This window comes from Streptomyces sp. NPDC050619 (assembly GCF_040654815.1).
Lineage (GTDB): Bacteria > Actinomycetota > Actinomycetes > Streptomycetales > Streptomycetaceae > Streptomyces.
This window is the reverse complement of sequence record NZ_JBFAIR010000029.1, coordinates 1-113,664: the sequence shown is the minus strand read 5'-3', so window position 1 is coordinate 113,664 and position 113,664 is coordinate 1. Positions and strand designations below refer to the sequence as shown.

At 69.7% G+C, this 113,664-nt stretch carries 105 protein-coding genes and 13 pseudogenes (1 of these 118 only partly in view); 66 read left to right on the top strand and 52 right to left on the bottom strand.

Features of this window, described 5'->3' with window-relative positions:
* The 7 genes in view from AB0I77_RS37355 to AB0I77_RS37325 are tightly spaced (at most 53 nt apart) and all read right to left on the bottom strand, a layout consistent with a single transcriptional unit that may run on beyond the window.
* Positions 1–64: the beginning of a PHP domain-containing protein gene (locus AB0I77_RS37355; protein WP_363287228.1), read on the bottom strand. It extends 1,604 nt beyond the left edge of the window; the window shows 64 of its 1,668 coding nt (coding positions 1–64); the start codon lies at positions 62–64; the stop codon falls past the left edge of the window.
* Positions 65–86: 22 nt separating this feature from the next.
* Positions 87–1,931 (bottom strand): LamG-like jellyroll fold domain-containing protein, encoded by a 1,845-nt coding sequence (locus tag AB0I77_RS37350; RefSeq protein ID WP_363287227.1) that lies wholly within the window; start codon positions 1,929–1,931, stop codon positions 87–89.
* 53 nt (positions 1,932–1,984) lie between these two features.
* Positions 1,985–4,912, bottom strand: coding sequence for a glycoside hydrolase family 2 TIM barrel-domain containing protein (locus tag AB0I77_RS37345; protein WP_363287226.1), 2,928 nt, complete (start codon positions 4,910–4,912; stop codon positions 1,985–1,987).
* On the bottom strand, positions 4,912–5,775 hold the full coding sequence (locus AB0I77_RS37340) for a carbohydrate ABC transporter permease (RefSeq protein WP_363287225.1): 864 nt from the start codon (positions 5,773–5,775) through the stop codon (positions 4,912–4,914). The genes AB0I77_RS37345 and AB0I77_RS37340 overlap by 1 nt, the downstream gene beginning before the upstream one ends.
* A 15-nt stretch (positions 5,776–5,790) precedes the next feature.
* Positions 5,791–6,753 (bottom strand): sugar ABC transporter permease, encoded by a 963-nt coding sequence (locus AB0I77_RS37335; RefSeq protein ID WP_363287224.1) that lies wholly within the window; start codon positions 6,751–6,753, stop codon positions 5,791–5,793.
* Positions 6,753–8,039, bottom strand: a complete 1,287-nt coding sequence (locus AB0I77_RS37330; protein WP_363287223.1) for an extracellular solute-binding protein — start codon at positions 8,037–8,039, stop codon at positions 6,753–6,755. Before AB0I77_RS37330 ends, AB0I77_RS37335 begins: the two co-directional genes overlap by 1 nt.
* A 53-nt stretch (positions 8,040–8,092) precedes the next feature.
* Positions 8,093–9,115, bottom strand: a complete 1,023-nt coding sequence (locus AB0I77_RS37325) for a carbohydrate kinase family protein (protein WP_363287222.1) — start codon at positions 9,113–9,115, stop codon at positions 8,093–8,095.
* Between the two features lie 127 nt (positions 9,116–9,242).
* On the opposite strand from AB0I77_RS37325, the gene AB0I77_RS37320 reads away from it, so the two are divergent.
* The 5 genes from AB0I77_RS37320 to AB0I77_RS37300 all read left to right on the top strand — a co-directional run bounded on the left by AB0I77_RS37320 (position 9,243) and on the right by AB0I77_RS37300 (position 16,782).
* Positions 9,243–10,019, top strand: coding sequence for a DeoR/GlpR family DNA-binding transcription regulator (locus AB0I77_RS37320; protein WP_363287264.1), 777 nt, complete (start codon positions 9,243–9,245; stop codon positions 10,017–10,019).
* Entirely contained in the window at positions 10,016–11,353 is a 1,338-nt protein-coding gene (locus AB0I77_RS37315) for a 6-phospho-beta-glucosidase (RefSeq protein ID WP_363287221.1), read from the top strand. The genes AB0I77_RS37320 and AB0I77_RS37315 overlap by 4 nt, the downstream gene beginning before the upstream one ends.
* Positions 11,354–11,404: 51 nt before the next feature.
* The gene (locus AB0I77_RS37310; protein ID WP_363287220.1) at positions 11,405–14,470 is read left to right on the top strand and encodes a glycoside hydrolase family 38 C-terminal domain-containing protein; all 3,066 of its coding nucleotides are present in this window, start codon (positions 11,405–11,407) and stop codon (positions 14,468–14,470) included.
* Between the two features lie 3 nt (positions 14,471–14,473).
* Positions 14,474–15,724, top strand: coding sequence for an alpha-L-fucosidase (locus tag AB0I77_RS37305; RefSeq protein ID WP_363287219.1), 1,251 nt, complete (start codon positions 14,474–14,476; stop codon positions 15,722–15,724).
* A 167-nt stretch (positions 15,725–15,891) separates the two neighbouring features.
* Positions 15,892–16,782: a sulfotransferase gene (locus AB0I77_RS37300; protein WP_363287218.1), complete on the top strand. Its 891-nt coding sequence runs from the start codon at positions 15,892–15,894 to the stop codon at positions 16,780–16,782.
* Between the two features lie 10 nt (positions 16,783–16,792).
* Here the strand turns inward: AB0I77_RS37300 and AB0I77_RS37295 are convergent.
* Together AB0I77_RS37295 and AB0I77_RS37290 are read right to left on the bottom strand one after the other, a co-directional pair.
* Positions 16,793–17,763, bottom strand: a pseudogene (locus AB0I77_RS37295) (carbohydrate binding domain-containing protein).
* A gap of 49 nt (positions 17,764–17,812) precedes the next feature.
* Positions 17,813–18,970, bottom strand: coding sequence for an ATP-grasp domain-containing protein (locus AB0I77_RS37290; protein WP_363287216.1), 1,158 nt, complete (start codon positions 18,968–18,970; stop codon positions 17,813–17,815).
* 310 nt (positions 18,971–19,280) lie between these two features.
* Here AB0I77_RS37290 and AB0I77_RS37285 point away from each other — a divergent pair, with 310 nt between their 5' ends.
* Both AB0I77_RS37285 and AB0I77_RS37280 read left to right on the top strand, forming a co-directional pair.
* Complete coding sequence (locus tag AB0I77_RS37285) at positions 19,281–20,141, top strand: metallophosphoesterase (RefSeq protein ID WP_363287215.1); 861 nt, start codon at positions 19,281–19,283, stop codon at positions 20,139–20,141.
* Positions 20,138–20,818 carry a 4'-phosphopantetheinyl transferase superfamily protein gene (locus AB0I77_RS37280; protein ID WP_363287214.1) on the top strand — a complete coding sequence of 227 codons (681 nt, stop codon included), beginning with the start codon at positions 20,138–20,140 and terminating at the stop codon, positions 20,816–20,818. Before AB0I77_RS37285 ends, AB0I77_RS37280 begins: the two co-directional genes overlap by 4 nt.
* 49 nt (positions 20,819–20,867) lie before the next feature.
* Here the strand turns inward: AB0I77_RS37280 and AB0I77_RS37275 are convergent, their stop codons facing one another.
* Together AB0I77_RS37275 and AB0I77_RS37270 are read right to left on the bottom strand one after the other, a co-directional pair.
* Positions 20,868–21,107 carry a hypothetical protein gene (locus AB0I77_RS37275; RefSeq protein WP_363287213.1) on the bottom strand — a complete coding sequence of 80 codons (240 nt, stop codon included), beginning with the start codon at positions 21,105–21,107 and terminating at the stop codon, positions 20,868–20,870.
* A 176-nt stretch (positions 21,108–21,283) separates the two neighbouring features.
* Positions 21,284–21,496 (bottom strand): hypothetical protein, encoded by a 213-nt coding sequence (locus AB0I77_RS37270; protein ID WP_363287267.1) that lies wholly within the window; start codon positions 21,494–21,496, stop codon positions 21,284–21,286.
* Here AB0I77_RS37270 and AB0I77_RS37265 point away from each other — a divergent pair.
* Positions 21,398–22,364 (top strand): annotated as a pseudogene (locus AB0I77_RS37265) (alpha/beta hydrolase). The gene AB0I77_RS37270 and the pseudogene AB0I77_RS37265 overlap by 99 nt on opposite strands.
* A 32-nt stretch (positions 22,365–22,396) precedes the next feature.
* Here AB0I77_RS37265 and AB0I77_RS37260 read toward each other — a convergent pair.
* Positions 22,397–22,963, bottom strand: coding sequence for a toxin-antitoxin system, toxin component (locus tag AB0I77_RS37260; RefSeq protein ID WP_363287263.1), 567 nt, complete (start codon positions 22,961–22,963; stop codon positions 22,397–22,399).
* A gap of 32 nt (positions 22,964–22,995) precedes the next feature.
* Entirely contained in the window at positions 22,996–23,652 is a 657-nt protein-coding gene (locus AB0I77_RS37255) for a helix-turn-helix transcriptional regulator (protein ID WP_363287262.1), read from the bottom strand.
* 232 nt (positions 23,653–23,884) lie between these two features.
* Here AB0I77_RS37255 and AB0I77_RS37250 point away from each other — a divergent pair, with 232 nt between their 5' ends.
* The 7 genes and pseudogenes from AB0I77_RS37250 to AB0I77_RS37220 all read left to right on the top strand — a co-directional run bounded on the left by AB0I77_RS37250 (position 23,885) and on the right by AB0I77_RS37220 (position 30,281).
* Positions 23,885–24,556, top strand: coding sequence for a hypothetical protein (locus AB0I77_RS37250; RefSeq protein WP_363287212.1), 672 nt, complete (start codon positions 23,885–23,887; stop codon positions 24,554–24,556).
* A 138-nt stretch (positions 24,557–24,694) separates the two neighbouring features.
* Positions 24,695–25,855, top strand: coding sequence for an FAD-binding oxidoreductase (locus AB0I77_RS37245; RefSeq protein ID WP_363287210.1), 1,161 nt, complete (start codon positions 24,695–24,697; stop codon positions 25,853–25,855).
* Positions 25,852–26,145: pseudogene (locus tag AB0I77_RS37240) on the top strand ((2Fe-2S)-binding protein); the annotation flags it as partial. The gene AB0I77_RS37245 and the pseudogene AB0I77_RS37240, both read left to right, overlap by 4 nt.
* Before the next feature lie 67 nt (positions 26,146–26,212).
* Entirely contained in the window at positions 26,213–27,643 is a 1,431-nt protein-coding gene (locus tag AB0I77_RS37235) for an NAD(P)/FAD-dependent oxidoreductase (RefSeq protein ID WP_363287209.1), read from the top strand.
* Positions 27,640–28,533, top strand: a complete 894-nt coding sequence (locus AB0I77_RS37230) for a dihydrodipicolinate synthase family protein (RefSeq protein WP_363287208.1) — start codon at positions 27,640–27,642, stop codon at positions 28,531–28,533. Before AB0I77_RS37235 ends, AB0I77_RS37230 begins: the two co-directional genes overlap by 4 nt.
* 14 nt (positions 28,534–28,547) lie before the next feature.
* A complete protein-coding gene (locus AB0I77_RS37225; protein ID WP_363287207.1) occupies positions 28,548–29,549 on the top strand; it encodes a proline racemase family protein in 1,002 nt (333 codons plus the stop codon).
* A 60-nt stretch (positions 29,550–29,609) separates the two neighbouring features.
* A complete protein-coding gene (locus AB0I77_RS37220; protein WP_363287206.1) occupies positions 29,610–30,281 on the top strand; it encodes a GntR family transcriptional regulator in 672 nt (223 codons plus the stop codon).
* On the opposite strand, the gene AB0I77_RS37215 is transcribed toward AB0I77_RS37220, so the two are convergent.
* The 4 genes from AB0I77_RS37215 to AB0I77_RS37200 are packed head-to-tail and all read right to left on the bottom strand — an operon-like array spanning position 30,275 to position 33,610.
* Positions 30,275–31,072 (bottom strand): ABC transporter ATP-binding protein, encoded by a 798-nt coding sequence (locus AB0I77_RS37215; protein WP_363287205.1) that lies wholly within the window; start codon positions 31,070–31,072, stop codon positions 30,275–30,277. The genes AB0I77_RS37220 and AB0I77_RS37215 overlap by 7 nt on opposite strands.
* Before the next feature lie 20 nt (positions 31,073–31,092).
* The gene (locus AB0I77_RS37210; protein WP_363287204.1) at positions 31,093–31,872 is read right to left on the bottom strand and encodes an ABC transporter permease; all 780 of its coding nucleotides are present in this window, start codon (positions 31,870–31,872) and stop codon (positions 31,093–31,095) included.
* Positions 31,869–32,642: an ABC transporter permease gene (locus AB0I77_RS37205; RefSeq protein ID WP_363287203.1), complete on the bottom strand. Its 774-nt coding sequence runs from the start codon at positions 32,640–32,642 to the stop codon at positions 31,869–31,871. The genes AB0I77_RS37210 and AB0I77_RS37205 overlap by 4 nt, the downstream gene beginning before the upstream one ends.
* Entirely contained in the window at positions 32,639–33,610 is a 972-nt protein-coding gene (locus tag AB0I77_RS37200) for an ABC transporter substrate-binding protein (RefSeq protein WP_363287202.1), read from the bottom strand. Before AB0I77_RS37200 ends, AB0I77_RS37205 begins: the two co-directional genes overlap by 4 nt.
* Positions 33,611–33,762: 152 nt before the next feature.
* On the opposite strand from AB0I77_RS37200, the gene AB0I77_RS37195 reads away from it, so the two are divergent.
* Positions 33,763–34,578: an IclR family transcriptional regulator C-terminal domain-containing protein gene (locus tag AB0I77_RS37195; protein ID WP_363287201.1), complete on the top strand. Its 816-nt coding sequence runs from the start codon at positions 33,763–33,765 to the stop codon at positions 34,576–34,578.
* Here the strand turns inward: AB0I77_RS37195 and AB0I77_RS37190 are convergent.
* From AB0I77_RS37190 to AB0I77_RS37180, 3 genes are read right to left on the bottom strand one after another with little or no spacing between them, the layout of a single operon-like run.
* Positions 34,529–35,464 carry a PDR/VanB family oxidoreductase gene (locus tag AB0I77_RS37190; RefSeq protein WP_363287200.1) on the bottom strand — a complete coding sequence of 312 codons (936 nt, stop codon included), beginning with the start codon at positions 35,462–35,464 and terminating at the stop codon, positions 34,529–34,531. The genes AB0I77_RS37195 and AB0I77_RS37190 overlap by 50 nt on opposite strands.
* Complete coding sequence (locus AB0I77_RS37185) at positions 35,461–35,646, bottom strand: hypothetical protein (protein WP_363287199.1); 186 nt, start codon at positions 35,644–35,646, stop codon at positions 35,461–35,463. The genes AB0I77_RS37190 and AB0I77_RS37185 overlap by 4 nt, the downstream gene beginning before the upstream one ends.
* Entirely contained in the window at positions 35,643–36,707 is a 1,065-nt protein-coding gene (locus tag AB0I77_RS37180; RefSeq protein WP_363287198.1) for an aromatic ring-hydroxylating dioxygenase subunit alpha, read from the bottom strand. The genes AB0I77_RS37185 and AB0I77_RS37180 overlap by 4 nt, the downstream gene beginning before the upstream one ends.
* A gap of 1,011 nt (positions 36,708–37,718) precedes the next feature.
* On the opposite strand from AB0I77_RS37180, the gene AB0I77_RS37175 reads away from it, so the two are divergent.
* From AB0I77_RS37175 to AB0I77_RS37165, 3 genes are all read left to right on the top strand, one after another.
* Positions 37,719–38,330, top strand: coding sequence for a TetR/AcrR family transcriptional regulator (locus tag AB0I77_RS37175; protein WP_363287197.1), 612 nt, complete (start codon positions 37,719–37,721; stop codon positions 38,328–38,330).
* A gap of 42 nt (positions 38,331–38,372) precedes the next feature.
* Positions 38,373–39,044, top strand: a complete 672-nt coding sequence (locus AB0I77_RS37170; RefSeq protein WP_363287196.1) for an enoyl-CoA hydratase-related protein — start codon at positions 38,373–38,375, stop codon at positions 39,042–39,044.
* Positions 39,045–39,570: 526 nt separating this feature from the next.
* Positions 39,571–39,786 carry a hypothetical protein gene (locus AB0I77_RS37165; RefSeq protein ID WP_363287195.1) on the top strand — a complete coding sequence of 72 codons (216 nt, stop codon included), beginning with the start codon at positions 39,571–39,573 and terminating at the stop codon, positions 39,784–39,786.
* A 51-nt stretch (positions 39,787–39,837) separates the two neighbouring features.
* Here AB0I77_RS37165 and AB0I77_RS37160 read toward each other — a convergent pair whose 3' ends face one another.
* A complete protein-coding gene (locus tag AB0I77_RS37160) occupies positions 39,838–41,754 on the bottom strand; it encodes a GAF domain-containing protein (RefSeq protein ID WP_363287194.1) in 1,917 nt (638 codons plus the stop codon).
* Between the two features lie 280 nt (positions 41,755–42,034).
* On the opposite strand from AB0I77_RS37160, the gene AB0I77_RS37155 reads away from it, so the two are divergent.
* From AB0I77_RS37155 to AB0I77_RS37100, 12 genes are all read left to right on the top strand, one after another.
* A complete protein-coding gene (locus AB0I77_RS37155; protein WP_363287193.1) occupies positions 42,035–43,678 on the top strand; it encodes a methane monooxygenase in 1,644 nt (547 codons plus the stop codon).
* A gap of 65 nt (positions 43,679–43,743) precedes the next feature.
* On the top strand, positions 43,744–44,775 hold the full coding sequence (locus tag AB0I77_RS37150) for a 2Fe-2S iron-sulfur cluster binding domain-containing protein (protein WP_363287192.1): 1,032 nt from the start codon (positions 43,744–43,746) through the stop codon (positions 44,773–44,775).
* Between the two features lie 114 nt (positions 44,776–44,889).
* Positions 44,890–46,020, top strand: a complete 1,131-nt coding sequence (locus tag AB0I77_RS37145; RefSeq protein ID WP_363287191.1) for an aromatic/alkene monooxygenase hydroxylase subunit beta — start codon at positions 44,890–44,892, stop codon at positions 46,018–46,020.
* Complete coding sequence (gene mimD, locus AB0I77_RS37140; RefSeq protein ID WP_363287190.1) at positions 46,017–46,370, top strand: propane 2-monooxygenase effector subunit MimD; 354 nt, start codon at positions 46,017–46,019, stop codon at positions 46,368–46,370. Before AB0I77_RS37145 ends, mimD begins: the two co-directional genes overlap by 4 nt.
* 18 nt (positions 46,371–46,388) lie before the next feature.
* A complete protein-coding gene (locus AB0I77_RS37135; RefSeq protein WP_363287189.1) occupies positions 46,389–47,396 on the top strand; it encodes an amidohydrolase family protein in 1,008 nt (335 codons plus the stop codon).
* Positions 47,393–48,127: an iron-sulfur cluster assembly protein gene (locus tag AB0I77_RS37130; RefSeq protein ID WP_363287188.1), complete on the top strand. Its 735-nt coding sequence runs from the start codon at positions 47,393–47,395 to the stop codon at positions 48,125–48,127. The genes AB0I77_RS37135 and AB0I77_RS37130 overlap by 4 nt, the downstream gene beginning before the upstream one ends.
* Complete coding sequence (locus tag AB0I77_RS37125) at positions 48,124–49,149, top strand: NAD(P)-dependent alcohol dehydrogenase (protein WP_363287187.1); 1,026 nt, start codon at positions 48,124–48,126, stop codon at positions 49,147–49,149. The genes AB0I77_RS37130 and AB0I77_RS37125 overlap by 4 nt, the downstream gene beginning before the upstream one ends.
* 141 nt (positions 49,150–49,290) lie before the next feature.
* A complete protein-coding gene (groL, locus tag AB0I77_RS37120; protein ID WP_363287186.1) occupies positions 49,291–50,958 on the top strand; it encodes a chaperonin GroEL in 1,668 nt (555 codons plus the stop codon).
* Between the two features lie 104 nt (positions 50,959–51,062).
* The gene (locus AB0I77_RS37115; protein ID WP_363287185.1) at positions 51,063–51,389 is read left to right on the top strand and encodes a putative quinol monooxygenase; all 327 of its coding nucleotides are present in this window, start codon (positions 51,063–51,065) and stop codon (positions 51,387–51,389) included.
* Positions 51,390–51,456: 67 nt separating this feature from the next.
* On the top strand, positions 51,457–52,383 hold the full coding sequence (locus AB0I77_RS37110) for a metal ABC transporter substrate-binding protein (RefSeq protein ID WP_363287184.1): 927 nt from the start codon (positions 51,457–51,459) through the stop codon (positions 52,381–52,383).
* The gene (locus tag AB0I77_RS37105; protein WP_363287183.1) at positions 52,380–53,123 is read left to right on the top strand and encodes a metal ABC transporter ATP-binding protein; all 744 of its coding nucleotides are present in this window, start codon (positions 52,380–52,382) and stop codon (positions 53,121–53,123) included. The genes AB0I77_RS37110 and AB0I77_RS37105 overlap by 4 nt, the downstream gene beginning before the upstream one ends.
* Positions 53,120–53,986, top strand: coding sequence for a metal ABC transporter permease (locus tag AB0I77_RS37100; RefSeq protein ID WP_363287182.1), 867 nt, complete (start codon positions 53,120–53,122; stop codon positions 53,984–53,986). Before AB0I77_RS37105 ends, AB0I77_RS37100 begins: the two co-directional genes overlap by 4 nt.
* A gap of 36 nt (positions 53,987–54,022) precedes the next feature.
* On the opposite strand, the pseudogene AB0I77_RS37095 reads toward AB0I77_RS37100, so the two are convergent.
* Together AB0I77_RS37095 and AB0I77_RS37090 are read right to left on the bottom strand one after the other, a co-directional pair.
* A pseudogene (locus AB0I77_RS37095) lies at positions 54,023–54,188 on the bottom strand (transposase); the annotation flags it as partial.
* A gap of 391 nt (positions 54,189–54,579) precedes the next feature.
* Positions 54,580–54,774 carry a hypothetical protein gene (locus AB0I77_RS37090; protein WP_363287180.1) on the bottom strand — a complete coding sequence of 65 codons (195 nt, stop codon included), beginning with the start codon at positions 54,772–54,774 and terminating at the stop codon, positions 54,580–54,582.
* Positions 54,775–55,471: 697 nt separating this feature from the next.
* Here AB0I77_RS37090 and AB0I77_RS37085 point away from each other — a divergent pair.
* The 7 genes from AB0I77_RS37085 (at position 55,472) to AB0I77_RS37055 (ending at position 63,537) form a co-directional block, all read left to right on the top strand.
* Positions 55,472–56,629 (top strand): XdhC family protein, encoded by a 1,158-nt coding sequence (locus tag AB0I77_RS37085; RefSeq protein ID WP_363287179.1) that lies wholly within the window; start codon positions 55,472–55,474, stop codon positions 56,627–56,629.
* Between the two features lie 110 nt (positions 56,630–56,739).
* Positions 56,740–57,267, top strand: a complete 528-nt coding sequence (locus tag AB0I77_RS37080) for a nuclear transport factor 2 family protein (protein WP_363287178.1) — start codon at positions 56,740–56,742, stop codon at positions 57,265–57,267.
* Positions 57,268–57,551: 284 nt separating this feature from the next.
* Positions 57,552–58,193 (top strand): (2Fe-2S)-binding protein, encoded by a 642-nt coding sequence (locus tag AB0I77_RS37075; protein WP_363287177.1) that lies wholly within the window; start codon positions 57,552–57,554, stop codon positions 58,191–58,193.
* 9 nt (positions 58,194–58,202) lie between these two features.
* Positions 58,203–59,183 carry a xanthine dehydrogenase family protein subunit M gene (locus AB0I77_RS37070; protein WP_363287176.1) on the top strand — a complete coding sequence of 327 codons (981 nt, stop codon included), beginning with the start codon at positions 58,203–58,205 and terminating at the stop codon, positions 59,181–59,183.
* On the top strand, positions 59,180–61,372 hold the full coding sequence (locus tag AB0I77_RS37065) for a xanthine dehydrogenase family protein molybdopterin-binding subunit (protein WP_363287175.1): 2,193 nt from the start codon (positions 59,180–59,182) through the stop codon (positions 61,370–61,372). Before AB0I77_RS37070 ends, AB0I77_RS37065 begins: the two co-directional genes overlap by 4 nt.
* 46 nt (positions 61,373–61,418) lie before the next feature.
* Complete coding sequence (locus tag AB0I77_RS37060) at positions 61,419–61,679, top strand: hypothetical protein (RefSeq protein ID WP_363287174.1); 261 nt, start codon at positions 61,419–61,421, stop codon at positions 61,677–61,679.
* Between the two features lie 469 nt (positions 61,680–62,148).
* The gene (locus AB0I77_RS37055) at positions 62,149–63,537 is read left to right on the top strand and encodes an amidohydrolase family protein (RefSeq protein ID WP_363287173.1); all 1,389 of its coding nucleotides are present in this window, start codon (positions 62,149–62,151) and stop codon (positions 63,535–63,537) included.
* A gap of 276 nt (positions 63,538–63,813) precedes the next feature.
* Here the strand turns inward: AB0I77_RS37055 and AB0I77_RS37050 are convergent, their stop codons facing one another.
* On the bottom strand, positions 63,814–64,683 hold the full coding sequence (locus tag AB0I77_RS37050) for an aldo/keto reductase (RefSeq protein WP_363287172.1): 870 nt from the start codon (positions 64,681–64,683) through the stop codon (positions 63,814–63,816).
* Positions 64,684–65,000: 317 nt separating this feature from the next.
* Between AB0I77_RS37050 and AB0I77_RS37045 the strand changes: the two genes are divergently transcribed.
* Entirely contained in the window at positions 65,001–65,549 is a 549-nt protein-coding gene (locus AB0I77_RS37045) for a MarR family transcriptional regulator (RefSeq protein ID WP_363287171.1), read from the top strand.
* 683 nt (positions 65,550–66,232) lie between these two features.
* Here the strand turns inward: AB0I77_RS37045 and AB0I77_RS37040 are convergent.
* The 3 genes from AB0I77_RS37040 to AB0I77_RS37030 all read right to left on the bottom strand — a co-directional run bounded on the left by AB0I77_RS37040 (position 66,233) and on the right by AB0I77_RS37030 (position 68,286).
* Positions 66,233–66,403: an SDR family oxidoreductase gene (locus AB0I77_RS37040; protein ID WP_363287260.1), complete on the bottom strand. Its 171-nt coding sequence runs from the start codon at positions 66,401–66,403 to the stop codon at positions 66,233–66,235.
* The gene (locus tag AB0I77_RS37035) at positions 66,400–66,702 is read right to left on the bottom strand and encodes an SDR family oxidoreductase (RefSeq protein ID WP_363287170.1); all 303 of its coding nucleotides are present in this window, start codon (positions 66,700–66,702) and stop codon (positions 66,400–66,402) included. The genes AB0I77_RS37040 and AB0I77_RS37035 overlap by 4 nt, the downstream gene beginning before the upstream one ends.
* 312 nt (positions 66,703–67,014) lie before the next feature.
* Positions 67,015–68,286: an amidohydrolase family protein gene (locus AB0I77_RS37030; protein WP_363287169.1), complete on the bottom strand. Its 1,272-nt coding sequence runs from the start codon at positions 68,284–68,286 to the stop codon at positions 67,015–67,017.
* A 218-nt stretch (positions 68,287–68,504) separates the two neighbouring features.
* On the opposite strand from AB0I77_RS37030, the gene AB0I77_RS37025 reads away from it, so the two are divergent.
* Positions 68,505–68,804 (top strand): hypothetical protein, encoded by a 300-nt coding sequence (locus tag AB0I77_RS37025; protein ID WP_363287168.1) that lies wholly within the window; start codon positions 68,505–68,507, stop codon positions 68,802–68,804.
* Here the strand turns inward: AB0I77_RS37025 and AB0I77_RS37020 are convergent.
* Positions 68,751–69,422 (bottom strand): DNA-binding response regulator, encoded by a 672-nt coding sequence (locus AB0I77_RS37020; RefSeq protein ID WP_363287167.1) that lies wholly within the window; start codon positions 69,420–69,422, stop codon positions 68,751–68,753. The genes AB0I77_RS37025 and AB0I77_RS37020 overlap by 54 nt on opposite strands.
* A 72-nt stretch (positions 69,423–69,494) precedes the next feature.
* On the opposite strand from AB0I77_RS37020, the gene AB0I77_RS37015 reads away from it, so the two are divergent.
* Both AB0I77_RS37015 and AB0I77_RS37010 read left to right on the top strand, forming a co-directional pair.
* Positions 69,495–70,343, top strand: coding sequence for an aldo/keto reductase (locus AB0I77_RS37015; protein WP_363287166.1), 849 nt, complete (start codon positions 69,495–69,497; stop codon positions 70,341–70,343).
* Positions 70,344–70,820: 477 nt separating this feature from the next.
* Positions 70,821–72,229 (top strand): annotated as a pseudogene (locus AB0I77_RS37010) (metallophosphoesterase); the annotation flags it as partial.
* Between the two features lie 1,735 nt (positions 72,230–73,964).
* Here AB0I77_RS37010 and rraA read toward each other — a convergent pair.
* Together rraA and AB0I77_RS37000 are read right to left on the bottom strand one after the other, a co-directional pair.
* The gene (gene rraA, locus AB0I77_RS37005; protein ID WP_363287165.1) at positions 73,965–74,447 is read right to left on the bottom strand and encodes a ribonuclease E activity regulator RraA; all 483 of its coding nucleotides are present in this window, start codon (positions 74,445–74,447) and stop codon (positions 73,965–73,967) included.
* A gap of 181 nt (positions 74,448–74,628) precedes the next feature.
* Complete coding sequence (locus AB0I77_RS37000) at positions 74,629–75,168, bottom strand: GntR family transcriptional regulator (RefSeq protein ID WP_363287164.1); 540 nt, start codon at positions 75,166–75,168, stop codon at positions 74,629–74,631.
* A gap of 33 nt (positions 75,169–75,201) precedes the next feature.
* Between AB0I77_RS37000 and AB0I77_RS36995 the strand changes: the two genes are divergently transcribed.
* A complete protein-coding gene (locus AB0I77_RS36995) occupies positions 75,202–75,534 on the top strand; it encodes a beta-propeller fold lactonase family protein (protein ID WP_363287259.1) in 333 nt (110 codons plus the stop codon).
* Positions 75,535–75,734: 200 nt separating this feature from the next.
* On the opposite strand, the gene AB0I77_RS36990 is transcribed toward AB0I77_RS36995, so the two are convergent.
* From AB0I77_RS36990 to AB0I77_RS36955, 8 genes and pseudogenes are all read right to left on the bottom strand, one after another.
* On the bottom strand, positions 75,735–77,876 hold the full coding sequence (locus AB0I77_RS36990; RefSeq protein ID WP_363287163.1) for a xanthine dehydrogenase family protein molybdopterin-binding subunit: 2,142 nt from the start codon (positions 77,874–77,876) through the stop codon (positions 75,735–75,737).
* Positions 77,873–78,883 carry a xanthine dehydrogenase family protein subunit M gene (locus AB0I77_RS36985; protein WP_363287162.1) on the bottom strand — a complete coding sequence of 337 codons (1,011 nt, stop codon included), beginning with the start codon at positions 78,881–78,883 and terminating at the stop codon, positions 77,873–77,875. Before AB0I77_RS36985 ends, AB0I77_RS36990 begins: the two co-directional genes overlap by 4 nt.
* Positions 78,880–79,428: a 2Fe-2S iron-sulfur cluster-binding protein gene (locus AB0I77_RS36980; protein WP_363287258.1), complete on the bottom strand. Its 549-nt coding sequence runs from the start codon at positions 79,426–79,428 to the stop codon at positions 78,880–78,882. The genes AB0I77_RS36985 and AB0I77_RS36980 overlap by 4 nt, the downstream gene beginning before the upstream one ends.
* A 537-nt stretch (positions 79,429–79,965) precedes the next feature.
* Positions 79,966–80,326, bottom strand: a pseudogene (locus AB0I77_RS36975) (transposase); the annotation flags it as partial.
* 310 nt (positions 80,327–80,636) lie between these two features.
* A complete protein-coding gene (locus AB0I77_RS36970; protein ID WP_363287161.1) occupies positions 80,637–83,081 on the bottom strand; it encodes a glycoside hydrolase family 3 C-terminal domain-containing protein in 2,445 nt (814 codons plus the stop codon).
* 87 nt (positions 83,082–83,168) lie between these two features.
* Positions 83,169–84,521, bottom strand: coding sequence for an MFS transporter (locus tag AB0I77_RS36965; protein ID WP_363287160.1), 1,353 nt, complete (start codon positions 84,519–84,521; stop codon positions 83,169–83,171).
* Positions 84,522–84,565: 44 nt separating this feature from the next.
* On the bottom strand, positions 84,566–86,314 hold the full coding sequence (locus tag AB0I77_RS36960) for a sulfatase (RefSeq protein ID WP_363287159.1): 1,749 nt from the start codon (positions 86,312–86,314) through the stop codon (positions 84,566–84,568).
* 18 nt (positions 86,315–86,332) lie between these two features.
* Complete coding sequence (locus tag AB0I77_RS36955) at positions 86,333–86,938, bottom strand: PadR family transcriptional regulator (protein WP_363287158.1); 606 nt, start codon at positions 86,936–86,938, stop codon at positions 86,333–86,335.
* A 93-nt stretch (positions 86,939–87,031) separates the two neighbouring features.
* Here AB0I77_RS36955 and AB0I77_RS36950 point away from each other — a divergent pair, with 93 nt between their 5' ends.
* Genes AB0I77_RS36950 through AB0I77_RS36940 form a run of 3 tightly spaced genes read left to right on the top strand, consistent with a single transcriptional unit; the run spans position 87,032 to position 88,902 of the window.
* On the top strand, positions 87,032–87,583 hold the full coding sequence (locus tag AB0I77_RS36950; RefSeq protein WP_363287157.1) for a DUF202 domain-containing protein: 552 nt from the start codon (positions 87,032–87,034) through the stop codon (positions 87,581–87,583).
* Complete coding sequence (locus tag AB0I77_RS36945; protein WP_363287156.1) at positions 87,580–87,894, top strand: DUF202 domain-containing protein; 315 nt, start codon at positions 87,580–87,582, stop codon at positions 87,892–87,894. Before AB0I77_RS36950 ends, AB0I77_RS36945 begins: the two co-directional genes overlap by 4 nt.
* 57 nt (positions 87,895–87,951) lie before the next feature.
* Positions 87,952–88,902 (top strand): formylglycine-generating enzyme family protein, encoded by a 951-nt coding sequence (locus AB0I77_RS36940; protein WP_363287155.1) that lies wholly within the window; start codon positions 87,952–87,954, stop codon positions 88,900–88,902.
* A gap of 339 nt (positions 88,903–89,241) precedes the next feature.
* On the opposite strand, the gene AB0I77_RS36935 is transcribed toward AB0I77_RS36940, so the two are convergent.
* Complete coding sequence (locus AB0I77_RS36935) at positions 89,242–89,823, bottom strand: TetR/AcrR family transcriptional regulator (RefSeq protein WP_363287154.1); 582 nt, start codon at positions 89,821–89,823, stop codon at positions 89,242–89,244.
* Positions 89,824–90,095: 272 nt separating this feature from the next.
* On the opposite strand from AB0I77_RS36935, the pseudogene AB0I77_RS36930 reads away from it, so the two are divergent.
* A pseudogene (locus AB0I77_RS36930) lies at positions 90,096–90,271 on the top strand ((2Fe-2S)-binding protein); the annotation flags it as partial.
* A gap of 142 nt (positions 90,272–90,413) precedes the next feature.
* Here the strand turns inward: AB0I77_RS36930 and AB0I77_RS36925 are convergent.
* Positions 90,414–90,666: pseudogene (locus AB0I77_RS36925) on the bottom strand (XdhC family protein); the annotation flags it as partial.
* A gap of 333 nt (positions 90,667–90,999) precedes the next feature.
* Between AB0I77_RS36925 and AB0I77_RS36920 the strand changes: the two are divergent.
* Positions 91,000–91,581 carry a TetR/AcrR family transcriptional regulator gene (locus AB0I77_RS36920; RefSeq protein WP_363287153.1) on the top strand — a complete coding sequence of 194 codons (582 nt, stop codon included), beginning with the start codon at positions 91,000–91,002 and terminating at the stop codon, positions 91,579–91,581.
* A gap of 102 nt (positions 91,582–91,683) precedes the next feature.
* On the opposite strand, the gene AB0I77_RS36915 is transcribed toward AB0I77_RS36920, so the two are convergent.
* Positions 91,684–92,310 (bottom strand): NAD(P)-binding oxidoreductase, encoded by a 627-nt coding sequence (locus AB0I77_RS36915; protein ID WP_363287152.1) that lies wholly within the window; start codon positions 92,308–92,310, stop codon positions 91,684–91,686.
* An 839-nt stretch (positions 92,311–93,149) separates the two neighbouring features.
* Between AB0I77_RS36915 and AB0I77_RS36910 the strand changes: the two genes are divergently transcribed.
* Both AB0I77_RS36910 and AB0I77_RS36905 read left to right on the top strand, forming a co-directional pair.
* Positions 93,150–93,914, top strand: a complete 765-nt coding sequence (locus AB0I77_RS36910; RefSeq protein ID WP_363287151.1) for a phytanoyl-CoA dioxygenase family protein — start codon at positions 93,150–93,152, stop codon at positions 93,912–93,914.
* A 203-nt stretch (positions 93,915–94,117) separates the two neighbouring features.
* Positions 94,118–94,594, top strand: a complete 477-nt coding sequence (locus AB0I77_RS36905) for a tautomerase family protein (protein ID WP_363287150.1) — start codon at positions 94,118–94,120, stop codon at positions 94,592–94,594.
* Between the two features lie 28 nt (positions 94,595–94,622).
* On the opposite strand, the gene AB0I77_RS36900 is transcribed toward AB0I77_RS36905, so the two are convergent.
* Positions 94,623–95,207 (bottom strand): TetR/AcrR family transcriptional regulator, encoded by a 585-nt coding sequence (locus tag AB0I77_RS36900; protein ID WP_363287149.1) that lies wholly within the window; start codon positions 95,205–95,207, stop codon positions 94,623–94,625.
* A gap of 271 nt (positions 95,208–95,478) precedes the next feature.
* Here AB0I77_RS36900 and AB0I77_RS36895 point away from each other — a divergent pair, with 271 nt between their 5' ends.
* The 10 genes and pseudogenes from AB0I77_RS36895 to AB0I77_RS36850 all read left to right on the top strand — a co-directional run bounded on the left by AB0I77_RS36895 (position 95,479) and on the right by AB0I77_RS36850 (position 103,083).
* Positions 95,479–96,114 carry a PaaI family thioesterase gene (locus tag AB0I77_RS36895; RefSeq protein WP_363287148.1) on the top strand — a complete coding sequence of 212 codons (636 nt, stop codon included), beginning with the start codon at positions 95,479–95,481 and terminating at the stop codon, positions 96,112–96,114.
* A 164-nt stretch (positions 96,115–96,278) separates the two neighbouring features.
* Positions 96,279–97,322, top strand: coding sequence for an AraC family transcriptional regulator (locus AB0I77_RS36890; protein WP_363287147.1), 1,044 nt, complete (start codon positions 96,279–96,281; stop codon positions 97,320–97,322).
* Positions 97,323–97,378: 56 nt separating this feature from the next.
* A complete protein-coding gene (locus AB0I77_RS36885; protein ID WP_363287146.1) occupies positions 97,379–98,920 on the top strand; it encodes an NAD(P)/FAD-dependent oxidoreductase in 1,542 nt (513 codons plus the stop codon).
* Positions 98,921–98,922: 2 nt separating this feature from the next.
* Complete coding sequence (locus AB0I77_RS36880; RefSeq protein ID WP_363287145.1) at positions 98,923–100,062, top strand: serine hydrolase domain-containing protein; 1,140 nt, start codon at positions 98,923–98,925, stop codon at positions 100,060–100,062.
* Between the two features lie 51 nt (positions 100,063–100,113).
* The gene (locus AB0I77_RS36875) at positions 100,114–100,248 is read left to right on the top strand and encodes a hypothetical protein (RefSeq protein ID WP_363287144.1); all 135 of its coding nucleotides are present in this window, start codon (positions 100,114–100,116) and stop codon (positions 100,246–100,248) included.
* Positions 100,245–100,433: pseudogene (locus AB0I77_RS36870) on the top strand (AMP-binding protein); the annotation flags it as partial. The gene AB0I77_RS36875 and the pseudogene AB0I77_RS36870, both read left to right, overlap by 4 nt.
* A gap of 235 nt (positions 100,434–100,668) precedes the next feature.
* Complete coding sequence (locus tag AB0I77_RS36865; RefSeq protein WP_363287143.1) at positions 100,669–101,307, top strand: AMP-binding protein; 639 nt, start codon at positions 100,669–100,671, stop codon at positions 101,305–101,307.
* Entirely contained in the window at positions 101,304–101,489 is a 186-nt protein-coding gene (locus tag AB0I77_RS36860) for a hypothetical protein (protein WP_363287266.1), read from the top strand. Before AB0I77_RS36865 ends, AB0I77_RS36860 begins: the two co-directional genes overlap by 4 nt.
* A 177-nt stretch (positions 101,490–101,666) precedes the next feature.
* Entirely contained in the window at positions 101,667–101,990 is a 324-nt protein-coding gene (locus AB0I77_RS36855; RefSeq protein ID WP_363287142.1) for an antibiotic biosynthesis monooxygenase family protein, read from the top strand.
* A 73-nt stretch (positions 101,991–102,063) separates the two neighbouring features.
* Positions 102,064–103,083, top strand: coding sequence for an alcohol dehydrogenase catalytic domain-containing protein (locus tag AB0I77_RS36850; RefSeq protein ID WP_363287141.1), 1,020 nt, complete (start codon positions 102,064–102,066; stop codon positions 103,081–103,083).
* A 135-nt stretch (positions 103,084–103,218) separates the two neighbouring features.
* Here the strand turns inward: AB0I77_RS36850 and AB0I77_RS36845 are convergent, their stop codons facing one another.
* The 3 genes from AB0I77_RS36845 to AB0I77_RS36835 form a co-directional block, all read right to left on the bottom strand.
* A complete protein-coding gene (locus AB0I77_RS36845) occupies positions 103,219–103,425 on the bottom strand; it encodes a hypothetical protein (protein WP_363287140.1) in 207 nt (68 codons plus the stop codon).
* Between the two features lie 196 nt (positions 103,426–103,621).
* Positions 103,622–104,413, bottom strand: coding sequence for an alpha/beta hydrolase (locus AB0I77_RS36840; RefSeq protein ID WP_363287139.1), 792 nt, complete (start codon positions 104,411–104,413; stop codon positions 103,622–103,624).
* A gap of 303 nt (positions 104,414–104,716) precedes the next feature.
* Complete coding sequence (locus AB0I77_RS36835) at positions 104,717–105,619, bottom strand: helix-turn-helix transcriptional regulator (protein ID WP_363287257.1); 903 nt, start codon at positions 105,617–105,619, stop codon at positions 104,717–104,719.
* Positions 105,620–105,697: 78 nt separating this feature from the next.
* Here AB0I77_RS36835 and AB0I77_RS36830 point away from each other — a divergent pair.
* A pseudogene (locus AB0I77_RS36830) lies at positions 105,698–106,041 on the top strand (SDR family NAD(P)-dependent oxidoreductase); the annotation flags it as partial.
* Between the two features lie 36 nt (positions 106,042–106,077).
* On the opposite strand, the gene AB0I77_RS36825 reads toward AB0I77_RS36830, so the two are convergent.
* The 3 genes from AB0I77_RS36825 to AB0I77_RS36815 form a co-directional block, all read right to left on the bottom strand.
* Positions 106,078–106,746, bottom strand: coding sequence for a hypothetical protein (locus AB0I77_RS36825; protein ID WP_363287138.1), 669 nt, complete (start codon positions 106,744–106,746; stop codon positions 106,078–106,080).
* A 288-nt stretch (positions 106,747–107,034) separates the two neighbouring features.
* Positions 107,035–107,235, bottom strand: coding sequence for a hypothetical protein (locus AB0I77_RS36820; protein WP_363287137.1), 201 nt, complete (start codon positions 107,233–107,235; stop codon positions 107,035–107,037).
* On the bottom strand, positions 107,235–107,918 hold the full coding sequence (locus AB0I77_RS36815) for a YwqG family protein (RefSeq protein ID WP_363287136.1): 684 nt from the start codon (positions 107,916–107,918) through the stop codon (positions 107,235–107,237). Before AB0I77_RS36815 ends, AB0I77_RS36820 begins: the two co-directional genes overlap by 1 nt.
* A 719-nt stretch (positions 107,919–108,637) precedes the next feature.
* Between AB0I77_RS36815 and AB0I77_RS36810 the strand changes: the two genes are divergently transcribed.
* The 3 genes and pseudogenes from AB0I77_RS36810 to AB0I77_RS36800 all read left to right on the top strand — a co-directional run.
* Positions 108,638–108,991: a barstar family protein gene (locus tag AB0I77_RS36810; RefSeq protein WP_363287135.1), complete on the top strand. Its 354-nt coding sequence runs from the start codon at positions 108,638–108,640 to the stop codon at positions 108,989–108,991.
* A gap of 107 nt (positions 108,992–109,098) precedes the next feature.
* The gene (locus AB0I77_RS36805; RefSeq protein ID WP_363287134.1) at positions 109,099–109,857 is read left to right on the top strand and encodes a DUF4253 domain-containing protein; all 759 of its coding nucleotides are present in this window, start codon (positions 109,099–109,101) and stop codon (positions 109,855–109,857) included.
* Between the two features lie 115 nt (positions 109,858–109,972).
* A pseudogene (locus AB0I77_RS36800) lies at positions 109,973–110,323 on the top strand (FHA domain-containing protein); the annotation flags it as partial.
* Here the strand turns inward: AB0I77_RS36800 and AB0I77_RS36795 are convergent.
* Positions 110,324–110,539 (bottom strand): annotated as a pseudogene (locus AB0I77_RS36795) (protein kinase); the annotation flags it as partial.
* A gap of 76 nt (positions 110,540–110,615) precedes the next feature.
* On the opposite strand from AB0I77_RS36795, the pseudogene AB0I77_RS36790 reads away from it, so the two are divergent.
* Positions 110,616–111,338, top strand: a pseudogene (locus AB0I77_RS36790) (protein kinase); the annotation flags it as partial.
* A 118-nt stretch (positions 111,339–111,456) separates the two neighbouring features.
* Positions 111,457–111,729 (top strand): peptidoglycan-binding protein, encoded by a 273-nt coding sequence (locus AB0I77_RS36785; RefSeq protein ID WP_363287133.1) that lies wholly within the window; start codon positions 111,457–111,459, stop codon positions 111,727–111,729.
* Here AB0I77_RS36785 and AB0I77_RS36780 read toward each other — a convergent pair.
* The 3 genes from AB0I77_RS36780 to AB0I77_RS36770 all read right to left on the bottom strand — a co-directional run bounded on the left by AB0I77_RS36780 (position 111,726) and on the right by AB0I77_RS36770 (position 113,520).
* On the bottom strand, positions 111,726–112,319 hold the full coding sequence (locus AB0I77_RS36780) for a peptidoglycan-binding protein (protein WP_363287132.1): 594 nt from the start codon (positions 112,317–112,319) through the stop codon (positions 111,726–111,728). The two genes, AB0I77_RS36785 and AB0I77_RS36780, sit on opposite strands and share 4 nt — an antisense overlap.
* Before the next feature lie 105 nt (positions 112,320–112,424).
* Positions 112,425–113,117: a hypothetical protein gene (locus tag AB0I77_RS36775; protein WP_363287131.1), complete on the bottom strand. Its 693-nt coding sequence runs from the start codon at positions 113,115–113,117 to the stop codon at positions 112,425–112,427.
* Position 113,118: 1 nt separating this feature from the next.
* The gene (locus AB0I77_RS36770; RefSeq protein ID WP_363287130.1) at positions 113,119–113,520 is read right to left on the bottom strand and encodes a hypothetical protein; all 402 of its coding nucleotides are present in this window, start codon (positions 113,518–113,520) and stop codon (positions 113,119–113,121) included.
* Positions 113,521–113,664: the final 144 nt, after the last annotated feature.

Below are 113,664 nucleotides of genomic sequence, written 5' to 3'. Positions count from 1 at the left end.
GCGGATCGAGATCCGAGGCGGAGACGGACGGGTCGGCCCAGACGGGAAGCTGCTGCTCGTTCATGGTTGCTCCTTCGGAAAGAGGGTCAGTGGGTCATGAACGACGTGACGGGCAGCGCCCGTTCGACGATCCGGACGTCGCCGAGCCGGCCGTACATGATCTGGTCGATCTTGCCGCCGTACTCGTAGCCGCCCAGCAGCCACGGCAGCCCGACCGAGGTGAGTCCCACGGAGCGCGCGGTGGGGTTGCGGGCGACGGGGCAGCCCTGGACGTACATCGTGGTGTGGGAGCCGTCGTTGACGACGGCGACGTGCCACCACACCTCCCGCGCCGTCTCGTCGCCCCAGTTCGTGGCGATGCCCTCCTGGTTGAGCGGGCGCACCGCCCACTGCGGGCCGGGGCCGCCGGACAGGGAGAGCGTGGCCAGCGGCTCGTCCGGGTCGTCGGCGGTCTTGCCCGCGGCGCCGCCCGTGCCGGTGCGGCTGACGAGTCCGCCCCACGCGTTGTGGGATTCGTCCCAGTCGGCGGGGAGGCGGTAGAAGGCCTCGACGGTGTAACCGGCCTTGAACGTAGCCGAGTTGAGGGGCGCGCCGTCGATCGTGCGCAGGTAGGCGCCCTTCAGCGGGGACTTGAAGCCGTGGAACTCCAGGCTGCCGTGGCCCGGCTGGTCCGGATGATGGTCGGAGGACCAGTTCAGGGTGGAGCCGCCCAAGGTCACCAGGGTGAGGTCGTTGCCGCGCCCGGACAGGTCACGGACCGTGCCGGTCACGGCGGCTCCGTCGTCGTGCCCGTCGAAGCGCCAGTAGGCCACCGTGCCGGGGAGCAGGATCTTCGACGCGGGGCGTGCCGCGCGCGCGGCCACCGGGGCGAACCCGGCGAAGCGGTCCGTGAAGTCGATGTCGACGGAGAACCGGTCGGCGTCGCCGCTGAGTTCGATCTCCTGGCGCTCCAGCTCGTTGAGCCCCTTCGCCGCCCGGCCCAGGATCCACGGGGAGACCGTCTCCACGTCGATGACGTTCCGGTCCAGGTCGAAGTGGTAGAGGCGGATCATCGCCGCGCCGCCGTAGTAGCGGTTCTGGTAGTTCGTCAGGTGCAGGTGGACGTCGTTCCCGGCGGCGTTCTCGCGCGTTGCCCGGCCGGCGGGCCAGTCGTGCCCGTTGAGGGTGAGGAAGATCTGGTCGTGGTCCGCGATCAGCTGGTCCCACAGCTCCTGCCCGTGCTCCGAGAGGCTGTCGTCCGCGACGACCAGCTCGTGCGTCGTGAGGATCACCGGAGTCTTCGGGTGCTGGGCGATGACCTGCTTGGCCCAGGCGTACCCCTTCGCCGACAGCCGCCAGTCCAGCGCGAGCACCATCCACTCCCGGCCGGCCGCCTTGAAGAGGTGGAAGCTGTTGTAGCCGTCCGGGGAGGCGCCGCCGAACGTCGGCTTGCCCTGGAACCGCTGCGGCCCGAAGGCGTTCAGGTACGGCGTCGGGCCCCGCTGGTCGTCGGTCGACGACTTCACGTCGTGGTTGCCGGCCAGGACGCTGTAGCCGACGCCGCGCCGGTCCAGCAGCCCGAACGCCTCGCTGATCGCGGTGACTTCGGCCTGGGCGCCGTTCTCCGTGAGGTCGCCGAGGTGGGACAGGAAGACGATGTTCTTGTCCTCGCCGTGCTCCAGGAGGTAGCGAAGGGACGCCTCGAACGGTGCCTTGTTGATGCTGGGCCCGTCGAAGAGGTACTGCGTGTCGGGCATGACGGCGAGGGTGAAGCGACGGCTGTCCGGGTCCGGCCGCCAGCTCGCCGAAGAGACCGCGGCTTCGGCGGTGGCCGGCAGCGCGAGACCGGCGGTGGCGGCGGCGCCCAGCAGCGCCGTCGCCCGCAGGAACCCGCGTCTTCCGGCACCGGCCTGCGCGGCCTCGCCCTGATCGTGCTCATGCGAAACGCACACGTGTGCTCCGTAACACTGCGTAGAGGTGACAGAGGAGGGGCGTGGGGGGTGGATCAGAGGGCGCGCAGGGTCCAGTTCCAGCGATGGACGCCCGGTGCGACGAGATAGGACGGTGAGGTGTCGGGTCCGCACGAGGCGGTGCCCAGGCCGCGGTGGGCGGCGTCCAGGTGCACCACGCAGCCGGCCCGCGGGACGAGCTCGTCGTGGTGGGTCACGGCGGTCAGGTCCCCGGCGCGGTAGCGGGTCACGGAGATCTGGCGCGGCTCGTCCAGCGCCACGGTCAGCCCGGTGGCGTCGGGTGCCGACAGCGTGAAGTGCCGTACGCCGTGCCGCCCGCCGCTCTCCTGCGGCCGCAGGTAGGGCGTGAACAGCTCGTCCACGGGTACGGAGTGATGGCCGACGGGCGCGCCGAAGCCGCGGTCCGGATACGACTCCCAGGGGCCCTGTCCGTACCACTCCATCAGGTCCAGACCCGCGACCGTCTCGAACGCGGAGCCGACCCGCGCCACATCGGTGAGCGTGTCCGGCAGTTCGGCCGACTCCTCGACGTGGATGCCGCCCTCGACCGGGGTGAGCACCTGCGTGTGGCGGACGACGCCCGCCTCCGACGCGTACTCGGCGTCCACGGTCACGCGGCCGTCCGCGTGGCGTACGTCGACGACCTTGCGCACCAGCGCGTCCAGGCCCCAGGTCCGCCAGCGCGGCGCCATCCCGCCCAGCTCGTCGTTGTCGGTGGGCGCCCGCCACAGCGAGAGCGTGGGGGCGGACGTGAGGAGGGGGTGGACCAGCAGGCCGTCGGCGTCGACCTCGACCTCGACGGAACGGTTCTTCACCGGCGCGGGAACCTGATGGGCCGCCGCCGCCCGCATCCGCACCTGCGGCAGACACACCACCGTGCCGCGCGGAGCCCACGGCTCGTCCTCGGCTGTCGTCACCCGCAGGGTCAGCCATGCCTCGCCGCCGTCGTCGGGCAGCTCGAAGGGCAGCGGCACCGCCGCCGTCTCACCCGGCCGCAGGTCGGGCAGCTGAGCCGGGGCGGTCAGTGTGCCGCCGTCGGCCAGGGCCAGCCGCCACTCGGCGGCCAGCCAGTCCAGGCCGCGGAAGTGCTGGTGGTTGCCGATGACGATGCCCTCGTGGCGGAAGCACTCCAGGCGCACCGGCGCCGCGATCTCCCGGTGCTCGTACAGGGCGGGCTTGGGCGTGCGGTCGGGAAACACCACGCCGTCCGCGATGAACGCGCCGTCGTGGATCGTCTCGCCGAAGTCGCCGCCGTACGCCCAGCGGTGGCCGGGCGCGGCGACACCGTTGTCAAAGAGTCCGGCGCCCCCTCGCCCGACTGGTCTGCCGTCGTTCACACGCTGAAGGATGCCGTGGTCCCAGAACTCCCAGATGAAGCCGCCCTGAAGACCTGGGGTGGACTCGATGGCCGCCCAGTGGTCCGCGAGCGTGCCGTTGCTGTTGCCCATCGCGTGGGAGTACTCGCACTGGATGAGCGGCTTGGTCTGGCGGCCGGACAGCGCGTGCGCGACGCAGTCCTCGATCGCCGCGTACATGGGGCAGGCGATGTCGGAGGCGAGCTGCGGGTCCGCCCAGTCGAGTTTGGCGGCGCCCTCGTACTGGATCGGCCGGGTCGGATCGTGCCGGCGCACCCAGCCGGCCGCCGCGTCGTGGTTCGCGCCGTAGTCGGACTCGTTGCCCAGTGACCAGATGATGACCGAGGGGTGGTTCTTGTCCCGCAGCACCATCCGTGAGACCCGGTCCACGAAGGCGTTCAGATAGCGCGGGTCGTCGGCGATCTCGTGGGCGTGGTCGTGGGACTCGAGGTCCGCCTCGTCGACGACGTAGAAGCCGAGCTCGTCGGCCAGGTCGTACAGCGCCGGGTCGTTCGGATAGTGCGCGGTGCGGATCGCGTTGAAGCCGAAACGCTTCAGCAGGACCAGGTCCGCGCGCATGTCGTCGTACGACACCGTCCGCCCGGTCAGCGGATGGAAGTCGTGCCGGTTGACGCCCCGGATGAACACCCGCTCGCCGTTGACCAGCAGGTCCCGGCCGACGATCTCGACGTCGCGGAAGCCGACGCGGTGGCGGGAGGTGTCGACGACGGTGCCGTCGGCGCGGTGCAGCCGGACGGTCAGGCCGTACAGCTCGGGCGTCTCGGCGTTCCAGGTGCGCACCTCGGGGACGGTGGTGCGCAGCCGTGCCTCGCCGAGGAAGTCGGAGACGCGCTCGTCCTCGGCGCCCGCCCGGTCGAACTCCGTGTCCTGCGTGAGGAGCTGACCGTCCAGCTCGCCGCTGACGTACCACCCCTCGGGCAGCGCACCGCCCGCGTCCCGCACCTGACAGTCGACCCGCAGCTCCCCGAACCGCCCGGCCCGCACGGTGACGTCCGCGAGCCGCAGCGGGTCCGTGGCGTACAGCAGCACCGAGCGCGTGATGCCGCCGTGCCACCACTGGTCCTGGTCCTCGATGTGCGAGGCGTCCGACCACTTCACCACGGTCAGCCGTACGGTGGCCCGCTCGCCGGGGCGTACCAGCTCGGTCAGGTCGAACTCGGCGGCCAGGTGGGAGTCCTTGGAGACGCCGACGGGCCGCCCGTCCACGTGCACCAGCAGCACGCTCTCGGCGGCACCGACCTGGAGCACGATCCGGCGCCCGGCCCACTCGGCGGGCACGTCCACCGCACGCTCGTAGACGCCCGTCGGGTTGGCGGCGGGCGACTGTGGAGGGAATTCCGCATACGGCATACGGACGTTCGTGTACTGCGGGAGGTCGTCGGTGCCCTGCATCGTCCAGACGCCGGGGACGTACGACGAGGACCACCGGTCCGTGCGGGGCGCGTCCGGCGCGGACAGCAGCTGGAAGCGCCAGTCGCCGTCGAGGGAGACGGCGCCCAGGCGGCGGTCGACCGCGTTCATCGGCAGCCGCCCCCAGGAGGTCACCTCCGGTGTCTCCCAGGGGCGCAGTACCAGCAAGGGGTCCATCAGCGGATGGCCCCCTTGCCGAGGTCGCCGATGATCTGCTTGGCGCCGATCGCGAAGACGATCAGCAGCGGGATCAGGGCGAGCAGCGCGCCGGTCATCACCATGCCGTAGTCGGTGGTGCCGTGGACGCCGTTGAGCTGGGACAGCGCGACCTGGAGGGTGACGTTGTCCGGGTTGGTCAGGGCGATCAGGGGCCAGGCGTAGTCGTTCCACTGGGCCATGAAGGTGAAGATGCCGAGGAAGGCGAGGCCCGGGCGGACCACGGGGAGCGCCACGTGCCAGTACTGGCGCAGGAAGTTCGCCCCGTCGATCTTCGAGGCGTCCAGCAGTTCGTCGTGGATCGCGCTCTGCATGTACTGGCGCATCCAGAAGATGCCGAACGCGTTGGCCGCGGCCGGCACGATCAGCGCCGTCATCGAGCCGATCCAGCCGATCTTCGCCATGATCACGAACTGCGGGATGATCGCCATCTGCGTCGGCACCATGAAGATCGCCATCAGCAGGACGAACAGCGCCTTGCGGCCCGGGAACTCGAACTTGGCGAAGACGAACGCGGCCAGCGAGTCGAAGAGCAGGACCAGGAAGGTCACCGCACACGCCACCAGCAGCGAGTTGAACATCGAGCCGAAGAAGTCGATGTTGTCGAAGAGACTGCGCACATTCTCCAGGAAGTGCGAGCCGGGCAGCAGCTTCGGCGGGTAGGAGAAGATCTCGGTCGACGTGTGCGTCGACATGATGATGGCCCAGTAGAACGGGAAGGCCGACAGCAGCAGCCCGATGACGAGGACCGCGTGCAACGCGATGCCCCGGCGCCGGACTCCCTGGATGCCCTTGGAGCTTTTGGTGTCCTGGACGGATGCCATGGTGTGCCGGCCTCCCTAGTCTTCGTCCCGGCGCTGCACCAGGCGCCAGTTGATGATCGAGAAGATGACGACGACGAGGAAGATGCCCCACGCCACGGCGGCGCCGTAGCCGAAGTCGTTGTTGTCGAAGGTCTGCTGGAAGAAGTAGAGGACCATCGTCCGGCCCGCGTGGTCCGGACCGCCGGAGAACGTCGAGTCGTTCGAGGTGTTCTGGAGCAGCACCTGCGCTTCGGTGAAACTTTGCAGGCCGGTGACCGTGGAGACCACGAGCACGAACAGCAGGGTCGGCCGCAGCAGCGGCAGGGTGATCCGGAAGAACGTCTGCACGGGCCCGGCGCCGTCCATGCGCGCCGCCTCGTACAGCTCGCCCGGGATGGTCTGGAGTCCCGCGAGGAAGATGATCGCGTTGTAGCCGACCCACTGCCAGGTCATCAGCGTCGCGATGGCGACCTTGATGCCCCACGGTGTGTTCAGCCAGGCCACCTGGTCCAGGCCGACGGCCCGCAACAGGGCGTTCACCAGGCCGAAGTTGGTGGAGAACACCGAGCCGAAGACGATCGCGATCGCCACCACCGAGGTGACGTTCGGCAGGAAGTAGGCGAAGCGGTAGACGTTCTTGAACCGGACCGCCGCGTTGAGCATCACGGCCGTGACCATCGCCAGGAAGATCATGGGGAAGGTGGCCAGCGCCCAGATGATGATCGTGTTGCCGATCGAGCTCCAGAAGTCGCTGTCGCTCACCAGGTACTGGTACTGCGACAGCCCCGCCCACTCCATGGAGCCGAGGCCGTCCCAGCGGTGGAAGGAGAGGTAGAGCGAGAAGCCGACGGGGATCAGCCCGAAGGCGAGGAACAGCAGATAGAACGGGGAGATCGCGGCATACAGGTGCCAGTACTTGCGCCACCCCTTCTTGGGCCGCACGGCGGGCGGGTCCGCCAGGAGCACGGGGGGCTTCTCCAGGGTGGGGACGGTGGCCATCAGTAGCTCACCCCCAGGTGCTGCGCGATCCGCCGGCACTTGCTCATGGCGTCACTCCAGGCCTTCTTCGGGTCCTTGCCGAGGACGCCGACGTTCTTGATCTCGTCCTTGATGGGCTGCCCGAGCGCCACGTCGAACGGGCTGTTGTAGGAGACGACGATCTTCTCCGCGGCGGGCCCGAAGACGTCCGTCGTCACCTGGCCGCCGAAGAACGGGTCGGGTTCGCGCAGTTGCTTCAGGCCGTACGAGGCCGGGGTGGAGGGGAAGAGACCCGCGTCGACATAACCCGAGGCCTGGTTGGCCGCGTTGAGCATCCACGCGATGATCTCGAAGGCCCGCTCGGGCTCCCGGCACGCCTTGGTGATCGACAGGAAGGAGCCGCCGTTGTTGGCGGGCCGCACCGGCATGTCGGCGATCCGCCACTTGCCCTTGGTCTTCGGGTTGCCGTTCTTGATGTCGTACGTCGCCCAGGAGGCGCCGAGCTGGCTGGGCAGCTTGCCGGAGTCGACCGCCGAGATCTGGTCCGGGGTGCCGGTGACCAGGTTGGAGACGATCCGGCGCCGCTTGGCCTCCACGGCCAGCGCCCAGGCGCCCCGCACGTGCTCCTGGTCGCCGATGAAGTTGCGGTCCTTGTCGACGTAGCGCTTGCTGCCCTGCTGCACCACGTTCTCGAAGACGCTGTTGACGTCCGTCAGCAGGGAGGTTCCCGGAATGCGCTGTCTGAGCTGCTCGCCCGCCGCGAAGAACTTCTCCCAGGTGTTCAGCTCCCGGGACACGTCGGCGGGCTCGTACGGCAGCCCCGCCTTGCGGAAGACCTCGAACTGGTAGAAGTGCGCGACCGGACCGCAGTCGATCGGGAAGCCGATCATCGTGCCGTCGTCGGCGATGCCCTGCTGCCACTTCCACGGCAGGTACTGGCTCTTGTACTTGTCCGCGCCGAGCGTCCGCAGGTCCACGAACTGGTCCGCGTTGGGCAGGTAGGACGCCATGTCCTCGCCCTTGAGGCCCGCGATGTCGGGCACGTGGGCGTTTCCGGCCATCGTGGTGATCAACTTGGAGCGGTAGTAGCCGCCGATCTTGACGGCCTTGAGGTCGACCGTGCTGTCGTAACGGGCCTTGGCCTTGTCGATGACTGTGTCGCCGAGGCCGCCGTCCCAGTACCACAGGACCATGTTCCGGCCGGTCGACCCGGTCGGAACGGCGCAGCCGGTCGCCAGACCGCCGAGCGCCGTGGCCGCCGTACCGGCCAGGCCGGCGCGCAGCAGGCCTCTTCGTGAGAGCCGCACAGCTCCCACCGCCTTTCGGATGTGTGCGTGTGCGAGGGGGGATGATCGAGGGGTCAGTGGGGGGTGCTGTTCGGGGGTGTGACGGGTGCGTACCGGACGGGCGGGCCCGGGTCCGCCGGAATGCGGTCGCCGAGGAAGCCGTAGGCCCGCCGCAGGTCGGGGTCGGTGACCGAGCGCCACCACCGGTCGACGCCGTACCAGCCGGGGGCGGCCAGCGCCCCGCTGTGGTGCCGGACCGACAGGCCCGCGGCCAGCACCGCGAACCGGAGGCGCTCCGCCAGCGGCCAGCCGCCCAGCGAGGCCGCGACGAAGCTCGCGCCGAAGACGTCGCCGGCGCCCGTCGCGTCCAGGACGTCGACGGCCAGGGCGGGTACGTCGGCGTACTCGCCGGTGGTCTGGTCGACGGCGACCGCGCCGTCGCCGCCGCGCGTCACCACGGCGACCGGCACCAGCTCGGAGAGCGTGCCGAGCGCCGCGACCGCGCTGTCCGTGCGGGTGTAGGCCATCGCCTCGGTCTCGTTCGGGAGGAAGGCGTGGCACACGGAGAGCTGGTCGAGGAGGTCCGTGGACCACCGCTCGGTGGGGTCCCAGCCGACGTCGGCGTAGATCTGCGTGCCGTTCGCGGCCGCCTTCGCGAGCCAGGCCCGCGGTTCGGGCTCGAGGTGCACGAGGGCCGTGCGCGCCTCGGGCGGGTCGCCCATCAGCGCGTCCTGCGAGTACGGCGGTTCCTGGCCGTGGGTGACGAGGGCGCGGTCGTGCCCGTGCGCGAGCGAGACGGTGACCGGGGTGTGCCAGCCGTCCGCCGTGCGGGAGAGCGAGAGGTCGACGCCCTCCTGGCCGGCGAGGACGGCACGGCAGTACGCGCCGTAGAAGTCGTCGCCGAGGACCGTGGCCAGGGATGTTTTCAAGCCGAGGCGGGAGGCGGCCACCGCGAGGTTGGCGATGCCGCCCGGACCGCAGCCCATGCCGTCCGTCCAGATCTCCTCGCCCGCCGTCGGCGGCCTTCCCAGGCCGGTGAGGACGAGGTCGTAGAAGAGCAGCCCGGTCAGCACCACGTCGGGCCGGTCGTCGCCCACGTGTATGTCCTCTCGTCAAAAGTCTTCATTTCCGTGACCGGAATCGTGCGCTGCCCCGGGAGATTTGGCAAGAGTTGAGCAGAAGCAAGCATGGAAATGATCGGCAATGACGAGTACTGTTCACGTCGTGCTGGCAGAACGACGACACCAACTCATCCTGCGGGCCCTGCGCTCGGGTGGCCCCGCGGCTGTGACCGACCTCTCCGAGCAGCTGGGTGTGAGCCCCGCCACCGTTCGACGTGACCTCGTCAAGCTGGAGGAGGACGGGCTGCTCACGCGCGTACACGGAGGAGCGGTCGCGGAGGAGGGCGACCAGCCCTTCGCCGAGGTCGCCGAGGTCCGCGTGAGCGAGAAGGACGCGATAGCCGCGCGGGCCGCCGCCCTGGTCCAGGACGGCGATTCGGTGCTGCTCGACATCGGCACCACCGCCTACCGCCTGGCCCGGCAGCTGCACGGCCGCCGGCTCACGGTGATCACCAGCAACCTGGTGGTCTACGAGGAACTGGCCGACGACGAGGGCATCGAGCTGGTGCTGCTCGGCGGCATGGTCCGCCGCGAGTACCGCTCCCTGGTCGGCTTCCTCACCGAGGACAATCTGCGCCAGCTGCACGCCGACTGGCTCTTCCTCGGCACCAGTGGAGTGCGCCCGGGCGGGCAGGTGATGGACACGACCGTCGTCGAGGTGCCGGTCAAGCGGGCCATGATCAAGGCCGGCGACAAGGTCGTCCTGCTCGCGGACTCGGCCAAGTTCCCGGGTACGGGAATGGCGCAGGTCTGCGGTCCCGAGGACCTGGACGTGGTGGTGACGAACGCGCCGGTGAACGCGGCGACGCGGTCCTCCTTCCAGGAGGTGGGCGTCGACGTGATCGTGGCAGGCGAAACCGGAGAGGCTGGTACAGCGTGAAGCTGACGATTCTGGGCGGCGGCGGATTCCGTGTGCCGCTCGTGTACGGGGCGCTCCTCGGCGACCATGCCGAGGGCCGCGTCACCCAGGTCGTGCTGCACGACCTGGACGACAGTCGGCTGTATGCGGTCGCCCGGGTACTGGCCGAACAGTCGGCCGGCGTGCCCGACGCGCCCGAGGTCACCGCCACCACCGACCTCGACGAGGCACTGCGCGGCGCAGACTTCGTGTTCTCCGCGATCCGCGTCGGCGGCCTGGAAGGGCGCGCCAACGACGAGCGGGTGGCGCTCGCGGAGGGGGTGCTCGGCCAGGAGACGGTCGGCGCGGGCGGCGTCGCCTACGGTCTGCGGACCGTCCCCGTCGCCGTCGACATCGCCCAGCGGGTGGCCCGCCTGGCTCCCGACGCCTGGGTCATCAACTTCACCAACCCGGCCGGCCTGGTCACCGAGGCCATGTCCCGCCACCTCGGCGACCGGGTCATCGGCATCTGCGACTCGCCGGTCGGTCTCGGCCGCCGTATCGCCCGCGTGCTCGGCGCGAACCCGCGCGAGGCCTGGATCGACTACGTCGGCCTCAACCACCTCGGCTGGGTGCGCGGCCTGCGCGTGGCCGGCCGCGACGAGCTCCCGCGGCTGCTCGCCGACCCGGACCTGCTCGGCTCCTTCGAGGAGGGTAAGCTCTTCGGCGTCGACTGGCTCCAGTCCCTCGGCGCGATCCCGAACGAATACCTGCACTACTACTACTTCAACCGCGAAACCGTCCGCGCCTACCAGCAGGCCGACAAGACCCGCGGCGCCTTCCTGCACGACCAGCAGGCACGGTTCTACGAGGAGGTGAAGCGCCCGGACGCCTCGGCGCTGACCGCCTGGGACCGCACCCGCGCCGAGCGCGAGGCGACCTACATGTCCGAGAACAGGGAGACGGCGGGCGCCGGCGAACGCGACGCCGACGACCTGTCCGGCGGCTACGAGAAGGTCGCTCTCGCCCTGATGCGGGCCATCGCCCGCGACGAGCGCACGACCCTGATCCTCAACGTCCGCAACCAGAGCACCCTCTCGGTGCTCGACACGGAGGCCGTCATCGAGGTCCCGTGCGTCGTGGACGCCCACGGCGCGCACCCGGTCACCGTGGCGCCCCTGCCCGACCACGCCACCGGACTGGTCTGCGCGGTCAAGGCGGTCGAGCGCGAGGTGCTGGCCGCCGCCGAGTCCGGCTCCCGTACGACGGCCGTGAAGGCCTTCGCGCTGCACCCGCTGGTCGACTCCGTGAACGTGGCCCGCAGACTGGTCGAGGGCTACACCTCGGTCCATCCTGGCCTGACATACCTCAAGTAAGCGCGGTCGGTAAGCGCTTTCCCCCTGGCTTCCCGGTTTCTGGAGATCCTCATGCACGACGAACGCCGCCGGATCGAGGAGCGCGTCCAGCGCGTCCACACCCAGCGCATCAAGCCCGCCATCTACGCGGCCACCGTTCCCTTCGAGGTCGAGGCCTGGCAGGCGCCGGGGGAGCCGGTTCCCTTCGAGGAGGCCGCGGCCGCCCCGTACGAGCCCTTCGCGATGGACACCCCGTGGGGTCCGCCCTGGGGCACCACCTGGTTCCGCATGCGCGGACAGGTGCCCGCCGAGTGGGCGGGCCGGCGCGTCGAGGCGGTCATCGACCTCGGCTTCATCGGCGACTGGCCCGGCAATCAGGCCGAGGCCCTCGTCCACCTCGTGGACGGGACGCCGCTGAAGGCGGTCAACCCGCTCAACCAGTACGTGCCGATCGCCAACCCGGCGACGGGCGGCGAGGAGATCGACTATCTGGTCGAGGCGGCCTCGAACCCCGACATCCTGGCCAACAACTTCTCGGCCCCGACCCCCATGGGCGACATCCTGACCGCGGGCGACAAGCCGATCTACGTCTTCCAGCGCGCCGACCTCGCCGTCCTCGACGAGAACGTCTGGCACCTCGACCTGGACCTGGAGGTGCTGACCGAACTCATGGTCCACCTCGCCGAGCACGACCCGCGCCGCCACGAGATCATGCACGCCCTGGACCGGGCGATGGACACCGTGGACCTCGACGACGTCGCCGGCAGCGCCGCGGCCGTCCGCGAGGTGCTCGCCCCCGTCCTGGCCCGGCCCGCCCATGCCAGCGCCCACACCGTCTCCGGCGTCGGCCACGCGCACATCGACTCCGCCTGGCTGTGGCCGATCCGCGAGACCAAGCGCAAGACCTCGCGGACCTTCTCGAACGTCACGTCCCTGGCCGACGAGTACGAGGACTTCATCTTCGCCTGCTCGCAGGCCCAGCAGTACGAGTGGGTGCGCGACCACTACCCGAAGGTCTGGGCGCGCATCCAGGAGTCGGTGAAGAAGGGCCAGTGGGCGCCGGTCGGCGGCATGTGGGTCGAGGCCGACGGCAACCTGCCCGGCGGCGAGGCGATGGCCCGCCAGCTCATCCACGGCAAGCGGTTCTTCATCGAGCACTTCGGCGTCGAGACCAAGGGCGTGTGGCTGCCGGACTCCTTCGGCTACACCGCCGCCTACCCGCAGCTCGCCAAGCTCGCCGGCAACGAATGGTTCCTCACCCAGAAGATCTCCTGGAACCAGACGAACAAGTTCCCCCACCACACCTTCTGGTGGGAGGGCATCGACGGCACCCGCATCTTCACCCACTTCCCGCCGGTCGACACCTACAACGCCCGCTTCAGCGGCGAGGAGATGGACCGCGCCGTACGCAACTACCGCGAGAAGGGCGGCGGCACGCGGTCCCTCGCCCCCTTCGGCTGGGGCGACGGCGGCGGCGGCCCCACCCGCGAGATCATGGAACGGGCGCGCCGGCTCGCCGACCTGGAGGGCTCGCCCAAGGTCGTCGTCGAGCACCCCGACACCTTCTTCGCCCAGGCCCGCGCGGAGTACCCGGACGCGCCCGTCTGGAACGGCGAGCTCTACCTGGAGCTGCACCGCGCCACCTACACCTCCCAGGCCCGCACCAAGCAGGGCAACCGGCGCAGCGAACACCTGCTGCGCGAAGCCGAGCTGTGGGCGACGACGGCCGCGCTGCACGCGCCGGCCTACGCGTACCCGTACGAGAAGCTCGACCGCCTCTGGAAGACGGTCCTGCTGCACCAGTTCCACGACATCCTGCCGGGCTCCTCGATCGCCTGGGTGCACCGCGAGGCCGAGGCCGAATACGCCCGCGTCGCCCAGGAGCTGGAGACGCTGACCTCCGAGGCGGTCGCCGCGCTGGGCGCCGGCGGAACCCGGGTGTTCAACACCAGCCCCCGCGACCGCGCCGAGGTGATCCGTACGGCCGACGGCGCACCCGCGTACGTGGAGGTGCCCGCGAGCGGCAGCGCGCCCCTCACCGACGCCCAGCCCCCGCAGCCGGTGCGGGCCGAGGGACGGATCCTCGACAACGGGCTGGTCCGGGTGGAGGTGGCGGACGACGGCACACTGTCGTCCGTATTCGATCTACGGGCGAACCGCGAAGTCCTCGCGGACAAGGGCAACCTGCTGCGTCTGCACACCGACCTCCCGAACTACTGGGACGCCTGGGACATCGACAAGCACTACAAGAACCGCTACACGGACCTCCTGGCCCCCGACTCCGTCGAGGTCGTCTCGCAGGACCCGCTGCTCGGCGCGATCCGCGTCACGCGCTCCTTCGGCAAGGGTTCGACGATCACGCAGACCATCACCCTCCGCGCGGGCAGTCCCCGCGTCGACTTCGAGACCGACATCGACTGGCACGAGGCCGAGAAGATCCTCAAGGCCGGCTTCCCGGTGGACGTCCGGGCCGCGCACTCCTCCGCGGAGATCCAGTTCGGCCACGTCCAGCGCCCCACCCACACCAACACCACCTGGGAAGCGGCCCGCTTCGAGGTCTCCGGCCACCGCTGGGTGCACATCGCCGAGCCCGGCTACGGCGTCGCGGTCCTCAACGACTCGACGTACGGCCACGATGTCACCCGCACGGTCCGCGAGGACGGCGGTACGACCACCACGGTCGCCCTCAGCCTGGTGCGCGCCCCGCGCATCCCGGACCCCGAGGCCGACCAGGGCAAGCACCGCTTCACCTACGCGCTGCTGCCCGGCGCGAGCATCGAGGACGCCGTCGCCGAGGGCTACGCGCTCAACCTCCCGCTGCGCGTCACGGACGCGGCCGGCGCCCCCGAACCGGTGGTCTCCGTGGACGGCGACGGCGTCACCGTCGAGGCGGTCAAGCTCGCCGACGACGAGTCGGGCGATGTGGTCGTGCGGTTGTACGAGTCCCGCGGCGGTCGCGCGCAGGGCGTGCTGCGCACCGGATTCCCGCTCGCCGGCGCTCAGGTCACCGACCTGCTGGAGCGGCCCCTGGCGGACGCGGGCACGGACGCGGCCGTCGACGCCGACGGCGCTGTCGCTCTCTCCCTGCGCCCCTTCCAGGTCCTGACACTGCGTCTGCGACGCGCCGAGGTGAGCTGACCCATGCCCATGCAACCCTGGTTCACCGACGCCAAGTTGGGGATCTTCGTCCACTGGGGGATCTACGCCGTCGACGGCGTCCAGGAATCCTGGTCGTTCTACGACGACATCGTGCCGCACGACCAGTACATGTCCCAGCTGGAGCGCTTCACCGGCGCCAAGTACGACCCGCAGGCGTGGGCGAAGCTCTTCGCCCGCGCCGGCGCCAAGTACGCCGTCCTGACCAGCCGCCACCACGACGGCGTCGCCCTGTGGGACACCGCCTACGGTGACCTCAACCTGGGCCGCGACTACCTCTCCGGCTACGCCGAGGCCCTGCGCGAGGAGGGCCTCAAGGTCGGCCTGTACTACTCCCACTCCGACTGGAACCACCCCGACTACGCCTCCACGCGCAAGCCGGGCCGCCCGCCGGAGCAGGAGGACAACCGCTACTCCGAGGTCGCGGCCGAGTTCGAGGACCTCGACGCCTGGGAGCGGTTCATCGCCTACCGCGACGGCCAGATCCGCGAACTGGCCTCCCGCTACCGGCCCGACGTGATGTGGTTCGACGGCGAGTGGGACCGCAGCGAGGAGCAGTGGCGCATCCCGGAACTGGCCGCGCTCATCCGCTCGTACTCGCCCGACGTCATCTTCAACGCGCGCATGCTCAGCGAGGGCGACTACGCCACCCCCGAACAGGGCGCCCCCATCGAACCGCCCGACGGTCCCTGGGAGTTGTGCCTGACCATCAACGACTCGTGGGGCTACCAGCACCACGACCACAACCACAAGTCGCTCACCCAGCTCGTCCGCTACTTCACCGAGACCATCGGCGGGGGCGGCAACCTGCTCCTCGACGTCGGCCCGATGGAGGACGGCACCATCCCCGAGCCGCAGGTCGAGCGCCTCGAAGGCCTCGGGGACTGGATCGCCCGGCACTCCGACGCCGTCTACGGGACACTGCGCGGGCTGCCGGCCGGGCACCACTACGGGCCCAGCACCCTCTCCGCCGACCGCCGCACGCTCTACCTCACCCTGTTCGACATCCCCCGCGCCGAGATCGGCGTCCGCGGGCTCGTCACGCCGGTGCGCAAGGTCAGCGTCCTCGGCACCGGTACCGAACTCGCCCACCGGGTCGTCGGCGGACTGCACGAGGCCGTCGGCGTGCTGTGGATCGACCCGCCCGCCGCGGCCGACCTCGACCCGCACGCCACGGTGCTCGCGGTGGAACTGGAAGGGGAGTTGGAGCTGTACCGCGGATCGGGCCGCTTCTGAGGCGTCCTCTCCAGGGTGTTCCCATGAAGAATTAAGAAAGCGGTAAATCGCCTGGTCACGGGCGGAATTCGAGGTTCCGTGACCATGGCGATTCGCCTCCGCGACACCTGATGTTCGCTTGCCGCCTCTGGGATGCGGGGAGTAAGGCGCAAGAGAAAGGTGTCACGGTGCGAGACCCGCGTATGTCCGCGATCGGCAAGGGACTGAAGCGTCGGGGGAGGCTGATGAAGGAGGCGGTGAGCCCACCGCGCCGGAACCTGGACGCCCTCCCCGCCCCCCGGCCCCGGCCCGCCTCCGAGCAGTACCCCGTCCCGAGCGCCCCGCGCCTGGTGGCGGCGCCGGTCTTCGTGCTGTCCTGCGTGCGCTCCGGGTCGACCCTGCTGCGGGTGCTGCTGAACAGCCACAGCCGCATCCGGGCCCCGCACGAGATGCATCTGCGCACTCTCCACGTCGAGTTGACCCGCGACTTCACCGCGGAGGCCATGAAGGCGCTCGAACTGAACAAGGAGGAGCTGGAACACGTCCTGTGGGACCGGGTGCTGCACCTGGAACTCACCCGCAGCGGCAAGGACGTCATCGTCGACAAGACCCCGGCCAACACCCTCATCTGGCCCCGGCTGCGCCGATGTTGGCCCGACGCCCGCTATGTCGTCCTGCTGCGCCACCCGGGCGCGGTCATCGCGTCGCTGACCGACCGCCGTACGGATCCCGACCACGAGGCCATCCGCGCCGAAGTCCTCGACTACAGCGAGAAGCTGGAGGAGGCGCGGCAGAGCCTCGACGCTCATGTGGTCACGTACGAAGAGCTCACCGCCGAGCCGGAGCGGGCGACCCGTGGCCTGTGCGAGTACCTCGGTGTCCCGTGGGAGAGCGCCATGCTCGACTACGGCAGCAAGGACCACGGCGCCTTCCGCCCGCAGCTCGGCGACTGGAGCAGCACCATCAAGTCGGGCCGCATCCGGCCCGCCCGCCAGGCCGACCCCACGGCCGAACTCCCGCCGCGCCTGGCTGAGTTGGCGAAAGCGTGGGGGTACCCGGTGCAGGCGCCCCCACGCTGACGGCGAACGCTCAGCCGGTGAAGCCGGCCGTGATCGAGGTGAACTGCCAGTCGCTCTGGCCGATGCCGGAGCAGTTGCTCACCACGCCCCCGCCGGGGCACGGCCGGTCGCGGATCTGGGTCCAGGTCGTCGGCGAGGTGAGCTCCTGCTGGTCGGACAGGCCGTTCAAGGCAGGCGCCCGCCGGCGCCTGGGCGGTCGAGCAGTTCGGGCCGAGCTTGTTGCCGCTCCAGCCGCCGATCGACGGGACGGTGTCCCCGCCCGCCGAGCGGATGGCGCTGATGACGCTCTGGTCGTTGCCGCCGGTCAGCGGGCGCGAGCCGTCCCAGGCGGGAGTGCGGCCGCCGGAGGAGGGGACGAACGCCATCAAGTATCACTTGACGCCGGTCGCACTCATCAGAGAGGTCGCGCTCGGGGGATCGCCCCAGCCGGTACGGGGTGCTGGGCGACAGACCGCTCACCGTGGCGGTCGTACCGGAGACGCTGAGCACCTGGCCGGCGCTGCGGTGGACGTGGAGCGGAGGCCGGCCGGCGCGCTGGGCGCCTGGGCATCCGGCCGCCGCCCGGACCGTCGAGGCTGATGTCGTCGTGTCGTCGGCGTAGTAGGTGCCCTGCGCGTACCAGCCGTGCACATACACGGCGGCGCTGGTCCGCGCGGCGCCGGTGGTGAAGGAGACGGACAGTCGGCTGTAGGCCGACGGGGACGAGGTCCAGGTGGAGGCGCCACCGCCCACGCCGAGATAGACGGCTGCCGCGCACCCAGCCCTCGAGCGTGTAGGTCGTGCCCGGCGGCCGCACTTGGCGTTGTCGCTCGAACTCACCGCGCCCGCAAGGGCCTTGGAGCCGCCGTGCACGGGGGAGGAGACGACCGAGCAGAGGTCGCCGGAGCAGGACCAGGAGGAGAGGCCGCCGGACTCGAAGCTGGCGTTGGTCAGGACATGGGCCGCGTGGGCCGTACCGGGCAGGGCGACGGCCCCCGCCAGGGCGAGGGCCGCGGAGCCGAGGAGAGCGAGACCGGTGTGAAGAGGTGACTCAGGCCGGTGCGGTGGCGGGGGTGCCGGCCTTCGAGGAGACGGGCGCGGCCGACTCGGCCGGTTCCGCCGCCGGCGCGGGGGCGGCCGGCATCAGGGGCTCCGGCTCCTCCGTACCGCGCTGGTGCGGGATCGACACCGGCCGCAGCGGACGCGGCCCCGACACCACCGAGTAGTCCTGGCCCAGGAACGGCGGAGCCATCTCGCCCGGGTCCTCGCCGAGCGCCAACTGCACAGCCGCCCAAGGGGCGTTGACGCCACACAGGGACAGCTGGTGCAGTCCGCCGGCCGGGCGGGTGTTGACGTCCATGAGGACGGGCCGCTCGCCGAACATCCGGAACTGGATGTTGGACAGGTAGTGCAGTCCGAAGCCCTCGGCGATCCGCCGGGCCGGCTCCAGCCACTGCTCGTGCAGGGTGAAGCCGCGCCGACGGCCGTTCTTGGTGCGGCCCACGGCCAGCCGGATCCGGTTGTCCGGGCCGGTGAGGCAGTCCACCGACACCTCCGGCTGCTCGAGCCGCGGCATGACCAGCCAGTCCACCGGCTCGTCGGCCTGCCCCAGCGCTTCGAGCACCACGTCGAGCGGCACGTACGGGCTCGGGAATCCGTTGAGGTGCATGAGCGAGAAGGGGGCGCGCGTGATGACGCGGAAGCCCACCCCGCCCGCGCCGGACGCCGGTTTGAAACAGGCCTTGTGCCCGTCGGCCTCCAACGCCTCCACGGCCACGACGAGTTCGTCCGCCGACCGCACCCGCCACCACGGCGGCACGGGCACGCCGATCGCCTGGACGGCCTCGTAGGCGATCACCTTGTCGTGGAAGACGGCCACGGCCTCGGGCGGCGGCGCCAGCAGAGCCGTACCGGCCGCCTCGAAGTCGGCGCGATGCGCCACGATCGCCGACTGGTGCAGCCGGGGCACGAACACGTCGATGCCGCGCCGCACACACTGGTCGAGCGCGTACTCCACGTACGCCGCCGGGGACAGGCCCTCCGGCTCCAGGTCGGCGGTGTCGGCCGCGGCCAGTACGGGGGAGTCGGCGTCGCCGTGCGTGGCATGGATCTCGACGGCCCGGTCGCTGGGATTTCGCCTCAGCTGATCCATGAAGAAGACGTTCTCCGCGTACGTGCGGTTGAGCCAGACGCGTACGCGAGAGACCATGCAGGCCGCCTTTCAAGGTTCGCGGGCAGGGCAAATCAGGCCCGTGCCCGGGCAGGGTAATTGGAGGTACACCAAACCGCCCCGGCGAAGGGACGTTCATGGCGGTGGTGTTGCGGCGATCATACGGCTTTGCAGAGGTCCCGCGTGCAACGTGCGTGTTACGGATTCTCCGATCATGCCGCGTTGATATTGCGATCACGCTCCCTTTGATTACGAGGCACTTTGATCACGGGGGACTTGATCCGCCCTTGTCCTCGGGCCCGCGCATGTGTTCTGGTGGTGCCATTCGGGTGAGCGGAGGGGGCGAGAGGTGACGTCGACGGTCGGCGGTACCGGGCAGCTGCTGGCCATCAGTGACCTGCACATCGGCTACCAGGAGAATCGCGAGCTGGTCGAGCGGATGCGGCCGGAGTCGGACGACGACTGGCTGCTGGTGGCCGGCGACGTCGCGGAGACCGTGGCAGACATCCACTGGGCCCTCAAGACGCTCGCGGGCCGCTTCCGCAAGGTCGTCTGGGCCCCCGGCAACCACGAACTGTGGACCCACCCGCAGGACGCCGTCACCCTGCGCGGAGTCGCCCGCTACGAATACCTGGTCGAGATGTGCCGGGACCTCGGCGTGACGACACCCGAGGACCCCTACCCCATCTGGGACGGCCCCGGCGGCCCGGTCGCCGTAGCGCCGCTGTTCCTGCTGTACGACTACTCCTTCCTGCCCGCCGGCTGCGCGACCAAGGAGCAGGGACTCGAGTACGCGCAGGGCACCGGAATCGTGTGCACCGACGAGTACCTGCTGCACCCCGACCCCTACCCCTCCCGCGAGGCATGGTGCCGGGCCCGGATCGCCGAGACCGAACGCAGGCTCACCGCGGTGCCCGACCACCTGCCCACGGTCCTCGTCAACCACTACCCGCTGGACCGGCACCCGACGGATGTCCTGTGGCACCCCGAGTTCGCCATGTGGTGCGGCACCTCGCTGACCGCCGACTGGCACCGCAGGTTCCGGGTCGAGACCATGGTCTACGGCCATCTCCACATCCCCCGGACCACCTGGCACGAGGGCGTCCGCTTCGAGGAGGTGTCGGTGGGATACCCCCGCGAATGGCGCAAACGTACGGAGCCGCCGGGGCGGCTGCGCCGCATCGTGCCCAGGGAGGTCGGGGCGCGGTGATCGAGGAACTGCTGCCGGACACGGTCGTCGCCGTGGAGGTGTACGGCAACGGCGAGCCGGAGGGCGCGCCGCTGTACCCCGAGGAAGAGGCGCTCGTGGCGAAGTCGGTCGCGAAGCGGCGCCGGGAGTTCACCGTGGTGCGCTCCTGCGCCCGCCGGGCCATGGAGAAGCTCGGCGTACCGCCCCAGCCCGTCCTGCCCGGCGAACGCGGCGCCCCGCAGTGGCCGGCCGGCCTGACCGGCAGCATGACCCACTGCGACGGATACTGCGCCGCCGCCCTGGTCCGCGCCACCGACCTGGCCTCCCTCGGCATCGACGCCGAACCCGACGGTCCGCTCCCGGAAGGCGTCCTGTCCGCGGTGTCGCTGCCCGCGGAACGGCAACGGCTGCTCCGCCTCAGCCGGGAGCACCCCGGGATCCACTGGGACCGGCTTCTGTTCAGCGCCAAGGAGTCCGTCTACAAGGCGTGGTTCCCCCTCACCGGGCAGTGGCTGGACTTCGCCGAGGCCGACATCGACATCAGCGTCGACCCCGGCGAGCGGCTGCGCGGCGCTCTGCGGGCCGAACTCCTCGTCCCCGGACCGCTGGTGGGCGGCCGTCGGCTCGGCCACTTCACGGGCCGCTGGAGCGCCGGGCGCGGCCTGGTGGTCACGTCCGTCACCGTGCCGCACGACTGAACCCCTCGCGTACGGCACGGCGGCACGGCGGTTCAGCGCTCCGCGGGCCCTACGGCTCCGGCGGGCACCAAGCGTGCAGCAGCCGGAAGAACGCCTCCTCGTTGCCCGCGAGTCCCGCGTCCGCCAGTGCCTGTTCCGCCTCGGCGAGCGCGGCGGGCGGGACGACGGGTGGTCGGCCGGCCCGCGGCGGGCCGGGCGCGACGTCGAACGCGGCCCGCACGGTGTGCATCAGCCGCAGATAGGCCTGGACGGCGGTGCGCTCGCGGTCGGTCAGTACGGCGGTGGGCATCGGTCGGCTCTCCCCGGGTCGGCGTCGTCGGTCACGCGCCCCTGTGGCGCGGGCGCCTCAAACAGCGGCGCACTTCCAGCTTGCCGTCCGCCACTGACAATCCGGTCCCGGTCCACGTCGGTTCGCCCGCTTAGCGGAGGCGAAACCTCACCGAAATCACCGAGAGGAATGCGGCCCTAGGCTGGAGTGAAGGGCTTTCGGCCGCACAGCCGCGGCCCACGGGAACGGGAGGCGAGCACGTGGTCGACGCCCCGCGACGACGCGCCGCGCGCACGGTACGGCTGCGGTCGGTGGGCGATGCGGAACTCCAGTTGCAGTACCGCGTCGTGCATGGTTACCGCCGCGCCTTCCGGATGGCCGGCGAGGGCCCGGCGCTGGTGCTCATCCACGGCATCGGGGACTCCTCCACGACCTGGGCCGAACTGATCCCCGACCTGGCCCGCACCCACACCGTGATCGCCCCCGACCTCCTCGGCCACGGCGCCTCCGACAAGCCGCGCGCCGTCGGTGGCCGCCTACGCCAACGGCCTGCGCGACCTGCTCACGACGCTGGGCATCGAGTCGGCGACCCTGGTCGGGCACTCGCTGGGCGGGGGCGTGGCGATGCAGTTCGCCTACCAGTTCCCCGAGCGCACCGAGCGGCTCATCCTGGTCAGCGCGGGCGGGGTGGGCCGCGAGGTCAACCCCGTGCTGCGGCTGGTCTCGCTCCCCGGCGCCCATCTGATGCTCTCCACGCTGCGGCTGCCCGGGATGCGGCTGCAAGTGGGCCTCGCGGCACAGCTGATGAAGCTCCTGGACACCGATCTCGGCCAGGACGCCCCCGAGCTGTTCACCCTCGTGGACGCGCTGCCCGACGAGACCTCGCGCAACGCCTTCATCCGCACCCTGCGCGCGGTCGTCGACTGGCGCGGCCAGGTCGTGACCATGCTCGACCGCTGCTATCTGACCGAGGGCATGCCGACCATGCTGCTGTGGGGCGACCGGGACAGCGTGGTGCCCGTGCGGCACGCGTACGGGGCGCACGAGGCGATGCCGGGCAGCCGGCTGGAGATCTTCGAGGGCGCGGGCCACTTCCCGTTCCACAGCGACCCGGCCCGCTTCGTCGCCCTGGTCGAGGAGTTCACCGCGGGCACGACACCGGCCGACTGGAGCCGCGAGCACTGGCGCGACCTCCTGCGCGAGGGCCGGCCCGACACCGCCCGCAGCCGGGCCATGGAGCGCGATCTGCGCGAGGCGAGCGAACGCAGCGCGACGTGAGGCCACCGCGTCGAGCGGCCGTCACCCGGCGCTCAGCCCTGTGGCCCCAGATAACCGAGCGACGCCTCGATCCGCCCCGCCAGGTGATCGCGCTGCACCGGCCCCCGCAGCGACGAACCGGCGAGCCACGTACGGCACTTGCTGGCCAGCAGCAGTCCGAAGCTCTCCGCCTCCCGCTCGTCGGCGAGGTCGAAGCGGCTGCGCGCGGCGAGGTTCAGCACCGTCGCCCTGAGGCCGGTCTCGTCGGTGCCGTCTGTGCCCTCCGCACCGTCGGTGTGATCGCTCAGCAGCCGGGTGGCGACCTTCACACCCTCGACATGATGGCCGCAGTGCCCGGCCTTCATGTGCCACAGCTCGTGGCCCAGGATCACCAACTGGTGGTCGGGCGCGGTGCGTTCCTCGATGACGACGAGGTCCCGGTCGGCCATGTCGAGCCACAGCCCGCTGGCGGTTCCGGGCGGAAAGGCGGCCGTACGGAAGGTGACGGGGCGGCCGCGGCGTCTGCTCATCGCGTCGCACAGGGCGCCGTACAGGTCCGTGGGCCGTGCCGGTGCGGGGAGGTCCAGCTCCGCGACCAACTCGCCGCACAGGCGGCGCATTTCCTTGTCGATGCCCACAGTTCTCCCCCGGATCAGGACTCGGGCCGCTTGACGCTCTCCAGGAGCATGTCCAGCCACTCCGCGACCTTGTCGCGGTGCTGGTCGGTGGGCAGCTGCGCCGCCCGCCAGGCGATCCCGCGCACGCCGTGGTCCTGCAACAGCCGCTCCAACGGGTCGTCGGCCACCGCGGCCGCCTCCCGCTCCCGGCCGGCGAGCTGTTGCAGCAGCTCCTGCTCGGTGCGCTGGAGGGCGCCCGCGAGCGCCTCGGGGTCCTCGGCCGTGAGGAATCCGGCGTGCACCCGGAAGAAGCGCTGGATGGCGTCGCAGTGCTCCATGGTGGGGCGCCGGTCGCCGTTGATGAGCGCCCCGGCCTGCTGCCGCGACATGCCCGCGCCGTCGGCGATCTCCTGCTGGGTGTACTTGCGCCCGTTGGGCTTGAGCCGGGTACGGCGCAGCAGGTCGAGGCGTTGCAGGAAGCGCGCCTGCACATCGGGCTCACCGGCCGGCCGACCGCTCAGCAGGGCCTTGACCACGGGCTCCGGGACACCGCAGGCGACGGACAGGCCACCGGTGTCGAAGACCTCCGCGTGCGCTACACCGAGCCGGTCGGCGAGTGCGGTGACCCGGACGACGACAGCCGACAGCACCGCCGACGCCGCGTCGCCGGGATCCTCGAAGCCGACTGCCACCGACGACACCGACAGATCTCCTACGTTTCTCACTGGCTTCTCACAAGCGGTTGCTTGAACTTCCCGGAGAGTATCGGGTACTTCGAACTCACATCCAGGTCTCGCCACAACTGTGGCCAATTTCAGCCGTCAACGAGCATGAAATGCCACGATAGTTGACACGACTCGCGTCGGGGCAGCAGGATCAACAACGCCGCGTGAAGGCCGCATAGGCAAGAGGGGTGACCTCCCGATGGCATATCAGGCAGGTGGGCAGCGGTCCGCGCCGCGGCCCGTCCCCAAGAGTCTTGAGGCCCGGGCGTATCTCCAGGACTACGACACGCTCCTGGAGTCCGTCGCCTTCCCGTCCGTCGTCCTCGACCACCGCTGGGACGTCGTGCTGGCCAACACCGCTTTCGAGACACTTTTCCGGGACGTGGGCCCGCATCCGACGGCCATGCCGGGCGACAACTTCCTCAGATTCGTCCTCTTCCACCCCGACGCGAGCACGGTCCTCGGGGAGCACGAGTCACGCTGGTGCCTGCCGATGCTGGCCCACTTCGCCGCCGCGCTGGAACGGCACGCCCACGATCACGGACTGCAGGAGATCCGCCGCGACATCTCCCAGGACCCGATCATGGAGGCCGCCTACCGGCACGGCCTGCCGCACTGGATCCGCGTCGTCGGCGAACAGGCCGTCGAGCACGACGGCGCGGTCCGCCCGCTGCTGCATCCCGACCCGCGCTGGGGCGCCACCGACTGCCGCGTGGTCGACGAGACCCCCAGGACCCTGCTGGACATGGGCTACCGGCGGCTGACCCTGGTGCTCCGCCCCGCCCGCCGGCCGGCCCTCGCGGCGCGCCGGACGGTGCGCGCCCGCCGTACGGCGAACCATCTCAGCGTGGTGCCGGCCCCCGAGGCCTGACCGGGCACCGTCGGCGTTCAGGTCGCCGACGGCGCCCCGTCAGTACGGCCCGCCCTCCCCCTTCTCGCTTCTCCTCGCGTCCGTCTCCGCTGCTCATGCCCCATGTTCAGGTACAGCGGTATGTGACATAGTACTGACGTGAGTCAGTCACTGACCTGCGATGTCGTGGTCGTCGGCGCCGGAATGGTGGGCGCCGCCTGTGCCCTGTACGCGGCCCGTGCGGGGCTGGACGTCGTCCTCGTGGACCGCGGACCGGTGGCCGGCGGCAGCACCGGCGCGGGCGAGGGCAACCTCCTCGTCTCCGACAAGGAGCCCGGCCCCGAACTCGACCTCGCGCTGCTCTCCCTCCGCCTGTGGCGCGACCTCGCCGAGGAGTTCGGCGACGGAGTCGAGTACGACGCGAAGGGCGGTGTCGTCGTCGCCTCCGCGCCCGAGTCGCTGAGCGCCCTCGAGACCCTCGCGGCCAGGCAGCGGGCCGCCGGAGTCGAGACGGTGAGCGTCACGGCGGACCGGCTCCACGACCTCGAACCACACCTGGCCCCCGGCCTCGCGGGCGCGGTGCACTACCCGCAGGACGCCCAGGTGATGCCGGCCCTCGCCGCCGCCCATCTCCTACGGGCCTCCGGAGCCCGGCTGCTCACCGGGCGGACGGTGCTGGAGGTGCCGCGCGGGCCGGACGGAGCCGTGCGGGGAGTGCGTACGGACGCGGGCGAGATCCACGCACCGGCGGTCGTCAACGCGGCCGGGACCTGGGGCGGCGAACTGGCCGACCGCGCCGGAGTCCACCTGCCGGTCCGGCCCCGGCGCGGCTACGTCCTGGTCACCGAGCCGCTGCCACCCAGGGTCCGGCACAAGGTGTACGCCGCGGACTACGTCGCCGACGTGGCCAGCGACTCCGCGGCCCTCCAGACCTCGCCGGTGGTCGAGGGCACAGCCGCCGGGCCCATCCTGATCGGCGCGAGCCGCGAACGCGTCGGCTTCGACCGGTCGTTCTCCCTGCCGGCGCTCCGCGCGCTCGCGACGGGGGCGACCGGGCTGTTCCCGTTCCTGGAGCGGGTCCGCGCCCTGCGCACGTACGTCGGCTTCCGGCCGTATCTCCCCGACCATCTGCCCGCCATCGGCCCGGACCCCCGCGCGCCCGGCCTGCTCCACGCCTGCGGGCACGAGGGCGCGGGCATCGGATTGTCCACCGGCACCGGCCACCTGATCGCGCAGATCCTCGCCGGCAAGAGACCCGACGTGGACCTGGGACCGTTTCGCCCCGACCGTTTCCCGCACTTTCCCCAGGAGGCCGAGTGAATCCCCTGGAGCTGGCCGGAGCGCGGCCCGGCCCCGCCTTCACGGCCACGTTCGACGGCCGGGAGATCCAGGCGCTGCCCGGCCAGACGGTCGCCGCGGCGCTGTGGGCCGCCGGTATCACCTCCTGGCGCACCACGCGCGGCGCGGGCCGGCCGCGCGGGATCTTCTGCGGGATCGGGATCTGCTACGACTGCCTGATCACCGTCAACGGCCGGCCCAACCGGCGGGCCTGTCTCGTACCCCTGCGCCCCGGCGACGTGATCAGCACCCAGGACGGGACGGGCCATGAGGGGACGGGTCATGACGGCACGGGGACGGGTTATGACGGGACGGGGACGGTTCATGACGGGACGGGCCATGCGGACTGACCTCGCGGTGATCGGCGCCGGACCGGCCGGCCTCGCCGCCGCGCTGGCCGCGGCCCGGCGCGGGGTGCGCGTCACGCTCGTCGACGCGGCGCGGGAGGCGGGCGGACAGTTCTACCGGCAACCCGCCGCCGAGCTCCGCGCCCGCCGCCCCGAGGCACTGCACCACCAGTGGCGGACCTGGGAGCGGCTGCGCGACGGGCTCGCGGCGAGCACGGTGCGCTTCTTGACGGACCATCACGTCTGGTTCGTAGAGCGGGAGTCGGACCACTTCACCGTGCACGCGCTCCTCGGCCCCGACCAGGAGGAGCCGGTCACCGTACGGGCCGACGCCGTGCTCCTCGCCACGGGCGGACACGAGACGGTGCTGCCCTTCCCCGGCTGGACCCTCCCCGGAGTCGTCACCGCCGGGGGCGCCCAGGCCATGCTCAAGAGCGGCCTCGTGACACCGGGCCGCAGGGCGGTCGTGGCCGGGACCGGGCCCTTGCTGCTGCCCGTGGCGACCGGGCTCGCGGCGGCGGGCGTGGAGGTCGCCGCACTCGTCGAATCGGCCGACCCGAAGGCCTTCGTACGCCATGGCCGGGCCCTGGCCGCCAAGCTCCCGGAGGGCGCCGGGTACGCGGCCCGGCTGCTGCGCCACCGCGTCCGCTTCCTCGCCCGGCACACAGTCGTCCGCGCGCACGGCGAGGACACGCTGACCGGGGTCACCGTCGCCGCCCTCGGCCCGGACGGCCGCGTCCGCCCCGGCACCGAACGGCACCTGCCCTGCGACACCCTCGCGGTCGGACACGGCATGCTTCCGCACACCGACCTCGCCGAGAGTCTCGGCTGCCGCCTGGCCGGAGCGGCCGTACAGGTCGACGACGAACAGCGCACCACCGTGCCGGGTGTGTGGGCGGCGGGGGAGGCCACCGGCATCGGCGGCGCGGCCCTCTCGCTCGCCGAGGGGCACATCGCCGGACGCTCGATCGCAGCCCGCCTCGGCGGCACGGAACCCGACCCGGAGCAGTGGGCGCCGGCCGCCAAGTCCCGCAGGAGGCAACGGGAGTTCGCGACCGCAGTCGAGGCCGCGTACGCCCCGCCCGCGCACTGGACCGACCAGGTCACGGACGACACCGTCGTCTGCCGCTGCGAGGAGGTCACCGCGGGTGCCGTCCGCGAGGCCGTCGAGGAACTCGGCGCGGGCGACGTACGCACCGTGAAGCTGCTGACCCGGGCCGGCATGGGCTGGTGCCAGGGCCGGATGTGCGGGATCGCGGTCGCCGGACTCGCCGGATGCGAACCCACCCCCTCGCGACGGCCGTTCGCGCGGCCCGTGCCGCTCGGCGTCCTCGCACAGAACTCCGCAGACCCCACGGACGCCACGAAAGACCCCACGGACGCCACGAACTTCACGGACTCCACCGAGGAAGGACTCTCATGACCGACCACCACCGCCCCTGGCGCGGCGTGCTCGTCGCCACCGCGCTCCCGCTGCGCGACGACCTCTGCGTCGACTACGACAAGTACGCCGAACACTGCGCCTGGCTCGTCGACAACGGCTGCGACGGTGTCGTCCCCAACGGCTCCCTCGGCGAGTACCAGGTGCTCACCCCCGAGGAGCGCGCCAAGGTCGTCGAGACGGCCGTCGCCGCGATCGGCGGGCCGCGCGTCATGCCCGGCGTCGCCGCCTACGGGTCCGCGGAGGCCCGCCGGTGGGCCGAGCAGGCGCGCGACGCCGGCTGCCACGCGGTGATGCTGCTGCCGCCCAACTCCTACCGCGCCGACGAGCGTTCGGTGCTGGCGCACTACGCCGAGGTCGCGAAGGCGGGGGTGCCGATCGTGGCGTACAACAACCCGATCGACACCAAGGTCGACCTCGTGCCGGAACTGCTCGCCAAGCTGCACGGCGAGGGGTACATCCACGCCGTGAAGGAGTTCTCCGGGGACGTCCGCCGCGCCTACCGGATCGCCGAACTCGCCCCGGAACTCGACCTGTTGATCGGCGCCGACGACGTCCTGCTGGAACTCGCCATCGCGGGCGCCAAGGGCTGGGTGGCCGGCTACCCGAACGCGCTGCCCGCCGCGAGCGTCGAGCTGTACCGGGCGGCCGTCGACGGCGACCTGGGCACGGCCAGGAAGCTGTACGAGCAGCTGCACCCGCTGCTGCGCTGGGACTCCCGGGTCGAGTTCGTACAGGCGATCAAGCTGTCCATGGACATCGTCGGACGGTACGGCGGCCCGGTCCGCCCGCCCCGGGTGCCACTGCCGCCGGACCAGGAGGCCGCCGTCCGCGCCGCCACCGAGAAGGCCGTCGCCGCCGGACTCGCGTAACAGAGGAAGCGATCATGCGCAGCAAGCTCGTCCTGCACGCCGTCGACTCGCACACCGAGGGCATGCCCACCCGCGTGATCACCGGCGGCATCGGCACCATCCCCGGCGCGACGATGAACGACCGGCGGCTTTACTTCCGTGAACACCGCGACCACATCAAGCAGTTGCTGATGAACGAACCGCGCGGACACTCCGCCATGAGCGGCGCGATCCTCCAGCCGCCGACCCGCCCCGACTGCGACTGGGGCGTCGTCTACATCGAGGTCTCCGGCTATCTGCCCATGTGCGGACACGGCACGATCGGCGTCGCGACCGTGCTCGTGGAGACCGGCATGGTCGAGGTAGTCGAACCGGTCACCACCATCCGCCTCGACACCCCGGCGGGACTCGTCGTCGCCGAGGTCGCCGTCGAGGACGGCGCGGCGAAGGCCGTGACACTCCAGAACGTGCCCTCCTTCTCGGCCGGACTCGACCGCAAGGCCACGCTGGCCGACGGGCGGACGGTGACGTACGACCTCGCCTACGGTGGGAACTTCTACGCCATCCTGCCGCTGGAGGAGTTCGGCCTGCCCTTCGACCGCTCCCGCAAGGACGACATCCTCGCCGCGGGGCTGGCCCTGATGGACGCCATCAACGCCGAGGAGGAGCCGGTCCATCCCGAGGACCGGTCGATCCGCGGCTGCCACCACGTCCACCTGTACGCGCCCGGCGCCACCGCCCGCCACTCGCGGCACGCCATGGCGATCCACCCCGGCTGGTTCGACCGCTCGCCCTGCGGCACCGGCACGAGCGCGCGCATGGCCCAACTGCATGCGCGGGGCGAACTCCCCTTGCACACCGAGTTCGTCAACGAGTCCTTCATCGGGACCCGCTTCACCGGCCGCCTGCTCGGCGAGACCGAGGTCGCGGGCCGCCCCGCGGTACTGCCCAGCTTCACCGGCCGGGCCTGGATCACCGGCACCGCCCAGTACCTGCTGGATCCGGAAGACCCCTTCCCGGAGGGGTTCGTGCTGTAGGCCGTGTCGGCCTGGAAGGCACCCATCATGTCCGCCGACCACCGAGGAGAACGAACCGTCATGGCCCCGCAGCACAGTCCCGCCCTGCCCGCGCTCGGCGGCAGGCAGCCCAGCTACCGGGAGCGCGTCGCGGACGCCCTGCGGGCCGCACTGATCGCCGGTGAACTGCTCCCCGGACAGGTGTACTCGGCGCCCGGACTGGCCGCGCGCTTCGGCGTCTCCGCGACACCGGTGCGCGAGGCGATGCTCGATCTCGTGAAGGAGGGGCTGGTCGACACCGTCCCCAACAAGGGCTTCCGGGTCACCGCCGTCTCCGAACGGCAGCTCGACGAGTACACCCACATCCGGTCCCTGATCGAGATCCCGACGACGGTCGCACTCGCGTCCGGTGCGGACCCGGTCGCCCTGGAGGCACTGCGCCCGGTCGCCCTGGAGATCGTCACCTCCGCGGCGGCCGGCGACCTGATCGCCTACGTCGAGGCGGACCTGCGCTTCCACCTGGGCCTGCTCGCCCTCGCGGGCAACAGCCATCTCGTCGAGGTCGTACGGGATCTGCGGCGGCGTTCGCGGCTGTACGGCCTGACGGCGCTGGCCGAGGCGGGGCGGCTGGAGGCCTCCGCGGAGGAGCACCTGGAACTCCTCGACGCACTGCTCGCCCGGGACGAGGAGGCCGTACGGGCGGTGATGACGCGGCATCTCGGGCACGTCCGGGGACTGTGGGCCGCTCACTGACCGCGTTTGTCGGCCGCCCCGCGCTTCGCCGCCTGGATCTGCTCGTACACATGGGTCCGCAGTTCGATGAAGCGCGGCGCCACTCTGGTGTGCAACTGGTCGCGGTCGTCCGGCAGATCGACCTTGAGCTGTTCCTGGACGACGGTGGGGGAGGCGGACAGCACGATCACCCGCTCACCGAGGTAGACGGCCTCGTCGATGTCGTGGGTGACGAACAGGACGGTGATGCCGCGCTCCCGCCACAGTCCCCGCACCAGGTCCTCCAGATCGGCGCGGGTCTGGGCGTCCACCGCCGCGAACGGCTCGTCCATCAGCAGCACTTGGGGCTCGTACGCCAACGCCCGGGCGATGGCGACCCGTTGCTGCATGCCTCCCGAGAGCTGCCAGGGATAAGCGTCCGCGGCGTCCGCGAGCCCGACCGAGTGCAGCGCGTCCGCCACCAGCTCCCGGCGCCGGGCCTTGCTGAAGTCCTTCTGCTTCAACGGGAGTTCGACGTTCTCGCGAACCCGCATCCACGGGAACAGGCTGCGGCCGTACTCCTGGAAGACGAAGGCCATCCCGGGCGGGGGGCCGGTCACCTTCCGCCCCTCCAGCAGCACTTCGCCCGCCGTCGCGTCCAGCAGTCCGCCCATGCACTTCAGCAGCGTCGTCTTGCCGCAGCCCGACGGGCCGACCAGACAGACCAGTTCGCCCGCGTCGACGGTGAAGGTGAGGTCGCGTACCGCCTCCACCCGTCGCCCCGATCCCTCGTAGACCTTCTTGAGGCCAGATACGTCAAGAAACGCGTGCATGCTCTGCCCTTTCGCGAAGGTCACCGGGACCGCCGGGTGGATGCGCGCAGACCGTGGTACCAGCCGAGCGCCCGCCGCTCGACCAGCTGGAACAGCACCGACAGGAGGAAGCCCAGCAGACCCAGCACCAGGATTCCGGTCCACATGTCGGGGATCGCGAAGCCGCGCTGGAACTGCACGACGGTGTAGCCGAGTCCGTTGCTGGCGGCGAACATCTCGCTGATGACCATGAGGATGATGCCGACGGACAACGCCTGGCGCAGCCCCGCGAAGATCTGCGGGCTCGCTGAGCGCAGCACCACGTGCCGCAGTCGCGCGATGCCCGTGATGCCGTACGAACGGGCCGTCTCCGCCATCACGGAGTCCACCGCCCGCACGCCCTCGACGGTGTTGAGCAGGATCGGCCACACACAGCCGATCGCGATCACGACGATCTTCATCGTGTGGCCGATGCCCGCGAACAGCATGATGACCGGGATCAGCACGGGCGGCGGCACCGCCCGCAGGAACTCCATGACCGGCTCGCACACCGCCCGCACCCGCCGGTAGGAGCCGATGACCGTGCCCAGCGCGATGCCCACCACGGCCGCCGTCGCGTAGCCCGCCGCCAGCCGGAGCACGCTGGGCAGCGCGTCCGTGCGCAGCCGCTCGGCCGTCCAGACGTCCGGGAAGGTCTTCAGGATCGTCCGCAGCGGCGGCCAGTACACGTTGGTGCTGCCGTCGGACGCCAGCCACCACAGGGTGAGCAGGATCGCGGGCAGGGCGACCACGAAGACCAGCCGGAGCAGCGCGTGCTTCACACCGTCACCTCCCCGCGCACCGACTGGTGCCAGGCCAGCGCCCGTCGCTCCACCGACCGCGCGCCCACATTGATCAACAGACCCAGCAGTCCGGTCACCACGATCAACGCGTACATGTCGGGCACGGCCTGCGAGGTCTGGGCGACCGCGATCCGCGCGCCCAAGCCCGGTGCGCCGATGACGAGTTCGGCGGTGATGGTGAGGATCAGGGCGACGGCTGCCGCCAGCCTGACGCCCGTCATGACATACGGGAGCGCCGTCGGCCACAGCACGTGCCGGACGCGCGCCCAGGTGCCCAGGCCGTACGACTGTGCCGTCTCGTCGGCGACGGGGTCGACGTCCTGGACGCCGTACAGGGTCTGGATCAGCACCTGCCAGAAGGAGGCGTACACGACCAGCAGGAGGACCGAGCGCAGTTCGTTGCCGTACAGCAGCACCGCCAGCGGAATCAGCGCGACCGACGGGATCGGGCGCAGGAACTCGATCGTGGAGGCGGTCGCGTCCCGCAGGTAGGGCACGACCGAGATGACGATCCCCACGACGATCCCCGCGCAGGCCGCGACCGCCAGGCCCACCGCCCAGCCGGTGAGCGTGTCGCCGAGGGCCGTCCAGAAGGCGCCGTCGGCGAGTTCACCGCCGAGGGCGTCCGCGATACGGCTGGTCGGCGGGAAGTACGCCTCCTTGACCAGGCCGAGCCGCGGCACCGCCTCGCCCAGGGCGAGGAAGGCCGCGAGCCCGGCCGCACCGAGTGCGAGGTTGAGGCCCTTCACGGCAGCAGCTTGTCCAGGTCCGGCTTCGTCTTGAAGAAGCCGTCCTCCTCGCCGAGCTTCGACAGCGCCTCGATGGAGGCGCGGTTCGCCTCGGCCGGCCACTTCGGCAGCGTCACCTGCTCCAGCACCGCGGCCGGGATCTTCGTGTACGTGGTGACGATCGCGCGGGCCTCGTCCGGGTGGGCGTCGGCGTACGCGAGGGACTCGGCGGTGGCCTCCTGGAACTTCTTCACCACCTCCGGGTTCTGCTGCGTGTACTGCTGCGAGGCGAAGTACATTCCGACGGTGACGTCCGGGCCGACGTCGACCAGGGGCGAGGCGATCTCCACACCGCCCTGGCTCCTGATCGTGGCGGTCACCGGCTCGACCACACACGCGGCGTCGATCTGCCCCTTGTCGAGGGCAGCGGGCATCTGGTCGAAGGCGAGCTCGACGAGCTTCACCTTGTCGGGGTCGCCGCCCGCCTTGCGCACCGACTCGCGCACCGCGGACTCATTGATGTTCTTGAGGGTGTTGATGGCGACCTTCTTGCCCTCGAGGTCCTTCGGCGACTTGATGGCGCTGCCCTTCTTCACCATGAGGCCGTTGAAGTCCTTGCCCCGCACGCCGGTCGATGCGATGCCGTTGGCGACGGCCTGGACGGGCACGTTGTTGGACTGGGCGATCATCAAGGACGTCACATTGCTGAAGCCGAACTGGAATTGACCGCTCACGACACCCGGCACGATCGCCGCGCCGCCCTGCGCGGTGGAGATGGCCAGCTTCAAGCCGTGTTTCTCGTAGATGCCCTTCTTCTGGCCGAGGTAGACGGGCGCCACGTCCACGATCGGGATGAGCCCCAGTTTGACCGTGGTGATGCCGCCGGACGAGACGGCCTTGCCCGACGTACCGGAGCCGTCGGACGAGCCGCAGGCCGCCGTGGCGAGAAGGAAGGTGCCGGCCGTGAGACCGGCGAGCAGACGACGCATGGCTCCTCCTGTGCAGACAACGGGGTTCCGACAGGTTGTGCGCACACCGCACAGTAGTGCTCAGTTGGTGTGCAGGGGAACGTAGAGGCGGCCATCCGTCACGGTCAATTGGTATGGCCAGCAGGTCGGTTGACAGTCAGGAGGCTGCGACGATGCCCGAGACAGTCCGCGCACCACACTTCGTGAGGTCCTTCGAGCACGGACTCGCCGTCATCCGCTGCTTCGACGCCGAGCATCCGGCGCGCACGCTCAGCGAGGTGGCCCGCGCCTGCGAACTGACCCGCGCCGCCGCCCGACGGCTGCTGCTGACCCTGGCCGATCTCGGGTATGTCCAGCTGGAGGGGCGGCACTTCCGCCTCACGCCGCGTGTCCTGGAGCTCGGCTACTCCTACCTGTCCAGCTTCACGCTGCCGCAGATCGCCGAACCGCATCTGGAGCAACTCGTCGCGAAGGTGGGGGAGTCGTCGTCGCTGTGCGTCCTCGACGGCGACGACGTGGTGTACGTGGCGCGGGTCCCGACCCGCCGCATCATGTCGGCGACGATCACCGTGGGCACCCGCTTCCCGGCCCACGTCACCTCCGTGGGCCGGGTGATCCTCGCGCATCTGCCGGACGCGGAGATCGACGCCCGGCTCGCCCGCGCGGACCTGAGTCCGCTGACCGCGCGCACCCTCGTCTCGGCGGACGCCCTGCGCGTCGAACTCGGTCTGATACGGCGTCAGGGATACGCGCTCGTCGATCAGGAGCTGGAGGAGGGGCTCCTCTCGGTCGGCGCCCCGGTGCGCGACCGGGACGGCGCGGTGGCGGCCGGCGTGAACATCGCCGTGCACGCCGGCCGCACCTCCGTCGACTCCGTACGCCGCGACCTGCTGCCGCACCTGCTCGCGGCGGTGGCCGGGATCGAGGCAGACCTGCGGATCACAGGTCCAGCACGAGCCGCTTCCCAAGACACCGGGACACACAGATGAGCATCGTCTCGCCGGCCGCCCGCTCCTCGTCGTCGAGCACCGAGTCCCGGTGGTCCGGGGTGCCTTCGAGGACGTCGGTCTCACACGTACCGCAGGTGCCCTCGGTGCAGGAGAAGAGCACCTCGACGCCGGCGGCGCGCACGGTGTCGAGCACGGAGACGTCCGCGGGGACGGTGAGCGTGCGCCCGCTGCGGGCCAGCTCGACCTCGAACTCGGTGTTCCCCGACGCCTCTTGGGCCTTGGGCTGGAAGCGCTCCACATGCAGCGCCCCGGCCGGGCAGCGCTCCTCCACCGCGTCGAGCAGCGGCCCGGGACCGCAGCAGTAGACGAGCGTGCCCTCGGGCAGGTCGTCGAGCACCGAGGCGAGGTCCAGCAGTCCGGCCTCGTCCTGGGGAGCGATCGTGACCCGGTCGCCGTACGCACTCAACTCCCCGGCGAACGCCATGGACGCCCGCGTACGGCCGCCGTAGAGCAGAGACCACTCGGCGCCCGCCGCTTCCGCGGCGGCCAGCATCGGCAGGATGGGCGTGATGCCGATGCCGCCCGCGACGAAGCGGTAGCGGGGGGCGGGCCGCAGGGCGAAGTGATTGCGCGGCCCACGCACCCGGACCTTGTCGCCCTGCCCCAACCGCTCGTGCACGTACGACGATCCACCGCGCCCGTCGGGCTCGCGCAGCACGGCGATCCGCCAGGCGGTGCGGTCGGCCGGGTCGCCGCACAACGAGTACTGCCTCTCCAGATCCGGGCCGAGGACGACGTCGATGTGGGCACCCGCCTCCCAGGCCGGGAGCTGCTCGCCCAGCGGATGGCGCAGGGTCAGGGCGAGCACACCGTCGGCGGCCGACTCCCTGCGGTCGACGACGAGTTCGGCTTCGTAGGCGGTCATGAGCTGTTTCCCTGCGGCTCGTGTCCTTGCGGCTCGTGTCCCTGCGGGTGGGCGAGCATCCACTCCCACATCTCGATGGGGTCCTGCGAGGTGTGCTCGCGGCCGCAGTGACAGGTGCCGTGCAGCACGTCGGTGCCCGGCAGCCAGTCGATGCGGTAGATCTCTCCGGTCGGGCTCGTCACAGGACCTTCTCCATGGGCTTGTCGCCCTCCTCGACCAGCCGGGCGAGGATACGGCGGGCCGCCAGACCGCCGGTGTCGATGTTGATGCTCAGCTCCTGGTAACCGGCGCGCTCGGTGCCGAGCGTCTCCTGGAGCAGGTTGAGCGCGTCGACGTCCTGCATGACGACGGTGTGGTTGTTGCCCCGCAGGAACTCGGTGACCTCGTCGTCCTCGGTCGCCCAGTCGCGCGAGACCATCCAGAAGTCGTACACCTTGCCGTCGGCGGACGGGGTGATGGCGTACGTGATCTCGGTGTGGAAGCCGCCCGGGTCGCTGCCGTCGGGCTCGGGCACCACCCCGACCGGCGCGATCCGGCTGTGCAGCAGATACAGGCACGGCGCGTGGTACTCGATGTCCTGCCAGCGGGTGATCCGGCCCTCGATGCCGGTGGACTTGGCGTAGAAGGGCGGGCAGGCGGCGTCGGCCATGTGCCGGCTCACGCGGACGATCCCCGCGCCCTCGTCGACCTCGGTGGTGATCGGGGTCTCGGCGACCTCCGGGGTGCCGATGTAGCCGCCGTGCAGGTACGTCTCGTGGGACAGGTCGAGAAGATTGTCGACCAGCAGGCCGTAGTCGGCGTCGATCGGCTCCATGCCGCGGACGGTGGTCCAGCCGGGGGAGTCGAGGTGCCGCGCCCGCGGAATCGTCTGCGGGTCGGCGAGCGCCGGGTCGCCGATCCACACCCACACCAGGGAGTCCTGCTCCACGACCGGGTACGAGGCGACGCGGGCGGTGCGCGGGACGCGCTTCTGCCCCGGCACGTACACGCACGTGCCGGTCGTGTCGTACGTGAAGCCGTGATAGCCGCACACGATCCGGTCGCCGTCGAGGCGGCTCTCGGACAGCGGGTAGCGCCGGTGCACACAGCGGTCGTGCAGGACGACGGGCGCCCCGTCCTCGGTGCGGTAGAAGACGAGCGGCTCACCGAGGATCGTCCGGCCGAGCAGCTCCTCGCGTCCGACCTCGTGGCTGTAGGCGGCGACGTACCACTGGTTCCTGGCGAAGGCGGTGGTGTGCGGCATGGCTGCGGCTCCCGTCATTGGGTGATTGGGGACATCGTCCGGAAGGGCGTCACGGGGGCGCAATACCTCTTCCGTCTCACGGAAGGGGCTGGGGAAAGTTCCTGTTCAGGGCGAGTGCTCGTCTGAGGGAGTGACATCAGGAGGACGCTGAGCCGGCGACCTGGCTGAGCGTTTCCGCCGATGGTTTGTGTCAAATTTGACACTCACACTTTGTGAGATATGGCAGTTTCGAGCATCTTCTATCAGGCAGCGCGAGAGCGCTTGCTGGGCCCTGTGGCTCTGAAGGATGTACGCGGGCAGATTCTTCGTCTGCTGGTCGTACACCGTCCCGACCGCTCCTGGCCTGCGAAAATGAGTGAAATCACAGGAGGCGAGGCTGGGTTGGTCCGTTCCTGGTCCGGATCTTGGTGAGTGGGGACTGTCTTGGTGGATGGAGGCTGTGGTTCGAGGTGGCTAGACGATCCGCGGACGCGGTAGGGGCTGTCGTTCCTCGGTTGAGTGAAGGGGCGGCCTGGGGTGCGCGCATGGGCAGCTCCCGTATGGCGCGGAGCCGACGACGAACCTTTTGCACCAGGTCCGGGACCGGACCTACCGCGAGGACGACTCGAAGATACGCACCGGCCATCTGTCCCGCACCGTGGCCGGCCTGCGCCACCTCAGCGAACGGACCAAGACGCGCCGAGTGGCTGCCGCACGATGCGACCGCCGAACTGTCTCACCGCGACGGCGTTGCAGCCAGCGTCGAGGCGCTGTACCAGTCGCAGTGTCACACGCCTGATGTGCTGAGCAAGGACTGGTGCCCCGCGCGCGAGCCTGGAGCGACGGTTACCGCAAATGAGGAGCACCGCGCGCCGGGTCCCGAGGAACCGTCACATCGCGCGACCGCACCCTGGGCATTTTCGAGCGGCTGGAGAGAGTCTTCACCCATGCAAGGAAGGCGCACAGCATGGTCAATAGTCCGCTGTCCGAGCGCGGGCTCGTCGGACACGCAGTCGTCGGGGTAACGGCCGTATGAGCCCGCGCAAGGGTGGCAGCCGGGATCGAATGGTGGTCAGTGCCGCGGTGCTGCTGCGCGAGTACGGAGCGAGCGCGACCAGCATCGACCGCGTGCTCGGGCACAGCGGTGCCCCGCGCGGCTCGGTCTACTACCACTTTCCCGGCGGGCGGGCGCAGTTGATCGACGAGGCAGTGACGTTCGCCGGTGACTTCATCGGCGGTCTGATCGAGAACATGACGCAGGCCCACGACCCGGTGGAGGCGATCGACGCCTTCTTCTCCATGTGGCGCGAGCAGCTCGTTGACAGCGAGTTCCGGGCCGGCTGCCCGATCGTGGCGGTAGCAGTGGAGAGCAACGACGAGGCCCCGCAGCTGGCCCGTTTGGCGGCCGCGGTCTTCGGGCGATGGCAGGAGGCGCTCGCCGCCAAGTTCGTCCGGCACGGACTGCCCGAGGAGCGGGGCAAGCGGCTGGCCGCCTTCCTCGTCGCCGCGGCCGAAGGCGCGGTGATCATGTGCCGGGCCGAGCAGAGCGCCGCCCCGTTGGAGGCGGCCGCCGCGGAGATCCATGACCTGTTGACCTACGCCCTGCGCGACCCTCCCGACACCGGCCCAACACAACGACCTTGACCACCTGTCACCCGAATTCCACTCCCACCACAAGGAACCGCAATGCCCACGCTCGATCGCCAGGACAACGTCTTCGTCCTCGACCTCGGGGACGGCGAGAATCGCTTCCACCCCGACTGGCTCGCCGCCGTCAATGCCGCGCTGGACGAGGTGGAGAAGGCGGACGGGCCGCGTGCTCTGGTGACCGCCGCCACGGGGAAGTTCTACTCCAACGGCCTGGACCTGGACTGGCTGTTCGCCCACGCCGACCAGCAAAAGGAGTATGTCGCCAGCGTCCACGCACTCCTCGCGCGGATGCTGTCGCTGCCCGTGATCACCGTGGCCGCCCTGCAGGGGCACACATTCGCGGCAGGCGCGATGTTCTCCCTCGCGCACGACTTCCGTGTGATGCGGGCCGACCGCGGCTACTGGTGTCTGCCCGAGGCCGACATCAACATCCCCTTCACCCCGGGGATGTCCGCGCTGATCCAGTCCCGGCTGACCCCGCAGACCGCGCACGAGGCCATGACCACGGCCCGCCGCTACGGGGGCCAGGACGCCCTCGCCGTAGCCCTCGTCGACCGCGCGGTGGACGAGGATGCCGTAAGCCGGACCGCCATCGAGATCGCCCAGGCTCAGGTCGGAAAGGCCGGCGACACGCTCGGCACCATCAAGGCCCGTATGTACGCATCCGCTCTGGACGCCTTGCGGGACGGGGACATCTCTCTCGGCTGACTCCGCCCCGGGCACCGGGTGCCCGTTCGTGAACGGCTCGTCTCCGTGGTCGATCCCGGACAGCGGCGGCGAGCGGGCAGCGTGTCGGGCCGCCCGGAACGGTCCGCCAACATGCGCGGCTTGAGTGCGCAGGTCCACTGCCTGCGTCCGCACACGGCACCTGTCGCACCGGCGTCGCCCTGAACACCCTCACCGACCTGCACTGGCGCGACCCGATCGCCGGCACGCCGTGGCACAAGCACGTGCCTGCCCGCATAGAGGCCCTCCAGGACTGAGGAGCGCTGGGTGACCACAGACCGGTGCAGGAACCGAGACCCGGTCCGCTGGCGAGCGGACCGGACCCGTCGGGCAGTACCCGGCGATGAAACAGCGGCCGCCGTAGATCATCTCAGTATGGCCGTCGCCGAACGGCAGGTAGCAGTCCCCGCGAGCTGGAGCGTCTCACAGTGAGACTCCCCCCTTCGATGCCCTCCGACATGCTCAGGACGACGCCTCAAGGTGGAGCGTGACGAGTGGGAGGGCGGACATGGCGAAACAGCCGTGGGGGCACCGAGAACGGCTGCTGGCCCTGGGCGGGTTCGGGGTCCTGCTGGCGGTGTGCGGTGCGGTGGCGACCGTGGCGGGTGTCCCGGCCGGACCCGGAGTCGCCCTCACGGGTGCCGTACTAGGCTGCTGGGAGGCGTGCGGCCTATGGCTGTGGAACGCCCGGACCGGAAGAGCGAGGAAGGGCACACGACGCTGACTACGTCACCCGCCGAACCGGACGCTGTCGGTGCCACGTCACCTCCCGGCGTCACCCCTTCTCCGGCCCCAGCCGGATCCCGTACGCCGTGATCTTGCGGTAGATCGTCGCCCGGGAGATGCCCAGCGCCTTTGCCGCCTTCGCCTTGTCTCCGCCGTGGTCGAGGAGGGACTGGACGATCAGGTCGCGTTCCGTGGATTCCCAGGCGGACAGGGAGTGTTGAGCCTGGGAGAGCAGGGACGGCGGGAGGTCGGACTCCTCGATCAGAGGGCCCGAACGGTGCGCCTGCGCGTATCGGAGTGAGCCATCGAGTTGACGGACGTTTCCTGGCCAAGGCGCCCGGGAGAGGGCTCGCACCGCGTCGTCCGTGCACCGGACGCCTCCGCTGTCGCCACCATGGCGGGCCAGCAGGCAGGTCACGAGCGCGGGGATGTCGGCCGTACGGTGTCGCAGCGGCGGGACGGTGACCTCGGCCCCGAACCTCGCCCACACCGCGGCCGCGTGACCTGCCTGCCGAGACGCGGCCACCCCGTCGGCGTCCGGCAGCGCTTCGGCACCCGCGCCGGGCAGCCTGGGCCGGCCATGGGTGAGCAGCGCGGCCACCCAGCCGGAGCGCCCGGCCGTGATGCGCAGCAATCCGTCGAGTTGTCCGAGCACGTGCACGGACAGCAGATCGAGATGCCGCAGTACGACCGTGCCGTGGTCCTCGGCAAGATCCTGGAAGACGGCCTGCAGCCACGGCGCCGCGCCACCCCTCGCGCCCGCCGCGTCGTGCACGCCGATCGACGCCGTGGGCGCCACATGACGGTGCACGGCCCGGACCAGCGCCTGTTTGCCGGTGCCCGCCTCTCCCTCCACGAGCGTCCAGCGTCCCTGCTCGCAGTGGCGGATCAACTGGCTGACGACACCACGGAAGCCGGGGCTCGAACCGCTGATGCCGGTCAGCCGCGGCACGCGGACCACGGGGTGCTGGGCGGACTCGTCGCGCTCCGGGACCAGCCGCAGTTCGATGAGATAGGCGGCCGGGTGTCCGCCGGGCTCATCATCCTCCACCCGGCGGCCCCGGACTTGCACGGTTCGCCCGTCGCTGAGGAGCATCCGCTGCTCGCGCAGCCCTGACGGATCGGCGGCGAGTTCCCGCAGCCGCCGGTGGTCGGCCGGGCCGAGCATCTCCGTCGCGGCCGCGTCGGCGAGCAGCAAACCGTCGGTGAGCGTGACCAGCGCCCTGCGCGAGCTCTGACGGGACGTCAAGAAGGCGCGCAGCGCCGCCCGTTCGCGTTCCGAACCGATGTCGAGCAGCCGCTCCTCGATGTCGGCGGCGGCCTCCTGGACCAGCGCCACCATCAGCGGCGAGGCGGCGTGCTGCCAGGACGTCAGATCGATCAGGCCGAGCACCCGACCACTGACCGGATTGCGGATGGGCGCCGCCGCGCACGACACCCGCTGCAGCCGTTCGGAGAAGTGCTCCGAGCCGAAGACCTGTGCCGTACGGCCGTCCTCGGCCGCGGTGCCGATGCCGTTCGTGCCGACGTACTCCTCGGCGTAGCTGAAGCCGGGCGCGAGGCTGATGTCGTCGAGATGCCGGTGCAGCGCCCGGTCGCCGGTCCTGCGCTCACGCACCCGTCCCTTGGAGTCCGTCAGGATGAGGCACATCGGGGTCCCCTGGAGCGCGTCGGAGAGCCGGTCGAGGACCGGTCGGGCGGCCGTGGCGAGCCGGGAGTGCGGGTCGAAGTCGGCGTTGTAGGGGGCCTGGATGCGGTCGGAGTCCACGCCGAAGAAGCGGGAGCGCTGCCAGGAGTCGAGGATGGGCGGGCGCACCGCGGAGGACGAGAAGTCCCCGCCCTCCAGGAACCGGGCACGCTCATGGACGGGGTTGAGGTGCGGGAAGCGACGGTCCAGGCCGAGCGCGGAGACGGTGGGCGACGGCCTCGTCGTCTCCAGGGGTTCCACGGATTCCACAGGTTCCATCGGCTCTGCGCCTTCTGCCGTGCAATGACTCTCGGGGTTCCGGTATGTCCGGCACGTTAAGTCCGGTAGTGCGGTGGTGGCCATACCCGGGATGTGACCCCCGTCTCAACTTGAGACGCGCGGCTGCCGCACCCGGCCCCACGATGGGCGACGCCCCGGTCACCTACGGCAGTGCGCCGCCACCAGCGCCGGGCGACCGAGGTCCCTTCCCTCCGGTCCCGGCTGTGCCGGAGCCGGCGGGAGCCCCATCGCTGCCGAGCCAGCCGGAGGAGTATCACCCGTGAGCCGACAGAGCCTGAGCAAGGCGCACAAGAAGATCACCGAGTTGTCGTGGGATCCGACGTTCGCGACGCCGGCCAACCGCTTCGCGACCGACTACCGTTTCGACAAGGCCCCCAAGAAGGACCCGCTCAAGCAGGTCCTGCGCTCCTACTTCCCGATGGAGGAGGAGAAGGACAACCGGGTCTACGGCGCGATGGACGGCGCCATCCGCGGCAACATGTTCCGCCAGGTCCAGGAGCGCTGGATGGAATGGCAGAAGCTGTTCCTGTCCATCATCCCCTTCCCCGAGATCAGCGCGGCCCGAGCGATGCCGATGGCGATCGGCGCGGTGCCCAACCCGGAGCTGCACAACGGACTCGCGGTGCAGATGATCGACGAGGTACGTCACTCGACGATCCAGATGAACCTCAAGCGCCTCTACATGAACCACTACATCGACCCCGCCGGGTTCGACATCTCCGAAAAGGCGTTCGCGAACTGCTATGCGGGCACCATCGGCCGGCAGTTCGGCGAGGGGTTCATCACCGGCGACGCGATCACCGCCTCCAACGTCTACCTGACGCTGGTGGCCGAGACCGCCTTCACCAACACCCTGTTCGTGGCGATGCCCGCCGAGGCCGCCGCCAACGGCGACTACCTGCTGCCCACCGTCTTCCACTCGGTCCAGTCGGACGAGTCCCGGCACATCTCCAACGGCTACTCGATCCTGCTGATGGCGCTGGCCGACGAGGACAACCGGCAGCTCCTGGAGCGCGACCTGCGCTACGCCTGGTGGAACAACCACTGCGTGGTGGACGCCGCCATCGGCACGTTCATCGAGTACGGCAGCAAGGACCGCCGCAAGGACCGCGACAGCTACGCCGAGATGTGGCGCCGCTGGATCTACGACGACTACTACCGGTCGTACCTGATCCCGCTGGAGAAGTACGGCCTGAAGATCCCGCACGACCTTGTGGAGAAGGCGTGGGACCGGATCTGGAACCAGGGCTACGTCCACAAGACCGCCCAGTTCTTCGCCACCGGCTGGCCGGTGAACTTCTGGCGCATCGACGGCATGACCGACGACGACTTCGAGTGGTTCGAGTCCAAGTACCCGGGCTGGTACGCGGAGTACGGCGCCTGGTGGGAGGCGTACAACCGGATGCGGCATCCCGGCGCCAACAAGCCGATCACCTTCGAGGACGTCGGCTACCAGTACCCGCACCGCTGCTGGTCCTGCATGGTGCCCTGCCTGGTCCGGCAGGACATGGTGGTCGACAAGGTCGACGGTCAGTGGCGCACGTACTGCTCGGAGACCTGCGCGTGGACCGACACCACCGCGTTCCGGCCCGAGTACGAGGGCCGCCCCACCCCGTCGATGGGACGCCTCACCGGCAAGCGCGAGTGGGAGAGCTGCTACCACGGGCAGGACCTCGCCGACATCGTCAAGGACCTCGGCTATGTCCGCGACGACGGCAAGACGCTGATCCCGCAGCCGCATCTGGACCTCGACGACCCGAAGAAGCTGTGGACGCTCGACGACATCCGCGGCAACACACTCATCAGCCCCAACGTGGCGCTCAACGAGATGTCCGACGAGGAGCGCGAGGCACACGTCGCGGACTACCGCAGCCGCAGCAACATCACACCGTCGAGGCCCTGACCGAACCACAGGCAGGGGCGGCGACGAACCCGTCGCGGGGTCGCCGCCCCGGAAGGCTGGTCCTTGTGGGCGACAAGCACCGCATCCGATTCGAACCGGTCGGCATCGAGATCGAGGCCGACGAGGACGAGACCGTACTGGACGCCGCGTTCCGACAGGGCGTCAACCTCATGCACGGCTGCAAGGAGGGCCAGTGCTCGTCCTGCAAGTCCTTTCTGCTCGACGGCGACCAGCAGATGGAGCGCTACTCCAGCTTCGCGCTCGCCGACTACGAGAGCGAGGAGGGATACGTCCTGCTGTGCCGCGTGCACGCCTACGGCGACCTCCACGTCGAACTCATCAACTACGACGAGGAGATGCTCCTCTCCGGCATCCCGCCGCGTGAGGCCCGCACCACCGTCGCCGCGGTAGAGCCGCTCACCCACGACATCGTCCGGCTCGGCCTGATGATCGACCCCGCCAACGAACTGCCGTACCGCACCGGGCAGTACCTGGACATCCAGGTGCCCGGCACCGACCAGTGGCGGTCGTTCTCCATGGCGGGCCTGCCCGCCGAAGGGCCCGGCGGCGAACTGGAGTTCATCATCAGGCGCTACCCCGGCGGACTGTTCTCCGGGCTGCTCGGCGGCGCCCTGAACCCGGGAGACTCGCTCACGGTCAAGGGTCCCTACGGCACCTGTGTGATGCGGGACGCACCGGACCGTGACCTGATCCTGCTCGCGGGCGGCGCCGGCATGGCGCCGATCCTGGCCCAGCTGCGCGGCCTGGCCGCCACCGGCAGCGCCCGGCGCACCCGGTTCTACTACGGGGCGCGCACCCGGCGGGACCTGTTCGCGCTCGACGAGATCGCCGAACTCGGTCGCGGCCTCAGCGACTTCGCCTTCGTACCGGCCCTGTCCGAGGACGGAGCGGGCGCGTACGAGCAGGGGCTGATCACCGACGTCGTCGACCGGCACGAGGGCGATCTGTCGCAGGCCGACGCCTACCTGTGCGGCCCACCACCCATGTGCGACGCCGCTTTCGAGCTGCTCACCACCAAGGGCATGCCCGAGGAGCGGATCTTCCTGGACAAGTTCACCACGTCCACCGACACCTGACCGGCGCACACACCTGACCGGCGCACACACCTGACACGCGCACACACCTGATCCGTGCACACACCGACCTGGGCACACACCCGACCCTCCTGACCCATGCGAGGAGCCGTACGCATGACCACTCAAGCCGACAAACCGGCCAAGGCCGAACGCAGCTTCCCCAAACCGCAGTTCACCGACGCCGAGGCGGGAGCCCTCGTCTTCCCGAGCTCCACCAGCCGCACCTTCTCCTACTACAAGCCGCAGAAGATGCGGGCCAGCATGTACGAGGACGTCACCTTCGACGTCCAGCCCGACCCGGAGCGCCACCTGCTGCAGGGCTGGATCTACGGCTTCGCCGACGGCTCCTCGGGCTACCCGCAGGACTGGACCGCCCTCAAGTCCTCGGACTGGCACCGCTTCCTCGACCCCAACGAGGAGTGGGAGCAGACGATCTACCGCAACAACGCCAACGTCGTGCGGCAGGTCCAGCAGAACCTCGCCAACGCCCGCAAGGCCGAGGCCTACGGGCAGTGGAGCCGCTCCTGGAGTACCTTCGTCGAGCGGCACGTCGGCGCGTGGATGCACGCGGAACAAGGCCTGGGCATGCACGTGTTCGTCGCGATCCAGCGCTCCGCGCCCACCAACATGCTCAACAACGCGCTCGCGGTGAACAGCGTCCACAAACTCCGCTTCGCCCAGGACCTCGCGCTGTACAACCTCGACATCGAGGAGCAGCTCGACGGCTTCGACGGCTCCGCCCACCGGGACGTGTGGCAGACGGACCCCGCCTGGCAGGGCGTGCGGGAGAACACCGAACGGCTCACCGCCGTACAGGACTGGGCCGAGGCCCTGTTCGCCACGAACCTCGTCTTCGAGCCCCTCGTCGGCGAGCTGTTCCGCAGTCACCTCGTCCTGCAGATCGCCGCCCGCAACGGTGACTACACCACCCCGACAGTGATGGGCGCCGGCGAGAACGACTACGACCGCGACCTGCGCTACACCCGGGCCCTGTTCACCCTCCTGCTCGGCGACGCCACCCACGGCGCCGGCAACAAGCAGGTCGTCCAGGAGTGGCTGGAGCGCTGGGCGCCGGTGAGCCTCGACGCCGCACGCCGGCTGCAGCCGCTGTGGTCCCAGCCCGCCGAGAAGCCCGTCCGTTTCGAGGACAGTCTCGACCGCGCCAAGGAGCGCTTCGCTCGCCTCATACAGGACCTGGGCCTTGAGGCACCCGCCGACCGCACGAGCGAGAGGACCGCCAAGTGACCACCGCCCCGCAGCCGTTCAGCGCCGACCGCACCTTGTCGAACATGTGCGGCGTCACGCTGATGAACAACCAGAACGGACATGTCGTCGCCGATGTGATGCGCGCCAAGGAGAACGTCAGTGTCACCGACTACCCGTCGATGATCCGCGTCGACGGCGAGCGGGTACTCACCTTCGACTTCGACGAGATCTCAGGTGCCCTCGGCTTCGACTTCGACGTGTCCGACTTCGAGGAGATCATGTCCACCCACTACGGGCGCATGGTCCACCTCGACGACCGCACGGTGCTCTTCGCCAACCCCGAGGACGCCGCCGAATACATCGACTTCGACCTCAGTCCGGTCGACTGACGCCCGGGAGGAGCAGTCATGTACCGCAAGGACGGCGTCGACTACTTCATCGTCGACGGACACATCCACTTCTGGGACGCCAGCGAGGAGAACACCGCCAACAAGTACGGTGAGGGCTTCATCCGCTGCTTCTACGACTACCAGCGCAACCTCAGCCCCCAGGAGTGGGTGTGGCCGCTGGAGAAGTTCCGCAAGTACAGCGAACAGGATCTCGTCCACGACCTGTTCGAGACCGGATACGTCGACTGGGGCATCTTCCAGCCCACGTACCTCAACGAGTTCTACCGCAACGGCTTCAACACCACCGAACGCAATGGTCAGTTGGCCCGCAAGTACCCCGACCGGCTCATCGCCAACGGCGCTTTCGACCCGAGGGAGGGCGAGGCCGGCCTGGAGCGGCTGCGAAAGCTGCATGCCGAGTGGAACCTGCGGGGCGTCAAGCTCTACACCGCCGAATGGCGCGGCTCCTCCAAGGGCTGGAAGCTGAGCGACCCCGAAGCACAGGACTACCTGGCGCTGTGCCAGGAGCTCGGCATCCGCAACATCCACGTCCACAAGGGCCCCACCATCTGGCCGTTGAACCGGGACGCCTTCGACGTCGCCGACATCGACCACGCGGCCAGCGCCTTCCCCGGGCTCAACTTCATCGTGGAGCACTCCGGGCTGCCCCGCCTCGACGACTTCTGCTGGATCGCCGCCCAGGAACCCAACGTGTACGCGGGCCTCTCGGTGGTCATGCCGTTCCTGCACAGCCGCCCCCGCTACTTCGGCCAGATCATGGGCGAGCTGCTGTACTGGCTGAACGAGGACCGGATCGTGTTCGGCAGCGACTACGCGATCTGGAGCCCGAAGTGGCTGATCGAGAAGTTCGTCGACTTCCAGATCCCCGAGGACCTCCAGTCCGAGTACGGCGTCCTCACCACTGACGCCAAACGCAAGATCCTCGGCCTCAACCACGCGCGCCTGTACGACCTGAAGGTCCCCGGGAGTGCCCAACTGCCCGCCGCCCCAGAGATGCCGGTATGACCGCCGTCACCGAGGCGGTCGACCGGGTCACCGCCGTCAACGCGGCCCTGGCGGCGGTGCTCGACCCGGAACTCGACCGCCCCATCACCGAACTCGGCTTCGTCCGCTCCGTCAGCGTCGGCTCCGACGGCTCGGTGGAGGCCAGACTCCGGCTGCCCACCTACTTCTGCGCTCCCAACTTCGCCTGGCTGATGGTGGAGGACGCCCGGCGTGAGCTGGCCCGGCTGTCCTGGGTTGGGGAGTGCACGGTGGTTCTGGAGGACCACTTCGCCTCCGACGAGATCAACCAGGGCGTGGGAGGCGAGAAGTCGTTCGCCGATGCGTTCCCGGGGCTCGCCGACCCCGACCGCATGCAGGAGCTGCGCGCCGTCTTCCTGCGCAAAGGGCACCTGGCGGCCCAGACCCGTCTCGGCAAGAGGCTGCTGGAGCGCGGCTGGACCCATCGGCAGATGGCCGACGCGGTCCTGGGCGACCTGCCCGAGCGCCTGACGGTGACGCTGCGCCGCCGACGCGCCCTGCTCGGCCTCCGGGCGGATGTGTCGGCGCCGTTGTTCACCGACAACGAGGGACGCGCCGTGCCCGCCGCCGGTGTGGAGCGGCACCTGCTCATGGGCCGAACGGCCGGTGTCGGTATCGGCACCAACACAGAGTTCTGCGAGGGCTTGTTGGCCACTCGTTACGGACCGGCCGGTTGGACGGACGTGCGACGTGGAAGGGAGGAAGCGTCATGAAGGCCGTACGACTGCACCAGTACGACCACCAGCCCACGCTCGACGAGGTGCCCGACCCGGTGATCTCCTCCCCGCTGGACGTGATCGTGAAGATCGGCGGCGCCGGCGTGTGCCGTACCGACCTGCACATCATCGAGGGCCAGTGGGAGGCAAAGAGCGGCGTGAGCCTGCCGTACGTCCAGGGGCACGAGAACGCGGGCTGGGTCGCGGAGGTCGGATCCGCCGTCACCTCGGTCGCTCCCGGCGACCCGGTGATCCTCCATCCGCTCGCCACCTGCGGACTGTGCGCCGCCTGCCGGCGCGGTGACGACGTGCACTGCGCGGCGAGCGCCTTCCCCGGCATCGACTCGGACGGCGGGTTCGCGGAGTACCTGCGCACCAACGCCCGCGCGGTCGTCCCGCTCGACGCGGGCCTCGCCCCGGCCGACGTGGCCGCGCTGGCCGACGCGGGCCTGACGGCGTACCACGCGGCGAAGAAGGCGGCCCGCACGCTCGCTCCGGGCGCCAAGGCCGTGGTGATCGGCGCGGGCGGGCTCGGACACATCGGCATCCAGGTGCTGCGGGCGCTCACCCCCGCCGAGCTGATCGTCGTCGACCGGTCGGCGCAGGCACTGAAGCTCGCCGAGACGCTAGGCGCGCACCACACCGTCGTCGCCGACGGCAGCCAGGTCGACCAGGTCGCCGCGCTCACCGGAGGGCAGGGCGCCGAGGCCGTGCTCGACTTCGTCGGCGAGGGCGGCGCCCTGGAGGATGGCGTACGGATGCTGCGCCGGGCCGGCGACTACTACGTCATCGGGTACGGCGGAACCCTGTCCGTGCCGACCATCGACATCATCTCCACCGAGATCAACTTCATCGGAAACCTGGTCGGCTCCTACACCGACCTGGTGGAACTGATGGACCTCGCGGCACGCGGACTGGTCACCCTCCACACCGTCACCTACCCGCTGGACGACTTCGGCCGAGCCCTGGACGACCTGAATCAGGGCCGGGTGCGCGGGCGAGCTGTCCTCGTGCCCTGATCAGTACCCCAAGCAGGTGGCGGCGGCCGATCCGTGGACCCCGTTCGGGAGGGTCGGCGCACCACGGAAACCGCACGCAGGCCGCCGCCACCGTCCGTACACCTGCCGCATCCGAGCCGTACCCGAAGGGACGACCCCGCCATGGCGAAGGAACTGCGCTTCAATGCCGAAGCGCGCGCACTGCTGGAGAGCGGGGTGAACGCGCTGGCCGACGCCGTGCGTGTCACCCTCGGTCCGAAGGGCCGCAACGCGGTCCTGGAGAAGCTGACCGGGCCGCCCACCATCACCAACGACGGCGTCACCATCGCCCGCGAGATCCAGCTCAAGAACCCCTTCGCCAACATGGGCGCCCAGCTCGTGAAGGAAGTGGCCACCCGCACCAACGGGGACGTCGGCGACGGCACCACCACCGCCACCGTGCTCGCCCAGGCGATCGTCCGCGAGGGGCTGAGGGCGGTCAACGACGGTGCCAATCCGGTGCTGTTGAAGAACGGCATCGAGGCCGCCGTGGCGGCCGCCGTCGACTCGCTGACCGCCCAGTCGCGCCCGGTCCGCACCGACGGCGAACTCGTCCGGGTGGCGGCCCTGTCCGCCAACAACGACCCCGCCATCGGCGAGGCCATCGCCCAGGCCGTGGCCCGCGTCGGCCGCACCGGCGTCGTCACGGTGGAGGAGTCGTCGGCCTTCGGGATCACCGTCGAGTACGCCGAGGGCCTGGAGTTCGACAGCGGTTGGATCTCCCCGTACATGGTCACCGACCAAGGACGCATGGAAGCCGTCCTGGAGAACCCGTACCTCCTCTACTGCGACACCAAGATCACCAAGGTGCAGGAGCTGATGCCGGTCCTGGAGCTGGTGATGCGCACCGGATCCCCGCTGGTCGTGATCGCCGAGAACGTCGACGGGCCCGCGCTCGGCATGCTCGTCACCAACGCGGCGCACGGCACCTTCCGTTCGCTCGCGGTGCGCGCCCCCGGCTTCGGCTTCCGGCGCATCGCCGAACTGGAGGACATGGCCGCGCTCACCGGTGGCCGGGTCATCACCGGCACCGCGGGCCGCACCCTGGAGGGCGCCACCCTCGACGACCTGGGGCGCGCCGAGAAGGTCATCGCCACCGAACGCTCCACCGCCGTCCTCGGCGGGGCCGGCGGAGACGAGCGGGTGGCTGAGCGCATCGAGAACCTCAAGATCGAGATGGAGCGCGCCACCAACGAGCACGACCAGGACAAGCTCGGCGAACGCATCGCGAAACTCTCCGGCGGCGTCGCCGTCATCCGCGTCGGCGCCGCGAGCGGCGTCGAACTCAAGGAGAAGCAGATGCGCCTGGAGGACTCGCTCGCCGCCACCCGAGCGGCGGCCGAGGACGGCGTGGTGGCGGGTGGCGGCGCGGCGCTGCTGCACGCCCGGGCGGACATCGCAGCGCTCGACGGACCCGAACCCGGTCGGGGTGACGAGGACGCCGCGGTGGGCCGTGCCATCGTTGCCAAGGCGCTCGCCGAACCGCTCCGCTGGATCGCCATCAACGCCGGTCTCGACCCCGACGAGGCGGAGGCCAAGGTGGCCACGCTGCCCGTCGGCAGTGGCCTGGACGCCCTGCGCGGCGACTACGCCGACCTGCACCAGCGCGGAATCATCGACCCGGTCAAGGTCACCCGCAGCGCGCTGCTCAGCGCCGCGTCCATCGCCGCCCTGCTGCTCACCACCGAGACACTGATCGTCGAGGAGATCATCGGCAATCCCGGCTCCATCCACTCCCCGGAGATCGGCGACCTCGCCGAGGGGCTGCCGCGGCCGTCCAACATCCCGTAGCCAGAGGCCTGTTGGGTGACGGGGCGGGCGCAACGCCCGTTCCGCCACCGCGCCCCGCCGCGGGCTTCGCACGTGTTCCAAGGAGCCGTCTCAAGGAGCATTCAATGATCTTCATCGCCGTACGATTCACCGTCCGCCCGGAATACCGCGACCAGTGGCTCAACCGCGTGGCCGACTTCACCGCCGCCACCCGCGCCGAACCCGGCAACCTCTTCTTCGAGTGGTCCGTCGACACCGCCGACCCGGGCCGCTTCGTCCTCCTGGAGGCGTTCGCCTCCCAGAAGGCGGGCGTCGAACACGTCAACTCCGACCACTTCAAGGCGGCGATGGCCTGGATGCCCGACGTGGTGGCCGTGACGCCCGACATCGTCAACGTCGATACGGAGGGGCAGGGATGGTCGCGGATGGCGGAGGTCACGCCACGGAAGTGACCCCCGCAGGGAGCGTCCGGCGCCTGATGAACCTGTCTCTTGCCACCTCTGTCCAGCGGAGCCACACATGCCGAAGAGATTCGCCCGCAGCGCCTGGATCGCCTTTGCGACGACGATGGTGTTCCTGCTGGCCGCGTGCCGGATCGGTAGCGCGAGTGCGGCCCGTGCCGAGCGGCCGGTCGTCCTGACGACGTTCACGGTCCTGGCCGACATCGCCGCCAACGTCGCGGGAGACCACCTCCGGGTGGAGTCCATCACCAAGACCGGTGCGGAGATCCACGGGTACGAGCCCACACCGGACGACATCAAGAAGGCGGCCAAAGCGGATCTGATCATCGACAACGGCCTGCACCTGGAAGCGTGGTTCGGGCAGTTCGTGGCCGAGATCGACGTGCCGCACGCGGTGGTCAGCGAAGGAGTCACACCGATCGACATCGCCGAGGACGCCTACCGTGGACGGGCCAATCCGCACGCGTGGATGTCACCGCTGAACGTGCGGATCTACGTGGACAACATGGTGAAGGCGTTCAGCGAGCTCGCCCCGGACAACACAGCCGCGTTCAAGGCCAACGGCACGCGCTACAAGCGACAGCTGCAACGGCTTCATGACGAACTGGTGGGTGCGCTGGGCCGCCTGCCGGACAACGAACGTGCACTGGTCACCTGTGAGGGCGCCTTCTCCTACCTCGCACGAGACGCGGGCCTGACCGAACGGTACATCTGGGCCGTCAACGCCGAGCAGCAGGCCACTCCGCAGCAGATCACCCGCACGATCGACTTCGTCGAACAGAACAAGGTCCCCGCGGTGTTCTGCGAGTCCACCGTGTCCGACGCGCCGATGCGCCAGGTCGCCTCGGCCAGCGGCGCGCGTTTCGGCGGTGTGCTCTACGTCGACTCGCTGTCCGGACCGGACGGTCCAGTGCCCACCTACCTCGACCTGATCCGCCACGACGCTGACACCATCGTCACCGCGCTGACCGGGACCGCTCGATGAGCGCGCCGGCGATCCACGTCGGCCAGGCCACGGTCCGTTACGGCGACGTCGTCGCACTCGATCGCGTCACTCTGTCGCTGGCCGCCGGCCGGGTGTGCGGGCTCGTGGGAATGAACGGCTCGGGCAAGTCCACGCTGTTCAAGACCATCATGGGTTCCCTGAAGCCGGACAGCGGCACCGTGTGCGTCAACGGCGGCCCGCCCGCACGGGCACGCAAGTCCGGAGCGATCGGCTACGTACCCCAGAGCGAGGACGTGGACTGGGCGTTCCCGTTGTCGGTACGGGACGTCGTGATGACCGGCCGCTACGGGCACATGGGCTTCACCCGGCGCCCGCGTCGCGCCGACCACGAGGCTGTGGACCACGCCCTGGAGCGAGTGCAGCTCACCGACCTCGCCGACCGCCAGATCGGACGGCTCTCCGGCGGCCAGCGCAAACGCGCGTTCGTCGCCCGCGGAATCGCCCAGGGGGCCGGCATCCTGCTGCTGGACGAGCCCTTCGCCGGTGTCGACAAGAGCTCGGAGGCCACCATCACCGGTCTGCTGCGCGAACTGGCCCGCGACGGGGCCGCCGTCCTGGTGTCCACCCACGACCTGCACGCTCTTCCCAGCCTCGCCGACGAGGCGGTCCTGCTCATGCGCACGGTCCTCGTCCACGGCTCACCGGACGAGGTCCTCCAGCCCGACAACCTCGCGCGGGCGTTCGGTCTGGACGTGCTCCGGCGAGAGGAGACGGTGTGACCCTCTACGAGTTCCTCCTGGAACCCCTCACGTACAGCTTCATGGTCCGGGCCCTGGCGGCCACGCTCGTCGCGGCCGTGGTCTGCGCGGTGCTGTCCTGCTGGCTGGTACTCATCGGCTGGTCGCTCATGGGCGACGCCGTCTCCCACGCCGTGCTGCCCGGCGTGGTGCTGGCCTACATCCTCGGTGTGCCGTTCGCGTTGGGCGCCATCGTCTTCGGCGTGCTGGCCGTCGCGCTCATCGGTGTGGTCCGGGACACCAGCCGGATCAAAGAGGACGCGGCGATCGGCATTGTATTCACCACCCTCTTCGCCCTCGGCCTCGTGCTGATCTCGGTCACCCCCAGCCAGACGGACCTCAACCACATCATCTTCGGCAGCCTGCTCGGCGTCGACAGCGCCGACCTGATCCAGAGCGCCGCCCTCGGCGCCGTCACCCTCGCCGTGCTGATCCTCAAGCGCCGCGACTTCACCCTCTACGCATTCGACCCGACCCATACGCAGGCCATCGGCCTGTCCCCCCGTCTGCTCGGCGCGGCCCTGCTCGGACTGCTCGCCTTCACCTGCGTCGTGGCTCTCCAAGTCGCCGGTGTCATCCTGGTCGTGGCCATGCTGGTCATCCCCGGCGCGACCGCCTACCTGCTGACCGACCGATTCCAGCGCATGCTACTGATCGCACCGGTCTTCTCCGCCGCCGCGGCCGTCACCGGCCTGTACCTGAGTTACTACCTCGACACCGCCTCCGGCGGCATGATCGTCCTGGTCCAGGGCACCGTGTTCGCCCTCGTGTACCTCTTCGCCCCGCGCCACGGACTTATCAGTAACCGGGTCACCAGACGCCGACATCACCAGGTACATACGTGAACGCCCCGGCGATCGCAGTAGTGGCGGCGGCCCCGTGGCCCACGTGACCTGACGGCCGTCGGCCAGGCCGAGGACGTCCCCGATCAGTTTCAGCAGCTCGGGGACGTCGTTGGCAACCCGTCGCGACAAAGGGTCTTGCCGTCGGCATCTAGCGCGAGGCGCTGTGATGGTGTCCCTTGCCGCTGTCGAGTCCCGCCCGTATCCGGCTCCTCGTACTCCTGAACTGCTTGTTCGTGCGGTTCGTGCCAGAGACGACCTTGTCGGCATCGCTCTGCGCAGCGACTTGTTCGCACTTCCTGATCGGCGGTCGAGTCGTTGGGGCACTGTGCGGCGAAGCCAGGGAAGCCACGAGACGACAGCCGGGTGCTGAGTGCTGGGAGCCGGGTCGGCCGGTCCGCACATTCGCGCGGTCCACCCGGCCCGGCACAGACCGGACGGGACGGTGATCCGTCTCGTTCGTGGAAGGTGGCGGTGCCTCACCCGACGTGTGCGAGGAGGCGGACCCGGTCGGCGTTACACGGGCGTGATCCTGTAGGCGATAACGGGCATGTAGTTCATATTGTGGTCGCCGCGGGTCGCGCTCTGGCCAGGGTTCAGCGGGATGCCGTGCAGGTGGTCGCGTCGGAGTACAAAGTGGCGCTGCCACCTGTCATGTCCCATATCTCGTACGCGGTCCCGATGGCGACGGGCTTGCTGCGTTCGTCGGCGCTGGCGGGGGCGGCGACTGCGAGGGAGAGCGCGGCGGGGACGGCTGCGAGCGCGGCGGCTCGCTTGATCTTCTGTAGCACCGTGATCCTTTCGTGGGGGTCGGCCGACCACGTCCGCCGTTGGAGCGTGCAGGGTTGTGCGGCCGGTTCGAGGGGTGTGTGCAGACGGCGATTCCCCGCTCCGTGGGTGGTTACGGCGTCCCACTCGACGCGTGTGAGAGCCCCACGGAAACGGACGCCTGTCCGATACCGCGGGTAACCGTATTGGACGGCTGTCCGGTCCTGCAAGGGTCGAGTTCGAGCTGAACTGGGGGCGCAGGCGCAGGAGTTGAGCCAAATGGCTTTAACAATGGCCTCGGCTTCGGCACCGACTGAGCCGCACGGACGCGCGGCTGTGATAGATCGACCTGAGTGTGCGGATCTTGCCGGGGCTCGGCTCGCTGCAGAGCTCCGCCGGACGTGAGAGCTCGATCGGCGCCAACCTCCAGAATGCGCTCTCCGATTGCGCTGCGCGTTCGAGCGCTGAGGCCTGTCCCGCCTCAACTCCACTCGCTCTCCTCCTGGGTTTACACCCAGCCCCTTGCTAAGCGGACTGTAGTCCGCTACGTTCTCGCAGTAGCGGACAACGATCCGTTTAGCGGCACTGCAGCGCCGGATACGGCTAAGACCCATGGCCGACTACCGGCCTTCGTGCCCAGCGACGCGCCGGTACGCGACCGGCGTACGCCACCACACCTGCCCATCCGACCCAATCGCGTTCTGTCTGCGGAGGGACCAAGTGCTTGACATCGCCCAAGAGTTGAGTCGATGGGCCGAGGAGGGCCGCGAGTTCGCCGTGGCCACCGTTGCCGGTGTAAGCGGCAGCGCGCCACGCGGACTCGGGGCGGCCCTGGCCGTCGATCGCGATGGTACCGCCATCGGTTCGGTCTCCGGGGGTTGTGTGGAAGGAGCCGTCTACGACCTCTGCACGCAAGCGCTCGCGGATGGCAGGTCGGTCGTCGAACGGTTCGGCTACAGCGATGAGGACGCCTTCGCTGTCGGTCTCACCTGCGGCGGGATCATCGACATCCTGGTCACGCCGGTCACTGCCGACGCACCGGTCAGGACGGTGTTCCGGTCCGCCCTGACCAGCGCCGCCCGCAACGAGCCGGCCGCCCTCACACAGGTGATCCGCGGCCCGGCCGAGCTCCTGGGCAAGGGCCTGCTCGTTCGCCCCGACGGCACGTACGAGGGATCGCACGGAGACGACCAGGCTGTGCTGGACCGGACCGCGGCCGCCCAGGCGCACGCCCTGCTGGAGGCCGGCCGTACCGGCACCGTCGAGATCTCCGAGGACGGATCGCTCTGCCCCGGCGGTCTCACCCTGCTCGTCGCGGTGATCACGCCTCCTCCCCGCATGATCGTGTTCGGGGCGATCGACTTCGCGGCGGCACTGGTCGGGGTCGGCAAGTTCCTTGGCCACCACGTCACCGTGTGCGACGCCCGCCCCGTCTTCGCCACCCGGGCCCGTTTCCCGGACGCCGACGACATCGCCGTCGACTGGCCCCACCGCTACCTCCGGAGCACACCGACCGACGAGCGCACCGTCCTGTGCGTCCTCACCCACGACGCCAAGTTCGACGTACCCCTGCTGAACGAGGCCCTGCGGATGCCGGTCGCCTACATCGGTGCCATGGGCTCCCGCCGCACCCACGCCGACCGCGAGCGCCGATTGCGCGAAGTCGGCCTGAGCGAGCGGGAGTTGGCCCGGCTCAGGTCACCGATCGGCCTCGACCTCGGCGCCCGTACGCCCGAGGAGACCGCCCTGTCCATCGCGGCGGAGATCATCGCCACCCGACACGGCGGCACAGGCGTCCCTCTCACCGACGCCCAGACGCCAATCCACCGCGAAGCAGGTCAGCTGGCCGTACTGCGGGCCGTACTGGGAGTCGCCTGAAGGCCGCGCCCGACGCGTCACAAGCAAGGCAACCGAGCCTCTCCGGGCCTTTCGGGTGTGGAGACGAGCAAGACCACATCCATACACCGCAGATCAATTTGGAGACTGTCATGAAGTCCCACATCCTCAGCCGCCGCGTCACTCTTATCGGCGTCGGTGTCCTCACCACAGCCGCACTGACCGTGGGCACCACCGCCTTCGCCGGCACGGACACCACACCGAAGTCGTCCGCCGCGGCTTCGTTCGCCTCCCAGGAGGCCAAGGAAGCGCGCAACAAGCGAATCGCGCTCGCCTTCGTGGACCTCGCCCTCAACAAGAAGCAGCCGCAGAAGGCCGCCGACCTTTATCTGCGCGATCCCTACATCCAGCACAATCCCCAGATCACCAACGGCAAGGCGGCGTTCGTCACCTGGGCGACGAACTTCATCAAGGCTGTACCGGACGTCGAAGTGGACTTCAAGCGGGCCGTCGCCGACGGCGACCTCGTAATGATCCACAGTCGGCTGACCACCTCAGCGACGGACCGTGGCACCGCGGTTGCCGACATTGTCCGGTTCGAGAACGGCAAGATCGTCGAGCACTGGGACGTCCTTCAGGCCGTGCCCGAGACCGCGGCCAACGGCAACACCATGTTCTGACCTCGTAGGAGCCCCGCACACGATGGCGCCGCCCTGTGCGGGTCCTGTCCGGCTCGCCGTGCTGCGGCCGGGGGAGTCGGAGTGCCGAGGATCAGTCCGCCGCGCTCAACGCAAACCTGGTCGCCGTATCCCGCCCTGCCGTCCGGCGACAACCACCCTGCTCCTGCCGCCCGTTGACGGAACAGCAGCCCGCCTGGGCAACGGGCACGGGGCACCCTCGCGGGGGGCACGGCCACCGGCAAGCCCCTGACAACCACCCGTACCCCAACGAGGGAGAGTGGACAATGTCCATCGAACTTCCCGACTCAGCCGTATCTGAATCCGCCGAGCCCTCCTCGGCGCCGACCCGGCGTACCTTCATCGCGACGACCACTGTGGTCGGAGGGGTTGCCCTGGCCGGCGGCCTGGTCGCGGTGCCGCCCGGGCTCGGTGCCGATGAGGCGGAGGCCGCCGAGGCGCCGCCCGGCAGTCGCGTTTCTCTGACGGTCAACGGTGTCCGGCGCACGATCACGGTAGACAACCGCACCTCGCTGCTGGACCTGCTGCGCGAGCACCTGGATCTGACGGGTTCCAAGAAGGGGTGCAACGCCGGTGCCTGCGGCGCCTGTACGGTCCTGGTCGACGGACGCCGGGTCAATTCCTGTCTGACGCTGGCGGTGCGGCTGGAGGGTGCCGAGGTCACCACGATCGAGGGCCTGGAGAAGGGCGAGCGGCTCCACCCGCTGCAGCAGGCGTTCATCGACCAGGACGCCTTCCAGTGCGGCTTCTGCACCCCCGGCCAGATCGTGTCCGGTACCGCGTGCATCCAGGAGGGCCACACCGGCTCCTCGGAGGAGATCCGGGAGTGGATGAGCGGCAACCTCTGCCGCTGTGGCTGTTATGTGAAGATCGTGCGCGCGGTCGAGCAGACCGCCCGCGGGAAATGAGGCCCGGCCATGTATCCCTTCTCCTTCACCAAGGTCTCCGACACCCAGGGCGCGCTCGACGCCGGTCGCCGCGGCGGGCGTTACATCGCCGGTGGCACCACGCTGGTCGACCTGATGCGTGAGACCGTCGAACGCCCTGACACGCTGGTCGACATCAGCGCTCTGCCCCTTCGCGAGGTGACGGCCACCGAGCGCGGCGGTCTGCGGATCGGCGCGCTGGTGCCGATGGCCGAGGCTGCGGCCCACTCCAAGGTGCGCACCCTGTATCCCGTGATTTCCGAGGCGCTGGAGCTGAGCGCGTCGCCCCAGCTGCGGAACATGGCCACCATCGGCGGCAACATCATGCAGCGCACCCGCTGCACCTACTTCCGCGACGTGTCCGCCGACTGCAACAAACGCGAGCCGGGCTCCGGTTGTGCGGCCCGCGAGGGCTTCAACCGCACCCACGCGATCCTGGGCACCTCGGAGTCCTGTGTGGCCACGCACCCTTCCGATGTCGCCGTGGCCTTCGCGGCGCTGGAGGCGAGTGTGCACCTGCTGGGCCCGGACGGCGGGCGCACCGTTGCGTTCGCCGACTTCCTGCTGCGGCCCGGCAGCACCCCGAACAACGAACAGGCGCTGCGGAGGGGTGAGTTGATCACCGCCGTGGAGATCCCGGCCCTCCCGCGCCCGCTCAGGTCCGGCTATCTGAAGGTGCGTGACCGGCAGTCGTACGAGTTCGCCCTCACCTCGGCGGCCGTCGCGCTGCACATCCGCGGTGGTGTGATCCGGGAGGCGAAGGTGGCCGCCGGAGGCGTGGGCACCGTGCCCTGGAAGCTGCCCGCCGTCGAAAGAGCTCTCATCGGCGAGCGGCCCTCGAAGGGCCTGTGGGTTGAGGCGGCCGAGCACGCCGCGGACGGGGCCCGCCCCCTTCGGCACAACCGCTTCAAGGCCGAGCTGCTCAAACGCACCGTCGAACGCCAGCTGCGTACCGTAGGAGGCACCAAGTGAGCCAGCCACAGGCAGCCGTCGGCGCGTCGGTGCCCCGGGTCGACGCACGGCTGAGGGTCACCGGAAGATCGAAGTACGCCGGCGACAACAGCCCCGACGGGGTCGTGCACGCGGTCATCGTCGACAGCACTGTCGGCCGCGGCCGTATCACCGGCATCGACGCCGGCGCCGCCGAAGCCCAGACCGGCGTGGTCAAGGTGATCAGCTACCTCAACGCGCCCAAGCTCCCGCCTCTGGAGGGGTGGTATCCGCCCCCCTCAACGCTGCGCGCCTTCCAGGACGACCGGGTCCGGTTCTTCGGGCAGCCTGTCGCGGTGGTGGTGGCGTCCACGCTGGAGGTGGCACAGCACGCCGCGAGTCTGGTGGAGGTCTCCTACGACGCCCAGCCTCCCTCGACCGACATCAGCGCCGCCGAACCTGCGGATGATCCCGAGACCTATGCGCGCGGCGACGCGGACGCGGCTCTGGAGGCCGCCGCCGTCAAGCTGGACCTGGCGTACCGGATGGCCCGCAATCACCACAACCCGATGGAGCCGGCCAACACCGTCGCCCGCTGGGACGGTGACAAGCTCACCCTCTGGGAGAAGACCAACTGGGTGAGTGGCACCGTGATGGCCATGACCGCCGAGTTCGGCCTGCCGCCGGGCAATGTCCGCGTCATCGCGCCGGTCCTCGGCGGCGGCTTCGGCAGCGCCGGCCGGACCTGGGTGCACACCGCCATCGCGGCCATGGCCGCCCGCGAGGTGAAACGCCCCGTGAAACTCGCGCTCACCCGCAGGCAGACGTACTTCGGCGTGGGATTCCGGCCCGCATACGAGTACGGACTGCGGCTGGGCAGCGACCGGCGGGGCCGCCTGCGCGCGTCGGCGCACGACGTCCGCGCCGAGACCTCCAGCTACGAAACGCACAGCGAAGGCGTTCTCGAACCCGGCCGGATGCTCTACAGCACGCCCAACGTCCGTCAGGTGTACGCGCACGTACCGCTGAACGTGAACACGCCGACCTACATGCGCGGCCCCGGCTACGCCAGCGGCGCCTACCCCGTCGAGTCGGCGATGGACGAACTCGCCCACGAACTGGGCCTGGACCCGATCGAGCTGCGGCTGCGCAACGAACCGGCCGACGACGAGTCCACCGGGCTGCCGTTCTCCACCCGCCGCCTGCGCGACTGCTACCGCGTGGGCGCCCGCGAGTTCGGCTGGCACCGGCGCAACCCCAAGCCCCGCGCGACGCGTGACGGTGACTGGCTCATCGGTATGGGGATGGCCTCCGGGGTCTACGACACCGCGCGCAGCGAGGCCCAGGCCTCGGTCCGGCTCGACGCCGACGGCACCGCCCTGCTGCAGTCCGGCACCAGCGACATGGGTCCCGGCACGGCCACGTCCATGAGCCAGGTCGCCGCCGACGCCCTCGGCCTGACCATGCGCAAGGTGACCTTCCGGCTCGGCGACTCCCTCATGCCCCAGGCACCCGTTCACGCCGCCTCGCAGACCATGGCCAGTGTCGGCTCCGCCGTCCAGGACGGCTGCGACAAACTACGCAAGCAGGCGATCAAGCTAGCGGTCGAGGACGAAGGATCACCGCTGCACGGCGTCGACCCCGCCGACGTCGTGGTGCGCGGCGGCCGGCTGCACGTCAAGGGCAACCCCGCGCGCGGGGAGACCTACCAGCGGCTCCTGGCCCGCAACGACCGCACCCACCTCGAAGCGCTCGGCTCGTACGCCGGGGCCCCCGAATCGGGGGGGAAGTTCTCCTTCTACGCCTACGCCGCGACCTTCGCGGAAGTAGCCGTCGACGCCCACCTTGGCCTGGTACGGGTCCGGCGCATGGTCGGTGTGTACGACGCCGGCCGGATCATCAGCCCGAGACTCGCCGACAGCCAGGCCATCGGGGCGATGATCGGCGGCATCGGCCAGGCCCTCCTCGAGCACACGGTCACCGACCACCGCGACGGCAGGATCGTCAACGCCAACCTCGCCGACTACCTCGTGCCGACCCACGCCGACATCCCCAAGGACCTGAAGGCCATCTACATCGACGGGGAGGACTACGAGGCCGACCCGATCGGCGTCAAGGGGCTCGGTGAGATCGTCATCGTCGGAGTGGCGCCCGCCATCGCCAACGCGGTCTTCAATGCCACCGGCCGCCGGATCCGCGAACTGCCCATCACCCCGGAAGCCCTGCTCTGAACGCCAGGCCGGGTGGGTCCACCCGGCCACCCGGGCGTTCCCACCCATGTCCGGCGGCTTACTCCCCCTCGCCGCCGGGCATCAAGGCCGCCGCCGAGCCACCCTCCCCCGGGGCGCGGCGGCGGCCCGCCCAAGCAACCCGCCTCTGATCATTGCGCATCATCGTCACCGGGCGCTGGACTACCGGGGTTTCGCCGCCGTCACCGAGGCCGGGTATGACGACGTCACCGTGGCGCAGAGCAAACTCCTGCAGCGCGTGTACGCCGACGCCCTCCGCTTCGGTGAACTGGCCGAGCCCCTCTGGTGACCAAGCAGGCCGTTGTCTACCTGTCGACAGGACCCGGCGCGGTCGTGATGAGCCGTACCTGATCCCGTGCACCCGTTCGCGTCAGCTCGGGACTCACGACCGAAGCCCTTGTTAAGCGGACTGGTGTCCGCTAGGTTTTGCCGTACCGGACTGTTGTCCGGTTGTGTTCTTCGTCGTGGGTGGCCGTATGCGGCGTGACGGCGAGTGACGTTCACGACCGGCGCCCGACGGGCGGCGTCGCCGGTCCGCCTGATGCCGGCCCTTGGCTGTGAGCCGATCGGCCGCGCCGTCAGCTTTCGGTTGGCCCCGGAAGACTTTCTCGGCATCCAAGGGGCGTGAGCGACGTCGGGCATCTTCGGACGCCATGGTCTCGACCACACGTTGACGGGATTCGATACATCGCCCTCGCCCTTTGCGTCCCAAGCCACGTCCAACATCGCCAGTCCTTCCGAGACAATGGAGATGAACCATGAATCTGCCCCGCCGAAACATGTTGACCGGGGCGGCCGCCGCCGCGGCCGCTGTCACTCTGAGTGGATCACCGGCGAGTGCGGCGCCCGGTGGAAGTCGGCACACCGGCTCAACCCGCCTGGCGAGAGGGTCTGGCAGTGGCACGCCGAAAGGCCGCATCCTGATCCGCAACGGCCACGTCATCGACACCGAGCCCCAGCCGGTCGCCCACGCCCACACCGACGTCCTGATCGAGGGGGGCAAGATCACCGCCGTCGGGCGCAACCTCCGCGCCAAGGGCGCCGTGGTCATCGATGCCACGGACCGCATCGTGCTCCCGGGCTTCGTGGACACCCACCGGCACGTGTGGCACTCGGCGCTGCGCAGCGCGGCCATCGACATCGAACTCGGCGCCTACTTCCGCCTCCTGGGGCAGGTCGGCCCGAGGTTCCGGCCGCAGGACGTGCGGATCGCGACCCTGGCCGGCGCGCTGGAGTGCCTCGACGCCGGCATCACCACCCAGCTGGACTTCGCGCACATCGCGTACTCGCCCGAACTGGCGAACGCCGCCGTCGACGCACTGAAGGAGGCGGGGCTGCGCGCGGTTTTCGCCTACGGCACCCCGGTCAACGTCACCGGGGGCGGGAAACTCGCCGACGTCCGCCGGATCCGCGAGCGTCTGGCCGACGACAACGCGCTCGTCACCATGGCCTACGCCCCGCTCGGCCCCCTGTCCACCCCGATGGAGACGGTGGCCAGGGACTGGCGGATAGCCGACGAGCTGGACCTTCCGCTGACGATCCACCTCGCCAGCAGCCCCACCAACGAACAACCCGTCCTCGCCCTGCGCGAGGCCGGCCTGCTCCGCGAGAAGACCCTCTACGTCCACGCCAACGGCATCGGCGACGACGAGCTGAAGCTGATCGCCGACTCGGGCGCCACCGCCTCGGCCACGCCCGGCGACGAGGCCGGCCGCCTGCGGCGCGCTGGTATCACCACCGGCACCGGCATCGACACCGTCGCCTTCGCCCCCGGCGACATGTTCTCCACGATGCGGGCAGCACACCTCGCGGGCCAGATCGCCGAAGATCCCCAGCTGACCGCCAAGGACGTCCTGCGGATGGCCACCCTGGACGGCGCCGCCGCGATGGGACTGGCCGACCGCACCGGCTCACTGCGCCCCGGCAAGCAGGCCGACGTCATCCTGCTCCGCCTGGACGACCTCAACATGCTCACCGCCGAGCGCGACCCCATCGGAGCCGTGGTCACGGAGGCGCAGCTGCACAACGTGGACACGGTGCTCGTGGCAGGGAGGGTCGTGAAGGCCGGGGGCCGACTGGTCCACGCCGATCTCCGCCGTACCGCCCGGGCCCTGCGCGCCACCGCGGCCGCGATCAACGGTCGCTGACGGGAACCCACGGCCTCCGGCCCTGACCGCAGCCAGTCGCGTTCGAGTAGAGGGGCAGCGACGCCTACCCGGAAACCTTCCGGGAGTTCTGGGTACACGTGCCTGCACAGTACGACCCAGCGCAACCGGCATCCTTGATGGTGTTCCAGGACGCGTGCAGGCGTCGCGGACGGGCGTTGCCGCGATCTGCGCGTGATGCGAGCAGGAGAACCTCCGCGGCCTGACAACGGTGAAAGGCCGCGGAGGTCCTCCCGCTACCAGCGACGTCTCCCGGGCTCAGCGCAGCGCGCGCAGATCCTCCTCGGTGAGGGTGAGCGAGCGGGCGGCCACGTTCTCCTCCAGGTGCGCGACCGACCCCGTGCCGGGGATCGTCAGGGTGGTCGGTGACAGGGCCAGCACCTGTGCCACCGCAACCTGGGAGGCCGTGGCGCCGTGCCGGCCTGCGACTTGCGCGTAGCGCGCGTCGCGCGCAGTGTCGCGCTCGCCGTTTCGTCCGCTGCCGAGCGTCCCGAACGGGACGAACGCGATCTGCTGGGTGTTCGCGCGTTCCAGGAGAACGGCTTCGTCCGGGTCGGTGGGGTTGAAGAGGTTCTGGATCGCGGCGACCGGGGCGGTCCGCTGGGCCTCGTCCAGGTGCCCGGCGTCGACGTTGCTCAACCCGAGGTGTCGTATGAGCCCTTCCTCGCGCAGGGCGGCGAGCGCTTCGAAACGCTCCGCGAGCAAGTCGCCGTGCGGGACCTGCAGGTAGCCGATCCGCAGGTAGACCAGGTCGAGGCGGTCCAGGCCAAGCGCCTGCAGGTTTGCCTCCACCTGCGCGCGCAAATCGCCGGGAGCGGCCTCGGAGTACCCGGTGGGGCTGAAGACGGGACCGACCTTCGTGGCGATTACCAGGTCCTCCGGGTAGGGGTGCAGTGCCTCCCGGAGGAGGTCGTTGACGCTCGGCCCGCCGTCGCCCCAGCGGTAGAAGTCGGCGGTGTCGATGTGGTTCACCCCGAGCTCGACGGCGCGCCTGAGCACCACCAGGGCGGTTTCGCGGTCCCTGGTCGGACCGTTGAAGCCGTTTCGGACGAGCCTGATGGTTCCGAAACCGAGCCGGTCGACCTGAAGGTCGCCGCCCAGTGCGAAAGTGGTGGATGTGGTGGTCATCTTGTTATCCCGTTCTGCGTGGGGGAGTTCGTAGGGCGATCCGCGTCCGGGTCGGACACCGCGGTGATGCGCAGAGCGGGCCCGATGCCGCCGACGCGTTCAGCCGCGTGTCAGCTTGGCTTCGGCGAGGGCCCCGGTCGGCACCCGCGTTCGTGAGGGTGCCCCGAGGGTTCGGACGTGTGCACCGTTCCGGGCGCATCCTGGGGGTGGCGCCCCGGGCTGACGCCTACCAAGAGGCCGAGGCCGGGACGGCGATGCCGCTACCTTAGGTGAAAGCTTTCAGTGAAGCTATCACGCTAGTGACCTATAGTGTAGAGGTGACAGCGACATCAGATCCCGTGGACGCATGGATGCAGGCGTGGCGTGCGGAACTGCCCGAGGTCGTGTTTCCCTCGTCGGAGCTGAGTAAGCGGATCATGTTCCTCTCCGCAGCCCTGGATCGCGTGACGCGGCGCGATCTGACTGAATTCGGGCTGACGGTCGCCGAGTTCGACGTGCTGGTGACGTTGCGCAGAGCCGGTGAGCCGTATCGCATGAAGCCCAACCAGTTGGCTCGCTCCCTGATGCTCTCCACCGGCGGTACCACCAACGTCATCCACCGCCTGGTGGCCCGCGGCGCCGTCGAGCGGGAGGACGACCTGGCTGACGCCCGAAGTACCTGGATACGGTTGACGCCGGACGGCGTCGAACTCGCCGGGCGCGCGGTCCTTGCCATGTCGGCCGAGCACGATGCCTTCTTCGAGGGCGTGCCGGCAGAAGTCGTCGATGCCGCGACCGCCGCGCTTCGGGACCTCATCACCGCCTGCCCGGGCCTGCTCCCCCGCGGCTCAGCGGCGCGGGACGCCCGAGCCCAGGGCCGGGTCTGAGGATCGCCGCATCACGGGGATGCGCGGGCGCGTCGAAGGGCACCGGGCGGGACCGTGGTCGTGGCGTGTCTGACCTGTAGTGCTGATGTGCACGCGGGCGGCGGCATCGCTTCGTGACAGTGGACAGGGCGATGGGCGGGAGGGCCCGAACAGCACGCTCCAGCGGGACTTGGCCAACGACCGGGGGAGTCAGCGTGGGCCGCGATCGTGGCCGTCCACGGGTCCGGGCAGTCGGACGGTCCTGTGCTGTGTGAGTCGCTATGGGGGCATGGACGTCGCCGCCGTCACGCACAGGGACGCCGGTGCCGAGAGGCTTCCGGGATCTCGATGACGTATCCGCGCTGTGCGCGGCCGTCGTCGGGTGCACGAGCGGTGTGTGTGATTCCTGCTCGCGGCAGGCGTGCTCCGTGGCTGTCCTCGGTGGGGAGCCGCGCCCCCACCTCTCCGGCCCGCCGACGATCGGCTGGGACGGTCCCTGTTATCGCGGTCCGATCGGCGACCGGCCGACTGCCTCTCGTGTCCGGAGCCCTGGAAGCGGAACACCCCATGGACAGTGGTCGGCTTTCGAATTTCTCCATTGATCTTGCGAGGAGCCCCGCGCGTGAACGTGCGGGGCTCCTCGGGCTGAACTCGGGCCGTGTGCAAGACCCGTCTGTACGACGAGCTGCGCGCCCATGATGGTTTCAGCGACGCCGCAGGCCGCCGTCGACGAGGTGGACCTGGCCGGTGATGAACGAGGCGTCGTCGGAGGCGAGGAACGCGACGAGGTTGGCGACGTCTTCGGGGGCCTGTTGCCGTTTCAGGTTCTGAATGTCGACGTAGTGGGCGAAGGCCTCCTCGGAGAGGTGGGTCAGTGTGGCTGGTGTGGGGACGACGCTCGGAGCGAGGGGGCGTTGACCGTGACGTCGTAAGGTGCCAGGTCCGTGGCCAGCGCATGGGTGAAGCCGTTGATGGCGCCCTTGGCGGAGACATAGGCGACGAAGGCCGCCGGGGCTTCCCGGTAGCTCGACGAGGACATGCTGATCACCCGCCCGTGGGAAGACCTCTTGAGGTCCTCGACGAAGGCCTTCGTGACCAGGAACGCGCCGGTGACGTTGATCGAGAACAGGTTCGTCCACTGTTCGAGCGATGTGTCCTCAATGACGGCCAGCAAGGGGATGGCCGCGTTGTTTCTTCGCCATGATGTTCGTTCCGTTTCATGTGAGTGTGATGGTGATGCGGGTTCTGGGAGACGCACGCGAGGGGGTGGTCTGGACTCGCGAGCGAACTCCGTGTGCTTGCAACCCCTTCGAGCCTGGAGTCGCATGGGCACTTCGACCGGCTGCGCAACCGATAGGGCGTACAGGCCTGCGCGTGCCGGTGAGTTGGGCGCGGAAGAGTCGTCCGGACCCGGCAACGTTCGATCAGTGCCGACCGGACCGCCGCTCATGACGCAGTTCCGCCTGCGAGGCGTTCGGGCCGCGGGTCAGTGATCGTTGACGGCGGCGGCGGTGTCGCGCAGGGAACGGACGGCCTGGGTGAGGTCGCCGTGGAGGAGCTTGCCGTTGGCCTTCACGACCTGTCCGGCCACGAGGACGGTGTCGACGTTGTCGGGGTTCGCGGCCGTGACCACAGCGGCGATCGGGTCGCGTTCGGCGGTGAGCATGTTGAGGTCGTCCAGGCGCAGCAGGATGACGTCGGCCTGCTTGCCGGGGCTCAGCGAGCCGATGCGGTCGGCCAGTCCCAGGGCGGCTGCGCCGTCGAGCGTGGCCATCTTCAGGACGTCCCCCACGGTCAGCGGAGGGTTGTCGGCGATCTGGCTGGCCAGCAACGCCGCGCGCATCACGGAGAACATGTCGCCGGGCAGCGAGGAGACCGCGTCGACGCCGAGGCCGACGGTGACGCCGGCGCTGCGCAGTCGGCCGGCCACGGGCGCGCCGACCCGCATCTGAGCCTCTGTGGCAGGTGTGACCGAGGCGGTGCCGCCGGACTCGGCGATCAGCTTCAGTTCGTCGTCGTCGAGCGAGTTCCCGTGCACGTACAGGGTGTTGCCGCGGAGCAGGCCGTGCTCACGCAGGGCGGTGATCGGCCGTGTGGCTACCGGACCGCTGCTGACGTGGATCGTCAGGGGGAGGCCCAGCTCATCGGCCAGGTGCCAGTCGGCGGTCACGGTCTCGATCGGTGAGAACGACGGCCCGGCCGGGGCCAGCGACATGGTGACCAGGGCCTGGTCATCGGACAGGCGCTCGCTGCGGATCCGGCGTATGTCGGCGGGGTGCTGGTCGCCGTGGAACGGGAAGCCGTAGCCGAACACGGTGCGCAGTCCTGACGTGCGGAGGGCGTCGATGGCCGCGTCGGCGTGCTCGGGGGTGTGCAGCGCGTGCGAGTAGTCGATCAGGGTGGTGATGCCGGCGTCCAAGGCGTCCAGCGCGCCGACCAGGGTGGCGGCGTGGATGTCCTGCGGCCGGAACCGTGGACCGTACTGCCCCAGGACCAGCCCCATGTAAGCGCCCAGGTCCAGGTCTGCGGCCCCGGCACGCACCGCCGTCTGCCACAGGTGCCGGTGGGTGTCGACGAACCCCGGCAGCACGATCCGGTCGGTGGCGTCGATCACGGTAGCGCCGTCCGCCGACAGTCTTGGCCCCACCTCGACGATCCGGTCGCCCTCGATCAGGACATCAGTGCCGGGCCGGACGATCGGCGCGGGATCGGTGTCGATGACGTAGCCGTTACGCAGCAGAAATCGGGAGTCGGCCATGGCCGCGTCTTCCTTTCATCGGAAAGCTTTATGGAAAGCTACCTCGAAAGTGACGTGCTGGGCAACAGCCTCCTTGTCGGAACTGGCGAAACGGTCGTGCGCCTCGGCGGCGTGGTGGCCCGAGCGGTGGGCCCGTTGGTGCAGTTGACTCGATTCCGGCGGGCTCGTGCCCCGTGGCGGTCATCGTGACGGGACGGTTCCGTCCGGACGATGCCCCGGTGACCGCGCCCACCATGGCCGGGATGTGCAACCGGGTCGGCTGGTGGAATCACCGCGGCGACCACCGCCGCACGGATGTGGAAGCCGCCGGGCATGCGGTCGAACCGGCGATGAGGATGTGGTCGCAGGACCGGACACCGGAGGATGCCGGGCCCAAGGCAGTGTCAGACCCGATCAGGCAGGACCCCCACCACTTCGAACCGAGCCTCGGCGCCTGGCCCGTCTCCACCCGGGCGAAGGTCTGCTCACCCGCGGGTCAGGCCCAACTCGCCCGCACGCATGCCGGCCTGGAAGCGTGAGTCCGCGCCCAGGGCGACGAGCAGCTCGGCGACCCTGCGGCGGTAGGTGCGCAGAGACATGCCCAGTTCGCCAGAGGCTGTCACGTCGGTCATGCCGGAGCCCAGTGCGTACAGCACTTCGCGGGCTTGCGCGTCGATCCGGGGTCGGTCGGGGTCGAAGAAGGCCGCCAAGTCGGTGGCTGACTCCCACGCGGCTTCGAACAGCGCGTACACCCCGCTGACCAGGGCGGGGTCGGCGCTCATCGTGTAGGTGCGGTGACGACGACCGTGAGCGGACGGCGGCGGGGGAGTGGGGTCGGTGAGGAACATGGTTCGCCGGTCGATGAAGACCGTTCCCTGGGGCAACGGGGCGGCAGTGATCCGCACCTGGATGCCGTGAGTGGCCATCTCCCGCAGTAGCTCCCGGTCGTGCTCCTCGCCGAGCGCGGCGGGACTGTACAGCTTGCGGGCCTGACGTGCTCCGTCACGTCGTATCCGCAGGCGGGCGGACTCGCGGGCGCCGGGCCAGGTGTCGAGGTCGCGGGCGGCGCTGACCCATTCCGCGTCAAACAACTCCACCAAGGGCTTGATCCGCGCGCGGAGCTCAAGATCACCTTTCAGGGCCATGTTCTGCGGCATGCGCTCATTGTGCCTCTGGCAGCAAGGTGCCACAGCCTCGCCAGCGAGTTCCGTTCCGTGCACGCTGGGCCCATGAGCAATGAATTCCGCCTCGGCGGCGACCTGGCCGTCAACCGCCTCGGCTTCGGCACCATGCGCCTGCCGTCCAAGGAGGGTATGGGCGGTCCCGCCCGCGACCCCGAGACCGGCCGTGCCGTACTGCGCCGCGCCGTCGAGCTGGGCGTCAATCACATAGACACTGCCGACTTCTACTTCAGCGCCGGTGGTGCGGTACGCGCGAACACCCTTGTGCGCGAGGCCCTCTATCCCTACGCGTCCGACCTGGTCATCGCCACCAAGGTGGGCCCCGTCATCCGCGACGGCGGACTCCATCACGCCACTCCGGCCGACATGCGTGGCCTTGTCGAGGCCAACCTCGAAGGACTGGGCGTGGACCGCCTCGACTTGGTCTACCTGCGCATCGGCCCCATGGAACCCCCGCGCGGCGAGTCCCTCGCCGACCGCTTCGAGTCCCTCGCGGCGCTGCGCGAGGAGGGTCTGATCCGTCACCTCGGCCTCAGCAACGTCGACGCCGACCATCTCGCGGAGGCCCGAGCGATCGCCCCGGTCGTGGCAGTGCAGAACGAGTTCCACGCCGCCAAGCGCAACGACGTGGAACTGCTGGCCGTCTGCGAGGAGGCCGACATCGCGTTCGTGCCCTTCTTCCCGCTCGGTGGCGGTCGGGAACTCGACGACGAGCGGTTGGCCAAGGTCGCTGCCCGGCACGGCGCCACCGTGGCGCAGATCGGCCTGGCCTGGCTGCTGGCCTCCTCGCCGGTGACCCTGGCCATCCCTGGCACGGGCTCTCTCTCGCACGTGGAGGACAACATGGCCGCCGCCGGGATCACCCTCACCGAAGAAGATCTCGCCGACCTCTCGTGACATCCGGGGGCTGTCGAAACGCCTCAAGGAGAACCGCCCCACGAGCATCGTCGTGATGGCGGGCGCGACCACCGGGAACGGTAGGGACATAGCCCGTCTTCACGTCGGCCGTCCGCGGTTCCCGAACGGACCGGCGCAGTGCCGGCAACCAGGAGGCACCTTTCGTCGTCAGCCATCTCGTCCACTGCCTGTCGGCACGGCTTCTCCTGCTCGCCACGGCAGACGGCTGCTCATCACCAGGAGCGGTACACCCGACCCAGTCATGACGGCGAGGCCACCCAGGACGCTTCGAGCCGCGGGCCTTCGCGCGTCCCTCCCGGAGGGCCGTGGCGCGTGCTCGAACTTTCGCGCGCCTCGGGGCGCACATCGTGAGTTCGACGACCCAGCGGCCATGGCCAGGTCGGTGCCGTGCGGTTGTCCTCGTTCGGCGCTTGCCGGCCGGACGTCACGTTTTCGAGGGAAGGGCTGCGCCAGGCCGTGGGCATCGTCTTCGTCGTCATCGCAGTCGCCGTTCTGGCGGCGTTCGTCACACTCCACTGGTACGTGTGGCGCCGTCTCATACGCGAAACCTCGCCCCCGCGCTCCGTCCACCGGAGAATCGGCAATGCCGTCTTCGTGGCCGGGCCGGTGCTCACGATCGGTTCTCTGGCGGGCGGATCGGTGGGAGTCCCGTTCGTCCTCCAGCGCGTCATTGCCTGGCCCGGAGACCTGTGGCTGGCCCTCTTCCTGTATCTGCTGTTGGCCCTGCTGGCAGGCGAGGCCGTCCGGCCCGGGCTGCGGTGGTGCCTCGCCCGGCGGGACGCAGGAACCGACACTGAGCGACGGGCCTCACCGATGGCGGACTCCACGGCTGCACTGCGTGGTGAGCCCGGTTCGGCAGAGGACCAGGATCATCTCGACGCGATCGGCGACAAGCGGTCCGGCAGGGCGGAGCTCAGCGACTCCGCTACCGCGCAGGGCACTGCCGAGCCCGTCACGGTGCCGGACCACCCGCGCGGCCCGGACCCCGAGCACTCGTCCGGTTCCGCTCCCTCGCGCCGCCTCTTCGTCTCTCGTGTGGTGGGTGGGGCGGCTGCGGCTGCGGCTGTGGCTCTCGGCACCGTCGGCTACGGCACGTACGGCGTACTCCGTGGTCCTGCGGTGAAGCGGCTTACCATTCCGCTGGCCAAGTTGCCTCGCAGCGCGCACGGTTTCCGGATCGCGGTGGTCAGCGACATCCACCTGGGCCCGATCCTGGGTCGCGGATTCTCGCAGCGGGTCGTCGACACCATCAACGCCACCACGCCCGACCTGATCGCCGTCGTCGGTGATCTGGTGGACGGCAGTGTCGAGGACCTCGCCGATGTCGAACCACTCGCCCAACTGCGGGCGCGCCACGGGGCGTTCTTCGTCACCGGCAACCACGAGTACTTCTCCGGCGCCGAGCTGGGGGTGCCCCCAGGTCCTTAAGGCACTGGGGGAGGGTCGAGAAGGTGCGGGATCTGGGGCTGCGCCCGCTGGAGAACGCCCGCGCGGAACTGCCCGGCTTCGATCTGGCGGGCGTCAACGACGTCCAGGGAGAAGACGAGGGACCAGGCCCCGACCTCCGCAAGGCGCTCGGCGACCGCGACCGCTCCCGGGCCTCCGTCCTCCTCGCCCACCAGCCCGTCGTCATCCACGACGCCGTCCGCCACGGCGTCGACCTCCAGCTCTCCGGGCACACCCACGGCGGCCAGCTCTGGCCCGGCAACCTCGTCGCGGAGCCGGCCAACCCCACCGTCGCCGGCCTGGAGCGGTACGGCGACACCCAGCTGTACGTGAGCCGTGGCGCAGGGGCCTGGGGCCCGCCGGTCCGCGTGGGCGCGCCGTCGGACATCACCGTCGTCGAACTCACCTCGAAGCAGGCACAGCCCCTCTTCCGTACACCGACGAGAAGCCGCCACCACTCCTCCTTGCCGGCCCGTGTGCAACAACCGACCGCGTGCGATGCACCGCAAGGAAAGCGATCCATGAACGACACCACTGTGGTGACGGCCGATGTCCAGCCCGGCCTGGATCGGGCACGCATCACCTCCCCGCTTCGACGTTCAACGACCCCGCGACGACCTCGCCGAGGCGGTCAGGGGCGCGGGGCCGGGCCTTCGTGAGCTGATTCCCGGGCGCCACGAGCCGGGTGATGCGGGTGTCGCCCTCCTCATGGGCGGTCTGCGGGCGGGAACGCCCAGGCGCTGGCACTCCGGTCCGTGGGGCCGACGAGGCAGTGGGCGTCGATGATTCTCGGGCTGTCGGCGTCCTCATGTCCTGCGCGTCGCCGGATTCGACCTTGTCTACCGGACGGCTGTCCGGTACTTTCTCCGTAGCGGATGGCTGTCCGGTTAAGTTCGGCGTCACGGATCACATGCGCCCGGCGGCGCGACGGGCGTTCGCTCACTGCTCTTCTCCTTCCTCCCCACGCGGAAGATCTCCTTGCCATGCGATTACTCATCCCAGGTGTGACCGGCCCACCGGTCGCCATGTCGTCGACCTGGCCCTGAGCTCCGAACATTCGGTCACGGCCTTCGTGCATGGCCACGAAGCGCAGGGCTTCGGCCTCTCCGCCCGACCGGGTTCGGGGGCCCGGGCATCCGTGCCATTGCCGCGCGTGCCCTGGCCCTGCGCCGCTTCGGGGCGAGGGCCCTTGCGACTGGGCTTCGCGCCGCATTCCAGACCGTGCTTCCCCACCTTGCCGATTTGTCGACGCCCCACATGCACATCGGACCGATGACCCGCCAGAGGTGACAGGCCGTCCTTGCAGGCCGGAGGCAGACGCTATATCGGACAGACCACCCTGGAGCAGAGTTGACACAGAATCACGGAAGCGGCCGGGCGATCGGCATGCTGCTGACCCCTGTCTTCGCCGGAGCCTTGGTGCTCACCTTCACTGTCATGCAGGCCAGAACAACAACTGTCCATGCTCCGGGGCCGGGAGGGCGACGGGAATACGGTGGCGACGTCTACGCGGTACGGCTCAGCGACACCTTCGGTGCCACGCCCGGCGTTTTCACCGCCCGGCTCACCGGGCGGCAGGTCGCGGCGCTCTCCGCCACGTCCGGCGTGGTGTCGGTGTCCCGGCTCCCGGCCCGTGCGACGCTGTCGGACTGCTACCCGGTGACCAGCCCCGCTGGCCCTGCCCCCGTTCCTTCGCCATCGCCCTTGCCCGCGCCTTCCCCGCCGGCCGAGGACGGTGGCGGGGTCCCAGACCGCGGCCACGCTGCACAGATACCGTCTCCGGCTGCCATCCCCCGTCGTACCGGTGCTCCGACCGGGGTCAAGAAGGAGGCCGCGTCGGCCGCGACAACTCCATCCGACGTCACCCGTCATCACCACGGCCGGCCCGGCGGGACAGGGGAGAGCCGTGGTCCGGCGGCCTCGAAGGCGCCGACGAAGAGGTGATGGCGCACGTTGTCGACTGAAGCCGAAGAAGCTGTGTCCATGGACAAGGCCCGTCGATCGTCCGCGCCGTGACCGGTACCCAGGTCGGCGGCGCCCGCACCGCGCCCCGGGAGGCGGAAACTTGATCGTGACGGTCACGTTCCCGCACGCTCCCCGCTCGTCCTGTGGGAGGTGCGCCGCACCCGGTATCCGGCCCCGGTACCCGCGGGGTCAGGCACTCGGCAGGAGGACGACTCCGTCGTGGTCGGCGTGGAGGATTTCGCCGGGGGTGAACGTGACTCCGCCGAACGACACGGGTACGTCGACGGCGCCGGTGCCGGCTTTCCCGCTCTTGCGCGGGTTGGTGCCCAGGGCCTGGATCCCGAGTTCCATCCCGGCCAGTACGGCACTGTCACGGACGGCCCCGTACACGATCACGCCGGCCCATCCGTTGTCACGTGCCCGCCCGACCATCACGTCCCCCAGCAGCGCGGTGCGCAGCGAGGCTCCGCCGTCGACGACCGCGACACACCCCTCGCCGGGTGTGCGGAGCAACTCGTGCAGCAGGGCGTTGTCGTCGTGGCAGGAGACGGTGCGTACGGGACCGGCGAAGGGCTGAACGGCCCCGTACGAGGTGAACTGCACGTCACAGACGCGCAGGTGGTCACCGTGCTCGTCGACGAGGTCGGCGGTGGTCATGGGCGTCGTGTGCATCGCAACTCCAGGGTGAGGTATCAGGGTTCACCGCGAGCTGCACCGGGTTCCGGTGGGGTCGGTTAGGGCGGTCGCGGAGTGGGATCGGCGCCGCGAAGCAGGCGAACCGAGAGTCAGGAGTGCCCTTGCCCGTCCCCTGCCCCTGTCGGTGATGGCGCCGCTGGTTGTCGCCAGGACGGAGTCAGGTTCCGTCGTCGGTGTCGGAATGGCCGAGCCGCCACACCGCTGTCGCTCCAAGGCTGGTGTCGATGTGCTTCCGCATGACCTCCGCCGCGCCGGCGCTGTCACCCAGGGCGACGCATTCGACGAGGGCCTCATGCTCCTTGGCCTTCTGGTCCCGGGCGTCCTGGCCCGGGTCCGTGCGGAGCGCCAGGAGGCGATAGCGGTCGGCCTTGTCCCAGAGCGCCTCCAGGGTCCCGATCAGCAGGTCGTTGTGGGACGCGGTGTAGATCGCGGCGTGGAAGCGGCGGTGCGCCACCAATTGCTCGACGCTCGGGTGGGGGTGAAGAGGTGCCAGGCCCTCCGCCGCGGCGCGGATGGCGTGGATGTCGGCGTTGGTGCGCCGTTCGGCAGCCAGTGAGGCGGCCAGTGGGTCCAGGGACCGTCGGATCTCCAGCAGATCGCGAGCCTCCTCTGCGCGAAAGGGCGAGACCCTGGCGTCGCGGTGGGCGTCCAACTCGACCAGGCCCTCGCTCTTGAGGCGGCGTAGTGCCTCGCGCAACGGCGTGGTGCTGATGCCGATGAAGCCGCCGAAATCGCCGTCTCACCGGACGGCAGCCACCTCTTCGCCTCCAACCGCAGCGGCGCAGGCGACGCCACGCCTGGGGGACCCGACCCCGACACCATCGGTGTCTTCGCCATCGAACGCCACGGTGGACTCAAGCCCGTCGACTGGGTCTCCACCGGGGGCATCCGACCCCGCTTCATCGGACTGGAGCCCTCAGGAAAGCGGCTGTTCGCCGCCAATGAGGTGACGGACACCATCGTCGGCTTCCGCCTCAACGGCGACGGCCGACGGCTACGCCCCGTCGGCATCCTCGCCGAGACAGGCTCTCCCACCTGCATCGTCTGGCGCGCTGCGCGCTGACTCACCCCTTGCCGATTCGCCACGGCGAGGCGACCACGGATGACCTGTGGCCCCGCCCGCCGACGGTTACGGGGCGTGCCGCAGGCACGACAGTCCGCTACGGCCGCTTCCAGAGCGGGCGGAGTCGCCTCGGGGGCGTAAGTGGGTGTTCCTGAGCCCCGGTTCTGAGTAAATGGCGTCCTACGCAACTCCTCGACAGCTCAAGCACTTGGTGCTCCGACGGTCAGGACCCGGTCGGGCCGGATGGGCAGGTGGCGGTGGCGGACGCCGGTTGCGTGCCAGACCGCGTTGGCGATGGCCGCCGCGGCGCCGACGTTGCCGACCTCGCCGATGCCTTTGATGCCCACCGGGTCGTCGGGGTCCGGGTCGTCCACCCAGTACGCCTCGATGGCGGGCACGTCGGCGTTCGCGGCGAAGTGATAGCCCGCGAGGTCGGCACCGACGAGGCCGCCGGTGGCGGGATCGAGGGTGGCCTCCTCATGCAGGGCCATGGAGATGCCCCAGATCATGCCGCCGATGAACTGGCTCCGTGCGGTCAGCGGGTTGACGATCTGGCCGGCCGCGAAGACGCCGAGCATGCGCCGCACGCGCACCTCGCCGGTGGCGAGGTCCACGGCGACCTCGGCGAACTGTGCACCGAAGGTGTGCCGTTCCTTGGGCTCCTGCTGCGCGAGGGCGACGACGGCCGCGGTGGTGTCGGACCGTACCGTCATGCCTTCCGGCGGGATGGTGGCGCCAAGGTGGAGCCGCTTCAGCAGTTCCCCGGCGGTGGCCTTGATGGCCCAGGCCCAGGAGCGGGTGCCCATTGAGGCGCCACCGGGTGCTGCCGGGCCGAAGTCGCTGTCTCCGATATGGACCCGGACCTGGTCCGGCGCCACGTGGAGCGCGTCGGCGGCGAGCTGGGTGAGCGCGGTCCGCGCCCCCGTTCCGATGTCGGAGGCGGCGATGCGCACGGTGAAGGTGCCGTCCGCCTCCGCCGTCACCGCGCACGTGGACGGCGCGGCCAGCACGTTGTAGCTGGACGCCGCGGTGCCGGTACCGAGCAGCCAGCGTCCGTCCCGGCGCATACCGGGCCGTGGGTCGCGGTCCGCCCAGCCGAACCTGCGGGCACCCTCCCGGAAGCAGTCGATCAGGTTGCGGCTGCTGAACGGATGCCCGGAGACCGGCCCCCGGTCGGGCTCGTTGCGCACCCGCAGCTCGATCGGGTCGATCCCGAGCTTCTCGGCGAGCTCGTCGAGCGCCGACTCCAGCGCGAACGCCCCCGGCGCCTCACCGGGCGCGCGCAGGAACTGCGGGGACGGCACATCGAGCGGGACCACCTCGTTGGCCGTGCGGTGCGCGTCGGCGTCGTACATCACCCGCGAGATCGTGGCGGCCGCCTCGACGTACTGGTACCCGGTCGAGGTCATGCTCAGAGCGCGGTGATCCAAAGCACGCAGCCGCCCGTCGACGTCCGCACCCAGCCTGAGCCGCTGGATCGTGCGGCTGCGGTAGCCGTTGAGCGAGAACATCTGACGACGGGTCAGTACAACCCGGACGGGGCGCTGCACAAGCGTCGCTGCCATCACAGCGGCCACCTGGTGAACGCCGACGGGTCCCTTGCTGCCGAAGCCACCGCCGACGGTCTCGGTCCGTACCCGCACGGAGGCCAGGTTGAGCGAGAACAGCTTCGCGAGCTGGTCGGCGACATTGCCGCTGCTCTGGTTGGAGTCGACGACCTCGAGCCGGTCACCGTCCCACCGTGCCGTGGTCGCATGGGGCTCCAACGGGTTGTGATGCTCCTGCGGGGTGGTGTACTCCTCGTCCACGACGACAGCCGACGCGGCGAGTTCTGCCTCCATGTCCCCCTTCTCCGTCAGCCCTGGCCCAGCCATGCCGGCCTCCGGGTGCGCGTCCGGGCGGTCGGCGGAGAACGCGATGTCGTGCGGCTCCTGCTCGTAGTGCACCACGAGCGCCTCGGCGGCCTCCCTGGCCTGCTCGGACGTCTCGGCGACCACCAACGCCACCGGCCAGCCCACGTGCGCGACCCGGTCGCTCTGGAAGAGGGCGACCTCCGGGTGCGGCTTGACGCTCAGCGGGGGCATGACGAAGTCTGCGTCGACCGGCATGGCGTTGCCGTGGTGCAGGACCGCGAGCACGCCCGGCATGCCGAGGACGGGAGCACTGTCCACCGACCGGATACGGCCGCGGGCGACGGTGGACAGCACGAGCCAGCCGTGGGCGAGGCCGGCGAAGGGGACCTCGCCCGCATAGCGGGCGACCCCGGTGACCTTGTCCCGTCCCTCGACACGGACGTGCGAGGCGCCGACGGTCTTGGCGGTGGGTGCCGCGGTGGTGGTCATCGGACGGCCTCCTCGGTGAGTTCGGTCAGTACGGCCACCACAAGGTTGCGCATGAGATCCACCTTGTAGGCGTTGTGCGGCAGCGGCTTCGCGGCGGCCAGTTCAGCGACCGCGGCGGCGGCGAAGCTCTCGGCGTCGGCTGGTGCCCCTGTCAGCACGCGCTCGGCCTCCCGGGACCGCCACGGCCGGGACGCGACCGCCCCGAAGGCCAGACGCACCTCCCCTACGACGCCGTCGTGGACGTCGAGCGCGGCGGCGATCGAGCCGATCGCGAAAGCATACGACGCACGCTCGCGCACCTTGCGGTAACGGGAATGGACGGCGACCGGGGCGGGCGGCAGCGTCACGCCGGTGATCAGCGCACCCGGCGGCAGCACCGTCTCCCGGTGCGGAGAGTCCCCCACCGGCAGATAGAAGTCGGCCAGCGGTACCTCTCCCCCAGAGGGGGCACCCCCGGGCCGGTCGGCCGTTTCGTACGAAACCACGGCATCGAAGGCGGTCAGCGCCACACCCATGTCGGACGGGTGGGTGGCCGCGCAGTGCTCGGAAGCGCCCAGGATCGCGTGGTTGTGGTGCTCGCCTTCAATGGCGGGACAACCGCTGCCGGGAACCCGCTTGTTGCAGGCCTTGGTGACATCGGTGAAGTAGGCGCAGCGGGTGCGCTGGAGCAGGTTCCCGCCCACCGTCGCCATGTTGCGCAGCTGCCCGGAGGCGCCGGCCAGCACCGCCTGCGCCAACGCCGGGTAGCGGCGCCGCACTTCGGGATGGGCGGCGAGGTCGCTGTTGGTGACGGTGGCGCCGATGCGCAGGCCGCCGTCCTCGGTCACCTCGACGTGGTCCAGGGGCAGTTCGCTCACGTCGACGAGCCGGACGGGCCGCTCGACGCCGGACTTCATCAGGTCGACGAGGTTGGTGCCACCACCGAGGAAACGCGCCTCCGGCTCGGTGTCGAGCAGCGCGAGAGCGCCGGAGACGTCGTGCGCGCGCTGATAGTCGAACTCCCTCACACCACTGCCTCCGCGCTCTCACCCTCGGCCGCCCGTGCGACCGCCTCGACAATCGCCACATACGCGCCGCAGCGGCACAGGTTGCCGCTCATCCGCTCCCGTATCTCCTCCGCACTCAGCGGCGGCGGCCCCGCATCGGGCCGCACGTCGTCGGTGACGGCGCTCGGCCAACCCGCGGCATGCTCCTCGATCACCGCCACGGCCGAACAGATCTGGCCGGGGGTGCAGTAACCGCACTGGTAACCATCCAGATCGAGGAACGCCTGCTGCACCGGATGTAGCCGGTCACCGTCCGCCAGACCTTCGACAGTGGTGATCTCGCGGCCTTCGGCCGCCACCGCGAGCTGAAGGCAGGACACAGCCCGGCGGCCGTCGAGCAGGACGGTACAGGCACCGCACTGCCCTTGGTCACAGCCCTTCTTGCTGCCGGTCAGATCGAGCCGCTCGCGCAGCGCGTCGAGCAGGGTGGTGCGGTGGTCGACGGACAGCGTGTATCGCTCACCGTTGATGAGCAATGTGATGGTGCTGGTCATCGATGGGGCCATCATCAGCTTTCTTCTGCAGATATAAGGAAAGGTCCAGCAACGCCGGACGTGCATGCCCCCGCCATCCGCCCGGGCCGTGGTCGCCGGGACGGAGCTAAACGGACTGTTGTCCGCCACTCATGGATGGTAGTGGACGGCTGTCCGGTTGGCAAGTGCAACGGTCAGCAACAAGCCTGAGAGGGGAGCGAGTTGAGGGGCGAGGTTCCCGGGATGTTCCGCTGTGGGATGCGGGCGAGGTCGGCAGTCTCGAGGCCTCGCGCAAGACGGTCGAGCGTCCGCAGGTGGGCTTGCTGACGCTCCAGCTGCAACGTGCTTCGGGTGGGAGACGGTGGTCTGCGCATCCTGGGCTACTCGGTCGAGCCGGCCGCTGGTACCAGCACTGTGGGCCGCCGGATTCGGCTCCAAGATCCTTGCCGTCTGGCTGACTCTTCCCCTCCTGGCGCCGCTGATCACCGACCTCGCCGCCACCGCCACCCGCCTCATCCGCACGGGAGGGATTGACGTCCTCGCCCGACAGGCCGGTGGCCGAGGACCATAGCGGGCGGTCAGCCGGGGGTGGATTCGGTCCCAGGCCATCACGCGGACGGTGCCGTAGCGGCGGTGACCTGCACGGTCGCGGCACCGGGCGTACCCCCGGTCTCGGGCTTGGCGAAGTGGAACTCCTTGCCGTGCTTCGGCGGTCGTCCGCCCTGTGGCGGTGAGATCCACTGCACCGGGACCGGCTTGCGCATCACTCGGTCCGTGCGCATCCGCCCGAGGATCTCGACCGGCAGTCCTTGCAGTAGGTAGACCATGCGCGGAGCTCGTAGCCGGTGTCGAAGACGACCAGGATGTCGCGGTCGTCCTGCTGCCACCACCTCATGTCGATGAGGTCATCGACCACGCGGCGGACCTCGGCCACAGATCTCACATGCTCGCTCCGTAGCGCTCTGTCGCACGCCGCCTTCATGCACCAAGCCAGACGGCTGACCAATACACCACGCTCCGCCTCAAGGGCATAGCAGACATGGCAGGTTGAAGGACAAGCTAAGGCAGGGCGCCGGTCGTCCCGGCGGTTCGGCCTCCGCGACGGCCCCGCCGGGCATGCGCCGCGGTGGCGTGATGCCGAGCATGCATTCCATCGCGCGGTTGTGTCAGCTGCCGCCGAGCCTTCCGTGGCGGGTCGGGCACGGCACCCGGTCCGCCGCGGGCTTCGCCGCGACCGGTGGTCAGCGCAGACGCACTGGCACCGAGGCGGGCAGGTCCTCGGCGCTGGAGCCCACGTGCAGGGTGAACTCTCCCGGTTCGTGGGCCCACGCGCCCTTGTCCCAGTGGGCGAAGGCGCGGGCCGGGACCGTGATCTTCACGGTTTCCGTGGCGCCGGGGGCGAGGCGGACCACCTCGTGGCCCACCAGCCATCGCGCCGGACGGTCGACGGCCGTGTGTGCCCGAGACGCGTAGACCTGGACCACGTGTTTGCCCGGGCGGCCGCCGGTGTTCGTCACCTCGGCGCGGACCTCCACCGCACCGCCGGGGCCGCATTCCGCGGTGGCGGTGGCCCGGTCCACCGCCCAGGTGGTGTAGCCGAGTCCGTACCCGAACGGATAGGCGGGTGCGGTGCCGGATCGCAGCCAGGCCCGGTATCCCACATGGACGCCTTCGTCGTACCGCACTGTGCCGTTCACCGGCGTGACGTCGAGCACGGGCACGTCGCTCTGGCACGCCGGCCAAGTGGTGGGCAGTCTGCCGCCGGGCTCGCGGGATCCGGTGAGCACGTCGGCGAGCGCGTTGCCGTACTCCTGGCCCCCGAACCAGGTCAGCAGGACGGCGGCGGCGTCGTCGCGCCAGGGCAGTTCGACCGGTGAGCCCGAGTTGACGGCCACCACCGTGCGGGGGTTGGCGCGGGCGACGGCGCGCACGAGGGCGTCCTGCCGGCCGGGGAGGGTGAGTGAGGTCCGGTCGAAGCCCTCCGATTCGACGTTGCTGTTCGTCCCGACGACGACCACCGCCACGTCGGCCCGTGCCGCCGCGGCGGCCGCCCGCTCGATCAGCCCATCGGGGTCGGAGTCGTCCGCTTCCGTGCCGAGCGTGTACGCGAGGGCTCCGGCGAGACCGGCGTCCTTCGCGATCTCGTACTCGACGCGGATCTCCACCGCTTGGCCCGCGGTCACCGGGAGAGCCGCGGACGTGGTCGGCGGGTGCAGGAACGCGGCGCCGAGTTGTTCGTCGGCGAGCGGGACATCGGCGTCCAGGACGAGCCTCCCGTCGGCCCAGATGCGCGAGACTCCCGGGGCGGCGACGCCGAGGCGCAGTGTCTCGGTGCGGGGGGAGGTATAGCGGGTGGTGATTTCCAGAATGTCGGAGCGGTCGACCGGGGCGTCTCCGCCGAACCAGACGAGCCGGGTTGCGCGGCGGTCCTCGGCGAAGAGTTCGCGCCCTGCGCTCAGGAAGCGTACGCGCACGCCCGGCTCGCCGGTGGCGGCGTTGGTGAGGGCGTCCAGCGGCAGTTCGGCGAGGCCCTCCTGGACGACGGCGCCGAGCGCGTACTGGACCTCGGCATCCGGAAAGGCCGCGATGATGCCGTCGAGGGGGCTGACGACCTGCTCCGGTACGACGGTGGCGCTGCCGCCGCCCTGGGTGCGGGCGCGGTCCGCGTTGTGCCCGATGACGGCGATCCGGGTCACCGCACCGGGGTCGAGCGGCAGCACCCCGGTGTTGCGTACCAGCACCATGCCCTCCGCAGCCGCCTCGCGTGCGAACCCGGTGCCGGCGTCAGGGGTCGCCGCCGGCTGCACGGCCCCGGCGCCTTCCAGAGCGCCGACGCGCGCGGCGAGGGTGAGGATGCGCAGGACCTTGCGGTCGATGTCCGCCTTGTCGACGGTGCCGGACTCGACGGCCGCGAGCAGGGCGTCTCCCCAGGCTCCGCGGGGGCCGGGCATCTCCAGGTCCTGGGCGGCCCTGGCGGCGTTCGTCGAGCGGACGGCCGTCCAGTCGCTGATCACCACGCCGTCGAAGCCCCATTCCGAGTTCAGCGGGGTCTCCAGAAGGTCGTTCTCGGTCGCGGTGACTCCGTTGACGGCGTTGTAGGCGCTCATCACGGCCCAGGCCCGTGCCTCGGTCACGGCCTTCTCGAACGGCAGCAGGTACACCTCGCGCAGCGTGCGTTCGGAAACCTCGGTCGAGGCCGTGAAGCGGTCGGTCTCGTAGTCGTTGGCGATGTAGTGCTTCGGCGTCGCGGCCACGCCGTTGTCCTGGATGCCGCGCACGTAGGCGGCGGCTAGGCGGCCGGTCAGCAGCGGGTCCTCGCTGAACGCCTCGAAGTGCCGTCCGCCGAGCGGGGAGCGGTGGAGGTTGATGGTGGGGCCGAGCACCACGTCGACGCCCTTGCGACGGGCCTCCTGGGCGATGACCGCGCCGTAGCGGTAGGCGAGGGCGCCGTCCCAGGAGGCCGACAGGGAGGTGGCGCTGGGCAGGTTCAGGGAGGGCTCGCGTTCGTCCCAGACCGGTCCGCGTACGCCGGAGGGGCCGTCGGACATGAGGATGCTCCGCAGTCCGATCTTTTCCAGGGGCCACGTCGACCAGAAGTCGCGCCCGGTGAGCAGCTTGACCTTCTCGGCGAGGGTCAGGTGTCCCAGGAGGTCGCGCGCGTCGGGGGCCGCGGGGTTGGCGGGCACAGTGCAGCCTTTCTCGGTGGGGGAGGGGGGTTCTCTTGGCCGGGGCGCAAGCGGTATGCGTCGTCGCCGGAGTCGGTGGTCTGCGGGTCAGGCGATGTCGCGGGCGAGCCTGCTGCGCTCTTCGAGGGTGTGCGTAACGCGCCGCGCGTCCCGGGGGTAGGTGCTGTGGAGTACGCCGAGCACGGCGGCGTTGAGGAGCATGAGGACCACCATGATCCAGAGGAAGACCTCCTGGATGCCGAGGTTTTCGGCGAGTTGACCGGCGGCGAGGGCGAAGACGGCCCAGGCCATGGTCTCGAAGACGGACAGCCAGATGGCGAATGCCTGGCCGCGGAGTTCGGGGAGGACGACCGCGGTCACCAGTGGCCGGTTCACTGGGGGGTTCACCCCCTGGCCGAAGCCCATGAGGGCCCAGAAGACGCAGTAGAGCCCGATCCCGCCGGCATAGTGGAACTGGGTGCCGAAGAAGGCCGCGACGGCGAAGAGGACCTGGGCGAGCTGGAGATAGGTCACGCGGCCGCGCTGGGGCCACCGCCGGTCGACGAAGCCCAGAAGGTAGCCGCCGCCGACGGTCCCGGCGAGGTATCCGACGCCGAACGGAATTCCCACGATGGCCGCGACGGCGTTGCTGAAGCCGCGTTCCGCAACCAGGAACTGGATCCCGAAGATGACGATGAGCAGGTGTCCGGAGAGGAGCCGCGAGAGCATCATCACCGAGTAGGTGGGGATGCGGAACAGGGAGAGGACGGACTTCACCGTGACGGTGTTCTTCACCCGTGCCGTCTCGTTCAGGTCGGCGAGCTGTTCCTCGGCCGCCCCGACGCCGGGGTCCTTGAAGGCGACCGCGACGATGAGTCCGGCGAGGACGCAGACCCCGCCGATCGCCCACATCCCGTAGCGCCAGCCGTCGGTGAAGCCCGTGAAGAGCGCGACGAGCGGGCCGATGACCTGCCCGAACGTATTGGCGATGCCATAGAGGATGCCGACCGCCTTTCCTCGTTCGCGGTCCGTGAAGGAGTCGGCGATGACGGCGTTGGCTATCGGGGAGGCGCCGATCAGACAAGCGGCCATGAGGGTGTTGCACAGCAGCAGGAAGCCGAAGTTGTGCGCGAATCCCGCGAGGACTCCGAACAGGCCGCCGAGGACGGTGGTGATCACGAGGGTGGCGCGGCGGCCTGCCCGTCCCGCCAGCCACACGCAGAACGGACCGGCGGGCACGGAGGCGATCTTGCCGAGCGCCGCGAGCGTGCCCAGATTGCCGCTGGTCAGGCCGAGGGAGCTGGAAATGGAGGGGAAGAGGGTGGTGGTCGCGTTGCCCTCCGTGTTGTCCACGGAGATGACGCCGGTGAGGGTCAGCAGATTGCGCCAGCGGTGGGGGACTTGGGATGCGGTGGCGGCGTTGGGTGCGGCGGTTGGCGCCGTGGACTGTTCCGTTGCCATGGGGAGTTCCTGTTCCGTGCTCTCAGGGAGCCATGGGGAGATGGCTACAGGCCCTGAAGACAGTCCGCGAGGGACCGCAGTGTGCCGGCGGGAATGACCGCGAACCGCGCCAGGTCGCGCAGGCTCGACTGGGCGGGGAAGGCGATGAGTTCGGTGTGCGTGAGGTCGGGGAGGTGTTTCTCGACCACTGTCCTGACGGCGGGGTCCCGCAGCAGTTCGAGGACCGGCCGATTGAGGAGACCACCGTCCGGCAGCTCCTCGGACCTCGGCATCGGCTCCGCGAGCGCGGCTGCGCGTTCCGCCTGCTCCCGGACGAGCAGGTGCCGCTCGGTGATCTCGCCGTCGTAGGGGATGCCGAGCCGTTCGAACTGGCTGCGGGGTGCGTCGCCGGCCCGCAGGAGGTCGGCCAGCAGGCGCAGCATCCGCAGCTCGGCCTCCGGGTCGTCGAGGGGGTGCTGCTGCCCGGGGTCGTTCTCCAGATCGAAGAGCAGGGTCCCGTGGCGCCAGGGATTCAGCCACCCGCCGGTGGTGGGGATCCGCATGGTGCGCAGCCCCTTGGTGAACGGGAACGGGTCGGCCGGCTCCCAGTCGGAGAGTTCCTCCACGCCGAAGCGCGCGCGCATGTGCGTCGGCATGAGCGTGTACTCCTCCAGCGGACCGTTCTCCGGAGTCGCCGTGGCGCGCATGTACACGTAACGGCCGTCCGTCACGTTCACATGACCGCCGTGGATACCGAACAGCGCGCCCTCGCGCAGCCGCCGGTCGTCGTCGAGGACGGCCGCGAGGTCGCGCCCCTGCATCTCGGGCGGGGTCTCCAGCCCGAAGTAGGGCAGCAGGGTGGGTGCGATGTCGATCGTCTGCGAGAGTGCGCCCCGGCGGGTGTCCGCGCCCCGGGTGCGCGGATCCCACATGAACATCGGCAGATGCACGAGTTCGTTGAACCACGGCATCACCGACTTCGCCCACCAGCCGTGCTCGCCGAGCAGGAAGCCGTGGTCGGTGTTGACGATCAGCAGGGTGTCGTCCCACATGTCGTGCTCGTCCATGACGTCGAGCACCCGGCCCAGTGAGTGGTCGCACATCGACACGAGCGCGGCGTACCGGCGTCGTGCGTGCTCGACCTGGTCCGTGGGCTCGCTGACCTTCTGGTAGCCGGGCCAGTCGAACTCGGGGCCGAGGTGGTCGTCCGGATAGCGGGAGGTGTACGGCTCGTGCACGAAGAAGGGCTCGTGCGGGTCAAAGAGCTCCAGTTGCAGCAGCCAGCGGTCCGCGTCCGCGTTGGTGTGCAGGAAGTGCACACCGGCGTCGACGGTAAGGGTCTGGGAGTGTTCCGCCTCGGTGGGCATGTAGGTGCGGTTGATCGCGTCCTGCCGCCGCATGGGCGGGCCTTCACCCTCGCGGTACCCGTCGACGACCCCCTTCCACGGATCGCCTTCCTGGCCACGGAAGAATTCCCAGGTGGTGTAGCGGGTGTGATAGGTCGCCCCGCCGTCCTCCCAGTAGTGCGGATGGTCCGAGACCAGGTGCGTATGGATTCCCGCGTCCCGCAGCATCTGAGGCATCGAATCGTCGAAAGGCTCCAGCGGACCCCACGAACGATGCAGGAAGTTGTGGCGACCGGTGTGCAATTCCCGGCGGGCCGGCATACAGGGCATCGATCCGGCGTAGAAGTTGTCGAACGTCACCGCCCGGGAAGCCAGCCGCGCGAAATTCGGCGCGTCCACGATCGTATCCGCGTACGGAGCGAGCATGTGCCGGTTCAGGCTGTCGAACATGAGAATGATGGCGCGCACAGGAAGTGCTTCCTTCGTTCAGTGGGCGTCGCGGAGAAGGGAGAGAAGATTCGGAGCCCCGGCACCCTCCGGAGCGTCGAGCAGCACTCGCCTCAATGTCTCCAGGTGCTCCAGATATGCGTCTATCGCCTGCGCCCCGCCCTCGTGGGCCCACTCGTCCACGAGCGTTGCCAGGTCTTCGTCGAACGGGGCGCTGGTGTCGACGGCTTGGCGGCGGTCACGGAAGCGGTAGCGGGCCACTTGTTCGCGGCGCGTCGTGAGCTCGGTGTCGATGAGACGCAGAAGCTGTTCGCGCGTCATGAATCCCGCGAAGGCGATCCGCACACCGAAATCCGGGTCCTGGTAGCGCGTCGGGGGGCTGTACGGGCCGGTGAGCCAGTCGAGGAAGACGGTCAATCCCTCGTCGGTGATCCGGTACGTCTTGGCGTCGGTGGCACCGGCTCGCTCCTGCACGGTGTGGATCACCCACCCGCTGGATTCCATTTTCCCCAGCGACCGGTAGACCTGGCTCATCTGGGTGTTTGACCGAAGAAAGCGCCCATGGGTGTCGAGGTACTTCTTCAGGTCGTACCCGGTACTGGGATGCCGGGCGAGCACACCCAGCAGAATGAATTCGAGCTTCATGCTCGCTCCTTACGGCGGCTCCGCGGGACTGTCCCTGTCCGGCGGACGATGCATGCCACAAGTGGAATGGTTAAGATGGGGAGACCATGACACATGTGGAATGCCTCCGCAAGGGTTCGGACACGGCTGAACGAGCGGCACCTGGAACGCCGCGGTCCGGGGCCAGGCGTCCCGCCGCCACCTCTACCGGTGCGCGCCCTCGGTGTGCGCGGACCCCCTTGGCCGTCCGGACCGCGGACGCAGCGAGGAAGCGACCAAGAGACACACCGACCGCGCGAGCCGCGCTCCGGCGCCGCCATACCCTGGTACGAGGAGGGCGAGGAGCCGGATTACCGTTTCTCCCTGGCCAACGAGCGCACGTTCCTCGCATGGATCAGAACCGGTATGGCCCTGCTGGCGGGCGCCGTCGCCGTCGCCCAGTTCGTCCAGCCGCTGGCGCACAGTCACGCGGGCGCGGCGCTCGGGGCCCTGCTGGCCGTGACGGGAACAGCGCTGTGCGCTTCGTCCTACGGTCGCTGGGCGCGCGTGCAGCGCGCGATGCGGCACAACCGCCCGCTGCCGATGACCCGGCTGCTGACCGCGCTGGCCTGGGGTGCGTCCCTGGCGGGCATCGCCGTACTGCTGCTGGTCTGGAGAGTACGGTGACCACCCGGCACCGTTCCGGACCGGCCTCCCACCCCGCAGGCCCGCGCGACCCCGGCCTTCAGGCGGAGCGGACCGCGCTCGCACGCCGCCGCACGGCCCTCTCGGCACTGGTGGCCGCGGCACTGGCGCTGCGCTTCGGGCTGACACATGATGCCCCGCTGGTCACCGCGGCGGGCGCCTGCCTTGTGGCGACGGCGGCCCTGACCACCAGGTCATCCGGCACCGGCCGGCACCGGCTGGGGACCGTGGCGTCCTGTGCCACGGTCGCCGGTCTCCTGGTCACTGCGCAGGTGGCACTACTCGCTCACTGACATCGCCCACCCATTCGCTCGGCACAACCTCAGGATCCACCCTCACCGTACGGAGTAATGCCGCACATGTCCCCGCACTGCTGCCCACCCGGTCGGCCCGGCGACCCGGCCGCCGCCTCCGATTCCGTCCTCGCCCCTGTGCCGGCTTCCGCAGGGAGCAGTCCCGGCGACCGTGCCTTCGCCGTACGGCTACCTGGTGGAACCTTTCTGATGGGCAGTGAGGACGCCGACGTCAACCCCGGCGACGGTGAGGGGCCGGTGCGCGCGGTCACCGTGGCCCCCTTCGCCATCGACGCCCACTGCGTGACCAACGAGCGCTTCGCCGCCTTCGTCGAAGCGACTGGTTACCGCACCGAGGCCGAACGATTCGGCTGGTCGTACGTCTTCGCCGCCTTCCTGTCGGGCGAACCGCGCCGCATCTCCCCACGCCCGAAGAGCGCCCCGTGGTGGTGCGGAGTCCAAGGGGCGTACTGGGCAGCGCCGGAAGGGCCCGGCAGCGACCTGTCCGGGCGCTCGGACCATCCCGTCGTGCACGTCTCCTGGACGGACGCGAGCACGTTCTGCCGATGGGAGGGATCGCGGCTGCCGACCGAGGCGGAGTGGGAGTACGCCGCCCGCGGTGGCCTGGAGGGCAAACGCTTCCCCTGGGGCAACGAACTCACTCCCGGCGGGGAACACCGCTGCAACATCTGGCAGGGCCGTTTCCCTTCCCGCAATACCGCGGAGGACGGCTACCTCGGCACCGCGCCTGTCACGGCGTACCAGCCCAACGGCTACGGCCTGTTCAACGTCGCCGGCAACGTATGGGAATGGTGCGCCGACTGGTGGGCCACCACCCCCGCCGGGCCGCGCCATGGCGTCGCGCGGGTCCTGCGCGGCGGCTCGTACCTATGCCACGACTCCTACTGCAACCGCTACCGAGTAGCCGCCCGCACCGCCAACAGCCCCGACAGTTCCAGCGGGAACACTGGGTTCCGCGTCGCTTGGGACACCCCTTCGTCGGCCTGATGCCGCGTCATTTGAGATCCCAGGCATCGGCGTACGAAGGAAAGGTGCCGAGGCCCGGCCGGGTGCCGCGCGTGTGCCGACTCCCGCAGCAGCGGAAGGTAGGTGAAGACGCCGAGCATCTGGCTCTCGACGCCGGTGGCGAAAGCATCGCGTCTGTCGGCGCAGGCCATCGTCTGCGGCTGGTCGAGAAGACGAGACTGCCGAGTGCCGTTTGCTCGAGACGCTGCTCGGCCAAGGAAGCTCTGGGGGATGCGGCGCTGCGTCGGCCGGGGCGCCGCAGCGCCGATGACTCTGATCGGACAACCGCCCGCTGGCAACAAGGAACGAGTCAGGGGAAACTCACGGCGTCCCAGGGGCTCCCACCCGCAGGCCATCCATCACGAGGTCCAAGAGGCGGCCGGACTGGGCCCGCCAGTCCCCGTGGTTGTCGATCTGCCAGATGCCGGCTATGGCGAGGATGAAGTCGTCGGTGTTCACGTCCGGGCGGATGGTGCCAGCTTCGTGATTGGTGTTGATCAGTAGTTTGATTGCGTCGACCACCAGGGAGTATCCCGGCTTCGCCGGGCTTCCCGTCGCGCTGATGGCCTGGCGTAGTGCGTCGGCCAGTCCGGCCCTGGCCATGGCGAAGTAGGCGAGGCGGCTCATCCACTCGCGCAGGGCCTCGTCGGGTTTCCTGCTCATCAGGAGCTGGGGCGCGCTGTCGGCGAGATGCCGCACCTCGCGGTGGTGGACCTCGAGGACGAGCGCCTCGCGGTTGGGGAAGTTGCGGTACATCGTCCCTTGCCCGACTCCCGCTTTTTTGGCGATCAGGCTGAGTGGAGCGTCCGCGAACAGGGACAGCTCGGTCAATGCCACCTCCAGGATGCGCTCGCGATTGCGTTGTGCGTCCGAGCGCTGAGGTATCTCGTTTTTCGGTTCCACTCGTCCTCCTCCCGGGCATGCCCGGCCTTCCCCTTGGTGACAGGGTGTTGACGGGATACTCGTCCGCTGCCTTCCCGTGCACCGGACTATTGTCCGCTTAGTGCGCCATAACCGGCCCTGTGCGGCCGGTGCGAATGGTCGATGACAGGTGTCGCCGGTGATCGCTCCGTCGCATGGCCTGTTGCCGACTCGGCATCCGACTCCCGACGCGCCCCTGATTCGTCTGCCTGCCGAATCGTCGCCACGGCGTGTTCCAGGAACGAGACAGAAGGATGATCACGGGCCCACCACCTTCGACGACGTCCAGGGCCATCACTGTGAACGTCGATGGCGGGAGTTACTCGCTGTCCGTCGATCACCGCACTTCCCTCCTCGAGCTCTGCGGGAGCATCCCGGCCTGACGGACACGAAGAAGGGGTGCGATCAGGGGGCGTGGGGTGCCTGCACCAGGCTGGGCTGTGACTGTCAGGTGTTCATTGGCGGACGGTTCGGCGCCGTCGCCATGCCGTAGGGTGCCGACGAAGAAGACGGCTGAGCCGGGTGGCGTGACGGTCTTCACCCGGGCGTCGTCGGTCGGTTCGCGGTCGCCCGGAGTCCTCGTCGCTGTAGCCGACCCGTTCGGCGACACTCCCGCCCTCGTCCTGGAGTGCACGCGCAGAGGTCATGCACGGCTCCTTCCAAGCGGCCGCCGGAGGCCGATCCGACGCCATTGCCGTCGCGGTCCATGGCGAGGGCGGCTCCGAGTCGCCATGGTGCGCTGCAGCTGCCGCCGCCAACCGTGGCCGCGGCGAACTCTCTGGCCTCTTCGAGCCATCGACTCAACTTTTGGGCGATATCAAGCACTTGGACTCTCCGCAGGCAGCACACGATCGGGGCGGACGGGCGGATGGCGTCGAAGGAGGTCGGGGCGTGCCGGACTGTATGGCGAGTACCGCCGCGCCCACGGTTTCGATCTCGCCGGTTCCTTGACCCTGGCGGGGCGCCGGGGCCGGGCCCATCCACCCGTGCGCCTTGATGGCCTGACCGAATGCCGGTCGCGTGCCACCGGCCGCTCGCCTCGACTGCGGCTGGCGCTATGGTGGGCCTAAGTGGACCGATGTCCACTACCCAAGAATGTACCGGACAGCTATCCGGTTGCCAAGGGGCTGTGGGGGTGTGAGCCCGGAAGGAGGGGGAGTGGAGTCCAAGAACGGCGGACCTCAGCGCTCGGACGCACAGCGCAATCGGGAGCGGATTCTGGAGGTGGCGCTGGCCGAGTTGTCGCGTGCTGTGGATGTCCCGCTGAGTCTGATCGCCAAGAAGGCGGGGGTTGGGCAGGGCACGTTCTATCGAAACTTTCCCAACCGTGAAGCGCTCGTCCTGGAGGTCTACGGCCACGAGGTGCGACTGCTCACGGACGCTGCGACAGAACTGCTCAAAACCCGGACGCCCGACCAGGCCCTGCGTGCATGGCTGGACCAACTCGCCCGCTTCGCCGTCGCCAAGGCCGGCTTGTCGGACGCGATGCGTCAGATCGTCGGTACGACGGACGGCCCGGCGCAGCCGGGATACGCGCCGGTGATCGCGGCGATCGAAGCATTGGTCGCGGCCAATCACGAGGCCGGCACCATCCGTCCGGGGCTGACCGTTGACGACTTCGTCCTGGTCATCGCCGGCATCTGGCAGATCGATGCCCGTGGGGACTGGCAGACCCAGAGCACTCGGCTCCTGGACCTTGTCATGGACGGGCTGCGCGCGGGAGCGCCACGGCGAGGGTGACGCTCGGGAGGCCGAGATCCGTGGGATCGGGCCAGTCGCGGTCGCGGGCGGATTCCCCTGCCTTGACTTCCTCACCCTCGTTCACGAGGGAGGAAGTCATGGTCAGTCCGTGATGACGGCGTTGCGGTGGATCCATTCGGGGCTGTGGGCCGCCTTGTACATGAAGTCGGCGACGTCCGCTCGGCTGATCGTCGGGTTGCCCTTCATCGGCAGACGCTCGCCGACGAGGTAACTGCTCTTGGCGGGGCCCTTGGTCAGCATGGTCGGGTAGACCAGCGTCCAGTCCAGGCCGCTGGAGCGGATCGCCCTCTCGGAGATCTCCTTGTTCGCGTAGATGTTCCGCAGCAACGTGCGGTAAATGACTTTCTGTGCGGCACTCGCCGACCGGTAGGTGTCGCCCACGCCGAAGGACGACAGCCATACCAGGCGGGAGACGCCCATTTCCTTGGCCGCGCCGACCACGGCCGCCGCGGCGCGGGTGAACAGGTCGTCGGCGCGCACGGATGTGCTCCTGCCGAGGGCCGAGATGACGATATCCTGCCCGATCATGGCCTTCGCGACATCGTTGTGCGAGGTGGCGTCTCCGCCGACCACGGTGACCTGATCCGCCAGGTCCTCCAGCGCTTCCGGCCTGCGCGCCAGGACTGTGACCGTGTCGCCGGACTGGAGGGCCAGGTCGACGACATGGCGACCGGTGGGGCCGGTCGCACCGAGGATGAGCAGATTCATGGCGACGAACCTTCCTTCCATGTGCGGTGGGTCCAGGCGGCGAGCGCGAGGTTCGGTGTGCGGGGTGCGTCGACGTCCCGCTCGGCAGGTCGCCGCGGTGGAGGGGCGCGGGAGAGTGGCCGCATGTCGCAGTCTTCCGGGGTCCCTGACCTCTGACCCCCGACCTCTGGACTTCGAGGGTTGGTGATGGTTGATGCGTGGGGCCGTCGGCGGTCGCGTCTTGACGGTCGTTCCGGCCGTGCGATCGACGTTCGGCGGAGGATCCTGTGACGGCGTGAGTCGACTGCTGAAGGCCGGGAGTCGAGGCGGGGTTCAGGGCTCAAGACGGGCTGTCACCCTTGCCGTCCGGACAGCTGTCCACTAAAGTTTTCACTGGAGGTGGACAGTTGTCCGCTTTGCTCTGTCGTTGCGGCATGACCGTGTGTGGCGGCGCCGTGCTCCTGTCCATCACTCCCGCCCACACGGCAGCGCGGCCGGATCGTTTCATGGCTGACCACTGCCGGACGACCGGCCGTGCAGGGAGCGCGAGTGCCGACATCTGAACCAGTGGCCCCCAGTCGCGTGAGCCCGGGCAGCCCGGCCGGGCGGGGATGTCGGCCTCCGTTCCCGCCGCGGGATCCACCGGCGCCGACCCGGCCGAGCGACCAGATTTGGGCCTTCGTCCCTGGAGCCGTGGTTCTGACTTCACCACCGTCCTTACCAAGGAGCACAGCGTCATGTCTCAATCGCCCGATCTACCGGATCCCGGCCAGAGCCGTGTGGACACCATTGACTCGCTCGACGGTCTCCATGCCGACCTGGCTCGACGGCACAGGGCCACGGTAAGCAGTGGAGCCACAGTGTCCGCCGCCGTTGTCGACGCCGACCTCGCCGCCCTGGAACGCGACGGATACGTCATCCTGGACAACCTGCTCACCGAAACCGAGTGCGAGGACGTCCGGGCAGCCGTGACGCCCCTGCTGGACAGGACAGGTCGGAACACTTTCGAGGGCCGGCTGACCCAGCGCGTCTACAGCGTCCTGAACAAGACCCGAGCCTGTGACCGCATGGTCGACCATCCGAGAGTGCTGGCCCTGCTGGACCGGCTGCTCCTGCCCAACTACCTGCTCTCCCAACTCCAGGTCATCAACATCCAACCCGGCGAGGACGCCCAGTTGCTGCACCACGACGATGGCATGTACCCCGTGCCCCGTCCCCGGCCGCCACTGAGCGCGGCCACGGTGTGGGCCATCGACGCCTTCACCGAGGAGAACGGCGCCACAGTGGTCCTGCCGGGTACGAACCGCTGGGGCGACCGTCAACCAGCTGACGGCGACACCCGGGTGAAGGCCGTCATGTCACCGGGCTCCTGCGTCTTCTTCGTCGGCACTCTGTGGCATGGGGGCGGCGCCAATGCGTCCGCCGATGCCCGCCTGGCCGTCACTGCCCAGTACTGCGAGCCATGGCTCCGGCCGCAGGAGGCGTTCACTCTGTCGACCACCCGCGACACGGTCCGCGTGGTGTCCGAGGACATCCGCCGGATGCTCGGCTACAGCATCCATCCGCCCTTCCTCGGAATGGTCGACGGCATGCACCCCAAGCGCCTGCTCGACGGCCGCCCCTGAAGGCTCATCACCCGAGTGTTCTGCTCCGCTCCGAGGAGCACGCTCGGACCTGCCCGCACAAGCCGGTCGAGGTCATGCGGCTCCGTGCATGGCGAGGCGGTGGCTCGTGCGAACGCCTGTCGTCGAGCCAAGGCTCGATATGACAGTCGTTATAGGCGGGTGTACTCTGCTGCTCTCTATAACGACCGTCATAGGAGGATGCCGTGACCATCATCACCGTGAACGCACCGAAGGGGCGCCTGAGCCTTGAGCAGCGCCGTGAGCTGGCCGAGACACTGACGGACGCGGTGCTGGTACCCGAGGTGGGGCAGCGTGCTCCCGCCGCCCGGCCCGGGTTCCAGGTGCACTTCGTCGAGCGCGAGCGGGACATGATGGCCATCGGCGGCCGGCTCCTGGCGGACGCCGACCCGGAGCTCGACGTGATGGCGATCGACCTCGCAGTCATGGATGCCGCCTGGCAGTCGGATGTGCGGGCCGAGGTCATCGAGCGCGTCCTGGCCGCACTGGCGGCGGCCTGTGGACTGGAGAAGCCGTCACCGGCGTGGTGGGTCAACTTCCGTGTGATCGACGAGGGCAGCTGGGGGTCGTCCGGCGGCGTGCTGTCCATCCTGTCGCTCCTTGAGAGCGGGGTGTTCACGGAGGAGAGGGTCAAGGCGGTCCGTGCCGCGCTCGGTGCCTGAAGGCCGGAGTCGTAAAGGGTGGCTTCGATCAGTCCTTGATGGTGGCGAGGATGAGTGCCTGCAACTGCTCCGCGGTGTCGTCGAGCGGCTGGGTGCTGCGCTTGGCGCGGCACATGGCGACGGTTCCCTCGACGGCCGCGACGATGAGCGTCGCGAGCTGTGCCGCCTGTTCGCGATCGGCGCCGTGCTCGCGCAGCGAGGTGGCCAGCAGGCTCTCCCATTCGGTGAAGACGTCGGCGGCGGCCGCGAGGGCAGCGGGTGTCTCGTCGGTGGCAGGTTCCTCGATGGAGACGGCGAGGACGGGGCAGCCGGCCCGGAAGTCACTGTCGACGACGATCTTGCGCCACAGGGCGAGGAAGGCCCGCAGGCCGGCGACCGGACCCGCCTCCAGTGCCTTGCGCAGGCTGCGCGCGGTCCATGCGCCCGTGTAGCGGACGGCTTCCGTGGCCAACTGCTGCTTGCCCTCGGGGAAGTAGTGGTACGTCGAGCCGAGTGGCGCCCGGGCGTGCTTGGCCATCTCTCGGATGCTCGTCGCGTTCAGCCCGCGGCGGCTGATCATGTCGGCGGCTCCGGCGACGATGCGCTCGCGTGCCGTCGGGGTGGGCTTGGTCACGTACGTGATCCCTTCTGGCTTCGCTGGCTATAACAGTTGTCATAGTCTAGCGTGATCGTCGTCTATAGCGACTGTCATAGTCCGGAGTGTCGTCGAACGAAACGAAGAGAGGTACGTCTTATGTCGATGCCGATGATCCGTCTAACGGCCCCGGCCGATGTGCTGACCGATGTCTGACCGCACTCACAGCTCGCCCCACCCCACCGCACCGAGAAACCCGAGGCGCGCCTCCCTCACCGACACGTCGGCCACCGACGCCGACACTCCACCTGTGCGAGCTACGGACGAGGATCTGGAACACCAGAAAGCGGCCATCACTCGCCTCGGCCGCGAACTGCGCGCTTTGGTGGAGGCCACGGTTCGCACCGCCGACTCCCCGGAGACCCTCCACCGCGTGGCAGATGACGTACGTCGGGTCACCGGCCGACTGACGGGACGGCGGCGCGCGCGGGCGGAGATCCCCGAGGTGGACGAGTTCCCCGGGGGGACACGGATCTACAGCCCGGTCGTCGGAGCCGGCAGCCCGCTGGCACCGCCCGTGCACATCACGCCCACCGAAGACGGCCTTGCCGGCCACTGCACCCTGGGCATCGCCCACGCAGGCCCGCCCGGCTACGGCCACGGCGGCATGAGCGCCATGCTCCTGGACGAACTCATGGGGCGCACCTGCACGGCAGCCGGAATGGCCGGCCTGACCGTCTCCCTGCAGATGCGCTACCACCGGCCCGTCCCGCTGGAGACACCCCTGCAGATCCTCGCTCGCGTCACCGGCACGGACAACCGCAAGGTCTTCGTGGCCGGATCGATCACTACTCTGACGGACCACACCACAGACCTGGTCACAGCTGAGGGTGTCTTCGTCGCACCCGATCCTCACCGGACACGCGCCCTGTTCCCCGACCTGTGAATGGACGGCGAGCGAACGCTTCTCGCGGACGAGGCGGCGGACGTGGGCATGTTTCACACGCCCGGGCGGCTTCCTGCCGACTTGCGGACGGTCCCCCCACGTAATCGGTGGACGGGCCGGGCTGACGAAGCCCGCGGGCCTGGCGATGGAGAGCTGGTTGGCGTATGCAGATGGAGATCCGGGCCGCTGCAATCCGGGGTATCGATCGATTGATCGACGATCTCGGGGGTGACGGGGCGAGACTGTTGGCCGAGTTCGGTGTTTCGCCCAGGGATCTGGATTCCGAGGACGGACTGTTGCCGACGGCGACGGCCGGGCGAATCCTGCGCATCGCGGCGAAGAAATTGAACTGTCCGGATCTTGGGTTGCGTTTGGCCGCTTATCAGGACATGTCGATGCTCGGCCCGTTGGCTTTGGCGGTCGGCAACTGCGACACGGTCGGCGAAGGGCTGGACTGTGCGTCCCGATTCCTGTTCGTGCACAACCAGGCTATTCGTCTGTCGCGTGAGCCTGATCCTGAGCGCTATGCGGGGGTGGGGGCAGTCGAATACCGGATGCTGCATCCAGATATTCCGTATGAGCCCCAGACCATCGACGCGGGCCTGGGGCAACTGCATCGTATTCTCATCACGATGAGCGGCGGATACGAACTCCTCGGGGTCTATATGCCCCATCCACCGCTGACGGACGAGTCGGCGTACGCCAAGTTCTTCGGCGCGCCGGTCCGGTTCAACGCCGGCCAGGCCCTGCTGCGGGTGCCGACGAAGCTCTTCACCCAGCCGATGTCGACCCCGGTGAATCCCGAACTGCGGCGCATGGTCGTGGAGTACTTGGAGTCGCACTACACCGACCCCCGCGACAGTGTCTCGACCATGGTGCGGTCGGCGGTCAGTCGTGCGCTGGGTACGGTTCCCGCGCGGATCGACATGGTCGCGCAGTGGCTGCACATGCATCCGCGTACGTTGCAGCGGCGACTGGCGGAAGAGGGCAGCTCGTTCCAGGCGATCCTCGACGACGTACGTAAGAACTCGGCCCACCGCTTGCTGACGGGGACCGATATGCCGTTCTCTCAGGTCGCGTCATTGGTGGAGTTGGCCGGACAGGCGGCGCTCACGCGCGCGGCCCGCCGATGGTTCGGCAGAACCCCCACGCAGGTCCGTCGTGACGCCAAGATCGGACCTGCACCAAACGGTGTCGCGCGGAGTTAAATTTTTGTCGCCCAAGGTTAAGCAGAGGGTCTGGAACGTCCCGATACTCGGGTGCCATGACGAGTTCCGCACACCCTTCTCCGCTGCCTGATCACGTCGAAGTCGTGATCGTCGGCGCGGGAATCTCCGGTATCGACGCCGCGTACCGAGTGCAGTCGCAGTGTCCCGATCGCTCGTACGCCGTGCTGGAGGCCCGTGAATCCCTGGGCGGGACGTGGGACCTGTTCCGGTATCCCGGAGTCCGCGCCGACTCCGATATCTACACGCTCAGTTTTCCGTTCCAGCCGTGGACCGGCGGGAATTCCATGGCCGACGGAGGCGAGATCCTCGACTACCTGCGGCGCACCGTCGAGCAGTTCGGTATCGACCGCCATGTCCATTGCGGCACCAAGGTGGTGGAGGCGGACTGGTGCAGTGAGACGGCTCGCTGGACGGTGACCATCGAGCGGACCGGAGGCGAGGACGGGCCTCAGCGGTCCACTGTGACGTGCTCGTTCCTTTTCACATGTACTGGCTACTACGACTACGAGCGCGGACATGACCCGCAGTTCCCGGGAGTTGAGTCGTTCACCGGCACGGTGGTGCATCCGCAGTTCTGGCCCGACGAACTCGACTACGCCGGCAAGCGTGTTGTTGTGATCGGCAGCGGCGCGACCGCGATCACGGTGGTCCCCGCGATGGCGCGCGACGCGGCGAAGGTGACCATGCTGCAGCGCACGCCCACATGGGTCAGTTCGCTGCCGCGCCGGGACCGGTTCGCCGACAAGCTTCGGAGGCGTCTGCCCGCCGGGTTGGCGCATCGGGTCATCCGGGCTCGGAACGCCGCCTACGCCAACGGGTTCTACCACTACTGCCGGCGGTTCCCGGACCGGGCGCGGACGTTGCTGACGACAGCCGCCACACGGCGGATCGGCGAGGACGCGGTGCGTGAGCACTTCACGCCGCCTTACGCGCCGTGGGACCAACGGGTGTGCGTCACGGCCGACGCGGACCTGTTCAAGGCGATCAAGCGCGCGGAAGTCGACGTGGTCACCGATCACATCGACGCCTTCGTAGCCGAGGGCATTCAGCTGCGGTCGGGGGCGGTGCTACCGGCTGACATCGTGGTGACGGCGACCGGGCTGCGCATGCTGGCGCTGGGCCACATCGACGTGAGCGTCGACGGCAAGCTGGTCGAGCCCGCGCGTCACATGCTGTGGCGGGGCGCCATGCTGAGCGACGTGCCGAACTTCGCGCTCTGCTTCGGCTACGTCAACCTGTCCTGGACGATGCGGGCGGATCTCACCGCGCGACTGGTGTGCCGGATCCTCAACCACATGCGCCGCGCGGACCTCGCGGTGGTCACCGTACCCGCGGAGCCCGGGGTGCGCGAGAAGCCCATGATCGAGCTGGCGTCGAGCTACGTCCAGCGGGGCGTGGCCACCTTCCCCCGGCAGGGCGACCGCAGCCCGTGGCGGATGCACCAGACCTATCCGTTGGACGCTGCCGACGTCGCACGCGCGAATCTCCGCCGCGAGCTGCGCGGAGTGCCCCGTGCGGCGTTCGTACTGCTCGATGGCGGCTCGGCGGCCGGTGACGATCGCCGACTGGGAGGCTGACCGTGGCACACCTGGACGGCGTGTGTGACCCACGCTTCGCGGAGATGGGCGCACGGCTCTCCGAGAGCCTCGACTCGGGCGAGGAACTCGGCGCCTCGATCGCCGTCGCCATCGACGGAGAACCGGTGGTCGACCTGTGGGGCGGATGGACCGACCCGAGCCGTACCGTGCCGTGGCAGCGCGACACGATCACGAATGTCTGGTCGTGTACGAAAACGGTCACGTCCCTGGCGGCGTTGCTGCTGGTCGAGCGGGGACTGCTGGACGTCGACGCCCCAGTGGCCCGGTACTGGCCGGAGTTCGCAGCCCAGGGCAAGGAGAGTGTGCTGGTCCGGCACCTGTTGTCCCACATTTCCGGTGTCTCGGGGTGGGAGCGGCCGGTGACCGTCGCGGACGTCTGCGACGTGCCGACGGCGACGGCCAGGCTGGCCGCGCAGGCGCCGTGGTGGCCCCCGGGGACGGCCTCGGGGTATCACCTGCTGAACTACGGGCACATGGTGGGCGAGTTGATCCGGCGGATCGACGGGCGGACACTGGGCCGGTTCGTCGCGGAGGAGATCGCCGGTCCGTTGGACGCCGACTTCCACATCGGCTTGCCGGACTCCGAATTCGGCAGGGTCGCCGATGTCGTTCCGCCGCCGCCGTTCCGGTCGACGGACCTCGCCGGCGCCGATCCGGACGGCGTGTGGATGAAGACCTTCACCGGCCCTCTGGGCACGGCGGACGAGTCGTGGACTCCCGAATGGCGTCGCGCCGAGATCGGCGCCGCCAACGGCCACGGCAATGCCCGGTCGCTCGCCAGAATCCACTCGGTCGTCGCCTGCGGCGGCGCGCTCGACGGTGTACGGCTGCTGTCGCCGCAAACCATCGAGCTGATCTTCAGTCAGCAGTCCGACGGCCCGGATCTGGTGCTGGGGGCGCATCTGCGATTCGGTATCGGTTACGCCCTGCCTTCGCCCGCGGTGCCGTATCTCCCCCGTGGACGGATCTGTTTCTGGACGGGATGGGGCGGATCGGTGGTCGTGATCGACACCGAACGCCGGGCCACGATCTCCTACGTCATGAACAAGATGGGCCCCGGGCTGCTCGGCAGCGACCGCACGATTCAGTACGTCAGCGCAGCTTTCGCGGCGCTGGAATAGCAAAAGACGACCGATCAGTGGTCAGGGAACGTTTGAATCGAAGGTGCATTCATGAGTTTCGCCAGTCCCCATGCCGACGTGGAGCTGCCTGATCTGGCGCTGCACGAATTCCCGTTCGCGGGTCTGAGTTCCGCTGACCTGGAGCGGGTCGCGCTGGTCTCCGCGGAATCCGGAGAATCGTTGTGACGTACGGGTCATTGAAGACGCGTGTCGACGGATTCGCCGCCGAACTGGTGGAGTGTGGCATCGGCCCCGGTGACGCGGTGGCACTGCTGTGCCCGAACACCCCGGCGTTCGCGGTCGCCTTCCACGGGATCCTGCGGGCCGGAGCCACCGTGACCACGGTGAACCTGCTGTCCACCGCCGCAGAGATGGCCAAGCAGTTGACCGCCGCCGGGGCGCGGACACTGGTGACGGTGACGGTGACGGCGTTGGCGTCGGCGGCTCAGGAAGCGACGGGCATGGCCTGGCCCGACGCCGGTGAGCTCGCACCGGTCCTGGCACTGCGCTCCGACGACGTGGTGCTGGCGGCCCTGCCGTTCTTCCACATCTACGGCATGACGGCTCTGCTCAACTCAACACTGGCCGCACGCGGCCGTATTGTCAGTGGCCCTGGCCAAGCACCCGCTGGTGGATGCCTACGACCTTACGTCGCTGCGGGCGATCGTCAGCGGCGCGGCTCCGCTGGACGAGGAGCTCGGCGCGGCGGTGTCGCGGCGGCTGTCGGTGCCGGTCGTCCAGGGGTACGGCATGACCGAGTTGAGCCCGGTCAGCCACGTCGTGCCGGTAGCCGACGGCGGGGTCGCGATCGCCGGTCGCCGCGCGCCGATCGCTGCCAGCGGCTGGCCGGTCCCCAACACGGTCAACAAACTCGTCGATCCCGCGACCGGCGCCGAGATCGACGTACCCGCGGAAGGGCTGAGCGAGCCGGGAGAGCTGTGGGTGCGCGGGCCGAACGTGATGGCGGGCTACCTGGGCAACCCGGAAGCCACCGCCGCGACTCTCGACGCCGACGGGTTTCTGCACACAGGGGACTTGGCGAGGGTCGATTCCACTGGATGCGTCTACATAGTCGACCGCATCAAGGAGCTGATCAAGTACAAGGGCTACCAGGTCGCGCCGGCCGAACTCGAGGCGCTGCTGCTGACCCACCCGGACATCGCCGACGCCGCTGTGATCGGTGTGGTCGACGCCGAGGGCGAAGAGATCCCGAAGGCGTTCGTCGTCACCGGTATTCCGCGTTGAGCGCTGAGCAGGTGATGGACTTCCTGGCCGCACAGGTCGCGCCGTACAAAAAGGTGAGGGACGTCGAATTCACGGCCGCGATACCCAAATCGTCGGCAGGCAAGATCCTGCGCAAGGAACTGCGGGCAGGGGCCCGTGGGCACGTTAACGGGTCGGCGGGCCACTCGCCGACCGGTGAGTGATAGCCGGGCCCGCCGGAGCGCACGGCGCACGGAGAGCGTCGGAGCCGTGTCTACCACCGCGACGTCCTCGACGTCGGCTGCGGCGAGGTCGCCCACGGAGCGCTGTGAACGGCGGAGTACTTCATCTACCACTGATTATAACGAGTGTTATATTGCTGAAGTTGAGAGGGGTATCCGATGGCCAATCCGGTTGTCGTAATGGCGACGCTGGTCGCCAAGCCCGGCCAGGAAGAGCTGGTCGAGAAAACGTTGAAGGCGGCGGTGCCCGCGGTGCACGCCGAGCCCGGATGCCTGCGGTATGCGCTGCACCGCAAGGCGGACGCCACCGATGAATTCGTCGTGATCGAGAAGTGGGCCTCCCAGGAGGCGCTGGGCGCGCACTTGAAGGGTGCCGCGATGCGGGAGGTCGGCGCTGCACTGGCGCAGGCACTCGCCGCACCCCTGCAGGCTGCGTTCCTGGACGCGATCCCCGCCGGTGCCCCGGACGTCGGCGCCGTCTGACCGACCAACGGGGACCGGGTCGGCAGACAAACCGGCCGACCCGGTCCCCTCCACGAAAACGAGGAGCATTCCCATGAAGAGCCTGATGTTCGTCGCGCCCGGACAGCTGCGCTTCGACGAGGTCGACGCCCCCACCATCGTCGAGGGCACCGACGCGCTCGTCCGCCCGCTCGCGGCCACGACGTGCGATCTCGACCACCATGTCATCGGCGACAAGACCCCGTTCTCCGGATTCGGCCCGTTCCCGATCGGCCACGAGTGCGTAGGCACAGTGGTCGAGGTCGGCCCCGACTGCACGGACGTAGCGGTCGGCGACGTCGTCGGCGTCGCGTGGCACATAGCGTGCGGCACCTGCGCCCAGTGCAGGCTCGGACACCCCGCCCGCTGTCTCCTCCACGGCGACGCCCAGTACGGTCTTCCGGTGAACGGGGCCTGGGGCGGGACCTTCGACGAACTCATCCGCGTCCCCTACGCGGACTTCAACCTGGCGAAGCTGCCCGCCGGAGTCGACCCGGTCCATCTGGCCTCGATCGGCGACAACCTCGCGCTCGGCTGGGAGACGGTGATGCCGACCGTCGCCGGGATCCCCGACCCGAAGATCGCGGTCTTCGGCGGCACCGGTTCCATCGGCCTGTACTGCGTCGACGTTGCGGTCCACTGCGCCGGCGCCCGCACCGTCTACTACGACGACGACCCGGTCAGGATGAAGGTCGCCGAGCAACTCGGCGCCGAGGTCCACGACATCCACGGCAAGCGTGAGAAGGACTTCCACCTCGCCGTGGACGCCAGCTGCGCCCCCGAGCGGCTGCGCAAGGCACTGCTGTCGGTCATGCCCGAGGGCCACGTCAACAGCGTCGGCATCTACTTCGACGACGTCCAGCTTCCCCTGCTCGCGCTGTACCAGCGCGGGGTCCACTTCCACAACGGCAAGGGACACGCGCGACCGAACATGACACCCACCCTTGAGGCGGTGGCCGCAGGCACGCTCCACCCCGAGCTGGTCACCAGCGGAATCTACGGCTGGGACGAAATCCCCGACGTGCTGACCTCCGACCGAGCCGGCCACAAGCCGATCTTCGTCCTGGAGAACTGAGGCACCGGGACCGTCGGTCCGTCGTGGCGTTCACCGCTCGAACGGCGACGTCGACCTGATCGGCGGCACGTTTGAGTGGTGCGAGACCGTAGTGATCTCCCGCCGGCTCGGCACAGGTCCCTCAAGGCACCGGCCTCATCTATAGGCGCAGTGGCTCCCCAAGCGTGGCGTCGCTGCCCGGAAGAGCCGTCCGCGGACCTCGTTCGACCGCTTGGGGTAGGCATTTTCCTTGCCGGTCGGCTCGGCGCGGTTGTGCGGGGTGAGCAGGTCGTCGGCGTCAGCCTCGGCCTCGCGGATGCAGCCGCGCAGAGCCTCGTGATGAACACCGAGTTCCTCGGCCACGGACGGATCACGGGCTTCGGCCCCCCTCCTCCTCGCGCAGTTCGGGACCTCCAGCTCGACCTTCTCGTCTCCGGAGACCGTGCGCGGGCTGACCGGGCGATCGAATTCGCGGCCCGCCTCCTCGACCGCCCCACTGCCTGACGCGCTGGGCGAACGAGGACAACAGCGTCAGCCCTTTTGAGGAGGCCGCCGGGCATCACTGAGAGATGTCCTTCACGATGCGGGTGGCCGCGGCCCGGCCTTCGGGGGTGGGGGTCAGCGGGTAGACGTGCACGGCGCCCGCACAGACCGTCACTTCGAGCGGTGCTCCCTCGGCGGTGGCACGCTCGCGCAGCCGGCGCACATCCGGGTAGAAGATGTCGCGGGTGCCGATGTACACCGATACCGATGCGAGGCCGTTCAGCGGGCTGTTGATCGGGCTCAGGCGCGGGGCGGCCGGATCGTCGCCACCCGCCCACGCGTGGCCCATCTCGACGAGGCCGGCCGGGGACAGCCATGGGTCGTGCGGTGCGACGGTCTGCACCGCTGGCTGGCTGAGCGTGAGGTCGAGCCAGGGGGAGATCAGGACGATCCGGCGGGGCTGCGGCAGCCCCGCCGCCGAGAGTTCCCGGGCGACGCCGAGCGCGAGGCCGGCGCCGGCCGAGTCGCCGGCGAGGGTCGCCGCCGCGGCGGGCAACCGCTCCAGCAGCTGCCGGTACACCTGGATCACCAGTGGATACGCCTCGCGGTAGGTGTGCTGCGGGGTCAGGCCGTAGAGAGGCACCTCGACGTGGACGCCCGCGTCGGCCAACGCGCCGATCAGGGCCCAGTGCTGTGTGATGATCTCGCTGGTGTACGCCCCGCCGTGCAGATACACCGCACCGCGGGTGGCCGCTTTCCCGCGTGGCAGGACGGTCCAGCAGGCGAACCCGGCGACCTGCCGCACGGACACGTCGTGACGCCGGCGCAGCGCGACCGGTGGCTGTGCGGACCCCTTCGGCTTGTGCATCCTGTTCCGGGCACGCGCCGCGGTCGACGAGCGGGGTTTGGCAGTGACCCGCAAATACAGTGCGACGGCATGCATCGCGAGACTCATCCGTTCCTCCAGAAACAACGCTGCGTCAGCGTATTCGCGTACACCTGGGCCCACCACTGATCACCGGACCAAGCGCTCATCCGGTGCGTCGGCGCGTCCCCGCGTCTTCCGTGGCGTGACGGCGTCCCGCTTGTCGGAGCGCGCGATCACCGGCGCTCCCCGCACGCTCATGACGGCATGACCTCTATCGGCTGAAGGGATCGGCCGACCAGGTCGTCACGGCACCGAGAGCAGGCCGGGCCCCGGAGGGGAGGATCCATCGGCGTTGACGCCGTTCGTGACCCGCAGGAACTCCAGCTTCTCCGCATCGGCGGAACCCGCGGCCACCGTGTAGACAACGAGCCGGACGTCGCAGCCCGGGACGGTGAGTACATCGCAGTCGCACGTCACCTCGCCGACCTGGGGATGCACGACGGTCTTGCGGGCCGAGACGTGCGGACCGACCGCGCCCTCGTCCCACAGCCGGGCGAACTCCGCACTGGTGGAGCGTAGTTCCGCGACAAGGGCGGTCAGTCCACGGTCGCGCGGGTAGTCGACGAGTGCTGTCCGCAGATCGGCGACGAGGGCAGGGTTCAGGGCGTCGCCCTCCGGTTGCACCGGCCAGGCCGCGAGCCCGCTGGGCCCCGTGGCGAAGACCGCCCGCACCAGGTTTCGCTCGGCGTGTGTCCGTGCGCTGGGGTCGCCCAGCAGCACTGCCCATGCCGGAGTCCAGGACAACAACGTCCAGTCGGCGCTGAACACGCCCACGGGGAACTCCCCGAGGCGAGCCAGCATCCGTTGGACCCCCGCCGGGACGTGCGCAGAGATCGTCCCCTCCTGTGGCGGGAGGAGGCCGGCCAGCCGATAGGCGTGATCGCGCTCCATGGGTCGCAGCTGCAGTGCCCTGGCCAGGCTCGCGAGGACCTGCGGCGAAGGGCTCGTGGCGCGCCCCTGCTCCAGCCGTACCAGGTAGTCGACCGACACTCCTGCGAGGTCGGCCAGTTCCTCGCGTCGCAACCCCACCGCACGTCGTCCGGGCCGTGAAGTCCTCCCGACGTCGGTGGGGGAAAGCCGGTCGCGCCAGCGGCGCAGTGCGGTGCCAAGGGTCTCGTCTACTCGACCATTGTGTCCGCTGGACAGCCGTTGTGCCTGGTACTGGCGGCCCTACCGTCGCGGAGGGCACTGGTTCTCCTCTCGCCACTGGCCGAGGGTGAACGCATGACGACGACATTCGTCACAGGAGCCAACAAGTCCCTCGGGTACGAGACCGCCCGCCGATTGATCGAGGCCGGCCACACCGTCCTCGTCGGCGCTCGCGATCCGGAGCGCGGCCAGGCGGCCGCCGACGACGTCCTGGCGCGCGAGGGGGCATCGACGTCCTCATCAACAACGCAGGAGTTTACGAACCCCACGTCCCCGCCGATCAGATCGCGGCCGCTCACGCCGGCGCGGTGTTCGAGGTCAATGTCATTGGGCTCGTCCGGGTGACGCACGCGTTCCTGCCCTTGCTGCGCAAGTCCGCGAGCCCGGTGATCGTCAATGTGTCGAGTGGCATGGGTTCGTTGCACCACGTCGGCTGGCCACCGGCTCACCAGGTCTCACCAATCCACTGCCGCGCTGACGTCCTCCATAATGAGGTCTGGTAGGACGGCCTGTGCGAGATCTCGTGGGGCCACATGGGGGCTGGCAGCCCGCTCTGCCGCTTGGGGCAGCCAGGACGAAACACGGCTCACAGCATCGCTCAAGGCAGTGCGGTTGCCCGCGAGTAGCCGGGCCGGGGCCGGCACGTCCCGGATTCCACAGGCTGCTGCGAGAGCGGCGAGAACGAAGCGAGCAGCATCACCCTCGTCGTCCCAGCGCGCTATGAGGCGCGGCAACGCCTGACCGATGGCGTGGCGCGTCAGGTAGTCGGCCGCGCCCTCCTGCCACGTTCCGCCGAGAGCGGCGGTGCGGTCCGCCAGAGAGACCGCTGAGGCTGGGCCGGTGACGGCGAGCCGCAGCAGATCGCCGAGCAGGACGATCCGAGTGCCCTCAGGCACATCGTCGTCACAGGCCAGCTCGACCATGAACGGGACGGCTTCGACCGTGCTGTCCGTGCAGGTGCCTTGGTGGGCCACAGCATCCGCGAGATCGCCGAGGAACTCCCCCGTCGACCCATGGGGCTCGCCGAACGCGAACTCCTCATCGAGCAGCCACCCCACGGCATCCGGAACGTCCTCTGCGCTGCCGTGCATGCGCTCTGCGACCGACACCACGGCCTGGACCACCGCTGCGGGTTCACCGACCTCACTGCTCTTCCACGGCGGACCGGCCGGAGGCCGCGCGGGATCCTTGGGCAGAGGACTCGGAAGGGCGACGTCAGCGCCGGCCCGCTCATGGACCAGGCCGTCCCGTGTGAAGACTCCTTCGAGAGTCGCGGCATGCCCCTCGCTGTACCCCTGCTGGAAACCGCTGTGGGCACGGGCCACGCTGGCCACCCGAATCCGTTCACTCCGGAAGAACGGCTCGAGAGCCATCCGCTCGTACCCGCTGTAGATGGCCAGCGAGAAGACCTGCTACCACCCCTCCAGCTCCGGGTCCATCGACGGCCTGCCGTACCAGAAGTTCGACGGAACGATCCGGAAGTGGTCCTGGGCGCGCACTGCCGTCAGACGGTGCCCCATCCCGGACAGCTCAGCCGCGGCGGCGCGGGCAGCGTCCTCGCTCGGCAGGCTCAGCGTGTACTGGACTCCCCAGGCGGGAGGCGTGGAGGCCATCAGCTGCACTGCCAGGTGAACATCGCCCGCTCGAAGCGCCGCTCGGCCAGGTCCTCCGGGCGGATCAGCCAGTACAGGGCTCCGGCATCGCCCCACATCATGTCCGCGGCATGCTCGCTGTCGAACTGGGCCAGCAACACCCAGTTGCCCGCTTCCTCGGACAGCCGCGGGTCGTCCCAGGGCACCTCGCCGTCCAGGACCGCCTCCGTGATCTCGATCTCGACCGGGTTCTGCACCGAGTGAGCGTGGCCCCCGATCTGGTGCCCTACCTCGTCGTCGAACTCCCACAGCGCGTCGAGGAACTCCTGCGAGCAGACGGGGTGGTCGTACCGGTTCCCCAGCGGGGCACCCGGGGCGAAGGCGGCCCGTACGGACGGATGCCAGGGCTCGGTCGCCGTCATCTCCACCCGAGCCGCCAGCGGAACCGCCGGATACGGCTTGAGCCCGGCAGGCGTCCCACGCTCAGCCACCTCCTCGTCAGCCGCCACATAGAGCACGCGGGCGCCCGCCCGGCTCTCCCGGTTCTCAGCAAGGACGAGAGCTTCACCGTCGTCCAGCTGCCCGTCGAAGTAGAAGAACAGCAGCGTCCCTGCCGCGGGCAGATCAATGTCCAGCGCAGCCGTCGGCAGGCGTCCGCAGTCGATCGAGGCGACGAAAGAGAGCGGACCGCGCCCATCCCACACCGGCCACTCCACATCGACCGGCAAGGACGGGAGGCCCCCGAGCCGACCGACGCCATCGTCAGAGCCGCCCGCTGCCTCCAGACGCACACCAGGGCGAAGCAGACCAACCCACTTCTCGGCAATCTCCGGTGAAAGATGCTGCACGGCGAGAGCCCGAAGGGCATCGCGAGAACCATGTGTCATGCGCCCGATCATCCACGGCACCACCGACACCGACCTCGGCAGCCCTCCCGCGGCACGCTCACCGGCTCAGCCCACCGTCGTGGACCTCGAGACAACGGCCACACACCCTCCCTCCCAGTGCTACCGCTACGTGACCTCGCCGGGTTCAAGAGTTCGCGTCTCCGCTTCAGATCAGTCTCCGCCCGGTATGTGGCTGCCCGGCGGCTCACTCCAACACCTGCAGTCCATGCTCATCGGCTACCAGGTAGCCCTCGGCGTGCACTCCATCGACGACCCCTGCGACTTCTGGCCTGGCGGAGCCTTCAACCAATGGCTAGGGACATGCCTTGGCGGCAGCAGCGCGCTCGGCTGGGCAGCCGACATCGAGCGCCCCCCGACGGCTCGACCTCCGTCGAAGAGTTCTTCTGCCTCCTCGATGCCTACCGGAGCGAAGCGGCGCAGCCCACCGCGACGACTCGGCTTTCCGGCATCGAGTACATGATCAACACCTTCGTCACGTCCGCCTCGAAGCCGGCCAATGGAACACGGAACGAGACATGCACCGCGCCATGGGCGCGGCCCTGGACTTCCCCGACTACTACGGGCACAACCTGGACGCCCTCAACGACTGCCTCGGCGACGTGGCCTGCTACGGCGGCTACGACGATGCTCCCGAAGGCGCCGGACTGGTCCTCGTCTTCACCGACTACGACCGGTTCGCGACGACCTGCCCCAGGGCGGCGCAGGTTGCCCTGGACATCATCGCCGACCAGGCCCGCCAGGCAGCCGTACTTCGCCGCCGCCTGATCGGCCTGGTCCAGAACAACGACCCACAGATCCGGTTCGAACCCGTCGGCGCCATGCCCGTCCTGTGGAACAACGACGAAGCGCTCGACGCCCGCCGCTGCTGAGCAGGCGATCCTTGTCAGTGCACCCGGTTAGGGTGCCCGCCATGAACGTGGGACACCTGACGGAATTGCTCGCCGGTTCCGCTGAGGGTCGCCTTCCGCCCGGTCGGATGGTCACGTCCGATGAAGGCGACGGAGACGTACAGCCCCTGTGGCTCAGTGACGGGCCGGCCGCGATCGAGCTGTGGACGCGGATGCACGCCGAACACACACGTTCCGGCCTGTGGCCGCTGCTGCTCGACTCGCTGGATCGGAACGACGGCGAACTCCGTCCGTGGGGATCCGGAGAGGTCTTTCCCGAGCAGATGTCCTCCCCGGCGAGCCACGACTCTACCGGCCTCCTCGCACGGTGGTGGGATACCTACACAGCGGTCGACGAAGACGACATGCTCGACGCCGACAGGCGCCTCGCCGTCACGGCTCCCTTCGGGCAGACCTGGCCCGGTCTCCCGCCCAGTCGGGAGACGGCAACGAACCCCGATCAACTGGCCGCCGAGTTCGCGCAGGCGTTCCTCGCTGACCGCCCACAGACGCGTCTGGGGCTCGTCGCCGCAGCATCCGGTGCCGAGGCGCTGACGGCCGCGGGCTGGGCCGGCCCCTGCAACTACGACAACGACACCACCAAGTCGTCCGCGGTCGTCCGCGACTGGGAGCACCGGTTCGGCGCCCGTGTTGTAGCGGTCGGGTTTTCCACGCTGCACCTCAGTGTCGCTGCGCCGCCTGCAGGCGAGAGTGAGGCTCTCCTGGTCGCAGCCGAGCACTTCGCCTTCTGCCCAGACAACATCTGGCAGGGCAGCAGGCCGTACACACTGGCCGCATACGCCGAGCGGATCACCGGCGCCCACCGCTGGGACTTCTGGTGGGATTGATCCTGTCCGCAGAAAACGCTCAACTGGGAACTGGCCTTCAGGGGTGCGGTGCTGGGACTTCAGGCGGCGGACAGTCTGTGCCACCAGTGACTGCAGCCGCCAGAGCAGAAGCGCTGACCCGGAAGGCGCCGGCGAGCACATCAAGGTCGCGCCGGGCAGGCTGGACGCGCCGGTGTCGTTCGAGTTCTCGCGGGTGGTGCTTCCCGCGGCGGGCGATCTGCTCACCTTCGATGTCTGGGCTCTCGACCACGCCTTCCGCAGCGTGGACCGCCACGGACTCGCGGGAACGCTGACCGCACCGGCCTTCGCCCTGGACCGTACGAAGCGCTACTTCGCGGTCCTTGCCGGGCTGTGCGAGCCCCGCCTGCGCGGCGAGCTCCACACACCGCTGCCCGCTGTGGACGAGCTGGTGGCACGCCTGCGGCCGGTCTGGCCCGGGGCCAGCCGCTCCGCGGTCTACTGGAACGGCCAGTTCTCTAAGGTGGCGCAACTGGCGCGGGGTGCGGGTGCCGGTCGGCAGGAACCTCAGCGCCGCCCGGTCGGGCAGCCCCTCAGCCGGGGTGCCGGTGCGCCGGGCCGCGTAGACCGTGGAGAACGCGCCGGACGCCAGCAGTGTGCGGACCTCCCAGGGTCCGACCGTGTAGCCCTTCGGGACGGCAATCGCGTACGACTGCTCGGTCATCGGGCCACCTCGCTCACGGCCGGGGCGAGCACCACGAGGTCGTCCGCGTGTACGAGGTCGAAGCATAAGGCGAGGCGAGCGGGAGGTGGAGTTGCTGGGCAAGCTGCGCGCGCCGCGCCTGATCCGGATGTACGACAGCCTGACCGTCGACGACCCCGGTCACCCCGAGCTCGACGGCGCCACCGTCCTCGTACTGGAACGGGCCGAGGGTTCCCTGGACGCCGTACTCGACCACACGCCGACGCCGGACGCGGGCCCAGCGCTGCTCGCGCAGATCTGCGAGGGCCTGTACCAGTTGCACCACGCGGGCTGAGTGCACGGCGACCTGAAGCCGGCCAACGCCCTGTTGATGAAGGACTCTTCGGCGAGGCCGGCCGACTTCAACATGGCCGCCGAACTCAAGGGCACGCACGCGTATGCGCCTCCGTTCGCGACCCCCGACTACACCCCGCCGGAACTTCTCCGGCCGGAGATCGACGAGCGGGGAACCCGTATCCGCCCGTCGGCGGACGTATGGGCCTTCGGCGTCCTGGCGCACACCGTGCTGACCGGTGCCTTCCCGTTCCCGGGCAGCACCACGGAGGCCCGCTGCGACGCGGCGACGCGCTACGCGCGCGGCACCGAGGAACTCCGCCTGTCGCCCGAACTCCCGGATGCCTGGCGGGAGATCGTCCGTGACTGTCTGGCCCCCACCCACGCCGAACGCCCCACCGCCCAGAAACTACTGCGCCGCGTGGAGGACGCCGCGGGCACCGGCCGCTCGCCCCGCCTGCCACGCCTTCGCCCCCGGCGGCGACGCCCCGCACTGGTCGGCGCGCTCGTGGCGGCGGCCTGCTGAGCGCCGCGACCGTGACCTACAGTCTCCGGGACGAGGCCCGGCCGCCGCATCGGCACCGCCCAGCTGCGAGAAGCCCAAGGTGTACGAGGACGAGAAGTACGGCCGCGGCTATACGGCGGGTGAGAACGGCACCTGGGACTTCACCCTCCCGCGGGGCGACGGCGGCAGCCAGGTCCGTGAACTCCAGTGCCTGCTGCGGTACCTGCACGGCATCACCGAAGTCGGCGAAGTGGACGGCGACTTCGGCCCCATGACGCACGGAGCCGTCGTCGCCTTCCAGAAGCAGGCGGGTCTGGACGCGGATGGACTCGTCGGCCCGCAGACATGGCGCGCGCTGCGCGCGGGACGTTAGTAGCTGATGGTCTTGACCCGGTGGAAGATGCGGGTGCCGGTGCTGTCGTAGACATGGACGCCGTCACCCTGCATGACCTTGTGGAAGTGGTAGGCGCCGCCGTCCTGGGACTTGGTGGTGTCGCCCCGGTGGAGTTCCACGAACCCGAAGAGGCCGGCGCTCTTGTAGCGCACGGTCGAGCCGACCCAGGCGAGCCGGTCGTCTGCCTTGCTCCAGGTGGCGTCCCCGACCATGCCGTCGCCGGCGAGCCCGCGGCTCTGCTGCCACTTGATGGTGGCCTCCTTGGTCTTGGGTCCGAAGTCCCCGTCGACATCCTGGAAGTCCAGGTAGTGCTCGGCGACCAGGATGGCCTGCCAGAGCACGACGATGTCGGTGCTTGACGACTCCCCACAGCCGTAGCACAGCGAGTTGCCGAGCTCCTCGAAGTGGTCGCCGAAGTCGTCGGTGAGGGCGCCGTCGCCGTCGACGAACGTGGTCCCGTAGGAACCGGAGTTGCTCGCGTAGGCCGCCTGCGCCGAGCTCATGGGAAGTACGGTCGCCATCGCCGCGCTCAGCGCGACGAGCCCAAGCTTCCACCCTCTGTTGTTCATGTGTCCCCCTCGGATCGGATCAGCTGGTTGTGCTTGCCGCGCACAGGATTGCCCAAAGTGACGCCTAGGTGACCCTGCATTGTTCGAGGTTCCCCAGGCCCCGCTTCAGCTGTTCTGGGTGCGTTCAAGTCGGCGTGCCTTGACGTGCCTGGAGGGATGGGCCGGGTCTCGGACCGCCCCCGGTCCGCGGGTCCGCCCGACGCCGGGCAGCGGGGACAGCCGTTCGGTGACGCGGGCGAGAGTGTCGCTGTCCGGCCCGGCGGCGATGTGGAAGTGCGACCGCTTCACGGGATCGAGGTCGCCGCCCCATACGACCGTGCCTTCGCAGTCCAGGAGGATGTCCCGCACGATCAGTTCGTGGTGGGGCCACAGCTCCTCGGAGCCGCCGAGGGGGTAGGCGGCAGGGTGGAGGCAGAGTCCGGTGCCGGAGAGGTAGGTCGATTCGAACTCCGCGGCGACGGTCCGCCTCGTGGTGTGGCCGCTGATGCCGCCGCCCTGGCCGGTGTCGAGTGGGGCGATCTCGTAGTGCCAGCGACGCGCTATGTGCAGGAGGACGGTTGCCGCCGTGCCGTTACGCAGGTCCACGGAGGCTCTCGAGCCCTCCACGAGGTGGGTGCTGACGGCGTCGGGGGTGATGGGCCAGCCGTTCACGGATCTGTCCCGGGTCCACTTGGCGCTCTGCCTGTTCAAGGCGGCGCCCGGGGCCGCGGCAGCCGGGCCGGCCTGGGTGGTCCAGACGGCCACGGCGGTGGCGGCCCCGGCGGCGAGGGCGCCCCGGCGCGTGATGGTGCGGCGCATGCTATTCCCCTTCCGTACGTCGGGTGAAGACGGTGTGCATTCCCTCGACGAACGAGGCGAGTTCGCCCGAGGGAATGTTCTCCGGCCACTGGCCTTCGTCCTCGGGCAGGAAGAACCTCTTGCCGAAGTCGAATGCGGAGAAGAACTCGAAGTTCAGCAGGATGTTCCGCACGGTCGACCGGAACGTGCTCGCGCTGCCGCCGAACCGGGTCTCGTAGAAGTGGGTGAACCGCTTCGCCGAGCGGTTCGGTCCATCCCAGAAGTGATACGTGAACAGGGCGTCGGACAGCAGTCTGTCGTCCCCGTTGCCGCCGTTCTCGCCGTCCGTGCCGTGCAGATACTGGGAGAGGTTGTAGGCGTCGACGTCGGCGACGAGGTTGTCACTGCTGAACCGGGATTCCACCGTGGCGGCGGGGGGCCCTGGACGGTCGGCAGGAATATGTCGGCGAGGGCGGCCTGGGTGATCAGGTGGACCGGGATGGTCAGCGGGGTGTCCTGGAGTTTGGTGTTGTCGGCCTCGTCCTGGGTCAGGGTCCGGTAGAGCCCG

Excerpts from the sequence above, each read along its gene's own strand:
- AB0I77_RS36965 (WP_363287160.1), bottom strand. The coding sequence starts at position 84,521 with ATGGCAACGGAACAGTCCACGGCGCCAACCGCCGCACCCAACGCCGCC.
- AB0I77_RS37305 (WP_363287219.1), top strand. The coding sequence starts at position 14,474 with ATGCCCATGCAACCCTGGTTCACCGACGCCAAGTTGGGGATCTTCGTC.
- AB0I77_RS36915 (WP_363287152.1), bottom strand. The coding sequence starts at position 92,310 with ATGAATCTGCTCATCCTCGGTGCGACCGGCCCCACCGGTCGCCATGTC.
- AB0I77_RS37310 (WP_363287220.1), top strand. The coding sequence starts at position 11,405 with ATGCACGACGAACGCCGCCGGATCGAGGAGCGCGTCCAGCGCGTCCAC.
- AB0I77_RS36885 (WP_363287146.1), top strand. The coding sequence starts at position 97,379 with ATGACGAGTTCCGCACACCCTTCTCCGCTGCCTGATCACGTCGAAGTC.
- AB0I77_RS36855 (WP_363287142.1), top strand. The coding sequence starts at position 101,667 with ATGGCCAATCCGGTTGTCGTAATGGCGACGCTGGTCGCCAAGCCCGGC.
- AB0I77_RS37195 (WP_363287201.1), top strand. The coding sequence starts at position 33,763 with ATGCCCGAGACAGTCCGCGCACCACACTTCGTGAGGTCCTTCGAGCAC.
- AB0I77_RS36820 (WP_363287137.1), bottom strand. The coding sequence starts at position 107,235 with ATGGCCTCCACGCCTCCCGCCTGGGGAGTCCAGTACACGCTGAGCCTG.
- AB0I77_RS37115 (WP_363287185.1), top strand. The coding sequence starts at position 51,063 with ATGATCTTCATCGCCGTACGATTCACCGTCCGCCCGGAATACCGCGAC.
- groL (WP_363287186.1), top strand. The coding sequence starts at position 49,291 with ATGGCGAAGGAACTGCGCTTCAATGCCGAAGCGCGCGCACTGCTGGAG.
- AB0I77_RS36840 (WP_363287139.1), bottom strand. The coding sequence starts at position 104,413 with ATGCACAAGCCGAAGGGGTCCGCACAGCCACCGGTCGCGCTGCGCCGG.
- AB0I77_RS37230 (WP_363287208.1), top strand. The coding sequence starts at position 27,640 with ATGACCGACCACCACCGCCCCTGGCGCGGCGTGCTCGTCGCCACCGCG.
- AB0I77_RS36890 (WP_363287147.1), top strand. The coding sequence starts at position 96,279 with ATGCAGATGGAGATCCGGGCCGCTGCAATCCGGGGTATCGATCGATTG.
- AB0I77_RS36980 (WP_363287258.1), bottom strand. The coding sequence starts at position 79,428 with ATGGCCCCATCGATGACCAGCACCATCACATTGCTCATCAACGGTGAG.
- AB0I77_RS37160 (WP_363287194.1), bottom strand. The coding sequence starts at position 41,754 with ATGGAACCTGTGGAATCCGTGGAACCCCTGGAGACGACGAGGCCGTCG.
- AB0I77_RS37180 (WP_363287198.1), bottom strand. The coding sequence starts at position 36,707 with ATGCCGCACACCACCGCCTTCGCCAGGAACCAGTGGTACGTCGCCGCC.
- AB0I77_RS37200 (WP_363287202.1), bottom strand. The coding sequence starts at position 33,610 with ATGCGTCGTCTGCTCGCCGGTCTCACGGCCGGCACCTTCCTTCTCGCC.
- AB0I77_RS37275 (WP_363287213.1), bottom strand. The coding sequence starts at position 21,107 with ATGCCCACCGCCGTACTGACCGACCGCGAGCGCACCGCCGTCCAGGCC.
- AB0I77_RS36950 (WP_363287157.1), top strand. The coding sequence starts at position 87,032 with ATGTGGAATGCCTCCGCAAGGGTTCGGACACGGCTGAACGAGCGGCAC.
- AB0I77_RS37020 (WP_363287167.1), bottom strand. The coding sequence starts at position 69,422 with ATGCCGCAGAACATGGCCCTGAAAGGTGATCTTGAGCTCCGCGCGCGG.
- AB0I77_RS37345 (WP_363287226.1), bottom strand. The coding sequence starts at position 4,912 with ATGGACCCCTTGCTGGTACTGCGCCCCTGGGAGACACCGGAGGTGACC.
- AB0I77_RS36940 (WP_363287155.1), top strand. The coding sequence starts at position 87,952 with ATGCCGCACATGTCCCCGCACTGCTGCCCACCCGGTCGGCCCGGCGAC.
- AB0I77_RS37335 (WP_363287224.1), bottom strand. The coding sequence starts at position 6,753 with ATGGCCACCGTCCCCACCCTGGAGAAGCCCCCCGTGCTCCTGGCGGAC.
- AB0I77_RS36810 (WP_363287135.1), top strand. The coding sequence starts at position 108,638 with ATGCACCGCGCCATGGGCGCGGCCCTGGACTTCCCCGACTACTACGGG.
- AB0I77_RS37050 (WP_363287172.1), bottom strand. The coding sequence starts at position 64,683 with ATGACCACCACATCCACCACTTTCGCACTGGGCGGCGACCTTCAGGTC.
- AB0I77_RS37145 (WP_363287191.1), top strand. The coding sequence starts at position 44,890 with ATGACCACTCAAGCCGACAAACCGGCCAAGGCCGAACGCAGCTTCCCC.
- AB0I77_RS37105 (WP_363287183.1), top strand. The coding sequence starts at position 52,380 with ATGAGCGCGCCGGCGATCCACGTCGGCCAGGCCACGGTCCGTTACGGC.
- AB0I77_RS36805 (WP_363287134.1), top strand. The coding sequence starts at position 109,099 with ATGGTCACGTCCGATGAAGGCGACGGAGACGTACAGCCCCTGTGGCTC.
- AB0I77_RS37070 (WP_363287176.1), top strand. The coding sequence starts at position 58,203 with ATGTATCCCTTCTCCTTCACCAAGGTCTCCGACACCCAGGGCGCGCTC.
- AB0I77_RS37075 (WP_363287177.1), top strand. The coding sequence starts at position 57,552 with ATGTCCATCGAACTTCCCGACTCAGCCGTATCTGAATCCGCCGAGCCC.
- AB0I77_RS37165 (WP_363287195.1), top strand. The coding sequence starts at position 39,571 with ATGGCGAAACAGCCGTGGGGGCACCGAGAACGGCTGCTGGCCCTGGGC.
- AB0I77_RS37125 (WP_363287187.1), top strand. The coding sequence starts at position 48,124 with ATGAAGGCCGTACGACTGCACCAGTACGACCACCAGCCCACGCTCGAC.
- AB0I77_RS37060 (WP_363287174.1), top strand. The coding sequence starts at position 61,419 with ATGTCCGGCGGCTTACTCCCCCTCGCCGCCGGGCATCAAGGCCGCCGC.
- AB0I77_RS37250 (WP_363287212.1), top strand. The coding sequence starts at position 23,885 with ATGGCATATCAGGCAGGTGGGCAGCGGTCCGCGCCGCGGCCCGTCCCC.
- AB0I77_RS37170 (WP_363287196.1), top strand. The coding sequence starts at position 38,373 with ATGCCCACGCTCGATCGCCAGGACAACGTCTTCGTCCTCGACCTCGGG.
- AB0I77_RS36955 (WP_363287158.1), bottom strand. The coding sequence starts at position 86,938 with ATGAAGCTCGAATTCATTCTGCTGGGTGTGCTCGCCCGGCATCCCAGT.
- AB0I77_RS36875 (WP_363287144.1), top strand. The coding sequence starts at position 100,114 with ATGAGTTTCGCCAGTCCCCATGCCGACGTGGAGCTGCCTGATCTGGCG.
- AB0I77_RS36990 (WP_363287163.1), bottom strand. The coding sequence starts at position 77,876 with ATGACCACCACCGCGGCACCCACCGCCAAGACCGTCGGCGCCTCGCAC.
- AB0I77_RS37175 (WP_363287197.1), top strand. The coding sequence starts at position 37,719 with ATGAGCCCGCGCAAGGGTGGCAGCCGGGATCGAATGGTGGTCAGTGCC.
- AB0I77_RS37225 (WP_363287207.1), top strand. The coding sequence starts at position 28,548 with ATGCGCAGCAAGCTCGTCCTGCACGCCGTCGACTCGCACACCGAGGGC.
- AB0I77_RS37220 (WP_363287206.1), top strand. The coding sequence starts at position 29,610 with ATGGCCCCGCAGCACAGTCCCGCCCTGCCCGCGCTCGGCGGCAGGCAG.
- AB0I77_RS37030 (WP_363287169.1), bottom strand. The coding sequence starts at position 68,286 with ATGGCCGACTCCCGATTTCTGCTGCGTAACGGCTACGTCATCGACACC.
- AB0I77_RS37015 (WP_363287166.1), top strand. The coding sequence starts at position 69,495 with ATGAGCAATGAATTCCGCCTCGGCGGCGACCTGGCCGTCAACCGCCTC.
- AB0I77_RS37080 (WP_363287178.1), top strand. The coding sequence starts at position 56,740 with ATGAAGTCCCACATCCTCAGCCGCCGCGTCACTCTTATCGGCGTCGGT.
- AB0I77_RS37340 (WP_363287225.1), bottom strand. The coding sequence starts at position 5,775 with ATGGCATCCGTCCAGGACACCAAAAGCTCCAAGGGCATCCAGGGAGTC.
- AB0I77_RS37290 (WP_363287216.1), bottom strand. The coding sequence starts at position 18,970 with ATGGTCTCTCGCGTACGCGTCTGGCTCAACCGCACGTACGCGGAGAAC.
- AB0I77_RS37190 (WP_363287200.1), bottom strand. The coding sequence starts at position 35,464 with ATGACCGCCTACGAAGCCGAACTCGTCGTCGACCGCAGGGAGTCGGCC.
- AB0I77_RS37135 (WP_363287189.1), top strand. The coding sequence starts at position 46,389 with ATGTACCGCAAGGACGGCGTCGACTACTTCATCGTCGACGGACACATC.
- AB0I77_RS37055 (WP_363287173.1), top strand. The coding sequence starts at position 62,149 with ATGAATCTGCCCCGCCGAAACATGTTGACCGGGGCGGCCGCCGCCGCG.
- AB0I77_RS37215 (WP_363287205.1), bottom strand. The coding sequence starts at position 31,072 with ATGCACGCGTTTCTTGACGTATCTGGCCTCAAGAAGGTCTACGAGGGA.
- AB0I77_RS36775 (WP_363287131.1), bottom strand. The coding sequence starts at position 113,117 with ATGCGCCGCACCATCACGCGCCGGGGCGCCCTCGCCGCCGGGGCCGCC.
- AB0I77_RS37130 (WP_363287188.1), top strand. The coding sequence starts at position 47,393 with ATGACCGCCGTCACCGAGGCGGTCGACCGGGTCACCGCCGTCAACGCG.
- rraA (WP_363287165.1), bottom strand. The coding sequence starts at position 74,447 with ATGCACACGACGCCCATGACCACCGCCGACCTCGTCGACGAGCACGGT.
- AB0I77_RS37260 (WP_363287263.1), bottom strand. The coding sequence starts at position 22,963 with ATGCGCCGCCTGTGCGGCGAGTTGGTCGCGGAGCTGGACCTCCCCGCA.
- AB0I77_RS36850 (WP_363287141.1), top strand. The coding sequence starts at position 102,064 with ATGAAGAGCCTGATGTTCGTCGCGCCCGGACAGCTGCGCTTCGACGAG.
- AB0I77_RS37235 (WP_363287209.1), top strand. The coding sequence starts at position 26,213 with ATGCGGACTGACCTCGCGGTGATCGGCGCCGGACCGGCCGGCCTCGCC.
- AB0I77_RS36780 (WP_363287132.1), bottom strand. The coding sequence starts at position 112,319 with ATGAACAACAGAGGGTGGAAGCTTGGGCTCGTCGCGCTGAGCGCGGCG.
- AB0I77_RS37110 (WP_363287184.1), top strand. The coding sequence starts at position 51,457 with ATGCCGAAGAGATTCGCCCGCAGCGCCTGGATCGCCTTTGCGACGACG.